Annotated in this window: 113 protein-coding genes, 1 tRNA gene and 1 pseudogene (1 of these 115 only partly in view); 57 read left to right on the top strand and 58 right to left on the bottom strand. The window is 67.0% G+C overall.

Translation table 11 applies throughout. The features are described from left to right. The 9 genes from AC6CID_RS13495 to curA all read left to right on the top strand — a co-directional run. Positions 1-813 carry the 3' portion of an NAD(P)/FAD-dependent oxidoreductase gene (locus tag AC6CID_RS13495; protein ID WP_006553176.1) on the top strand. Its footprint begins 561 nt before the window's first position, so 813 of the gene's 1,374 nt are visible here — the last part of the coding sequence; its start codon lies off the left edge, out of view; it ends in the stop codon at positions 811-813. Between the two features lie 235 nt (positions 814-1,048). After that, positions 1,049-1,477 (top strand): holo-ACP synthase, encoded by a 429-nt coding sequence (acpS, locus tag AC6CID_RS13490; RefSeq protein ID WP_033097557.1) that lies wholly within the window; start codon positions 1,049-1,051, stop codon positions 1,475-1,477. After that, on the top strand, positions 1,474-1,716 hold the full coding sequence (locus tag AC6CID_RS13485; protein ID WP_006553178.1) for an acyl carrier protein: 243 nt from the start codon (positions 1,474-1,476) through the stop codon (positions 1,714-1,716). The genes acpS and AC6CID_RS13485 overlap by 4 nt, the downstream gene beginning before the upstream one ends. Next, positions 1,713-2,900, top strand: a complete 1,188-nt coding sequence (locus AC6CID_RS13480) for an acyl-CoA dehydrogenase family protein (protein WP_006553179.1) — start codon at positions 1,713-1,715, stop codon at positions 2,898-2,900. Before AC6CID_RS13485 ends, AC6CID_RS13480 begins: the two co-directional genes overlap by 4 nt. After that, a complete protein-coding gene (locus tag AC6CID_RS13475; RefSeq protein ID WP_033097465.1) occupies positions 2,897-3,853 on the top strand; it encodes an amino acid--[acyl-carrier-protein] ligase in 957 nt (318 codons plus the stop codon). The genes AC6CID_RS13480 and AC6CID_RS13475 overlap by 4 nt, the downstream gene beginning before the upstream one ends. Continuing rightward, positions 3,850-4,809, top strand: coding sequence for a DUF1839 family protein (locus AC6CID_RS13470; protein ID WP_039584236.1), 960 nt, complete (start codon positions 3,850-3,852; stop codon positions 4,807-4,809). Before AC6CID_RS13475 ends, AC6CID_RS13470 begins: the two co-directional genes overlap by 4 nt. A 15-nt stretch (positions 4,810-4,824) precedes the next feature. Further along, positions 4,825-7,311 carry a glycosyl hydrolase 2 galactose-binding domain-containing protein gene (locus tag AC6CID_RS13465; protein ID WP_482127771.1) on the top strand — a complete coding sequence of 829 codons (2,487 nt, stop codon included), beginning with the start codon at positions 4,825-4,827 and terminating at the stop codon, positions 7,309-7,311. Positions 7,312-7,476: 165 nt separating this feature from the next. Beyond that, entirely contained in the window at positions 7,477-7,641 is a 165-nt protein-coding gene (locus tag AC6CID_RS13460) for a hypothetical protein (protein ID WP_019288222.1), read from the top strand. An 87-nt stretch (positions 7,642-7,728) separates the two neighbouring features. Beyond that, the gene (gene curA, locus AC6CID_RS13455) at positions 7,729-8,763 is read left to right on the top strand and encodes an NADPH-dependent curcumin/dihydrocurcumin reductase (RefSeq protein ID WP_039584267.1); all 1,035 of its coding nucleotides are present in this window, start codon (positions 7,729-7,731) and stop codon (positions 8,761-8,763) included. Positions 8,764-8,797: 34 nt separating this feature from the next. Here curA and AC6CID_RS13450 read toward each other — a convergent pair whose 3' ends face one another. From AC6CID_RS13450 to pcaB, 5 genes are all read right to left on the bottom strand, one after another. Then, positions 8,798-9,232, bottom strand: a complete 435-nt coding sequence (locus tag AC6CID_RS13450) for a DoxX family protein (protein WP_174556246.1) — start codon at positions 9,230-9,232, stop codon at positions 8,798-8,800. A 66-nt stretch (positions 9,233-9,298) separates the two neighbouring features. Continuing rightward, the gene (locus AC6CID_RS13445) at positions 9,299-10,510 is read right to left on the bottom strand and encodes an acetyl-CoA C-acetyltransferase (RefSeq protein ID WP_006553185.1); all 1,212 of its coding nucleotides are present in this window, start codon (positions 10,508-10,510) and stop codon (positions 9,299-9,301) included. A 22-nt stretch (positions 10,511-10,532) separates the two neighbouring features. Next, the gene (locus AC6CID_RS13440) at positions 10,533-11,354 is read right to left on the bottom strand and encodes an IclR family transcriptional regulator (protein ID WP_006553186.1); all 822 of its coding nucleotides are present in this window, start codon (positions 11,352-11,354) and stop codon (positions 10,533-10,535) included. Next, complete coding sequence (gene pcaDC / locus AC6CID_RS13435; RefSeq protein ID WP_033097462.1) at positions 11,351-12,523, bottom strand: bifunctional 3-oxoadipate enol-lactonase/4-carboxymuconolactone decarboxylase PcaDC; 1,173 nt, start codon at positions 12,521-12,523, stop codon at positions 11,351-11,353. The genes AC6CID_RS13440 and pcaDC overlap by 4 nt, the downstream gene beginning before the upstream one ends. Beyond that, positions 12,520-13,869: a 3-carboxy-cis,cis-muconate cycloisomerase gene (gene pcaB, locus AC6CID_RS13430; protein ID WP_498354062.1), complete on the bottom strand. Its 1,350-nt coding sequence runs from the start codon at positions 13,867-13,869 to the stop codon at positions 12,520-12,522. The genes pcaDC and pcaB overlap by 4 nt, the downstream gene beginning before the upstream one ends. A 154-nt stretch (positions 13,870-14,023) precedes the next feature. Between pcaB and AC6CID_RS13425 the strand changes: the two genes are divergently transcribed. Both AC6CID_RS13425 and AC6CID_RS13420 read left to right on the top strand, forming a co-directional pair. After that, positions 14,024-14,770: a CoA transferase subunit A gene (locus AC6CID_RS13425; protein ID WP_006553189.1), complete on the top strand. Its 747-nt coding sequence runs from the start codon at positions 14,024-14,026 to the stop codon at positions 14,768-14,770. Then, the gene (locus AC6CID_RS13420) at positions 14,767-15,414 is read left to right on the top strand and encodes a CoA transferase subunit B (RefSeq protein WP_019288227.1); all 648 of its coding nucleotides are present in this window, start codon (positions 14,767-14,769) and stop codon (positions 15,412-15,414) included. Before AC6CID_RS13425 ends, AC6CID_RS13420 begins: the two co-directional genes overlap by 4 nt. 55 nt (positions 15,415-15,469) lie before the next feature. On the opposite strand, the gene AC6CID_RS13415 is transcribed toward AC6CID_RS13420, so the two are convergent. The 9 genes from AC6CID_RS13415 to AC6CID_RS13375 form a co-directional block, all read right to left on the bottom strand. Then, complete coding sequence (locus AC6CID_RS13415; protein WP_019288228.1) at positions 15,470-16,600, bottom strand: AI-2E family transporter; 1,131 nt, start codon at positions 16,598-16,600, stop codon at positions 15,470-15,472. 130 nt (positions 16,601-16,730) lie between these two features. Further along, a tRNA-Met gene (locus tag AC6CID_RS13410) sits at positions 16,731-16,807 on the bottom strand. Positions 16,808-16,955: 148 nt separating this feature from the next. Next, on the bottom strand, positions 16,956-17,786 hold the full coding sequence (locus AC6CID_RS13405; protein ID WP_039584231.1) for an SDR family NAD(P)-dependent oxidoreductase: 831 nt from the start codon (positions 17,784-17,786) through the stop codon (positions 16,956-16,958). Continuing rightward, the gene (locus AC6CID_RS13400) at positions 17,786-18,268 is read right to left on the bottom strand and encodes a nuclear transport factor 2 family protein (RefSeq protein ID WP_039584229.1); all 483 of its coding nucleotides are present in this window, start codon (positions 18,266-18,268) and stop codon (positions 17,786-17,788) included. The genes AC6CID_RS13405 and AC6CID_RS13400 overlap by 1 nt, the downstream gene beginning before the upstream one ends. A 101-nt stretch (positions 18,269-18,369) precedes the next feature. Beyond that, a complete protein-coding gene (locus AC6CID_RS13395; protein ID WP_039584228.1) occupies positions 18,370-18,990 on the bottom strand; it encodes an LON peptidase substrate-binding domain-containing protein in 621 nt (206 codons plus the stop codon). Then, positions 18,990-19,463 carry a DUF309 domain-containing protein gene (locus AC6CID_RS13390; protein WP_006553195.1) on the bottom strand — a complete coding sequence of 158 codons (474 nt, stop codon included), beginning with the start codon at positions 19,461-19,463 and terminating at the stop codon, positions 18,990-18,992. Before AC6CID_RS13390 ends, AC6CID_RS13395 begins: the two co-directional genes overlap by 1 nt. Positions 19,464-19,500: 37 nt before the next feature. Next, positions 19,501-20,244 (bottom strand): ESX secretion-associated protein EspG, encoded by a 744-nt coding sequence (locus tag AC6CID_RS13385; RefSeq protein ID WP_039584226.1) that lies wholly within the window; start codon positions 20,242-20,244, stop codon positions 19,501-19,503. 5 nt (positions 20,245-20,249) lie between these two features. Further along, a complete protein-coding gene (locus tag AC6CID_RS13380) occupies positions 20,250-21,533 on the bottom strand; it encodes a PPE domain-containing protein (RefSeq protein ID WP_072740450.1) in 1,284 nt (427 codons plus the stop codon). A 103-nt stretch (positions 21,534-21,636) separates the two neighbouring features. Continuing rightward, entirely contained in the window at positions 21,637-22,239 is a 603-nt protein-coding gene (locus AC6CID_RS13375) for a TetR/AcrR family transcriptional regulator (RefSeq protein ID WP_039584224.1), read from the bottom strand. A 292-nt stretch (positions 22,240-22,531) separates the two neighbouring features. Here AC6CID_RS13375 and AC6CID_RS13370 point away from each other — a divergent pair, with 292 nt between their 5' ends. The 3 genes from AC6CID_RS13370 (at position 22,532) to AC6CID_RS13360 (ending at position 24,417) form a co-directional block, all read left to right on the top strand. Then, entirely contained in the window at positions 22,532-23,293 is a 762-nt protein-coding gene (locus AC6CID_RS13370; RefSeq protein ID WP_024102324.1) for an SDR family NAD(P)-dependent oxidoreductase, read from the top strand. A 32-nt stretch (positions 23,294-23,325) separates the two neighbouring features. After that, the gene (gene fabG / locus AC6CID_RS13365) at positions 23,326-24,084 is read left to right on the top strand and encodes a 3-oxoacyl-ACP reductase FabG (RefSeq protein WP_006554714.1); all 759 of its coding nucleotides are present in this window, start codon (positions 23,326-23,328) and stop codon (positions 24,082-24,084) included. 120 nt (positions 24,085-24,204) lie between these two features. After that, the gene (locus AC6CID_RS13360; protein WP_006554713.1) at positions 24,205-24,417 is read left to right on the top strand and encodes a DUF4287 domain-containing protein; all 213 of its coding nucleotides are present in this window, start codon (positions 24,205-24,207) and stop codon (positions 24,415-24,417) included. A 13-nt stretch (positions 24,418-24,430) separates the two neighbouring features. On the opposite strand, the gene AC6CID_RS13355 is transcribed toward AC6CID_RS13360, so the two are convergent. Together AC6CID_RS13355 and AC6CID_RS13350 are read right to left on the bottom strand one after the other, a co-directional pair. Beyond that, the gene (locus AC6CID_RS13355; RefSeq protein WP_039584222.1) at positions 24,431-25,534 is read right to left on the bottom strand and encodes a CaiB/BaiF CoA transferase family protein; all 1,104 of its coding nucleotides are present in this window, start codon (positions 25,532-25,534) and stop codon (positions 24,431-24,433) included. Continuing rightward, entirely contained in the window at positions 25,531-26,718 is a 1,188-nt protein-coding gene (locus AC6CID_RS13350; protein ID WP_019288237.1) for an acyl-CoA dehydrogenase family protein, read from the bottom strand. Before AC6CID_RS13350 ends, AC6CID_RS13355 begins: the two co-directional genes overlap by 4 nt. Positions 26,719-26,863: 145 nt before the next feature. Between AC6CID_RS13350 and AC6CID_RS13345 the strand changes: the two genes are divergently transcribed. Further along, a complete protein-coding gene (locus tag AC6CID_RS13345) occupies positions 26,864-27,871 on the top strand; it encodes a LacI family DNA-binding transcriptional regulator (protein ID WP_024102320.1) in 1,008 nt (335 codons plus the stop codon). Between the two features lie 6 nt (positions 27,872-27,877). On the opposite strand, the gene AC6CID_RS13340 is transcribed toward AC6CID_RS13345, so the two are convergent. Then, complete coding sequence (locus tag AC6CID_RS13340; protein WP_039584217.1) at positions 27,878-29,203, bottom strand: serine/threonine-protein kinase; 1,326 nt, start codon at positions 29,201-29,203, stop codon at positions 27,878-27,880. Between the two features lie 158 nt (positions 29,204-29,361). On the opposite strand from AC6CID_RS13340, the gene AC6CID_RS13335 reads away from it, so the two are divergent. The 3 genes from AC6CID_RS13335 (at position 29,362) to eutC (ending at position 32,522) form a co-directional block, all read left to right on the top strand. Then, positions 29,362-30,228 carry an SGNH/GDSL hydrolase family protein gene (locus AC6CID_RS13335; RefSeq protein WP_039584216.1) on the top strand — a complete coding sequence of 289 codons (867 nt, stop codon included), beginning with the start codon at positions 29,362-29,364 and terminating at the stop codon, positions 30,226-30,228. Positions 30,229-30,348: 120 nt separating this feature from the next. Beyond that, positions 30,349-31,761: an ethanolamine ammonia-lyase subunit EutB gene (locus tag AC6CID_RS13330; protein WP_498354061.1), complete on the top strand. Its 1,413-nt coding sequence runs from the start codon at positions 30,349-30,351 to the stop codon at positions 31,759-31,761. Continuing rightward, a complete protein-coding gene (eutC, locus tag AC6CID_RS13325) occupies positions 31,758-32,522 on the top strand; it encodes an ethanolamine ammonia-lyase subunit EutC (protein ID WP_247848089.1) in 765 nt (254 codons plus the stop codon). Before AC6CID_RS13330 ends, eutC begins: the two co-directional genes overlap by 4 nt. Before the next feature lie 51 nt (positions 32,523-32,573). On the opposite strand, the gene AC6CID_RS13320 is transcribed toward eutC, so the two are convergent. The 13 genes from AC6CID_RS13320 to AC6CID_RS13260 all read right to left on the bottom strand — a co-directional run bounded on the left by AC6CID_RS13320 (position 32,574) and on the right by AC6CID_RS13260 (position 45,194). Then, positions 32,574-33,314, bottom strand: coding sequence for an SDR family NAD(P)-dependent oxidoreductase (locus tag AC6CID_RS13320; protein WP_160874633.1), 741 nt, complete (start codon positions 33,312-33,314; stop codon positions 32,574-32,576). Positions 33,315-33,351: 37 nt separating this feature from the next. After that, complete coding sequence (locus AC6CID_RS13315) at positions 33,352-34,101, bottom strand: SDR family NAD(P)-dependent oxidoreductase (RefSeq protein WP_237451147.1); 750 nt, start codon at positions 34,099-34,101, stop codon at positions 33,352-33,354. Positions 34,102-34,138: 37 nt separating this feature from the next. Next, positions 34,139-34,648, bottom strand: a complete 510-nt coding sequence (locus tag AC6CID_RS13310) for an SRPBCC domain-containing protein (protein WP_160874631.1) — start codon at positions 34,646-34,648, stop codon at positions 34,139-34,141. 13 nt (positions 34,649-34,661) lie between these two features. Next, complete coding sequence (locus tag AC6CID_RS13305; RefSeq protein ID WP_465862686.1) at positions 34,662-35,477, bottom strand: mycofactocin-coupled SDR family oxidoreductase; 816 nt, start codon at positions 35,475-35,477, stop codon at positions 34,662-34,664. A 37-nt stretch (positions 35,478-35,514) separates the two neighbouring features. Further along, a complete protein-coding gene (locus AC6CID_RS13300) occupies positions 35,515-36,324 on the bottom strand; it encodes a MaoC/PaaZ C-terminal domain-containing protein (RefSeq protein WP_277370492.1) in 810 nt (269 codons plus the stop codon). A 52-nt stretch (positions 36,325-36,376) separates the two neighbouring features. Next, positions 36,377-37,480, bottom strand: coding sequence for an alkene reductase (locus AC6CID_RS13295; protein ID WP_465862689.1), 1,104 nt, complete (start codon positions 37,478-37,480; stop codon positions 36,377-36,379). Between the two features lie 202 nt (positions 37,481-37,682). Next, a complete protein-coding gene (locus AC6CID_RS13290) occupies positions 37,683-38,726 on the bottom strand; it encodes a ferredoxin--NADP reductase (RefSeq protein WP_277370490.1) in 1,044 nt (347 codons plus the stop codon). 71 nt (positions 38,727-38,797) lie between these two features. Further along, positions 38,798-40,447, bottom strand: coding sequence for a flavin-containing monooxygenase (locus AC6CID_RS13285; RefSeq protein WP_465862692.1), 1,650 nt, complete (start codon positions 40,445-40,447; stop codon positions 38,798-38,800). Positions 40,448-40,517: 70 nt separating this feature from the next. Next, the gene (locus AC6CID_RS13280; protein WP_498354060.1) at positions 40,518-41,243 is read right to left on the bottom strand and encodes an SDR family NAD(P)-dependent oxidoreductase; all 726 of its coding nucleotides are present in this window, start codon (positions 41,241-41,243) and stop codon (positions 40,518-40,520) included. A 28-nt stretch (positions 41,244-41,271) separates the two neighbouring features. Continuing rightward, a complete protein-coding gene (locus AC6CID_RS13275; RefSeq protein ID WP_160874621.1) occupies positions 41,272-42,213 on the bottom strand; it encodes an alpha/beta hydrolase in 942 nt (313 codons plus the stop codon). Positions 42,214-42,372: 159 nt separating this feature from the next. Next, positions 42,373-43,191 (bottom strand): SDR family NAD(P)-dependent oxidoreductase, encoded by an 819-nt coding sequence (locus AC6CID_RS13270; RefSeq protein WP_498354059.1) that lies wholly within the window; start codon positions 43,189-43,191, stop codon positions 42,373-42,375. Between the two features lie 97 nt (positions 43,192-43,288). Next, complete coding sequence (locus tag AC6CID_RS13265) at positions 43,289-44,665, bottom strand: MFS transporter (RefSeq protein WP_160874617.1); 1,377 nt, start codon at positions 44,663-44,665, stop codon at positions 43,289-43,291. Positions 44,666-44,720: 55 nt separating this feature from the next. Further along, entirely contained in the window at positions 44,721-45,194 is a 474-nt protein-coding gene (locus tag AC6CID_RS13260; RefSeq protein WP_465862698.1) for a nuclear transport factor 2 family protein, read from the bottom strand. Between the two features lie 457 nt (positions 45,195-45,651). Here AC6CID_RS13260 and AC6CID_RS13255 point away from each other — a divergent pair, with 457 nt between their 5' ends. Further along, complete coding sequence (locus tag AC6CID_RS13255; RefSeq protein ID WP_277370486.1) at positions 45,652-46,680, top strand: TetR/AcrR family transcriptional regulator; 1,029 nt, start codon at positions 45,652-45,654, stop codon at positions 46,678-46,680. Positions 46,681-46,753: 73 nt separating this feature from the next. Here AC6CID_RS13255 and AC6CID_RS13250 read toward each other — a convergent pair whose 3' ends face one another. Further along, entirely contained in the window at positions 46,754-47,824 is a 1,071-nt protein-coding gene (locus AC6CID_RS13250; protein WP_160874613.1) for a Zn-dependent alcohol dehydrogenase, read from the bottom strand. Between the two features lie 433 nt (positions 47,825-48,257). Between AC6CID_RS13250 and AC6CID_RS13245 the strand changes: the two genes are divergently transcribed. From AC6CID_RS13245 to AC6CID_RS13185, 13 genes are all read left to right on the top strand, one after another. Further along, positions 48,258-49,295 (top strand): Rieske 2Fe-2S domain-containing protein, encoded by a 1,038-nt coding sequence (locus AC6CID_RS13245; RefSeq protein WP_277370485.1) that lies wholly within the window; start codon positions 48,258-48,260, stop codon positions 49,293-49,295. Next, on the top strand, positions 49,292-50,449 hold the full coding sequence (locus tag AC6CID_RS13240; protein WP_277370484.1) for an acyl-CoA dehydrogenase family protein: 1,158 nt from the start codon (positions 49,292-49,294) through the stop codon (positions 50,447-50,449). Before AC6CID_RS13245 ends, AC6CID_RS13240 begins: the two co-directional genes overlap by 4 nt. A gap of 9 nt (positions 50,450-50,458) precedes the next feature. Next, on the top strand, positions 50,459-51,541 hold the full coding sequence (locus AC6CID_RS13235; protein ID WP_498354058.1) for an acyl-CoA dehydrogenase family protein: 1,083 nt from the start codon (positions 50,459-50,461) through the stop codon (positions 51,539-51,541). Beyond that, entirely contained in the window at positions 51,538-52,341 is an 804-nt protein-coding gene (locus AC6CID_RS13230; protein ID WP_268654786.1) for an enoyl-CoA hydratase, read from the top strand. Before AC6CID_RS13235 ends, AC6CID_RS13230 begins: the two co-directional genes overlap by 4 nt. Then, positions 52,338-53,912 (top strand): class I adenylate-forming enzyme family protein, encoded by a 1,575-nt coding sequence (locus AC6CID_RS13225; protein WP_498354057.1) that lies wholly within the window; start codon positions 52,338-52,340, stop codon positions 53,910-53,912. The genes AC6CID_RS13230 and AC6CID_RS13225 overlap by 4 nt, the downstream gene beginning before the upstream one ends. Before the next feature lie 45 nt (positions 53,913-53,957). Continuing rightward, positions 53,958-55,856, top strand: a complete 1,899-nt coding sequence (locus AC6CID_RS13220; RefSeq protein ID WP_268654784.1) for a flavin-containing monooxygenase — start codon at positions 53,958-53,960, stop codon at positions 55,854-55,856. Between the two features lie 16 nt (positions 55,857-55,872). After that, positions 55,873-56,793 carry a TIGR03619 family F420-dependent LLM class oxidoreductase gene (locus tag AC6CID_RS13215; RefSeq protein ID WP_277370481.1) on the top strand — a complete coding sequence of 307 codons (921 nt, stop codon included), beginning with the start codon at positions 55,873-55,875 and terminating at the stop codon, positions 56,791-56,793. Positions 56,794-57,144: 351 nt separating this feature from the next. Continuing rightward, a complete protein-coding gene (locus AC6CID_RS13210; RefSeq protein ID WP_498354056.1) occupies positions 57,145-58,038 on the top strand; it encodes a cyclase family protein in 894 nt (297 codons plus the stop codon). Positions 58,039-58,069: 31 nt separating this feature from the next. Beyond that, the gene (locus AC6CID_RS13205) at positions 58,070-58,537 is read left to right on the top strand and encodes a VOC family protein (protein WP_465862709.1); all 468 of its coding nucleotides are present in this window, start codon (positions 58,070-58,072) and stop codon (positions 58,535-58,537) included. Positions 58,538-58,654: 117 nt separating this feature from the next. Beyond that, entirely contained in the window at positions 58,655-60,496 is a 1,842-nt protein-coding gene (locus AC6CID_RS13200; protein WP_268654782.1) for a flavin-containing monooxygenase, read from the top strand. Between the two features lie 92 nt (positions 60,497-60,588). Then, on the top strand, positions 60,589-61,383 hold the full coding sequence (locus AC6CID_RS13195; RefSeq protein ID WP_268654781.1) for a hypothetical protein: 795 nt from the start codon (positions 60,589-60,591) through the stop codon (positions 61,381-61,383). Between the two features lie 5 nt (positions 61,384-61,388). Next, positions 61,389-62,321, top strand: a complete 933-nt coding sequence (locus tag AC6CID_RS13190; protein WP_465862712.1) for an NAD-dependent epimerase/dehydratase family protein — start codon at positions 61,389-61,391, stop codon at positions 62,319-62,321. A gap of 50 nt (positions 62,322-62,371) precedes the next feature. Beyond that, on the top strand, positions 62,372-63,244 hold the full coding sequence (locus AC6CID_RS13185) for an alpha/beta hydrolase fold domain-containing protein (RefSeq protein ID WP_268654779.1): 873 nt from the start codon (positions 62,372-62,374) through the stop codon (positions 63,242-63,244). A 109-nt stretch (positions 63,245-63,353) separates the two neighbouring features. On the opposite strand, the gene AC6CID_RS13180 is transcribed toward AC6CID_RS13185, so the two are convergent. The 5 genes from AC6CID_RS13180 to AC6CID_RS13160 form a co-directional block, all read right to left on the bottom strand. Further along, on the bottom strand, positions 63,354-64,016 hold the full coding sequence (locus tag AC6CID_RS13180; protein ID WP_159417299.1) for a TetR/AcrR family transcriptional regulator: 663 nt from the start codon (positions 64,014-64,016) through the stop codon (positions 63,354-63,356). Between the two features lie 78 nt (positions 64,017-64,094). Further along, positions 64,095-65,243 (bottom strand): acyl-CoA dehydrogenase family protein, encoded by a 1,149-nt coding sequence (locus AC6CID_RS13175; protein ID WP_498354055.1) that lies wholly within the window; start codon positions 65,241-65,243, stop codon positions 64,095-64,097. Beyond that, on the bottom strand, positions 65,240-66,910 hold the full coding sequence (locus AC6CID_RS13170; RefSeq protein WP_465862721.1) for a class I adenylate-forming enzyme family protein: 1,671 nt from the start codon (positions 66,908-66,910) through the stop codon (positions 65,240-65,242). Before AC6CID_RS13170 ends, AC6CID_RS13175 begins: the two co-directional genes overlap by 4 nt. 26 nt (positions 66,911-66,936) lie before the next feature. Beyond that, positions 66,937-67,668 carry an SDR family NAD(P)-dependent oxidoreductase gene (locus AC6CID_RS13165; protein ID WP_465862723.1) on the bottom strand — a complete coding sequence of 244 codons (732 nt, stop codon included), beginning with the start codon at positions 67,666-67,668 and terminating at the stop codon, positions 66,937-66,939. A gap of 31 nt (positions 67,669-67,699) precedes the next feature. Next, positions 67,700-68,494, bottom strand: a complete 795-nt coding sequence (locus AC6CID_RS13160; protein ID WP_016694125.1) for an enoyl-CoA hydratase-related protein — start codon at positions 68,492-68,494, stop codon at positions 67,700-67,702. Between the two features lie 298 nt (positions 68,495-68,792). Between AC6CID_RS13160 and AC6CID_RS13155 the strand changes: the two genes are divergently transcribed. Continuing rightward, positions 68,793-69,566, top strand: coding sequence for a PASTA domain-containing protein (locus AC6CID_RS13155; protein ID WP_432677138.1), 774 nt, complete (start codon positions 68,793-68,795; stop codon positions 69,564-69,566). Here AC6CID_RS13155 and AC6CID_RS13150 read toward each other — a convergent pair. Both AC6CID_RS13150 and AC6CID_RS13145 read right to left on the bottom strand, forming a co-directional pair. After that, entirely contained in the window at positions 69,563-70,744 is a 1,182-nt protein-coding gene (locus AC6CID_RS13150; protein ID WP_432677136.1) for an NAD(P)/FAD-dependent oxidoreductase, read from the bottom strand. The genes AC6CID_RS13155 and AC6CID_RS13150 overlap by 4 nt on opposite strands. Positions 70,745-70,845: 101 nt before the next feature. Then, positions 70,846-71,763, bottom strand: coding sequence for an RNA polymerase sigma-70 factor (locus AC6CID_RS13145; RefSeq protein WP_039583757.1), 918 nt, complete (start codon positions 71,761-71,763; stop codon positions 70,846-70,848). A 1,007-nt stretch (positions 71,764-72,770) separates the two neighbouring features. Between AC6CID_RS13145 and AC6CID_RS13140 the strand changes: the two genes are divergently transcribed. Further along, positions 72,771-73,385: a YdcF family protein gene (locus AC6CID_RS13140; protein WP_258260951.1), complete on the top strand. Its 615-nt coding sequence runs from the start codon at positions 72,771-72,773 to the stop codon at positions 73,383-73,385. Between the two features lie 12 nt (positions 73,386-73,397). Here AC6CID_RS13140 and AC6CID_RS13135 read toward each other — a convergent pair whose 3' ends face one another. Both AC6CID_RS13135 and AC6CID_RS13130 read right to left on the bottom strand, forming a co-directional pair. Beyond that, positions 73,398-73,910 (bottom strand): DinB family protein, encoded by a 513-nt coding sequence (locus tag AC6CID_RS13135; protein ID WP_498354054.1) that lies wholly within the window; start codon positions 73,908-73,910, stop codon positions 73,398-73,400. 98 nt (positions 73,911-74,008) lie between these two features. Further along, the gene (locus AC6CID_RS13130) at positions 74,009-74,629 is read right to left on the bottom strand and encodes a class I SAM-dependent methyltransferase (RefSeq protein ID WP_006554698.1); all 621 of its coding nucleotides are present in this window, start codon (positions 74,627-74,629) and stop codon (positions 74,009-74,011) included. Between the two features lie 148 nt (positions 74,630-74,777). Between AC6CID_RS13130 and AC6CID_RS13125 the strand changes: the two genes are divergently transcribed. The 3 genes from AC6CID_RS13125 (at position 74,778) to AC6CID_RS13115 (ending at position 76,787) form a co-directional block, all read left to right on the top strand. Continuing rightward, the gene (locus AC6CID_RS13125; RefSeq protein ID WP_217579432.1) at positions 74,778-75,254 is read left to right on the top strand and encodes a hypothetical protein; all 477 of its coding nucleotides are present in this window, start codon (positions 74,778-74,780) and stop codon (positions 75,252-75,254) included. A 2-nt stretch (positions 75,255-75,256) separates the two neighbouring features. Continuing rightward, positions 75,257-75,454 (top strand): helix-turn-helix transcriptional regulator, encoded by a 198-nt coding sequence (locus AC6CID_RS13120; protein WP_006554696.1) that lies wholly within the window; start codon positions 75,257-75,259, stop codon positions 75,452-75,454. A gap of 220 nt (positions 75,455-75,674) precedes the next feature. After that, complete coding sequence (locus AC6CID_RS13115) at positions 75,675-76,787, top strand: alpha/beta hydrolase (protein WP_217579433.1); 1,113 nt, start codon at positions 75,675-75,677, stop codon at positions 76,785-76,787. A 35-nt stretch (positions 76,788-76,822) separates the two neighbouring features. On the opposite strand, the gene AC6CID_RS13110 is transcribed toward AC6CID_RS13115, so the two are convergent. Further along, entirely contained in the window at positions 76,823-77,383 is a 561-nt protein-coding gene (locus AC6CID_RS13110; protein ID WP_217580274.1) for a TetR/AcrR family transcriptional regulator, read from the bottom strand. A gap of 160 nt (positions 77,384-77,543) precedes the next feature. After that, the gene (locus tag AC6CID_RS13105) at positions 77,544-78,158 is read right to left on the bottom strand and encodes a dihydrofolate reductase family protein (protein ID WP_033097447.1); all 615 of its coding nucleotides are present in this window, start codon (positions 78,156-78,158) and stop codon (positions 77,544-77,546) included. Positions 78,159-78,289: 131 nt separating this feature from the next. Between AC6CID_RS13105 and AC6CID_RS13100 the strand changes: the two genes are divergently transcribed. Continuing rightward, entirely contained in the window at positions 78,290-78,706 is a 417-nt protein-coding gene (locus AC6CID_RS13100; protein WP_006554692.1) for a VOC family protein, read from the top strand. Here the strand turns inward: AC6CID_RS13100 and AC6CID_RS13095 are convergent. From AC6CID_RS13095 to AC6CID_RS13085, 3 genes are all read right to left on the bottom strand, one after another. After that, complete coding sequence (locus AC6CID_RS13095) at positions 78,688-80,151, bottom strand: amino acid permease (RefSeq protein ID WP_490605213.1); 1,464 nt, start codon at positions 80,149-80,151, stop codon at positions 78,688-78,690. The genes AC6CID_RS13100 and AC6CID_RS13095 overlap by 19 nt on opposite strands. Further along, positions 80,144-81,397 carry a Glu/Leu/Phe/Val dehydrogenase dimerization domain-containing protein gene (locus AC6CID_RS13090; RefSeq protein WP_006554690.1) on the bottom strand — a complete coding sequence of 418 codons (1,254 nt, stop codon included), beginning with the start codon at positions 81,395-81,397 and terminating at the stop codon, positions 80,144-80,146. Before AC6CID_RS13090 ends, AC6CID_RS13095 begins: the two co-directional genes overlap by 8 nt. Before the next feature lie 141 nt (positions 81,398-81,538). After that, positions 81,539-82,048, bottom strand: a complete 510-nt coding sequence (locus tag AC6CID_RS13085; RefSeq protein ID WP_039583748.1) for an Lrp/AsnC family transcriptional regulator — start codon at positions 82,046-82,048, stop codon at positions 81,539-81,541. A gap of 186 nt (positions 82,049-82,234) precedes the next feature. Here AC6CID_RS13085 and hppD point away from each other — a divergent pair, with 186 nt between their 5' ends. Beyond that, positions 82,235-83,440 (top strand): 4-hydroxyphenylpyruvate dioxygenase, encoded by a 1,206-nt coding sequence (gene hppD, locus AC6CID_RS13080; RefSeq protein ID WP_482127852.1) that lies wholly within the window; start codon positions 82,235-82,237, stop codon positions 83,438-83,440. Positions 83,441-83,448: 8 nt separating this feature from the next. Here hppD and AC6CID_RS13075 read toward each other — a convergent pair whose 3' ends face one another. Further along, positions 83,449-83,889 (bottom strand): SRPBCC family protein, encoded by a 441-nt coding sequence (locus AC6CID_RS13075; RefSeq protein ID WP_019288265.1) that lies wholly within the window; start codon positions 83,887-83,889, stop codon positions 83,449-83,451. A gap of 150 nt (positions 83,890-84,039) precedes the next feature. On the opposite strand from AC6CID_RS13075, the gene AC6CID_RS13070 reads away from it, so the two are divergent. From AC6CID_RS13070 to AC6CID_RS13050, 5 genes are all read left to right on the top strand, one after another. Beyond that, positions 84,040-85,167: an NDMA-dependent alcohol dehydrogenase gene (locus AC6CID_RS13070; protein ID WP_006554686.1), complete on the top strand. Its 1,128-nt coding sequence runs from the start codon at positions 84,040-84,042 to the stop codon at positions 85,165-85,167. Between the two features lie 47 nt (positions 85,168-85,214). Beyond that, positions 85,215-85,841, top strand: a complete 627-nt coding sequence (locus AC6CID_RS13065; RefSeq protein WP_019288267.1) for a TetR/AcrR family transcriptional regulator — start codon at positions 85,215-85,217, stop codon at positions 85,839-85,841. 92 nt (positions 85,842-85,933) lie between these two features. Further along, positions 85,934-87,145, top strand: a complete 1,212-nt coding sequence (locus AC6CID_RS13060) for an acyl-CoA dehydrogenase family protein (protein WP_024102297.1) — start codon at positions 85,934-85,936, stop codon at positions 87,143-87,145. Further along, positions 87,142-88,170: a phosphotransferase family protein gene (locus AC6CID_RS13055; RefSeq protein WP_482127853.1), complete on the top strand. Its 1,029-nt coding sequence runs from the start codon at positions 87,142-87,144 to the stop codon at positions 88,168-88,170. The genes AC6CID_RS13060 and AC6CID_RS13055 overlap by 4 nt, the downstream gene beginning before the upstream one ends. After that, positions 88,167-88,901 (top strand): SDR family NAD(P)-dependent oxidoreductase, encoded by a 735-nt coding sequence (locus AC6CID_RS13050; RefSeq protein ID WP_064060401.1) that lies wholly within the window; start codon positions 88,167-88,169, stop codon positions 88,899-88,901. Before AC6CID_RS13055 ends, AC6CID_RS13050 begins: the two co-directional genes overlap by 4 nt. Before the next feature lie 4 nt (positions 88,902-88,905). On the opposite strand, the gene AC6CID_RS13045 is transcribed toward AC6CID_RS13050, so the two are convergent. Then, positions 88,906-90,285: a cytochrome P450 gene (locus AC6CID_RS13045; protein ID WP_482127854.1), complete on the bottom strand. Its 1,380-nt coding sequence runs from the start codon at positions 90,283-90,285 to the stop codon at positions 88,906-88,908. Between the two features lie 95 nt (positions 90,286-90,380). Between AC6CID_RS13045 and AC6CID_RS13040 the strand changes: the two genes are divergently transcribed. Then, a complete protein-coding gene (locus AC6CID_RS13040) occupies positions 90,381-91,001 on the top strand; it encodes a TetR/AcrR family transcriptional regulator (protein ID WP_006554893.1) in 621 nt (206 codons plus the stop codon). A 41-nt stretch (positions 91,002-91,042) separates the two neighbouring features. Here AC6CID_RS13040 and AC6CID_RS13035 read toward each other — a convergent pair whose 3' ends face one another. Continuing rightward, the gene (locus AC6CID_RS13035; RefSeq protein ID WP_039583725.1) at positions 91,043-91,765 is read right to left on the bottom strand and encodes a hypothetical protein; all 723 of its coding nucleotides are present in this window, start codon (positions 91,763-91,765) and stop codon (positions 91,043-91,045) included. A gap of 108 nt (positions 91,766-91,873) precedes the next feature. Here AC6CID_RS13035 and AC6CID_RS13030 point away from each other — a divergent pair, with 108 nt between their 5' ends. The 4 genes from AC6CID_RS13030 to AC6CID_RS13015 are packed head-to-tail and all read left to right on the top strand — an operon-like array spanning position 91,874 to position 94,383. Then, entirely contained in the window at positions 91,874-92,404 is a 531-nt protein-coding gene (locus AC6CID_RS13030) for a methylated-DNA--[protein]-cysteine S-methyltransferase (protein WP_006554655.1), read from the top strand. Next, positions 92,391-92,906 carry an RNA polymerase sigma factor gene (locus AC6CID_RS13025; RefSeq protein ID WP_033097440.1) on the top strand — a complete coding sequence of 172 codons (516 nt, stop codon included), beginning with the start codon at positions 92,391-92,393 and terminating at the stop codon, positions 92,904-92,906. Before AC6CID_RS13030 ends, AC6CID_RS13025 begins: the two co-directional genes overlap by 14 nt. Next, positions 92,894-93,490, top strand: a complete 597-nt coding sequence (locus AC6CID_RS13020; protein ID WP_006554657.1) for a methylated-DNA--[protein]-cysteine S-methyltransferase — start codon at positions 92,894-92,896, stop codon at positions 93,488-93,490. The genes AC6CID_RS13025 and AC6CID_RS13020 overlap by 13 nt, the downstream gene beginning before the upstream one ends. Beyond that, the gene (locus AC6CID_RS13015) at positions 93,487-94,383 is read left to right on the top strand and encodes a DNA-3-methyladenine glycosylase family protein (protein WP_039583723.1); all 897 of its coding nucleotides are present in this window, start codon (positions 93,487-93,489) and stop codon (positions 94,381-94,383) included. Before AC6CID_RS13020 ends, AC6CID_RS13015 begins: the two co-directional genes overlap by 4 nt. Here AC6CID_RS13015 and AC6CID_RS13010 read toward each other — a convergent pair. Both AC6CID_RS13010 and AC6CID_RS13005 read right to left on the bottom strand, forming a co-directional pair. Next, the gene (locus AC6CID_RS13010; RefSeq protein ID WP_170318580.1) at positions 94,356-95,921 is read right to left on the bottom strand and encodes a bifunctional 3'-5' exonuclease/DNA polymerase; all 1,566 of its coding nucleotides are present in this window, start codon (positions 95,919-95,921) and stop codon (positions 94,356-94,358) included. The genes AC6CID_RS13015 and AC6CID_RS13010 overlap by 28 nt on opposite strands. Positions 95,922-96,053: 132 nt before the next feature. Beyond that, a complete protein-coding gene (locus tag AC6CID_RS13005) occupies positions 96,054-97,559 on the bottom strand; it encodes a YhgE/Pip domain-containing protein (RefSeq protein ID WP_006554660.1) in 1,506 nt (501 codons plus the stop codon). 216 nt (positions 97,560-97,775) lie between these two features. Between AC6CID_RS13005 and AC6CID_RS13000 the strand changes: the two genes are divergently transcribed. After that, positions 97,776-98,180, top strand: a complete 405-nt coding sequence (locus AC6CID_RS13000) for a hypothetical protein (RefSeq protein WP_039583720.1) — start codon at positions 97,776-97,778, stop codon at positions 98,178-98,180. Positions 98,181-98,193: 13 nt separating this feature from the next. Here AC6CID_RS13000 and AC6CID_RS12995 read toward each other — a convergent pair whose 3' ends face one another. From AC6CID_RS12995 to AC6CID_RS12985, 3 genes are read right to left on the bottom strand one after another with little or no spacing between them, the layout of a single operon-like run. Further along, on the bottom strand, positions 98,194-98,868 hold the full coding sequence (locus AC6CID_RS12995; protein ID WP_006554662.1) for a response regulator transcription factor: 675 nt from the start codon (positions 98,866-98,868) through the stop codon (positions 98,194-98,196). Beyond that, positions 98,856-99,947: a sensor histidine kinase gene (locus AC6CID_RS12990; protein WP_039583718.1), complete on the bottom strand. Its 1,092-nt coding sequence runs from the start codon at positions 99,945-99,947 to the stop codon at positions 98,856-98,858. The genes AC6CID_RS12995 and AC6CID_RS12990 overlap by 13 nt, the downstream gene beginning before the upstream one ends. A gap of 9 nt (positions 99,948-99,956) precedes the next feature. Beyond that, on the bottom strand, positions 99,957-100,607 hold the full coding sequence (locus AC6CID_RS12985; RefSeq protein ID WP_006554664.1) for a DedA family protein: 651 nt from the start codon (positions 100,605-100,607) through the stop codon (positions 99,957-99,959). A gap of 157 nt (positions 100,608-100,764) precedes the next feature. Here AC6CID_RS12985 and AC6CID_RS12980 point away from each other — a divergent pair, with 157 nt between their 5' ends. From AC6CID_RS12980 to fahA, 4 genes are all read left to right on the top strand, one after another. Continuing rightward, positions 100,765-101,292, top strand: coding sequence for a MarR family winged helix-turn-helix transcriptional regulator (locus AC6CID_RS12980; RefSeq protein ID WP_498354053.1), 528 nt, complete (start codon positions 100,765-100,767; stop codon positions 101,290-101,292). A 116-nt stretch (positions 101,293-101,408) separates the two neighbouring features. Beyond that, a complete protein-coding gene (locus AC6CID_RS12975) occupies positions 101,409-102,611 on the top strand; it encodes a homogentisate 1,2-dioxygenase (RefSeq protein ID WP_039583714.1) in 1,203 nt (400 codons plus the stop codon). Beyond that, positions 102,608-103,489, top strand: coding sequence for a hypothetical protein (locus AC6CID_RS12970; RefSeq protein WP_039583712.1), 882 nt, complete (start codon positions 102,608-102,610; stop codon positions 103,487-103,489). Before AC6CID_RS12975 ends, AC6CID_RS12970 begins: the two co-directional genes overlap by 4 nt. Next, entirely contained in the window at positions 103,486-104,670 is a 1,185-nt protein-coding gene (fahA, locus tag AC6CID_RS12965; protein WP_039583711.1) for a fumarylacetoacetase, read from the top strand. Before AC6CID_RS12970 ends, fahA begins: the two co-directional genes overlap by 4 nt. A 100-nt stretch (positions 104,671-104,770) precedes the next feature. Here fahA and AC6CID_RS12960 read toward each other — a convergent pair whose 3' ends face one another. The 3 genes from AC6CID_RS12960 to AC6CID_RS12950 all read right to left on the bottom strand — a co-directional run bounded on the left by AC6CID_RS12960 (position 104,771) and on the right by AC6CID_RS12950 (position 106,524). Further along, positions 104,771-104,989, bottom strand: a complete 219-nt coding sequence (locus tag AC6CID_RS12960; protein ID WP_039583709.1) for a helix-turn-helix domain-containing protein — start codon at positions 104,987-104,989, stop codon at positions 104,771-104,773. Continuing rightward, positions 104,989-105,663 (bottom strand): hypothetical protein, encoded by a 675-nt coding sequence (locus AC6CID_RS12955; RefSeq protein ID WP_039583707.1) that lies wholly within the window; start codon positions 105,661-105,663, stop codon positions 104,989-104,991. Before AC6CID_RS12955 ends, AC6CID_RS12960 begins: the two co-directional genes overlap by 1 nt. Before the next feature lie 123 nt (positions 105,664-105,786). Further along, positions 105,787-106,524, bottom strand: coding sequence for an IclR family transcriptional regulator (locus AC6CID_RS12950; RefSeq protein ID WP_039583705.1), 738 nt, complete (start codon positions 106,522-106,524; stop codon positions 105,787-105,789). A 141-nt stretch (positions 106,525-106,665) separates the two neighbouring features. Between AC6CID_RS12950 and AC6CID_RS12945 the strand changes: the two genes are divergently transcribed. Then, a complete protein-coding gene (locus AC6CID_RS12945; protein ID WP_200886448.1) occupies positions 106,666-108,099 on the top strand; it encodes an acyl-CoA synthetase in 1,434 nt (477 codons plus the stop codon). Positions 108,100-108,105: 6 nt separating this feature from the next. On the opposite strand, the gene AC6CID_RS12940 is transcribed toward AC6CID_RS12945, so the two are convergent. Continuing rightward, positions 108,106-108,834, bottom strand: a complete 729-nt coding sequence (locus AC6CID_RS12940; protein ID WP_006554673.1) for an MOSC domain-containing protein — start codon at positions 108,832-108,834, stop codon at positions 108,106-108,108. Positions 108,835-110,204: 1,370 nt separating this feature from the next. On the opposite strand from AC6CID_RS12940, the gene AC6CID_RS12935 reads away from it, so the two are divergent. Continuing rightward, positions 110,205-110,822, top strand: a complete 618-nt coding sequence (locus AC6CID_RS12935) for a hypothetical protein (RefSeq protein WP_230826474.1) — start codon at positions 110,205-110,207, stop codon at positions 110,820-110,822. Between the two features lie 9 nt (positions 110,823-110,831). Then, positions 110,832-111,467 carry an RES family NAD+ phosphorylase gene (locus AC6CID_RS12930; RefSeq protein ID WP_006554675.1) on the top strand — a complete coding sequence of 212 codons (636 nt, stop codon included), beginning with the start codon at positions 110,832-110,834 and terminating at the stop codon, positions 111,465-111,467. A 217-nt stretch (positions 111,468-111,684) separates the two neighbouring features. On the opposite strand, the pseudogene AC6CID_RS12925 reads toward AC6CID_RS12930, so the two are convergent. Next, positions 111,685-111,900, bottom strand: a pseudogene (locus AC6CID_RS12925) (IS3-like element ISRhosp1 family transposase); the annotation flags it as partial. Positions 111,901-112,482 lie beyond the last annotated feature (582 nt).

Raw genomic sequence — 112,482 nt, 5'->3', positions numbered from 1 at the left:
AAGGAGCTCGCGCAGCGCTACTTCGCCGAGAACATCGGCAACATCCGCGCCGACGACGTCACCGTCACGCTCGTCGAGGGCGCAGACAAGGTTCTGCCCCCGTTCGGTGGCAAGCTCAGCGAGTACTCCAAGGAGTCGCTCGAGAAGAGCGGTGTCGACGTCGTCCTCGGCACGATGGTCACCGACATCGACGAGCACGGTGCCACGCTCACCACGCCCACGACCGAGGAGACCCGCCGCCTCACCGCGGAGACCATCATCTGGTCGGCAGGCATCCAGGCCAACGACTTCGCCGACGTACTCGCCGAGCGCACCGGCTGCGAGACGGTCCGCGGCGGACGCCTGCTCGTCGACCCCGACTTCACCGTCGGCCGCAGCGACAACATCTTCGCCATCGGCGACATGGTCACCCTCGACAACCTGCCGGCGCAGTCGCCGTTCGCCATGCAGGGTGGCCGCCACGTCGCGAAGATGATCACCGGCAAGGTCGCGATGGGCACCCCGTTCCAGTACAAGGACAAGGGAAGCATGGCGATCATCAACCGGTTCCGCGCCATCACGCGGGTCGGGAAGATCGAGCTCACCGGCTTCATCGCGTGGGTGCTGTGGCTCGCCGTCCACCTCGTCTACCTGGTTGGCTTCCGCAACCGCTACATCGCCGTCATGTCGTGGTGCGGTTCCTTCCTCGGACACCGCCGCCCCCACTTCTACTATGCGCAGGACGCCGTCCCGGTGCCCGCTGCGGAGAAGGAGGAGCCGGCAGCGAAGGACGAGCCGGAGAGCGACAAGGAACCCGTGCGGACGTCCGCATAACTTCAGATCCCCGAAAGGCTCCGACCACCCGGTCGGGGCCTTTCGTCGTTGACGCGCCGAACCGGGATCGACGCCGCGTGTTGCGGTGGCGAGCCCCGGTTCACCGCGTGAACCGACGCGCCCGGCGGGTGAAAGTCGGGGTGATTTCCGGGATGTCCTGCAAGCCAGAGACGTTCGGCTGGTGTACATCGGCCGACCTGCGGCTACCGTGTGCAGCGCATCCCGAGGAGTGACCATGAACGATGGCAGCGGCCCCCGCGTCGCGACGACACGTGTCGGCTGCGATGTCGTCACCGTCCGAGACATCGCGTCGAGCATCGACCGGTTCGGCGACCGCTACCTGCAGCGTGTGTTCACCCCGCACGAGCTGGACGTATGCACCGGACCGGGGCGCGCCCAACGCCTCGCGGCGCGCTTCGCCGCGAAAGAAGCCGTCATGAAGGTCCTGCGTCCGCGCGAGCACGCGGTTCCCTGGCAGGCCATCGAAATCCGCCGCGCGGACTGGGGCGGATGCGCTGTCGTACTGGCCGGTAACGCGGCCGCCCTGGCGCGAGATGAACAGGTGACCGACATACAGGTCTCGATCTCCCACGAGTCCGAATACGCCATCGCGACGGTCGTGGCGACCCGCGTCGACGAAGCAGAAACTGGAGAACACCCATGACGGAGCAGGTGATCCGCAAGGTCCTCGGTGAGCACGCGAAGCTGTCGGTCGACAGCACGGCGCTCGACCCCGCCGCCGACCTCTACGAGCTCGGCCTGACATCGCACGCCAGCGTGAACGTGATGCTCGCCCTCGAAGACGCCTTCGACGTGGAATTCCCCGACGAACTGCTGCGCAAGAGCACCTTCGTGAGCGTCGGCGCCATCAGGTCGGCGTTGACGGAACTGGGCGTCGCGTGACGTCGACGTCCGCGCCCCCCACCGTCGCGGAGAAGGCCGGGCTGTCGCTGCTCGCCCGTGCCGAACTCGTCGGACGCGAGAGCGCCGGCCCCGCGGCCGCCGCGGTGGATCGTGAGGGACGGTTCCCGCACGAGGCAGTCGACGCGCTGCGCACCCACAAGCTGCTGAACTGCGCCGTCCCCGTCGATCAGGGTGGGGAGGGAGCATCCCTCGGTGAGCTGTGCGCCGTCGCCCGAATCCTCGGCCGGTACTGCGCCTCCACCGCGATGATCTTCGCGATGCACCAGACGCAGATCCTGTCGCTGGTGCATCACTCCACTCCCGGTGTGGCCACCTTCGTCGCCGAAGCGGTGGCGAACGATTACCTGATCGCTTCGGCGACCACCGAACTCGGCACCGGTGGCGACGTGCGCAGCAGCGTCTGCGCCGTGGCCCGCGACGGCGACACCGTCACGCTGACGAAGAACGCGCCGGTCATCTCGTACGGCGAGTACGCCGACGCGATCCTGGTGACCGCGCGTCGCACCGCCGACAGCCCGCCCAGCGACCAGGTCCTCGTCGTGTGCCGACGCGACGACGTGACCCTCGAACCCACCGGCAGCTGGGACACCCTCGGGCTGCGCGGTACGTGCAGCCCCGGATTCGTCCTCACCGCCACGACGTCCGCCGATCTCGTGGTCGGCACGGCCTACGCCGAGATCTCCTCGCGCACTATGCTTCCCGTCTCACACAGTGTGTGGTCGGCGGTGTGGCTCGGAATCGCCGACGCGGCGCTGGAGAAGGCCCGCTCGTTCGTGCGTTCGGCGGCCCGCCGCAGCCCGGGGGTCACCCCGCCCGGTGCGCTGCGACTCGCCGAAGCGGCCGCCGTGCACCAGCAGTTCTCCGATCTCGTCGCCGCGTCCGCCGCCCGGTTCGACGCCGCCGCGTCGGCGCAGGAGGAATCGATGTCGGGCATGGGTTTCTCGCTCGCCATGAACAACCTCAAGGTCACTGCGTCCACGCTCGTCGTGGATCTGGTGAACCGCGCGATGCTCATCTGCGGGATCGCCGGATACCGCGAGGATTCGCAGTACTCACTCGGCCGCCACCTGCGCGACGCGCACGGTGCCGCCGTGATGGTCAACAACGACCGCATCATGAACAACTCGGCCCAATTGTCGATCGCCTACCGGGGGACGCTGTGACAAGTACAGCCATTGCCAGCACCGCAACCGACGAGCTGTCCGAGCTCGAGCGTGCCCGCCTCGACTTCCAGCAGCAGTTGCTCGAGGCCGAACTGCTCGTGGAGACCGGTGTTCCCGGCCTCTACGGTCGGTCGGGTGTCTTCGAGGACATCGTCGACGGCATCGACCGCGTGGTGGTCGCGGCAGGTCCGGGCCGGGCCGCGACGCGCCTGCGCTTCCCGCCGGTCTTCCCGCGGACGAGTTTCGAGCGCACCGACTACATCGCCTCCTTCCCGCACCTGACCGGAGCGGTGAACACCTTTACGGGCAGCAACGCCGAGCACGCCGAACTGCTCGCCGCGCGGTCGAAGGGCGAGGCGTGGGATCCGTGGCTCGAACCCGCCGACACCGTGCTCGTCTCCGCCGCATGCCATCCCGCCTACTCGCGGTACACCGGTACGCTGCGTGAGGGCGGTGAACTGCTCGACGTTCTCGGTTACTGCTTCCGGCACGAGCCGGCCGTCGACCCCGCTCGCATGCAGGCCTTCCGGATGCACGAGTTCGTGCGTATCGGTACCGAGAACGACGCTGCGCAGCATCGTGATTCCTGGGTGGAGCGAGGACTCGAGGTGCTCGACTCGCTGGGCCTCGACGCGACCGCTGTACCTGCCAACGACCCGTTCTTCGGGCGGGCCGGGCGCATGCTGGCCGTCAACCAGCGCATCGAGAACCTCAAGACCGAGCTGACGGTCCGGCTCTACGGCGACCTCGACGACGGCACCGCCGTGGTCTCGTGCAATTGCCACCGCGAGCACTTCGGCGAGACCTTCGAGATCCGCACTGCCGACGGCGAAGTCGCGCACAGCGCGTGCGTCGGATTCGGAATGGAGCGGATCGCCTTGGCGCTGTTGCGGACCCACGGACTCGACGTCGACCGCTGGCCCGCACCGGTACGCGACAGGCTGTTCCCGTGAGCGATCGGCTCATCGACGTCCGCGTCGACGGGTACTCGCCGCACTTCGTGCACGCTGCCGACCGGATCTGGACCGAGACCAACTGCTACGTCGACCTGTGGGTAGAGGTGCTGCATTCGCTCGGCCACGATCCGGTCCCCGCTGCCGCGTGCGCGTTCTCGGCCCGGTTCGACGGCGCCCAATGGACCTTCCTCAAGTTCCGCCCCGAGGATCTGTTGGCGCTGTACGGGATCGACGTCGCGGAGATGAACGTCTGGCGCCGCCCCGTGGATCACCTCGAGGACAATGCCGCCGCCGGACTGCTGTCGACGATCGAGGTGGACGCCTTCTGGTTGCCCGACACCGAGGGAACCGGTTACCGGGAGAGTCGTTCGAAGACGACGATCGTGCCCAATCTCATCGATCGCGACAGCGGGACGCTCGAGTATTTCCACAACAGCGGCTATCACGTTCTCACCGGTGAGGACTTCCGCGGAGTCTTCGGCCTCGACGAGCCGGTACCCACCTGGCCTCCCTATCTCGAACAGGTGCGCCTCGACGCGGCACAACCGCAGTGCGACGCCTTCGACACCGTGGTGCTCCGGCACCTGCGCATGCGCGCCGGCTCGAATCCGGTGCGCGAGCTCGGCGAGCGGGTGCTCGCCGACATCGACCCGATTCGCACCGGAGGGATGGACGTCTTCCATCCGTGGACGTTCGGGGTGCTCCGTCAGTGCGGTGCCACCGCCGAACTTGCCGCGGACGTCAGCGTCTACATGGACGGTCGCGGATATCCCGGTGCGGCTGCCGCAGCCGACGGATTCCGCGCGGTCGCCGAGGGCGCGAAGAGCGTGCAGTTCCGGATGGCGCGTGCGGCACGCGGCCGCAATGTCGACCCCGGCGACCAGCTGATAGCGATGGCCGCTGCCTGGGAGGACGCCATGGCGACCGTCGTCCGCGCCGCCGGGGTGCGGTGACAGGATTCGACGCACATGGATCTCCTGCACGATGCGCGATGGCGTTGTCTCCGTGTCGCTCCCGGGGCAGTCGAGCACCCCGGTGACTTTCCGGCGGACGGTCCTTGGCTGCCGGTCCGTATACCCGGGACGGCGGCAGGCGCGATCCGGGAATCCGAGGGAGTCGCGGCGGCCAGGGTGTCGTCTCCCGACAGCGACGACTGGTGGTTCGTCACCGACGTCGAGGTGTCCGGCGACGGACCGTGGCGTCTGACCTTCGACGGGCTCGCGACACTCGCGGACGTGTGGGTCGACGGCACACTCGTCGCGACGTCGGAATCGATGTTCGTGCCGCTGACCGTCGTCCTCGGCTACCTGCCGTCGACGATGCGGATCGCGGTCCGGTGCGCCTCGCTCGACGCTGCTCTCCGCAAGCGTCGGCCACGCGGACGGTGGCGTTCGTCGCTCGTGTCGGCCCAAGGATTGCGGTGGTTCCGCACCACCATGCTCGGGCGAGCCCCGGTGTACGCGGGGGCTCCGGCGCCGGTCGGTCCGTGGCGTCCCGTGCGTCTCGTCGATTCCGGTGAGCCCGTTGTGCTGGAACGTGGGATACGGACAGCTCTGCGGGGATCCGACGGGATCGTCGACGCCGATCTCGTGCTGGCAGGCACCGCCGTCCCCGAGGTGACTGTGGAGATCGGAGGGGCGACGGTGCACGTCCGACCCGAATACGGGCCGGACGGGACAGCACGCGTGCACATGCAGGTGACGCTCCCCGAGGTGGAACGGTGGTGGCCGCACACCTACGGCGCCCCCCACCTGTACGCCGCACATCTGATTCTGGATGGGCAACGAATCACGCTGGGGAACATCGGATTCCGGTCGGTCGAGCGCTCACCGGGCGACGGGTTCGGCTTACGGATCAATGACGTCGACGTCTTCTGCCGCGGCCTGGTGTGGACACCGACCGATCCGATCTCGCTGAACGACCCGAGCGCAACCCGGCGCATCCTCGAACGCTGCGTGTCGGCGGGCGTGGACACGATCCGCATCCCCGGCACGATGGTCTACGAGGACGACGAGTTCTACTCGGCGTGTGCGGAACTGGGCATCATGGTGTGGCAGGACGTCATGCTCGCCACCACCGACCCGCCCGACGATCCGCACTTCCGCTCGCTGCTCGAGGACGAGATCCGTGCGCTGGCGCGCCGATGGGGCGGGAACCCGGCACCTGTGGTGATGTGTGGGGGCAGCGAGACCGAGCAGCAACCTGCCATGCTCGGACTGATGGAGGCATCCATCCCGGCGATCGACGACTGGTTGCCCGCAATCGTCGACCGTGAGCTACCGGGCACGGTGTGGGTGTCGTCGTCACCATCCGCGCCCCCGCGCAGCGACGTACTGCCGATCGCAGTGGGTTCGGGTGTGGCGCACTACTTCGGTGTCGGGGGTTACCGCCGTCCCCTCGGCGACGTGCGTGCCGCCGGCGTGCGCTTCGCCGCCGAATGCCTCGCGTTCTCGATTCCGCCTTCCGACATGGCGATCGAGGCCGAGTTCGGCAGTGTGAATGTCGCGGGTCACCATCCACGATGGAAGGCGGCTGTGCCGCGCGACAACGGGGCGTCGTGGGACTTCGAGGACGTGCGAGACCACTATGTGCGCACGATCTTCGGGGTCGACCCCGCCGAGGTGCGGTGGGTGGATCCCACGCGATATCTCGCGCTCGGACGGGCAGCGATCTGCGAAGCGTTCACCGAGGTACTGCAGTACTGGCGACGATCCGGATCAGGATGTCGCGGTGCCCTGATCCTCTCCGCCCGCGACCTGCAGCGGGGTGCCGGGTGGGGCGTGCTCGACGCCGACGGGAACCCGAAGGCGCCGTGGTGGGTCCTGGCACGGGTGTTCGCCCCCGTCACCGTGCTCCTCACCGACGACGGGCTCGACGGCCTGCGCGTGGACGCGATCAACGACACCGCCGAGATCCTCGACGTCACGCTGCAGTTACAGGCCCATACGCCCTCCGGTGCGGTACCGGTGGACGTGTCGGTGCCGCTGCGTCTCGAACCGCACGAGACCCGGGTGTTCTCGTGGGCCGCGGTGACGGGCGGTTTCACCGATGTCAATTTTGCGTATCGATTCGGGCCGCGCACTTTCGACACGGCGACCGCCCGACTGGTCGGCCACACCGGTGCAGTGTTGGCGGAGTCGGTGTATCTCGTGGGTGGTCCGGCACGTCCCGTCGAGCGCGGGATCGGTCTCGCGGCGACCGCTCGACCCGTCCCGGACGGGTGGAGTGTGGAGGTGCGGACCGAGGGTGCGGCACAGTACGTGCATCTCGACATCACCGGCGGTGACCTGCAGGATTCCTGGTTCCACCTGCCGCCCGGAGGTACTCGCACGATCGCCGTGCGGGCCTGCGTTCCGGCCGCGACGTTGAGCGGCTGGGTGGGGGCATCGAACTCGGCCACGAGTGTGCCGATCCGGGTGCTTCCGACCTCCGAGGGCAACGAGGTCGACGGGTAACCTCCCGGGGCTGCAGGCGGGGGCGGTGTGCGGCGCGCCGAAATCGACAGGTGCATATCGGGCATCGACGGGGTATATGTATCTCCCAAGGGGTCGCTCACCCGATTTGCACCTTCTGCACGGTGCCGGTGGCCACCTCTCCCCGCCTTCCGAGAGGAGATCGACATGGCGATCCGCTCCACGTCACAGATGGGTGCTTCGCGCACCGCTTCGTCCACTCGCCGTCCTGTCCGGGTCGAGCAGGACGGACCGTCCTTCACCGAGGTCATCCACTCGCAGCTGTTCTCGAACTACCAGGTGCCTCGCGGCGAGGTGCAGCGCAGCGCCTGATCGGGACCACCTCAGGCGCGGCATCGTGCCTGCCGGGGTGCCCCCGCGCGGCGTTTAGGACACCAGCGCATGCGGCACACTGTCGGCATGAGTGAAGCCACGACGAGTCAGAGCACCCGCATCGTTCTCGCATCGCGCCCGGAGGGGGCGCCCACCGCCGACAACTTCCGTCTCGAGACAGTGGATCTGCCTGAGGTCGGCGACGGCCAGATCCTCCTGCGCGTCGTCTACCTGTCCCTCGACCCGTACATGCGCGGTCGGATGAGCACAGCGAAGTCGTATGCCGCGCACGTCGAACTCGGGGACGTGATGGTCGCCGGAACGGTGGGCCAGGTCGTCGAATCGCGGTACGACGGCCTCGAGCCGGGCGACTACGTGCTGGCCGGAGCCGGCTGGCAGTCGCACGCCGTCCTCGACGGCTCCACCGTTCGTAAGCTCGATCCGCAGGCCGCACCGATCTCCACCGCTGTGGGAGTCCTCGGAATGCCCGGCTTCACAGCCTATTCCGGGCTCCTGAAGATCGGGCAGCCGAAGAAGGGTGAGACCGTCGTCGTCGCTGCCGCCACCGGGCCCGTGGGATCGGCGGTGGGGCAGATCGCGAAGCTGAAGGGCGCCCGCGCGGTCGGTATCGCCGGCGGCCCGGAGAAGTGCCGCGCACTGATCGACGAGTTCGGTTTCGACGCGGCGTTCGACCACCGCGACCCGAACTTCGCCGACAAGCTGGCGGAGGCGGTGCCCGACGGTATCGACGTGTACTTCGAGAACGTCGGCGGCCCCGTCCAGGAAGCGGTGTGGCCGCTGCTCAACACCTATGCGCGAATCCCGGTGTGCGGTCTGGTCGCGCAGTACAACGGTGCTGACCTCAACCGCAAGGACCGTCTTCCGGGACTGTTCAACTCGATCCTCACCAAGAGCCTCACGATCCGCGGCTTCATCCAGAGCGAGTTCGTGAAGGAGATGTACGGCGACTTCCTGCGTGAAGCCTCGGCATGGGTCCGCGACGGAAAGCTCCAGTATCGCGAGGACATCGTCGACGGACTCGAGAACGCCCCGGAGGCGTTCATCGGCATGCTCGAAGGAAAGAACTTCGGGAAGATGCTCGTGCGGGTCGCGCCGGAGTAACGGGCACCAGGTCCGCCCTCCGGCGCCGGCCGCGTCAGCGTCGGGGGGTTCCGGTGGACCACAGGGCCCACAGGACGAGCACGGGCTGGAAGAACAAGCGGATCAGGCGCTTACGGTCGGTGTCGAGACCGAAGGCGCTGCGCTTGCCGAGATACTGGGCGATGTTGCCCGGGAAGACGGCGGCGAAGAACAGTGCGGCCAGGCGGCCGACACGGACGCGGTCGCGGTTCGCCACGGCGAGTCCGGCGCCGAGCATGATCTCGACACCGCCGGACGCCATGACCACGCCGTCCTTGTCCATCGGCACCCAGTCGGGCACCTGGGCCTGGAAGTCCTTGCGGGCCCAGAAGAGATGGCTCAGTCCGGCGAAGACGAGTGAGGCGGCCAGCAGATAACGCGCGAGGGTCCGGGCTCGTGTCGTGGGCGGAGCAGGGGCTTCGGTCGGGGGAGTTATCTGAACTTCGCTCATGATCACGAGCGTACGGACTGTACGGTGCTCGCGACGGGGATCGCGTCGCGAGCACCGTAGGTCACGTCAGGCGATGCGTTCGAATACAGCGGCGAGCCCCTGGCCGCCGCCGATGCACATCGTCTCGAGTCCGTAGCGACCCTCACGACGATCGAGTTCGCGCAGCAGGGTGGCGAGGATGCGTCCGCCGGTCGCGCCCACCGGATGTCCGAGGGAGATGCCGGAGCCGTTGGGATTCAGGCGCGAGTCGTCGGCCTCGATGCCCCACGAGCGGGTGACGGCCAGGGCCTGTGCGGCGAACGCCTCGTTGAGTTCGATGACGTCCATGTCGGCGAGCGTCAGTCCGAGGCGGCCGAGCGCCTTCTCGCTGGCGGGCACCGGGCCGATGCCCATGGTGCGCGGCGGCACACCGGCCACCGCCCAGCTTGCGAGGCGGGCCAGCGGACGCAGACCCAGCGCGGCGGCCTTCTCTGTGGTGGTGACGATCGCGAGGGCGGCACCGTCGTTCTGGCCGCTGGCGTTGCCGGCGGTGACGGTGGACTCGGGGTCGATCTTGCCGCGGATCGGGCGCAGCTTGGCGAGGGTCTCCATCGAGGTGTCGGCGCGGGGGTGCTCGTCGGTGTCGACGACGAGCGGATCGCCCTTGCGCTGCGGCACGCTCACGGACACGATCTCCTGCGCGAACACACCGTTCTTCTGCGCGGCGACGGCCCGCTGGTGCGACTGCACGGCCAGGGCGTCCTGGTCCTCACGGCTGATGGAGAACTCGGCGCGCAGGTTCTCGGCGGTCTCGATCATGCCGCCGGGCACGGGGAAGTCGCGTCCGCCGGCGGTGACGCGGGCACGGGCCAGGCGATCGGACAGAGCGACGGCTTCGCCCTTGACGCCCCAGCGCATGCCGGTGGCGTAGAACTCGGCCTGGCTCATCGATTCGGCGCCGCCGGCGAGGATCAGGTCGCTCGCGCCGGTCTGCACCTGCATGACGGCCTGCACGATCGCCTGCAGACCCGAGCCGCAGCGACGGTCGACCTGCAGGCCCGGAACGTTCACCCCGAGGCCGGCGTTGAGGGCGGCGACGCGGCCGAGGGCGGGGGCCTCACCGTTGGGGGAGGCCTGGCCGAGGAAGACGTCGTCGATGTCGGAACCGGTGATACCGGTGCGGGCGACGAGTTCGCGGATGACGGTGGCCGCGAGATCCTCGGGGGCGATGTCCTTCAGGACGCCGCCGAACCTACCTACCGGGGTGCGCAGGGGTTCGCAGATCACTACGTCGGTCATGATGTACCTCGATCGGGGTTGTTCACTGGTGGGTCTGGGTGCGGGCGAGATCGGTGGAGATCGCTCCGGCGGTGGCGAGCAACGCCGGGACGAGCTCGTCGTGCACGGTCTCCATCCGGTAGCGGGCCGCGTGGGTCGACAGGTTCACCGACGCCACAACGGTTCCCGACGCATCGCGGATGGGCGCGGCGAGCGAGCGCAGGCCCTCCTCGAGTTCCTGGTCGACGATGCAGTATCCGTTGCGTCGTACCGTGGCGATCTCGGCGCGCAATTCCTCGGCGGTGGTGACGGTGTTGCCGGTGATGGGAGCGAATTCGGCGCGCGCGAGGTAGGCGTCGAGTTCGTCGTCGTTCAAACCGGCGAGCAGTACCCGTCCCATGGAGGTCGCGTAGGCGGGGAAACGGGTGCCGAGGGTGATGGTGACGGTCATGATGCGGCTGACGGGAACTCGTGCGACGTAGACGACGTCGGTGCCGTCGAGCACCGACACCGAGGTCGATTCCTTGACTTTCTCGGCGAGCGCCTCGAGATGGGGTCGCGCGACCTCCGGCAGCGTCAGTGCCGACAGGTAGCTGTAGCCGAGTTCGAGCACCCGTGGGGTGAGCCAGAACTGGGATCCGTCGGTGCGGACGTAACCGAGTTCGATGAGAGTCAACAGGAATCGGCGCGCAGTAGCGCGGGTGAGTCCGGTCGCGCGGGCGACGTCGGAGAGCGACTGCCGCTGGGCGTGCGCACCGAAGGCCTTGATGACCGACAGGCCACGTGCCAGCGACTGTACGTAATCGGGCGACGCCCCGGGGTTCTCGCGAACGACCTCGGGGGCGGTGACGTCGGGAGTGCTCACGAGCCCGCACCTCCCTCGGTGTCGGCGAGTGCCTGCTTGCCGAGCGCGAATGCCCGGTTGCTGTTGGGGACACCCGCGTAGACTGCGGTGTGCAGAAAGACCTCGACGAGGTCGTCGGGATCGATCCCGGCGCGCAGGGCTGCACGGATGTGCATGTCGAGTTCGTGCTCGTTGCCGACCGCGGTGAGGATCGCGAGGGTCAACAGCCGGCGGGTGCGGTGGTCCAGACCCGGACGCGCCCAGATGTCTCCCCACGCGGTGCGGGTGATGAAATCCTGGAAGGGCCGGGTGAATTCGGTGGCCGACTCGATGGACCGGTCGACGTGTGCGTCACCGAGGACGGATCGGCGCACCCGCAGACCCTCCTCGAACGCCGCGGTGCGGTGTGCGGCGGACGGCGTGACGCGCGACGAGATGTGCTCGCGGATCAGCTTCGTGACCCGTCCTGCCTGCTCCACGTTGGCGAGGTGTGCGCCGGGGGAGAGGACGTGGAAGGTGGAGTCGGCGATTCCGTCGGCCAGTTGCTGCATCGTCGATGGCGGGGTGGCGGGGTCCTGCTCACCGGCGATCACCAGGGTGGGCGCGACGATCCGGGCGAGGTCGGGACGGCCGTCCCAGGTCGCCAGTGCCTCGCAACACGCGGCGTAGCCCTCGTCGGTGGTGCCCTTCACCATCTCGACGTGGCGGGCGACGAGCTCCGGATCGTGTTCGGCCAGTTCGGGAGTGAACCACCGCGAGACGATCGAATCGGCGATCGAGGCCAGGCCGTCGTTGCGGACCGATGCCGCCCGGTCGTACCAGGGCTGGGCGGGCTGGAAGGCCGGCGAGGTGCACAGCAGCGTCAGCGTGCGCACGCGCTCGGGGTGATGCGCCGCGAGCCACTGCCCGACGGCACCGCCGAGCGACAGGCCGACGTAGTGCACGGCGCCGAGTTCGAGCGAGTCGAGCAGGGCGACGACGTCACCGGCGAGTTCCTCGATCGTGTAGGGACCGGACGGCGCCGGCGATGCGCCGTGCCCGCGATGGTCGGCCGCGACGACGTTCCAGTCGGTCGCCAGGGCGTGGATCTGCGGTCCCCACATCGACAGGTCCGAACCCAGCGAACCGAGGAACAGGACGGTCGGCTTCGTGGGGTCGCCGTACTGTTCGTAGTTGAGCGTGACGGTCATCGGGCATCTCCTGTGGTTCGGTTCGTGCTGTCGTGACGGGCGAGAACGCGATCGACGATGTCTGCGGCATGGCCGAGATAGCGCGTGGGATCGAGAAGTTCGCGCACGTCCTGCGGGTCGAGGTGTGCGGTGATGGCGGGATCCTCGTCGAGCGACCTACCGGCGACCGCCGCATCGGTGACGATCGAGCGGGCGTCGTCGGTGTGTTCGGCGAGTGCGGCCGTGACCTTCTCGGCGAGGATCGCCCCTCCGGTGAGCGCGAGATTGCGGTCGAGCGCGTCGGTGTGGACGTGCAGACCGTTCAGGCTCGTCGAGAGTTGGTGCGCGGCACCGCCGGTGAGGCGCAGGATGTCGGCGAGGGTCTCCCATTCGGCGTGCCAGGCGCCGGCGGCCCGCTGGAACTCGTGGTCGGTCGACGACAGGATCGTCGAGACGAGACCGGGAACGCGCCGGGCAGCGGCGCGCGCGGTGATCGCCGCGACGGGATTGCGCTTGTGCGGCATGGCCGACGAACCGCCGGGCGCATCCTCGCTCACCTCACCGAACTCGGTGCTCGCCATGAGTACGACGTCGGTGGCGGGTTTCGCGACCGCGCCCGCGGCGACACCGAGTGTGCCCGCGAGGGTCGTGACGGGGGTGCGGGCGGTGTGCCACGGCGCGACGGGACGCGCGAGCCCGAGCAGGTCGGCGACCGCGTCGGCGAACGCGAAACCGTCGGGATGGACGGCGGCGAGCGTGCCGGCGGCTCCGCCGTACTGGGCGGGTAGGGCGGACAACATGCGGTCGAGTGCGCCGGCGGCGTCGTCGAGGGACAGGAGCCAGCCGGCGGCGAGCGCGCCGAAGGTGGTCGGCAGTGCCTGCTGGCCGAGCGTGCGCGCGACCATCGGTGTCTCGCGATGGGTGGCAGCGAGGCGGGCTGCGCCGTCGGCTGCGGAGCGCAGGTTCGCCAGGGCGATCCCTCCTGCGCGGCGGGCGAGCAGCATCAGCGCGGTGTCGAGCACGTCCTGGCTGGTCGCGCCGACGTGCACGGCGCGCGCAGGGGCGTCGGCGCGCTCGCGTAGCAGGGAGACCAGGGGGATGACGGCGTTGCCCCCCGCCGCGGACCGTCGACCGAGGTCGGCGGGATCGAGTTCTTCGGCGAGCGAGGCCGCGGCTGTCGCGACGGCGTCGGCGTGGGTGTTCTTGACACGGCCGAGTGAGGCGGCCGCGCGGGTCAGCGCGACCTCCACGTCGAGCAGGGCACCGATCCACGCGCGATCCGACAGGGCGACGCCGAGTTCGTCCGCGCCGAAGACGGGATCGAACAGCGGACCCCGATATCCGGGGTCGGGGGATGGGGGGGACACGGACCTCCGATCCGAAACGTTCGCTATGTGGACGGATGGACGCTATGCGAACAGGCTAGTGCGGCCGTTCTGCGTGCGCAACGATCCTACGCGGATTTGTTCGCATTGCGGACGGGAGTTCACATGACGTACACCTGAGGGTATCGTGGCACACATGGACAAAGTCGTTGCCTCCGCCGCCGAGGCCGTAGCCGACATCCCCGACGGCGTCACGATCGCTGTCGGAGGGTTCGGTCTGGTCGGCATCCCCGAGATCCTCATCAACGCGTTGCTCGATCAAGGCGCCACCGACCTCGAGACCGTCAGCAACAACTGCGGTACCGACGGCTTCGGGCTCGGCCTGCTGCTCGAGAAGGGCCGCATCCGCCGCACCATCTCGTCGTACGTCGGCTCCAACAAGGAGTTCGCGCGCCAGTACCTCGCCGGTGAACTCGAAGTCGAACTCACTCCGCAGGGCACGCTCGCCGAGCGCCTGCGCGCCGGTGGTGCGGGCATCCCCGCCTTCTTCACCCCGGCAGGTGTCGGCACGGCCGTCGAGGAAGGCGGACTCCCGCTGCGCTACGACGGTCACGGCGGCATCGCCCTCGCGTCGCAGCCGAAAGAGACCCGGGAGTTCGACGGCGAAACCTACGTGCTCGAACGCGGCATCGTCGCCGATTACGCGCTCGTGCACGCCTGGAAGGGCGACCGCCACGGCAACCTCGTCTACCGAGCAAGCGCCCGCAACTTCAACCCGCCGGCCGCCGCCTCGGGTCGCATCACGATCGCGCAGGTCGAGCACCTCGTCGAACCCGGCGAACTCGACCCCAACGAAATCCACACGCCCGGCATCCACGTGCAGCGTGTCGTACACGTCGGCCCCGTCGAGGTCGGCATCGAGAACCGGACGGTGCGCTCATGACACAGGCAACGAAGAAGGGGCTGACCCGCGAGGAAATGGCGGCACGCGTCGCCAAGGAACTCGAGGACGGCCAATACGTCAACCTCGGAATCGGCATGCCCACCCTCGTGCCGAACTACCTCGAATCCGGCGTCGAGGTCATCCTGCACTCGGAGAACGGTGTGCTCGGCGTCGGCCCGTACCCGACCGAGGACGAACTCGACCCCGAGCTCATCAACGCCGGCAAGGAGACGATCACCGCGATCCCCGGCGCGTCGTACTTCGACTCGGCGCAGTCGTTCGGCATGATCCGCGGTGGCCAGATCGACGTCGCCGTCCTCGGCGCGATGCAGGTCTCCGCCAAGGGCGACATCGCCAACTGGATGGTGCCCGGTGCGATGGTCAAGGGCATGGGCGGTGCGATGGACCTCGTCCACGGCGCCAAGCGCGTCATCGTGATGATGGATCACGTCACCAAGAAGGGCGACCCGAAGATCCTCGAGGAGTGCGTCCTGCCGCTCACCGGTCGTGGATGCGTGCAGCGCATCATCACCGACCTCGCGGTCATCGACGTCACCGACGAGGGACTGAAGCTCGTCGAGACGGCACCCGGCGTGACCACCGAGGACGTCGTCGCTGCGACGGCGGCGAAGCTGATCGTCTGATCGGACGACGACGGGGCCGGGCGCGAGAAGATCTCACGCCCGGCCCTCTCGTCTCTCAGTCGTAGTCGTCGTTGTCTGCCGTGAGCTCCGGGGCGTCGGGTTCCGGTTCCTCTCCACCCACCTCCGGGATCAGTTCGTAGCGGTGCCCGAACGACTCGGCCAGCGCCTGCAGGATCGCCACCACCGGCACGGACACCAGAGCCCCCACCGGGCCGAACAGGGTGGCGCCGACGATCACCGAACCGAACGCCACCGCCGGGTGGATCGACACCGTGCGGGCCGTGATGCGCGGGTGCAGCACATAGTTCTCGATCTGCTGGTAGACCGTGCCGAAGGCAATCACCCACACGCCGTCGAGCGGTTGCTGCACCGCGGCGATGAGCGCGGGGAGCCCGATCGCGAGATAGGTGCCGAGGGTGGGGATGAACTGCGAGACCACCCCGGTCCAGATCGCGAGGGGCAGCCAGTACGGAACCCCGATGATGAGGAAGAAGATTCCGGTGAAGATCGACGCCGCGGCGGCGAGGATCAACCGGGAGACGACATAGCCGCCGGCCTTCTCCACCGAGGTCTCCCACACGTTCGCGATCAGCTGCTGCTGCCGGGCCGGGAACCAGCTCGCGATCGTCCGGCGCATCTTCGGCCCCTCGGCCGACATGTAGAAGACGAACAGCAGCATCGTCAGGATCTGGAACAGGGCACCGACCAGAGTGCTGAGGACGCCGAGGACACCGGGCGTGAACCGTTGCGCTAGATCGCGAACCGTATCGGGCGTGATCTTGAACAGTTCGTCCCCGGTCTTGAAGTTGGTGTCGAAGGTGCGGTTCGCCCAATCGGTGATGCGTGTGAGCGCATCCGGAAGTGTGGTGAGCAACTGGGCGATCTGGTCGAACAGGAGCGTGCCGAACACCGCGAAGAACCCGATGGTGAGTGCGATCAGGGAGAACAGCACGAGGCCGGTGCCGGCACCGCGACGCATCCCGAACCGTTCGAGGCGGTCGACGATCGGTTCGATGGTGATGCTGAACAACCACGCCAGGAACAGCAGGCCGAGGAAACCCTTCAGATTGTGGAAGAGCCAGCCCGACATCTGATAGAAGGCGACGGCCAGCAGAACACCGACGATCGTGGGCCGGAGCCAGCGGGGAGTTCGTGGTCGATCGGCGACGGTTGCGCGCTTGGCCATCACACCCTCCCGCTCTGCAGAGACTCTGCCGCGAAATCTACTCGGTGAGCGCGGCCGGGGGAGCCGTACCGAGGCCGAGGAGCATTCACAAAAGAACCGGCCCGGACTCGTGTGAGTCCGGGCCGGTCGGTGGTAGCGGGGACAGGATTCGAACCTGCGACCTCTGGGTTATGAGCCCAGCGAGCTACCGAGCTGCTCCACCCCGCGTTGCATGTCCAACCATACACGACTTCCGAGGGTGCTCCGACCACCCCTCGTCCGGGCCGCCGAATCGAGGGGGAGGTTGTGTGCGACTTCCGCGGTTCCGACGCACACAACCTCCCCTGGCTTCGCCTCCCGACAGCCGCGGTCGTCGTCAGAACAACGGCCCGCCCCCGAAGATGTCCCGGTGTGAATCGGGTTGGTTGCCTTCGGCGTCCACGATGCCGTAGTCGAGTGCGGTTTCGGCGGTGATGAGGGTGCGACCGCTGCGCGCGTTCACCTCGGGGTCGGCCGCGAGCGCGACGATCACCCGTCCGATGAACTCCGGTGTCTCGGCGTTGGCCAGCGAGAAGCCCTCGAAGTTGTCGATGCCGCGGGCGAGCATGGCCTCGTTCTTCACCAGCCCCGGCCACAGCGACAGGGTGGTCACCCCGGTGCCGCGGAGTTCGACGGCCATATCGGCGGCCATCTTGTCCAGGCCCGCCTTCGACATGCCGTACAGCACCGAATGCAGGTAGCCGCGGGTGCCGAACGACGAGATGTTGACGATCATCCCGCTGTTGCGCGGCACCATCAGCTGCGCGGCTTCGACGGAGGCGACGTAGTGCGCGCGGAGACCCACGCCGATCAAGCTGTCCCAGTCGCTGATCGGGCGCTTCCAGAACGGTTCCGAGAATCCCGCGAATCCCGGCGGTGACGCCCACACGTTGTTGACGAGCAGGTCGAGCCGGGAATCCTGCTCGTCGGCGATCCGGCGGAAGAGTTCGTGGATCTGCGCGTCGTCGCGGTGGTCGCACTGCACGGCGATGCCGTGCCCCCCGCATTCGGTGACCTCCGCCGCGGTGCGGTCGAGTGGTCCGTCGACACCGACCCGGCCGCGGGCGGTGACATAGACGGTCCAGCCGTCGGAGCCGAGCGCGCACGCGATGCCCTTGCCGACGCTGCGACTCGCGCCGGTGACCAGCGCGACCTTTGTTTCTGTCATCACTGCACCACTTCCACGTCGTCGATGAGAGCCCGCTGGATCGACCACAGCACCTTCACGTGGCAGCGGGAGATCTTCCATTCGCCGTTCTCGACCACGTAGTCGTCGTCGTAGTCGAGCGCGGTGACCCGTTCGGTGCGCGCACGCAGATCCACCTGCCGAAATCGCAGCGTCCAGGCGCCGGTCGCGGTGTCGGACCCGGTCAGGTGGATGCTCGGATGCATGCCGTGATGCATGTCGAGCACGACGTAGCGGTCGTCGACCCGTTCCAGAGCGATCCGGGAGTAGATGTCGACCAGGGCGTCGGCATCGTCGAAGCTGCCCAGCGCCGGTCCGTAGTAGATGTCGGCGCCGTGCGCGACGAAGCACCTGCGCATCGCCTCCGGGTCCTTGGCGTCGCACGCCCGGAAGTAGCGATGCTTGAGCATCCGGATCTCTTCGAGGGCTTCGAGTCGGGCCAACCGTTGTTCGACGGTGTCCATCGGGTGCCTTCCGGTCGGGGACGAACGGTGTCCCGGACCCTAGCCCGCTACCGCGAGACCGGCGGTGAGATGTTCCCACTCACCGGGTGGGCGCACGCGTCTCAGCCCTTCAGCTTCCATTCCGCGAGATCGACTGCGGTAGAGATCGCTTCGAGCAGCACGGCCATACGTTCGGCCGGACCCGGTGCGGCGAGAACCGCGTACCGGTCCGCTTCGCCCATCGGTACGTACCGGGCGAGCGCGAACAGTCGCGCCCCGGGATCCTCCGGTAGTTCGGTGGTGGCGGGAGGCAACGGAGCACGGCCACCCGTGAGGCGGTCGAGCGCCCCGTACAACCGGCCCATCGGTCCGGTGATCGCGGCGAAATCCACCGGCCCCGAATCGGTGTCGGGCCAGGGCTCCACCTCGGCGATGGGGTAGGGATCGTCGGGCAACCATCGGGTGACGCGAATGCGTTCCTCCGCAATGCATTCGAGTTCGCGGCGGCCTGCACCGACCTCGGCGTCGACCATGATCCGCGCGACGGTGCCGACGTCGTGTCGCTGCTCGCCTCCGCCCACTTCGTGTCCCCGGGCGATGAGGACGACTCCGAAGCGGGGGCCGTCCGGCGATGCCGTGCAGTCCTGGACGAGTTGCTGGTATCTCGGCTCGAAGATGCGCAACGGCAGGTCGGACCCGGGAAGCAGTGCGGTGCCGAGCGGGAACATGGGCAGTGTCGGCATCAGGGCATCCTCAGGCGCGGGGTCGGGGGAGCGGGGATCGGTTCGTCGCGAGCGATCTCGGTGAGCAGATGATCGGCCCAACTCGCCAGGCCGTCGATGTCGAGCCGGTACGGCGGTTCGTCCTCGTAGTGCCGCACCCGTGCCTGTCCCTGCTTCAACAGTGACTCCGCGCCGGTGGGGTTGCCCCGGAGCAGGTGGGTCAGCCCCACGGCGAGCTGGGCGAGGCCCTGCCACAGGGGACGTTCCTCGGGTGGCGCCTTCTTCCACATCGCCTCGAAGACCTCGTGGGCATGGAACGGAAAACCGTGGTCGAGGAGACGCTGACCTTCGGCGATGGTCTCCTCGACATCCAGATCGAGGTCTTCGGGAACACGTTCGACGCCTTCTTCGCCCGGCGGCAACGGACGCCCCAGGGCGTCGCGCGGACGCGCGTTCTGCGGCCTGCCGTCGGGTGTGCGGTCCCGGTCCGTCATGTCGCCAGCCTAGACGAACGGCCGCTTCGGGAAGGGATCACTGGCGTCGCAGAACGCCGCTCCGACCCTCGTGCGAGGGCCTGCGCATCCGGGACAGTTGCGCCGACAGTTCCCGGACGAAAGCGTCGACGGTGCCCGGTGCGACGCGGAGGTCGGGACCGGGGACGAAGAGATACCGGCCGTCGCCCACGACGTCGAACCAGCCGATGTCGGCGACGGGCGTGTACCCCGGATTCGAGTACCGCAGGACGCGGATACTGCCGGTGGCCGTGCGCTCGCGACGCAGCAACCGGCGCAACGACTCTGCGTGCGTACCACCCGCAGGGCGCCGGACCGCGCCGAACTCGGAGGGCTCGAGCACGTCGCGGCTCGAGGCGGTGCGTGCGTGTTCGCGGCCCGCTGCCACGACCGGAAGGTGCCCGAGGATCGCACCCGCGAGGTCGGTGGTCGTGGTGATGCGGATGTCGCCTGCGGCAGGCGCCTGACGGGCGAGGACGGCCTGCTCGCCGGTCGCGGCGGCACGGACGAAGACCTCGTAGGCCGGGTCGGTGGAGCGGCCGTAGACCTCCACCGCGACCTCCCCGATCAGCAGGATCCGCATCGCGTCGTCGAGGGCAGGGTCGGGTGTCTCGTGCAGCCACGTGCGGGCGGCCTGGAGGTTCGCGGCGTGCTCGTCCTCCCATATCGCTGAGGTGCGATAACGCAGTGGGAAGGGGAACTCGTCGCCGCCCGCGGCGGTCCACGCCGCCAGGAATCGGTCGGGTGTGAGATGCCGGTCCATAGCGTTCAGGCCCCCAGAACCGGCGGGGCGGTGTCGGGCAGCGACCCGATCAGTTCGTTCCCGTTCTCACCGGTGACGAGATAACCGGCCGCGCGTTTGTCCTGCTCGTCGCCGCGGGACGAGGCCGGCGGGATCATTCCCGGCATCATGCCGAACGGACGGGCGCCGGCACCCCGCGCTGCGGCGGCACCGGGCCCACCGGCGACACCACCGGCGGGCGCAGCTCCGGCGACGAGCGGAGCGGGACCCGCCGCGGGCGATGCGCCCGCAGAGCCGACCCCCCCGGCGCCCGGTAGGCCACCGCCGACACCTCCGCCCGACCCGGAGGGTGGCGAACCGTACGACTGACCGGTCGGGCTCGCGGAGTTGCCGCCCGCGGCCGGGGAGGTGGATGCAGGAGTGGTCGCTGCGGACTCGTTCGAACCCACGCCACCTGCCGAATCGGTACCTTCCGCCCGGCCGTCCGTGCCTTCACCGGACGACGGTGCGTCCGTACGGTTCTCCGCTTCCGTGGCGGGCTGCCCACCCGGACGTTCTCCGTCCCCGCCCGGGATTCCCGTCGGGTCGCCGGCGGTCCGGGCGCCGCCGACACCTGGTGTGCTGTAACCCTGGGGAACGAATGCTTCCGTGGCGCGACTCGTCGTGGCGGCATACGGGGAGGGCAGGACCGGAACCGCCGTGCCGGAATCGCGGTAGTACGGCTTGTAGAGGGCTTCCATCACCCGCACGGCCTGGGCGCGAACGGCTTCCTCCTGGCGGGCGGCAGCAGCACCTGCGACGGGATCGAGCGCGTACAGCACCGACGACGTAATCACCGTGGGTGGAGGCACGGACGCTCGCACCCGTTCGCCGACGTCGGCGGCAATACGGAGTTTCTCGGACGTCGCGCGTGCGGCATCGGACAACTGTTGTGCGGATTCGCCGAATCGCACCGTCGCGCCCATCGCGGCGTCGGCCGCCGGACCCTCCCAGTGTTGGCCGATGAGCTTGCGGATCATCAGCGTTCCCCACGCGACGGTGAGGCTGAAACCCTTTCCGAGTTCGGCCCATTCGGTGGCCAGGGTGGTCATCGCGACGGGATTGATGCTCTGGGCGAGCCGGTGGATGTCGGCATGCTCCATGCCGTGGAAGTTCTCGAATGCTGCGATGTATTCGGGATCGACTCCCGCGTCGATACGCGCGGCCAGCGCGTCGTAATTGGACTGCCGGCGGGCGACAGAGTCGGGGGCTGGGGCGTCGACCCCGAGCGACACCAGTAGTCGGTCGACGACGTTGTCATTCGTGGACATGGACGACAGCTCCCCCTCGATGCTCTCGCGTCTCGAGGAGTCGACGGCGGCGCGATATCCCCCTGCCCACGTAGATCCCCCCGATCCGATGGTGGCGACGATGCTAACGCACGGCACCGACCAGACGCAGGGCAAGATCGGCATACAGGTCGCTGATCGTCGCGGCGTCGTCGTAGCGGCCCGAGGGATACCAACGGCACACGTCGACGCAGAGCGACATCAGGGCGAGAGTGACACCTTCGGCATCCGGGAGGGTGAACTCGCCCGAGACGTGGCCGTCGTCCACGACACCCCGCACGACCTGCGTGGTCTGCCGTCGTAGTCCGACGATCGTGCGGTAGTGCTCGCGGTCGAGCGCGGCCAGCTCGTACTGGATGACCCGGCTCCATCGGTGGTTCTCCGCCTGCCAGGCGGCGAAGCGGCCGATGACGGAGGCGAGCCGAACGGACGGCTCGGCATCGGGGCGGTCAGCGTTCTCGACGACCTGCAGGGCGAGGGCGTGTCCCTCGTAGGCGATGGCGAAGAGTAGCTCCTCCTTGGACGCGTAGTGCGGATACATCGCGGCGGGACTCATGCCGAGTCGCGCCGCGATCCGGCGCGTCGTGGTGCCGCCGTAGCCGTGCTCCGCGAACTCGTCTATCGCGGCCGTGCGGATGCGAGCCGCGGCCTTGGATCCGCCGACGACGTCGTCCCATGCATCACTCACGAGAGCGCTTCCGTTCTGTCCGGTTGGTGTTGACAAGCCCGCTACGGCATCGCACGATAAGCGAGCGCTTAGAAATAAGCCAGTGCTTATCGACTTGGTAACGGTGGGTGCGACGCGGGGTCCTCTCCGCGCTGCAACGCCCGCGGCAACATAGGATCCGCCGAAGAGAAGAATAGGAACTGGCTCTGAAAGGCAGTGCTGTCCAATCAAATTGGATACAGGCTGTTTGGTGGATGAGAAGGCGGTCGGCTATACAGTTCCTGTAGGCCCCGTCACAGCGAGGAGATGACGTATGTCCGTGCTCGACCGCTTCCGTCTCGACGGCCGCGTTGCCATCGTCACCGGTGCCTCTTCGGGCCTCGGTGTCGCATTCACCCGAGGGCTGGCCGAGGCAGGGGCCGACGTCGTGCTCGCCGCACGCCGCCTCGACCGTCTCGAGGAGACCGCCGCGCTGGTCCGGGAGGCCGGACGGCAGGCCGTCACGGTCGAGACCGACATCGCCGATCCCGAACAGGCGCAGCGCATGGTCGATCATGCGGTCGAGCAACTCGGCCGGGTGGACATCCTCATCAACAATGCCGGTATCGGCACCGCCGTGCCCGCCACCAAGGAGACCCCCGAGCAGTTCCGGCAGGTCATCGACATCAACCTGAACGGATCCTATTGGGCGGCACAGGCCGTCGGCCGTGTGATGCAGCCCGGTAGCTCGATCGTCAACATCTCGTCGGTTCTCGGTCTCACCACGGCAGGCCTGCCGCAGGCCGCGTACTCGGCCAGCAAGGCGGGCGTCATCGGCCTCACGCGCGACCTCGCGCAGCAGTGGGGAGCACGCAAGGGAATCCGCGTCAACGCCATCGCACCCGGCTTCTTCCGGACGGAGATGACGGACGAATACCAGCCCGGATACCTCGACTCGATGAAGCAGCGAATCATCCTCGGCCGGACCGGCGATTCCGAGGAGATCGCGGCCACCGCAGTCTGGCTGGCATCCGACGCCGCCGCCTACGTCACCGGTCAGACCATCGCCGTGGACGGCGGACTCACCATCACCTGACGGCACCACCCATCCCCCAACGGAGGAACGCTATGAGCACACAGCCCCGCACTGCCATCGTCACCGGAGCCGCACGCGGCATCGGCGCAGCCGTAGCGAAGCGGCTCGCCGGCGACGGCTACCGGGTCGCCGTCCTCGACCTCGACGAATCCGCCTGCAAGGACACCGTTTCGGCTATCGAGTCCGCCGGTGGCAAGGCACTCGCCGTGGGCGCCGACGTCTCCGACGAGAAGTCCGTCGCCGCTGCCGTCGAGAAGGTCGCCACCGAACTCGGCGAACCCACCGTCCTGATCAACAACGCCGGCATCACGCGCGACAACCTGCTGTTCAAGATGACGGTCGAGGACTGGGACGCCGTCATGAACGTGCACCTGCGTGGCGCCTTCCTCATGACGCGTGCCGTCCAGAGCTACATGGTCGACGCCAAGTTCGGTCGCATCGTCAACCTCTCGAGCACCTCGGCCCTCGGCAACCGCGGCCAGGTCAACTACTCCGCTGCCAAGGCCGGCATGCAGGGCTTCACGAAGACCCTCGCGATCGAGCTGGGCAAGTTCGGTGTCACCGCCAACGCCATCGCGCCGGGCTTCATCGCCACCGAGATGACCGCCGCGACCGCCGAGCGTCTCGGCCTGTCGTTCGACGACTTCAAGTCGAACATCGCGGCCGACATCCCGGTCGGCCGTATCGGCGAGGTCGACGACATCGCCCACACCGCATCGTTCCTCGCGTCCGAGGGCGCGGGCTTCGTGTCCGGTCAGGTCATCTACGTGGCCGGTGGCCCGAAGGCCTGATCCCCTTCCATACATCCGTGCCGCCGCGTTCCATCCGGGACTGCGGCGCCGCGGTCTTTTCTGTTGCGGATCGAACGGAACGGCCCGACCGTGTCGGTCGCCTCGGTTAACCTCTCCGGCATGAGCGAGAAGGTCAAGGGGCCCCAGTCGTACTTTCCGTCGATCGAGCAGAAGTACGGACGCCCGATCGAGGAGTGGAAGAACATGATCCGCGCCTCGGATCTCGCCGAGCACATGGAGCTCGTGAACTGGCTGAAGCAGGAACACGGGATGGGCCACGGGCACGCGAATGCTCTCGTCGCCCACACTCTGAAGGAACAGAAGTCCGAGTGACGAGAGCGTCCGACTACGCCAGCCGCGGGGGTGCGGTGCGGTAGGTCGCAGGGGTGGCGCTGAGCCGGATCGGGTTGGCGATCTGACGAAGCGGAGCGTCCCGGTCGGGATCGTCGATCGACACCACCGGCGACAGACCGAGTCGTTCGGCGAGCGCGACCGCGTCGGCGATGTCGTTGAGCGGTCCGCATGGCACCCGGGCTGCGGTCAGAGCGTCGAACCACGCGTCGGCGGTGTCCGTCGACAGCAATTCGTCGAGGATCTTCGTCAGCTCCTCCCGGTTCGCGACGCGGGCGGTGTTCGTGGTGAACCGCTCGTCGGTGGCGAGTTCGGGTGCGCCGAGAACCGCGACCAGGGAAGCGAATTGACGGTCGTTGCCCACGGCGAGGACGAACGGCCGGTCTGCCGTGTGGAACACCTCGTAGGGCGCGATGCTCGGATGGCGATTGCCCATCGCCTTCGGCACCACTCCTGCCGCGACGTAGCCGGACGATTGGTTCGCCAGCGCCGACAACAGGGACGACAGCAGGTTCACCTCGACACGCTGGCCCTCGCCGGTGCGGTCGCGGTGCCGTAGCGCGGCGAGAATGCCGAGCGCAGCGTGCATTCCGGTGATGATGTCGACCACGGCGACACCGACCTTGGTGGGTGTCGCATGGTCGGGCCCGGTGATGCTCATCAGACCGCCGACGGCTTGGATGAGCAGGTCGTAACCGGGCAGGTCGTTGTGCCCGCCGAAGCCGGTGATCGAGGTGTAGACGATGCCGGGGTCGAGTTCCCGGACCTGCTCGTATCCGAGCCCGAGCCGAGTCATCGTGCCGGGCAGGAAGTTCTCGACGACGACATCGGCGCGGGCGACGAGATCGCGTGCCTGCTCGAGTCCTTCGTCGGTGGTCAGGTCGATGGCCACCGATTTCTTGTTGCGGTTGACGCCGAGGAAATAGGTCGACTCGTCGCCGGCCCAGGGTGGTCCCCAGTGCCGGGTGTCGTCCCCGAAGCCGGGTCGTTCGATCTTGACGACCTCTGCCCCGAGGTCGGCGAGCAGCATGGTGGCGTAGGGGCCGGCGAGCACGCGACCGAAGTCGGCGATCACCAGCCCTTCCAACGCTCCGCTCACCGGAAGGCTGCCTCACCGGTCAGAGCCTTGCCGATGGTCAGCTGATGGACCTCGGAGGTGCCCTCGTAGGTCAGCACCGATTCGAGGTTGTTGGCGTGACGAATGACGGGGTACTCGAGCGTGATTCCGTTGGCGCCGAGGATGGTCCGGCACTCGCGGGCGATGGCGATGGCCTCACGCACGTTGTTGAGCTTGCCGAGGCTGACCTGCTCCGGGGCGATCTCGCCGCGGTCCTTGATGCGACCGAGGTGGTAGGCGAGCAGGTGGCCCTTGCCGACCTCGAGCGCCATGTCGGCGATCTTGGCCTGGGTGAGCTGGTAGCCGGCGAGCGGCTTGTCGAACACTTCGCGGGACTGCGAGTACTCGACGGCGGTCTCGAGGCAGTCGCGGGCGGCACCGATGGCACCGAAGACGATGCCGAAGCGGGCCTCGCCGAGGGAGGTCAGCGGTCCGCGCAGACCCTCGGCCTTCGGCATCATCGCCGAGGAGGGCAGACGCACGCCGTCGAGGATGAGCTCCGATGTGACCGAGGCGCGCAGCGACATCTTGGAGTGGATCTCCGGTGCGGAGAAACCGGGGGTGTCGGTGGGGACGACGAAGCCGCGGATGCCCTTGGCGCCTTCTTCGAGGTCGGTCTGCGCCCAGACGACGGCGACGTCGGCGATCGAGCCGTTGGTGATCCACATCTTGGTGCCGTTGAGGATCCAGTCGTCGCCGTCGCGCTTTGCGTTGGTGCGCATCCCGGCGGGGTTGGAACCGAAGTCGGGCTCGGTCAGGCCGAAGCAACCGATGGCCTCACCGGCGGCCATGCGGGGGAGCCATTCCTGCTTCTGCTCCTCGCTGCCCCAGTGGTGGATGGAGAACATCGCCAGCGAGCCCTGCACGGACACGAGGCTGCGGATGCCGGAGTCGACGGCCTCGAGTTCGAGGCAGGCCAGGCCGTAGGCGGTGGCGCTCATGCCGGCGCAGCCGTAGCCGTCGAGGTGCATGCCGAGCACACCGAGCTGTCCGAGTTCCTTGGCGAGCTCGCGTGCCGGGAGCTTGGCTTCCTCGAACCACTGGGCCACGTGCGGGCGGATGCGCTCGTTGCCGAACTTGCGGACGGTGTCGCGGATGTCGATCTCCTCCTGCTCGAGCAGGGAGTCGAGGGCGAACAGCTGGGTGAGCGACTGAGCGTTGGACATGGCTTTCTCCGGTGGTCGAGGAAACGTTTGTCAGAACGATTGTGAGAACGTTTGCGCGATCGATTGCATGGCCTACGCTAAAGACACGTTCCGGGCACGTCAACCCCGGAACACGAACTCGATGCCGTACGAGCAGGAGAGCCGAATGCCCCGTCCCGACCGCGCCCCGACGCTCAAGGAGATCGCCGAGCGCGCCGGTGTCCACGTCTCGACGGCATCCCGTGTGCTGCGCCAGCCCGAACCGGTCGACGGCTGGTCGGACTCGGCACTACGGGTGCGGGAGGTCGCGGCCGAACTGGGATATCGCCCCAACCTGTGGGCGGCGAGCTTGCGGACCCGCAAGACCACGACCCTCGGTGTCGTCATGCCCCGACTCACCGACGGCGTGGTCGCCACGACCTACCAGGGCATCGAGGAAGCCGCCACGAAAGCGGGCTACTCGGTACTGCTGTCGAGCCCACCCGACGACCTCGAGGCACAACGTCGCGCCATCGCGCTGCTCGTGGGCCGGCAGGTCGACGGTCTGCTGCTGAGCAGCATGCACCTCCCGGGTGGTCCGTTCGTCGAGTCGCTGGTACTCGGATCGCTGCCCATCCTCGCGGTCACCCGGCACGCCGATGCGGGGTTGCCGTTCGTGGTGGGCGACGACTACCGGGGTGGAGCACTGGCCGCCCGGCACCTTCTCGACCGCGGCTACGACGACCTGGCGATCATCGCCGGCCCCGACCACGCCAGCACCGCCCGCGACCGCCGCGACGGCTTCGTCGACACTCTGAAGGAAGCGTCGGCGCCACTGCCGCCCGAGCGGATCATGCGGTCGAGCTTCGACGTCGCCGGGGGTGTGGAGGCCGCGCGTGCGCTGCTGGACCGCCCCGACCGTCCCCGCGCGATCTTCGCGGTCAGCGACACCATCGCCATCGGCATCCTCGGTGTCGCCCGCGACCTCGGTCTGTCCATCCCGGACGATCTCGCCGTGGTCGGCTACAACGACATCCCCGTCGTGGCGCAGCTGCCGGTTCCGCTCACCACCGTGCGATCGCCCGCGCACGATATCGGGGTGACGGCCATCGAGCGGCTCCTCGAACTCGTGCGAAATGGAGAAACGGAATCGACGCGACTTCCCGTCGAACTCGTGGTGCGCGCCTCGAGCTGAGCGATCTCACCCGTTACCGCGGCCACTGTTCCCGTTGCCGGTGTTCCCGTTCCCATTGCCGTTGTTGCCGTTGCGGTTCCCGTTGTTCCCCTGCGAGTTTCCGTTACCGTTGTTGTTGCCGGGTCCGCTGTTTCCGCGGGACTCGGGTTCGGACCTCGTGGGCCCGGCATCCGCAGGCGGTGCGACGGGAGCGGTCTCCGGAGCGGGCACGACGGGCGGAACCACGGCGGTCTCGTCCGCTGTGCGCGCCGGGGCGACCGTGGATTCGGGGGTCGCAGGAAGCTCGGTGGTTGCCGGTACCCGCTCGGGCGTCGATGCGGACATGCCCGGCGTCCGCGTCTCCGGTGTGGCCGCCGGCGGGGAATCGCCCCGCCCGAATCCGAGTGCGAGACCGCCCACGGCGAGCGCCCCGACCAGCGTCAGACCCGCTGCGACGAGAACTCCACGGGAACGGTCCGTGCCTGCAGTGGTCGTCGGTCCGCCGATCTCACTCGCCGGAAGGAAGGCTGTCGCAGCGCGGTTTCCGTCGGAATTCTGCAATGCCGCGAGCATCTCGTGCGCACTGCGGAACCGGCCGGAAGGCTCTCGTGCCATGGCCCGTTCGATCACTGCGACGAACCCCGGATGGGCGTCCGGGCGGAGATCGGCGAGTGGCTGCGGCCGGTCGTGCGTGATGGCCCGTGCCAGCGCGAGGATGTTGTCCTCGGCGAACGGCCTCCGCCCGCACAGGGACTCGTAGCCGACGATCCCGACCGCGTACAGATCGTCCGTCACGGACGCGGGGTGTCCGGTGATGCGGTCCGGGCTCAGATAGGCGACGGTCCCCACGAGTTCACCGGTGCGGGTGAGGTCGTCGCCGACGCTCTTCGCGATACCGAAGTCGGCGACCTTGATCTCGCCGTTCTCCGCGACAAGCACGTTCGCCGGTTTGATGTCCCGGTGGAGTATCCCCGCACCGTGCGCCGCGACGAGTGCCTCGAGAATTCCGGTGAGCACCGTGCGCACCCGATCGTCGGGTAGGGGTCCGCGGGCGATGTCGTCGGCGAGGGTCCGCCCGGGAAGCCGTTCCATAACGATGTAGGGACGTCCGTCGTGTTCACCCGTGTCGTACACGGCGACGATGCGAGGGTGGTTCAGGGCCGCGGCGGCCCGGGCCTCGACTTCGAAACGACGTCGTACGTCCGGTCTGCTGCCCACCTCCCGTCCGAGCAGTTTGACGGCGACGGGCCGGTGGAGGCGGGTGTCCCAACCGTCGTGGATCTCGCCGCTGCCGCCCACGCCGAGCAGACCGCTCAGCTCGTAGCGGCCGTCGAGAACTTTGTGGACGGTCACAGGTCGACGGTAGCCGTTCGAAGGGGGGAGTAAACAAAATGCGCTGGTGGGAGGACGGGCATCCGGGCTTCATCCGTTATCTTCACCCGGTGCTCGTAACGCGTTTGTAATTCGTGCCGATCTCATGCCCGGGAGAACCACGCTGCCGGAGGGTCTGGATGAAGACGATTGTGCGAGCCGGGATCGTCGCCGGCATGGCAGCTGCATCGATGGTGTGGCCGGTGTCCGCGATGAGCGACCCGGGTAGCGAGCAGGGCATCCGATACGTCGCGCTCGGTGACTCGCGTGCCGCCGGACCCTACCTCGACGCAGCGGCGATGCTCAGCGGATGTGCCCGCGCGGATGCGGGATATCCGAACCTCGTCGCGGGTTCGCTTCAGACCGTCAGCTTCGTCAACGTCGCGTGTTCGGGTGCACGCACCGAGCACATCACGTCCGTCCCGCAGCAGACATCGACCGGATCGGTCCCGCCGCAGATCGATTCGCTCCCTCCGGACACGAATCTCGTCACGCTGAGCATCGGCGGCAACGATGTCGGCTGGGCGGGGCTCGTCTCGGCCTGTTACACCGAGCTTCCGGGCGGCGATGCGCACTGCCGCACCGATTCGGGCACCACGTCGCGCATGGATGCCGCCCTGAGTGCACTCGGACCGAAGCTCACCGCGACACTCACCGCCGTCCAGCAACGCGCACCACGCGCACGGGTTTTGCTGGTCGGGCACGGCGGTGTTTTCGGCAACCGGGGTTGCTGGCCCAACATCCCCACCAGCGATGCCGACGCCTCCTTCGTGACGAACTTCTTCGTGCGGATGAACCGAGTACTCGCCCGCTCCGCCGGCGAGGCCGGTGCCGAGTTCGTCGACGTCATGGCCGGATCCGAAGGACACGACGCGTGTGCGCCCTCCGAGCAGCGCTTCTACGAGGGACGGCAGTCGCTGTCGCTGGCGAAGGCACTGCACCCCACCGCTGCGGGGATGCGGCACATGGCGCAGCGGGTGACGAACGTCTGGTACCAGCGAGGCTAGGAACCGACGACCAGCGACGTTTCGTTCGCGACACTCGCCGGACACGACAGCGAAAAAGTGGAATGCTGCACTCCACTGCGTGCTCACATCCGTCGAACCGGTCCTGCGCGGGAGGCCTCGATGACGATCTACCGACAACAGCTCGGCGGAGCCGGTTACGTCTTCGACGGCCTCGTCGATCTGCTCGGCAAAGCATCCCCGCGCCGCTCGGGCGATGAACTCGCCGGATGCGCCGCCACCTCGGACGCCGAACGCGCCGCGGCACAGCTGGCCCTCGCCGACCTCCCGCTGACCACCTTCCTCACCGAGGCAGTCGTCCCGTACGAGACCGATGAGGTCACCAGGCTGATCGTCGACACCCACGACGCGACGGCCTTCGCGCCGGTCTCGCACATGACCGTCGGGGAACTGCGCGACCACCTCCTGGAGGTCGCGGCCCGACCGGACTCCGCCGACGTGCTCGCGGCACTCGCGCCGGGACTCACGCCGGAGACGGTCGCGGCGACCAGCAAGATCATGCGCAATCAAGACCTCATCGCGGTCTCCCGCGCTGCGACGGTGACCAGCGCGTTCCGCACGACCATCGGATTGCCCGGGCGGCTCGCGACGCGCCTGCAACCGAACCATCCCGTCGACGACCCGCGTGGGGTCGCCGCGTCCGTTCTCGACGGCCTGCTGATGGGATGCGGCGACGCGGTCGTCGGCATCAATCCGGCGAGCGACTCGCCGCACGCCGTGTCCGACCTGCTGCACCTGCTCGACGAGATCCGGCAGCGATTCGAGATCCCCACCCAGTCGTGCGTGCTCACCCACGTCACCACCACGATCGATCTGATCGAGAAGGACGCACCCGTCGACCTGGTGTTCCAGTCCGTCGCCGGCACCGAGGGTGCAAACCGCAGCTTCGGTGTGGACCTCGCCGTGCTGCGGGAGGGCAACGAGGCCGGCAGGTCGCTGCGACGGGGGACCGTCGGCAACAACGTCATGTACTTCGAGACCGGGCAGGGTTCGGCGTTGTCGTCGGGAACCCATTTCGGAACCGGTGGCAGGCCGGTGGATCAGCAGACCCTCGAAGCGCGCGCGTATGCCGTTGCGCGCGAGTTCGAACCGCTGCTCGTCAACACCGTCGTCGGGTTCATCGGACCGGAATACCTGTACGACGGCAAACAGATCATCCGCGCGGGTCTCGAAGACCAGTTCTGCGGCAAACTCCTCGGCCTGCCTATGGGTGTGGACGTCTGTTACACCAATCATGCCGAGGCCGATCAGGACGACATGGACACCCTGCTGACCCTGTTGGCCGTTGCCGGAACAGCATTCGTGATCACCGTGCCGGGTGCCGACGACGTGATGCTCGGCTATCAATCGCTGTCGTTCCACGACGCGCTGTACGTGCGGGAGGCCGCCGACCTGCGGCCGGCACCGGAGTTCGAGGACTGGCTACGCAGGCAGGGTATGGCGGACGATATCGGTCGCATCCTACCGGTGGACGTCGGCACGTCCCCTCTGCGCGCACTCGGAGGTGCCTTGTGAGCGACCTGTGGGACGAATTGCGCCGGAACACCCAGGCACGGATCGGCCTGGGACGCACCGGGAACAGCATCCCGACGCGCCGTCATCTGGAATTCGTGGCGGCCCATGCCGAGGCGCGCGACGCCGTGCACGTCCCGCTCGATGTGCATTCCTTGGCTCAGCGGGTTCGTGATCTCGGGCTCGGTGAGCAGTTGATCGTGGAAAGCGCAGCAGGAGATCGCAGTACGTATCTGCGTCGCCCCGACCTCGGCCGGCAGCTCGCCGAGGGGACCACGCTGCCGCGAACAGAGGCCGATCTCGGTATCGCGCTGTGCGACGGGTTGTCGTCCACCGCTCTCGACGCCCACGGACCCGATCTGCTCGCGGCGATCGTCGCTGCCCTGCCCGGGTTGACCGTGGCGTCACCGGTGATCGCGACGCAGGCCCGCGTCGCGCTGGGCGACCATATCGGTGAGCGGCTCGGCGTCACGACGATGCTCGTGATCATCGGCGAACGGCCCGGCCTGTCGGTGGCCGACAGTGTCGGCGTGTATCTGACGCACCACCCGACGCCGGGACGCAGTGACGCCGAACGCAACTGTGTGTCGAATATCCACCCGCCCGGCGGGATGACCTACGAGCACGCGGCGCGCGTCGTCGCGGCCCTCGTGAACGGGGCGCGGCAGTTGGGGGCCTCGGGGGTGGCGTTGAAGGACACCTCGCGGGATCCCGCACTCACCGACCCCGACAGCGGAGCGCGAAACGGTCAGCAGAGCGCGTAATAGCGCGCTCCGATGACCATTTCGCGCTCTGTTGTGACGAGGACCTGCTGATTACTGCGCGGTGTAGCCGCCGTCCACGAGGAATTCCCCACCGGTGATGAACGACGCTTCGTCGCTCGCCAGGAACGCGACGAGACCGGCCACTTCGGCCGAGGTGCCGAGCCTACCCAATGGTGTCAGCGCGGCCATCCGTTCCCGGCCCTGATCGCCGAGGGTGGGGGTGTCGATGAAACCCGGGTGCACCGAGTTCACACGGACACCGGCCGACGCCCAGGCGACGGCCGTGTTCTTCGACAGCGTCCGCACCGCGCCCTTCGCGGCCGCATAGGCCGGAGCGGATCCGAAGCCTCCGACGACGCCGAACATCGAACTGACGTTGACGACCGAACCGTAGCCGGACGCTTTCAGAGCGGAACTCGCCGCACGCTGGCCGAGGAAGACACTGGTCTGCGTCACCGCGATGACCCGGGCGTAGAGCTCGGTGTCGGTGTCCTCGATCAGGTCCGGATGAGCGATTCCGGCGTTGTTCACCAGGATCCCGAGACCCCCGAAGGTGTCGACCGTCTCGGCGATCGTCTCCTGCCACTCCGCTTCGGAGGAGACGTCCAGGTGCCGGTAGACGGCTCGACTACCACCGTCCACGATCGACTGCGCCACAGCGGTGCCGAGGTCGTCCTGGATATCGGCGACGACCACGGCCCCGCCTTCAGCAGCGATGCGTTCGGCGACCGCACGACCGATTCCGCTCGCGGCGCCGGTCACCAGCGCCACCTTGTTCTCGAACCGACTCATCGACCCGCTCCCTTCTCTGAGTTCCGCACGTGGGATGTCAGACTCCGAGAGCGACCCGACCGGCGGTGGCTCCACCGTCGACGATCAGATCGTGCCCGGTGACGTAGTTCGCGTCGTCCGAGGCGAGGTACAGAATTCCCGTGGCCATCTGGGAGGGGTTGGCGGCGTATCCGATGGGCTGGAGCTTGTCGAGGACGTCGACGATGCCCTCCACGTCCGGCACCATGCCGCTCAGCATGGTGCCGGGCGAGATCGTGTTCACGCGAACACCTTTGGGCGCGAGTTCGAGCGCGCATGCCTTGGACATCGCGACCACGGCCGCCTTCGTGCCACAGTAGACGGCCATGCCCTCGGTGGGCAGGTAACCGCCGTTCGAGGCAGTGTTGACGATAACACCGGATCCCTGCTCCGCCATGACGCGACCTGCCGCTCGAGTGCCGTAGAAGATGCCGGCGAAGTTCACTGCCACCACGCGCTCGAAGTCGTCGTTCGTCGTGTCGAGAAGCGGGCCGGCGGCGTGGACACCGGCGTTGTTGCACATCACGTCGAGTCGTCCGTACCGGGCGACGGTCCCGCTGACGAGAGCGTCGACCTCGGCGGGGTTGCCGACGTCGGTGCGGACGAAGTCGGCGCCGATCTCCTGCGCTACGGCCTCACCCGCCTCCTGGCTGATGTCCGCTATGACCACGCGAGCGCCTTCGACGGTCATCAGTTCGGCGGTCGCCCGGCCGAGACCGGAGGAGGCTCCGGTGATGATGACGATCTTGTCCTGCATACGGTGTGCCATGTCGGCCTTTCGGATGGTGGTGCCGGGAAATGGGGGGTCAGGCGGTGGGCGAACCGAGGGTGCGCTCGGCGTGGAGCGCCTCGCTGCGCTTCTTCAGTGCGACGGCGGTGTCGTCGAACGCGCGCTTCACCCACACACCGCTGTCGGCCATGATCTGGTGTGCTTCCTCGCCGAGGAAGGCGTCGGTGGAGTAGTAGCGGCACCGGTTCTCGTCGATCGGTTCGATGACCTGATCGCGTCGAGCGGCTTGTGCAGATGTCTCGGTGGGGCGGAGCTCCCACGACAGTAGGCGTTCGGGCACCACGGCACAGACGTATTCGGTGTACGGGAAAGTTTCGGTGGCTCCCGAGTAGTCGGCCAGTGTCATATTCACGGGCGCACCGATTTCCAGTGTCGATTGCGCCGCGATGCAGAAGGGATTCCAGTTCGGGTAGTTGTCGAGATCGGTGAGGACCTCCCAGACGACATGCGCCGGAGCGTCGATCTTGACTGTGACAGAGCGAACCGTGGTCGCGGAATCGTATTCGGGGATGGACAGTTCGGTCATAGTTCCTCCATGGTCAGCGGATGAGGGTTCCCAGGTCGACCGGAATCTGAGCTCCGGTGATGTGACGAGCTTCGTCGGAGAGCAACCAGGCGACGGTTCCGGCGATGTCCTCTGCGTCGGTCGCCTCGTCCGGCAGGGCGTTCATGAAGATCGGACCGAGGGTGGCGGCATGGTCGGCGATCATCTGCTGCATCTCGACGGGCTGCATGTCGGTGGTCACCCCGGCGGGGTGCACGGTGTTGACGCGGATGCGGTGCTGTCCGAGTTCGTTGGCCAGCGTCTTGCACAGGCCGACGACCCCGTGCTTGCTGGCCGAGTATGCGGCGACGAACGGCAGTCCGCGCAGACCCGCCACCGAGCTCGTCATGACGATGGCGCCACCCCGGCCCCGCTCGAGCAGGATCGGCACGGCCGCCTTGACGGTGTGGAAGACCCCGGTCAGGTTGATGTCGATGGTCTCCTTCCATTGCTCGAGGGCGTGCTCCCAGGTGGTGGCGGCGGTGCAGACACCGGCATTGGCGACGACGATGTCGAGGCCGCCGAGTTCGGCGACGCCCTCCGAGAGTGCCTGCTGGAGCGCGTCGAAGTCGCGGACGTCGACCTCGCGGGCGACGATGCGTCGGCCGAGCGCTTCGACCTCCTTGACGGTGACGGCCAGATCGTCGGGGGTGGCGCCGGGATAGGCGGGGTATTCGAGGGACTTGCAGATGTCGACCGCGATGATGTCGGCGCCCTCGCTCGCGAGCCGGACGGCTTCGGCGCGACCCTGGCCGCGGGCGGCTCCGGTGATGAATGCGATCTTGCCTTCGAAGCGGCGTGTGCTCGTCATGATGTTCCGTTCGGAGAGGGAATGGTCGTGGTCGGGGTCAGGCGAAGGACGCGTGTCCACCGTTCAAGACGGCACCGCCGTCGGTGGTGACGTCGAAGCGCGCGCCGGTGGCGTCGCCCCAGGCGCGGACCTGCGCGGTGTCGCCGGGGAAGACGGGTGCCGCGAACCGGCCGGACAGGGTCTTCAGGTCGGCCGGGTGGGCGCCGAGCATGTCTGCGAGAGGCAGGGTGGTCGCAGCGAGGGTGCACAGGCCGTGCAGGATCGGACGTGGTTGCCCGATGCGTGCTGCGGCGTCGGGATCGATGTGGATGTGGTGCCGGTCGCCGGTGAGGCGGTAGAGCGCGGCCTGATCGAGATCGGTCGTCAAAGTGCCGACGACGGTCGGGTCCCCCTCGGGTGCGGACGGTGCCGACGGACCGCGATCACCGCCGAATCCACCTGCGCCGGGGGCGAACAGCGCCCAGGTGGCCACGAAGTAGTCGCTCTCGACGACCACTTCGAAGACCGCAGCACGGCCCTTGTCCCAGACCTCGCCGACCCGTGCCGACATCGAGATCTCGCCGGACCGGGGCAGGGGAGCGAGCACGTCGAGACTCTGCGAGCCGTGGAGCGCCGTCTTCGTGTCGAACGCCCCGAGTGTGCCCAGCGCATCGGGTGCCCACTGTGCGAGGGTCAGGGCGAAGGTGGGCAGGACGCGGAGTCGGTCCTCGAAGACCAGGTCGAGGTCGGTGGCGTGGGCGCCGACCGCCAGCGCGTACAGGACGGCGTCGCGCTCGTCGTAGCCGACCACTCGGGTGCCCAGGTCGAGGTCACGCCACCGGGTGGGGGTCGACGTCGTTTCGGTCATCGATGGAGATCCCTTCTGGTGTTGACGTCGCGCGTGTGGCGTATCTGCCGCGTCACACGCGCGCCGGGGTGAATCGCGGATAGTCGAGGTAGCCCTCGGCGCCCCCGCCGTAGTAGGTGTTCGGGTCCGGTGCCGTCAGTGGCCACCCGTTCTGCAGGCGTGCGACGAGGTCGGGGTTCGCGATGAACGGTTGTCCGAAGGCGGCGAGGTCGATCAGGTCCCGCTCGAACAGTTCGTCGGCGTACTCCTGCGTCATTCCGCCGGCGAGGATGATCGTTCCCCGGAACCGGGCACGGAAGGCCGTGAGGAAGTCGATGTCGAGAAGCCGACCGCCGGCAGGACGCTGGTCGATGAGGTGGATGTAGGCGAGGTTGCGGCGCGACAGTTCCGAGGCCAGGTACAGATAGGTCTCTGCGGCCTCGGGATAGGCGGGCATGTCGAACAGTTCGCTGAACGGGGAGAGCCGGATCCCGACGCTGGCGGAGCCGAGTACGTCGATCACGGCGTCGACCGTCTCGAGCAGGAACCGGGCACGATCGGTGTAGGAGCCGCCGTACCGGTCGGATCGGGTGTTGGTCGCGGGGTTGAGGAACTGTTCGAACAGGTAGCCGTTGGCTCCGTGCAACTCGACACCGTCGAAGCCTGCCACCTCGGCATTGGTTGCTGCATCGGCGAAGTCATCGACGACGCGGCCGACTTCCTCGGTGCTCAACGGGCGGGGATCACCGACGTCGACGAAGCCGACGTTCCCGTCGTCGTCGAGCGCGAAGATCTTGCTCTCCGGAGCGGGCACGGCGCCTGCGCTGACGGGTCGTCCGCCTTCCGGCTGGAGGGAGATGTGCGACAACCGGCCGACGTGCCAGAGCTGGGCGAAGATCCGCCCGCCCTCGCTGTGGACGGCGTCGGTGACCGTGCGCCATCCGGCGACCTGCGTCGGCGACCAGATCCCCGGGACGTACACGTATCCTTGCGCTTCGGGGGAGATCGGTGTGCCTTCGGTGACGATCAGTCCGGCAGTCGCCCGCTGGCGGTAGTACTCCGCCGTCTCCGCGGTCGGGATCGTGTCGATGCACCGTGCCCGTGTCATGGGCGCCATCACGAGACGATTGTCGAGGACGAGTCCGCCGAGCCGATGGGTGTCGAACAACCGAGTCAACGCTGTCTCTTTTCTGGAGGAGGTCTACGACTCTTGTTCACGGCCGCGGCGCGGAACTCGACCGGACCGTGGTGTCCGGAGATCGATTCGCGACGGAAAATATTGGTATAGAACAGATCTCACTCGAACAGGCCGTGATGGGGATCACTGTAGCCTTTGGCTGCGACAGCGTCAACACATCCGGCCCGTCGAGTGAACGGGGTCAGAACTCGATCTCGATCGGACCCGAGTCGGGACGTGCCTGGCATCCGAGGATGTACCCCTCGGCGATATCCGATGGGTCGAGGATGTCCGACTTCTCCATCACGACCTTCCCCGAAACCACTGTGCACGCGCAGGATCCGCACTCACCCGATCGGCAGGAGAACGGCACGTCGACACCGCGGTCGAGCAGTACATCGACGAGAGTGTTGCCGCTCGGCCACTCGAACCGATGCGACTCGCCGTCCAGGTGCACGACCGTCTCCACCGCAGAGGCGGGATCGTCGTCGACGAGCGGCGCGGGTGCTTCGAAGGGGTCCCCCGAAAGTGACACGAACACTTCCTGATGAAGGCGCTCCGCAGGAACATCTGCCGCTCGCACCCCGTCGGCGACGCCGTCCATGAACGGGGCGGGGCCACAGACGAACACCTCGCGAGAGGTGTGCTCCGCCGCCAGTGCCGCGAACCTCTCACGAGAAGGGATGCCGTGCACGTCGTCGAACCAGTAGTGGATCGTCAGACGGTCGTCGAACTTCGCGGCGTAGTCCTCGAGTTCGCGGTGGAAGATCACCGAGTCGCGGTCGCGATTGGCGTAGAAGAGAACGACCGACCGGTCGGACCGGAGCAGGGCCGTCTTCAGGATCGAGATGATCGGCGTGATGCCACTCCCTGCCGCGAACAGCAGGAAATCGCTCGTGAAATCCGCGGGCGTGAAGCGACCCGAGGGCGGCAGGACGGTGAGGGCATTGCCCGGTTCGACGTTGTCGCACAACCAGTTCGAACCGTAACCGCCGGCGGTTCGTTTGACGGTGACCTTCAACTCGTCGTCGATGCCGGGAGCGCTCGACAGCGAATACGACCGGGCGACATGTCCGGTGCGGTCGCTCGGTATCCGGACGGTCAGGAACTGGCCGGGTCGGTACACGAACAATTCACGGGAGTTCTTCGGCGTGCGCAGGACGATCGACTTCGAATCCGGGGTCTCTTCGATGACGTCGATGACGGTCAGTTCGTATCCGACACCGACGGTCTGCAAGGTGCTCACTCTCGGTCGCCTGCGCTCTCCATTGACTACATTGTTCTCGTGAATTCGACTGCGTGAAAAGAAATCCGGACTCAGGGCAGGGGTACGCGCTGCTTCTTCTCGAACCCCGTGTACCCCTCGTCCGCAGCGCGGGTGCACCAGTCGGAATAGCGTTGGAAACCACCGACGTACATCAGCAGGGCCCGCGGCTTGCCGGGGATGTTCGCACCCGTGTACCAGGAGTCGGTACGGGAGTGCATCGTGCGCGAGGCAGCGGTGTCGACTTCGGCCGCCCACTCGCTCTCCTGCGCGAGGGTGGCGCCGAAGCGGGAGATCTCGTTCTCCTCGAGATGATCGATGGTCCGCAGGATCCAATCGACCTGCCACTCACCCGTGGTGATCATCTGCGCCAGGACGGAGGGGCTACCGGGGCCGTGCACCATGAACAGGTTCGGGAATCCGGCCGTCATCAGGCCGAAGACGGTCCTCGGTCCGTCGGCCCAGTGATCGGCGAGTCGCGCTCCGTCGACGCCGGTCACGTTCATCCTCAGCATCGAACCGGTCATCGCGTCGAAGCCGGTGGCGAAGATGATCACGTCGAGGTCGTACTCGGATTCACTGGTGCGAAGGCCCGACTCGGTGACCTCCTCGATGGGGTGGGCTCGTACGTCGACCAGGCTCACGTTGTCGCGGTTGAAGGTCTCGTAATAGCCGGAGTCGATGCAGATCCGCTTGCCGCCGATCGGATAGGTCTTCGGGCACAGGAATTCTGCGGTCTCCGGGTCGTGGACGATGGACCGGATCTTGTTGCGCACGAACTCGGCGAGGATCTCGTTCGCCTTCGGGTCGCTGGAGGTATCGGTGAACGTCCGGATGAACTCGAGTCCGTTCCGGGCGTTCCACGCCCGCTCCATGACCTCTTCGCGCTCTTCTTCGGTGTAGTCGAAGATCGAACGCTGCTCGGCGACATTGCTCATGAGCACCGCGCCGTGGGTGCTGAGGATCTGCTTGCGCCGTTCGGGGTAGTTGGCCTTCCACTCCTGCTGGTATTCCGCATCCAGTTTCCGGTTGCGCGAGGGAAGGCTGAAGTTCGGGGTCCGCTGGAAGACCGTGAGGTGCTCGGCGACTGCGGCGACCTCGGGGGTGATCTGGATGCCCGTGGAACCGGTACCGATCAGACCGACGCGCTTGCCGGCGAGGTCGACGCCCTCCTTGGGCCACCGCGAGGTGTGGTACGCCTCGCCGCGGAAGCGGTCCAGTCCGGGCCAGTCCGGGACGTTCGAGACGTCGAGGCTGCCGGTCGCCGCGATGACGTGCCGGGCGACGAAGTGGTTGCCGGAAGCGGTACCGACATGCCATTCGTCCGCGGACTCGTCGAAGGTCAGTTCGTCGACGCGGGTCTCGAAGCGGATGTCCTCACGCAGGTCGAAGCGATCGGCGACATGGTTCGCGTATGCCTCGAGGTCCGGTTGCGGCGAGAAGTGCTCCGACCACGACCATTCCTGCTGGAGATCGTCGTCGAAGGAGTACGAGTACTGCATGGACTCGATGTCCACGCGGGCGCCGGGGTAGCGGTTCCAGTACCAGGTGCCGCCCACGCCGTCGCCTGCCTCCAGGCACACGACCCGACGGCCCTGCTGACGGAGACGGTGAAGCGCGTACATTCCGCTGAAGCCCGCGCCGATGACGACGACGTCGAAGCGTTCGGCGGTACGGCCGGCTTCCGGGGTCGAGGTGGACATGTTCCTCCAAGGATCGGATCTGCTTCAGCGGCGCGAGGCGGCCTGCTGAGGAATTCGGGGGTGGAGACTGCTACCCGAGCAGGGAGCCGCCATCCGCGACGATGTCGGTGCCGTTGACGAAGGACGCGTCGTCCGAAGCGAGAAAGACCACGACGTTGGCGGTCTCCTGCGGGTCGGCCTGGCGCTTGAGTCCGGTCGGGACCTCGGTGGAGGCGGTGGTCGGCGACATGTCGGTGCGAAGGTTGCCGGGCAGCACCGCATTCACCCGGATCTTCGACGGTTCGAGCTCGATCGCTGCGGTCCGCGTCAGTCCGCGCAGTGCCCATTTCGACATGCTGTACGAGCCGTGCCCGGCATATGACGTCGTGCCGGCGAGCGACGAGACGTTCACGATCGAACCGCCACCGCGGGCGCGCATAGCGGGGGCGACGGCCTGGATGCCGAGGAACGGTCCGCGCAGGTTGACGGCGAGGACCTTGTCGAGGTCGGCGACGGTCTCGTCCTCTAGGAGCTGCTTGCGGTAGATTGCCGCGTTGTTGACGAGGACGTCGAGGCCGCCGAAGGTCGAGGCCGCCAGGGCGACAGTGGCGGCCCAGTCCTCCGGGGAGGTCACGTCGAGGTGAGTGCGGACGACGGAGTCTCCGAGGTCGTCGGCGACGGTTTTCGCCAGGTCGTCGAGGACGTCGCCGATCACGACCGAGCAGCCTTCGCGCGCGAGTGTCCGGACGATCCGTTCGCCCTGTCCGCGTGCGCCACCGGTGACGATCGCGACCTTTCCTTCGAAGCGGTGCGGCATGATTCTCCGATTCCGGGATGCTTGTGGTTCAGCTGGTCAGTGCTCGCCGGATGGCGGCGGTGTAGTCGGCGTCGATCCGCTGGGAGATCGCAGCCTGTGGGAACACTCCGGACGATCCGTGGAAGGTTCCGGGGTAGAGGTGCAGTTCGGTGGCCACGCCTGCCTGCGTCAACCGCTGGGCGTAGTCGATCCCCTCGTCGCGGAGCGGATCGAAGGAGGTGACCGCGATGTACGCCGGGGGCAACCCGCTGAGGTCGGTGGCCCGCGCGGGGGCGGCGTATGCCGAGGTGGCGGTCCGGTCGGCGTCGGCTCCCAAGTAGTGGCGCCAGCTGTCGATTCCGTTCTGCCGGTTCCACAACGGGGAATCGATGTATTCGGTGGCAGAGGTCGTGAGCAGGCGGTCGTCGAGGACGGGGGAGTCCAGCGCCTGGAAGATCACAGCAGGTCCACCGGTGTCGCGGGCCTTGAGTGCAACTGCCGCGGCGAGTCCGGCGCCGGCGCTGATTCCGGCGAGGACGATCCGGGTCGGGTCGATCCCCAGGTCGTTGTCGCCGGCGACCCAGGTCAGAGCGTCGAACGCGTCGTCGAACGGTGTGGGGAAGGCGTGTTCCGGAGCGAGTCGATAGTTGACGGAGACCACCACCGCGTCCAGGCTCGCGGCGAGGGCCGACGGAACCCGGACGTCGGTTGTGGCGTCGCCGAAGACGAACCCGCCGCCGTGGAAGTAGACGACGCACGGGAGTGGTTGCGCGGTGCGCTCTTCCGGTTCGAACACGACGAGGCCGATGTCGGAGCCGTCGGCTGCGGGTGCGGTTCGGTGGTGCACTGCGACGCCTGCGGGTACGGCCGTCATCGGATCTTCGGTCCTCATGGACCGGATGACTGCGCGCGCCTTCTCGGCGTCGGCGACGTCGAGTTCGGGGAGGAATCCCATCATCGGCCGGTATTCGGGATCGACGGCGTAGGACATCGATTCCTCTCCTTGTGCGCTAGGAACGAGTGCTCCGGTCGACCGCGACCGGAACTGTGTGACGTGACTGCGATCACTGCGGCTGAGAGAACTGTAGCCATTGGCTACTTTCTCGTCAACCATCAATCGTGATGTTTCCCGGAGCAGGCTCGCTTCGACTCAGAAACCCGACATTTCGTAGGGGTATTTGTTGGTGGCTCCGCCGTCCACGACCATCACCTGGCCGGTGATCGTCCGGGCGAGGTCACTCACGAGGAAGGTCAGGGCGCTCGCGACGTCGGCCGGCAGCGTCAACCGCTGGAGCGGAATCTGGGTGCGGGTGTTCTCGAGTGCCTCGGAGTCGAGCACTGCCGAGATCCGCGGTGTGACGACGAATCCGGGGGCCACCGCATTGACGCGAACACCGAACGGCCCCAATTCGATCGATGCGGACCTGACCAGTGAGCCGAGCGCCGCCTTGTAGACGCCGTAGGCGGCGTGCACCGGAGAGCTGCCGATACCGGAGACCGACGAGACGAACGTGACGGACCCTTCGCCGCGGTCGCGCAGCCGGCGACCGAAATGCCGCAGCGTGAGCACCGCGTGACGCAGGACGATGGACTCCTCCCAGCTCCAGTCCTCGTCGCTGATGTCGAGAAGAGAGCCGTAGCGCGCCATGCCGATGACATCGACGACGCCGTCGAGCTCACCCGCCCGGTCGGCCAACGCTGCCATGTCGGAGTTGTCGGTGGCATCGACCTGCTCCGAGGTGGCCCGGGAACCGAGCTCGGCGCACACCGCGTCGGCGCGGTCCCGGTCCACGTCGACGACGATCACCTCGGCACCGAGCTGGGCGAGGGCGTGGGAGACCTGTCGTCCCATTCCCTGCCCGCCACCGAGTACGAGGTAGCGGCGTTGTGAGAGATCGAATCGACTGCGGTAATCGATGATCCGGTCGCTCTCGGCGGGACCGTGCGGCGGCGCGGAATCCTGGGACATGGGTACTCCGATCGGGAGAACGGGAGGCCTCGGGGCCGTGGTGTGATGGGCGTGGCCCCGATGCGTGCGGGTGCATCGGGGCCACGATCGGTACGTGTCAGACCATCTTCGGAGCCGGGGAAGGCTCCTCGACCGGCTCCGCGTCGACGGATTCGGTGTCGCCCGTGATGAGCGAGGCCTCGGGTGCTGCGCTGCTGTTGCTGTTCGGCATGGTGGCAATCACCACGATGCCCAGAAGTGCTGCAGCGCCGACGACGCCGGAGGCGGCGTAGGGATTGCCCGTGATCGCGGTGAACTTCCCTGCGAGATAGGGGCCGAGGCCTCCACCGATCGCCGAGCCGAGACCGAATCCGATGGCAGCGCCCGTGTAGCGGACCGCGGCGGGGAATGCCGACGTGAGCGTCGCGTAGACGGGGACGGCGGATGCGCCGGCCAGGCCGACGAGGAGCATGTGCCCGCCGGCGGTGACGATCAGGTTTCCGCCGGTGGCCTTCATGAAGTACATGATCGGGAACATCGAGACCAGGATGATGCCCAGGCCGATGACCATGGTGTTCCTGCGGCCGGCCCTGTCGATCAGGAAGCCGGCACCGAAACCGATGACCACGGCGAAGGTCGATCCGGCGGTGGCGATCCAGGCGGTGACTCCCGGGGCCATATCCACCTGCTGCTGCAGGAACAACGGCATGTACGCCGGAACTACATACCCGATCGCGAGGACCGAGGTGCTGAGTGCGATCACCCGGAGCAGGGTCGCGGGGTACCGCGTGACGACCGAACGCACGGGGGAGGACTGGACCTTGTGCGCACCGGCGAGTTCCTGGAAATCTGGCGACTCTTCCAGGCGCTTGCGCAGATACAGCACGTACAGCATCAACGGCAGCGACATGAGGAGCGGAATCCGCCAGCCCCAGTTCGCCATCGTCTCTTCGGACGTCAGGGTGGTGGTGAGTGCGACGGCCAGGGGAGCGAGAGCGCCACCGAATGCGAATCCCACCGGGGTCATCGCGCTCAGGATGCCGTAGTTCTTGGCGGAGGCGTGCTCGGCGACGAAGGTGGCCGAACCCATCTGCTCGCCGCCGGCGAAGAAGCCCTGCAACATGCGGGTGAGTACGAGCAGGACCGGGGCCATGATTCCGACGGTGGCGTGAGTCGGCAACAGACCCATGAGAATGGTTGCCCCGCCCATGCCGGAGATCGTGACGATCAAGGCAAAGCGGCGGCCGTATCGGTCACCGATCCGACCGAAGACGATGCCGCCGATGGGGCGTGCGAGGAATCCGGTGCCGAGAACCGCGAGGGAGCTCAGGACTCCGGCCGCGGGGTTGTCGCTGGGAAAGAACAGAGGCGACAGGTAGGCGATGAGGAAGGTGAAGACCATGAAGTCGTAGGCCTCGACGGCAGTTCCGAAGAAGCCTGCGAGCGACGCCCTGCGGGCCACGCTCGGTGACGGCGCGATCTCGGGTGAGTTCATATCGATCCTGTTCGGTTGTGTCCGGTGTGCTCACCGGGGAAAGTTCGGTTCCGATTCACACTCGACGTGTTCCGGCCTCGTCCAGGCCGCTGCCGGGCACGTAGCCGAGCAGCGTCCGGGACTCCGACACGAACGGAGTGGTGACGCGGTCGGAGATCTGCCAGGCGGCAGCCGATCCGGACCGCACGTATTCGACGTCGTAGTAACCCACGAGCCGCTGCGACGGTGATCCCGGAGCGTCGAACGAGCCGAACCATTCCATGTGGATTCGGCTCGTGGCGCGATCGCCGTCGATGGTGATCTGCGGGAGGTGCATCAGATGGATACCGGTGAACGGAGCGTCCTCGCAGAATGCGCGGAGGGATTGCCGGCCCTGGACGAACGTACCCTTCGACAGTTCCGGACCCCCATCGCGTGACCGGTAGATCCCGTCCGGCGGGAACAGTGACGACCAGGTCGCTCCGTCTCGATCGTCGAAGGAACGCGCGTAGAGGCCCTCCAGTTCCAGGATCGCCAGGCGATCCTCCATCGCCCGGATCCTGTACTCGTTGTCCGTGGCGCTTCCGTGCAACGTCGTGGGTGGCACTTCATCCTCCTGAACTGGGGCAACAGCGGCAAGATTCGACATGCGCACGAAACGATCCATGACCAAGGTCGAGCCGGGACGCAGTCGGCGGAACGGTGGTCGGCACGACATTTGGGCGGTCCTCGCAGCGTTCGCCGACGCGACCGCACCCGGCACCCGACGACCGTCTGCGGTCGTGAGGAACCACCACCGACCCAGTGACTGCCGTCACAGTAGCCATTGGCTACGCTTGCGTCAATATGTGTCGGCATGTTGTTCCGCCGAGCGGGATGACAGGGCGTCGGAGATTCGCAAAGATGAGGTGTGACATCGGAACACCGCTCGGTCGCCGTCTGTACCGGCAAGCGGGATTCGTCACGCGAATCCCGCTGTCGCTGATCATGATAGGGTCTGCGCCATAATGGAGCACCTCAGTGAGACCGCCGCTTTCGCCGACGACGTCTGGACCACGCCGCAGGTGGCGAGCTTCCTGGGTATCAGTCGTCAGGCGATCAACAAGCGTGTCCGGAGCCGGAAGATGCTCGGATATGCGGGCGACGGGGTGACGCTCTTTCCCTTGTGGCAGTTCGATACCGAGACCCACACGATCCATCCCGAGGTCCCCGAGTTCCTCGCGGCCTTCGACGAGGACATCGAACCTGCTGCGATCGCCCTGTGGGCGATCACGAAGGTCGACGGATTCGATCGAACGCCCGTGGAACTGCTGCTGGATCCCGGAACCAAGGACGACGCGCTGCGGTTGGCCGGCACCTGCACGACCGACGCGATCGAGGAACATCCTGCCCTGCAGGCCGAGCCCGCCCCCGAAGTCGCGGAGAAGAAGGTCGCCGAGTGGAGACCCACCCGGCCAGGGGCGTCCGGAGCGCAGGAGGCCATCCTTCGCGCCGCCGCGGATCTCTTCGCGCGTAAAGGCCCTGCGAAGGTGACGCTCCGGGAGGTCGCTGCCGAGGCGGACGTGTCGTACGGATTGATCCACCGTTTCTACCGCACCAAGGAGAACCTGCTGGTGGCGGTGATGGAATTGCTGGTCGGCTACGGCGGCGACCGCCTGACCGCGGAGAAGGATGCCTACGACGCGATCGACAACTCCATCGGCGCAGACCTCGACGCCGGTCAGTTCGGCCGGATGCTGATGTGGTCGATCTTTGAGGGCATCGAGCCGGACCGGCTGCTCGGCGAAGCGCGGTCGCGTGGATACCGCCAACACATCGAGGCGCTGTGGAAGAACCCCACCCCGCCGCAGATCCGGGGCGAGTTCGATCCGAGCGTGCTGGCGGCGCTGGTCGGTGTCATCGGCTCGGTGTGGGATCTGTACGAGCCGTACATGATCGAGCTCTCCGACAACCGGTGGCGCAGCCGCGACGACCTGCGCCGAGAGGTCAGCGACCTGCTCAAGTTGCTCGTCTACGCCGCTCGGCCGGACCGCTGACCGAAGAGAAAACGCAAGAACAGGCGGACGGCCCCCGAAGGGATCGTCCGCCTGTTCCGTCGAGAGGGCGTTGTCAGGACGGCATCAGCAGCACACCGCGGTCGAGCCTTCCGTTACGGGCGTCGTCCACGAGGGACTCGAAGCTCTCCAGCTCGTAGGTCTTGGTGACGAGCTCGTCGAGGAGGAGTCGGCCGGACCGGTACATCTCCACGTACTTCGGGATGTCCGCGCCCGGGCGTGAGGAGCCGTAGCGACATCCCAGTACCGAGCGGTCCATGTAGAAGGTGGTGGCCGGTACCGACAACTTGGCCTCGGGCCCGGCGACACCGAGCATGATCAGCTGCCCGCCCCAGTCGAGCATCTCCATCGCCTGGCTGGTGATGGCCTCCCCGCCGACGCAGTCGAAGACATGGGTGGCGCCGCCGTCGGTGAGATCCCGGATCGCGGCGACGGTGTCGCCGGCGGTCGCGTCGACGAAGTGGGTGGCGCCGAACAGGGTGGTCTTCGGCTCCTTGTCGGGGTTCGTGTCGATGGCGACGATCGTCGTGGCCCCGGCGATGCGGGCGGCCTGGATGACGTTGAGACCGATGCCGCCGGCTCCGATGACGACCACCGAGTCGCCGGGAGCGACACGGGCACGGTTGAACACCGCTCCGGCGCCGGTGAGCACCGCGCAGCCGATCAGGCACGCCGTCGACAGCGGGACCTCCTTCGAGATCGGCACTGCCTGTCCGGCCTTGACGACGATGCGCTCGGTGAAGGTCGACAACGCTGCGTAGTTGTGGATCGGGGTGCCGTCGAGTTCGAAGGGGGTCTCTCGATTGCCGAACGAAGCGCGGCACATCGTGGGGCGTCCGGAGGTGCATGCGGCGCACTGACCGCAGGTCGCCAGGGTCGACAGCACGACGTGGTCGCCGACGGCGGGAGTGCTCACACCCGGTCCGACGGCCTCGACGATACCGGCGCCCTCGTGCCCGAGGATGACGGGTGTGGGGAAGGGGATCTTGCCGTTGACGACGCTCAGGTCGCTCTGGCACAGGCCGCTCGCGACGATGCGGACCTGAACTTCACCGGGGCCGGGATCGCGGACGGTGACACCGTCGACCAGCTTGTTGACGGTGCCGTCGAAGACGATGGCTTTCAATTCTCGACCTCGCTGTCAATGTGAACCCACCCGGGCGGTGCGAGGACACGCAGCGGGATGCGGGCGGGAAACGAAGGGGTGGTGGGAAATCCGGGGCCACCGAAGTGGCACCTGTATCGATGTCGGTGATGCTATGGCCGGCGGGTCCGACCGTCAAGCGTGGCGTCGATGCCGCCTTCATCTGGCGAAACAAGGCGAAGTCCTCAGCATGTTGACGTAAACGTAGCCAATGGCTACAGTGATGCCAGTCACGGCATGTGGTTGCAGTGGCCCCGGCTACTGAGCGGAGGATGCTCTGCCGGAGACCGGTGAACGGGCGTGCCCACGCATGCCTGTCGAGTGCGATCCGTGAAAGCCCTCGTCGTGGAAAGTCTTCTGCGCAGGTGCCGAAAGTGCCTCTGTTGCAACAGTTCAGGAGGATGAAGTGTCGCCCATGGCGTTATCGATGAAGCCGACGGGGTGGTTCCAGATCGGTTGGTCCGCCGACCTCGAGATCGGCGATGTGAAGCCGCTGCGTTACTTCGGTCAGGATCTCGTCGCCTATCGCACCCAGAGCGGTCGCCTGGTGGTTCTGAACGCATACTGCGAGCACCTCGGCGCCCACATGGGCCACGGTGGCACGGTGGCCGGCGACGACATCCAATGTCCCTTCCACGGCTGGCAGTGGAGCCCGGAAGGTCGCAACACCTGCATCCCGTACCAGAAGGCCACGAACCGGGTTCGCAGGATCGGTACCTGGTCGACCGTCGAGCGCGACGGGATCATGTACATCTGGCACGACGTCGAGGGACGCGACCCCCTGTACGACGTGCCCAGCATCTTCGACCTCTTTCCGAACTGCGGTTCGGCGAGCGACTACCACGAGCCGGGGGAGGCCGGCCGCTTCGAATCGGCCGAGTTGCCGATCCACCCGCAGTACGCCGCAGAGAACGGCGTCGACTTCGCGCACTTCAAGTACGTCCACCGCGCCGACGAGATCCCGACCGTCGTCCACCGCGAGTTCGGCGAGTACGACTTCAAGACCGAACTGGCGCTGAACTTCAAGCGTCGCGGCGCCGACGGGGCATTCGAACTCGTCGAGGGCCGGACCAGGGCGTCGCTCCTCGGTCTGGGACTGGGCTTCTCGTACGCCGACGGCGTCGGCGCCATCTGCTCGTTGACCGCGGTGACCCCCGTCGACGACGAGCGCTCGATCGTGCGCTTCTCCGCGTGGGCGAGCAAGGAGGACGGCCAGGGCGACGCGCGAGTGGCGAAGCGACAGCGCAATGCCATCGGCCAGCTCGAGGCCGACATCGCGATATGGGAACACCAGCGCTACACCGAACCGCCGGGCCTGGCGACCGCCGAGGCCGCAGGTTTCCGCGACATCCGCCAGTGGGCTCGCCGCTTCTACCCCGAAGGCCACCTCGGCCACGGCGCCGCCGAGCAGACCGCAGGCACCGACGAATTCCAGGTGGACAACGGCTCATGAGACCGACACTGACAGCAGAACACGAGGCCTGGCGCGCCGAGATCCGCGAGTTCCTCGACGCCGAGTTGCCGAAAGAGCATGCTTTCAATCCCGAATTCGACGACGCCCCCGAACAGTGGGCGATCGCCGTCGAATTCAGCAAGAAGATCGCCGCCAAGGGATGGATCGGCCTGACCTGGCCGAAGGAGTACGGCGGCAAGGGGTTGACCCCGATCTTCAATCAGATCTTCCTCGAGGAGCTGTACGCGGCCGACGCGCCGCTGATCAACTCTGTCGGCATCTTCCTTGCCGCCGGCACCATCCTGGTGGGTGGCACCGAGGAACAGAAGAAGCGGCTGCTGCCCGACATCGCCAACATGCGCACCCTCTGGGCCGAGGGCCTGACCGAACCAGGTGCCGGTTCCGACCTCGGCTCCCTGCGGACCAAGGCCGTCAAGGACGGCGACGACTGGGTCATCACCGGCGAGAAGGCATTCACCTCCTGGGGACCGATGTCGGACGTGCTGTACGTGGCCGCCCGCACCGACCCCGAGGCGAGCCTGAGCGCCGGCGTCAGCATCTTCGTCGTCGACCTGAACAGCCCCGGCGTCACCCTGCACCCGATGCGCAACTACGGCGGCGGCGTCCAGTCCAGCACCTTCCTCGACCACGTTCGCGTGCCGGCGTCCTCGCTGATCGGTGAGGAGGGCAAGGGCTGGCAGTACATCATGCGTGCCTTCTACGCGTCGGGAACCGTCGAACCGATCTACGCGATGCAGGAAGCGCGGCTGCGCGACCTGCTCGAGTACTGCAAGGCGATCCCCGGCAAGCTCGACGACCCGCACGTGAAGGCCGACCTGGCCGAACTCGCCGGCATCGTCCAGACCCAGCGTCTGCTCGCCTACGAGATCATCGGCGACAACGCGCACGGTCGCCAGACCCCATGGGGCGGTGGCGTCCAGCAGGTCGCCGCCAAGGAGTACGAACCGTTGTTCGCGCAGATCTACGACCGGGTGCTCGGCCCGACCAGCCAGCTGCGGTCGGGATCGTCGTACGCCCCCCTCAACGGAAAGCCCGAGGCGTGGTACCGGCAGTCCTTCGCCAACCACGCCGGAGGAACGTCCCAACTCAAGCGGATGGTGCTCGCGACGCGGGGCCTCGGCCTGCCCCGATAGGAGCTGAAGATGGAATTGGCATGGGGCGAGGACTTCGCTGCCCTCGCAGATGTGAGCAAGTCGGTGTTCGCGCGGTACTCGCCGCTCGAGGACCGATCCAACACGGTTCCGTTCGCGGACCAGGTCGTGCAGTTCGCCGAACTCGGCTGGCTGCAGCTCGGTGACCCGACCGGCGCCGACGCCGACAGCCCGTCGCTCGCGACGATCGCCGGCATCTTCGTCGAGGCGGGACGGACGCTGGCCGCCACTCCGCTGCTCGAACTGACGATGTCCCGCGACACCGCGCTGGTGATCGGCACCGACGAGGCGACTGGCCTCGCCAAGCGCATCGGCAACGGTAAGGTCGTGGTGGTCCCGGTATTCCCGTCTCCCGAGTGGGGTTCGGCGGTGACCTACGAGAACGGCACGCTCGACGGGGTCGCGCTGGCCGTGGACCACGCGGGCGACGCCGACAGCTTCCTCGTGTACGCACCCGGTGCGGAAAGCGTTGTGGCCGTGGTGGAGGCGAGCTTCGCAACCGCTGTCGAGGCGATGCCGAACATGGGCGGGTACCCGATGTTCGCGGTGACCTTCGACAAGGTGCCGGTGGCCGACGGTGCCGTGCTGGCCCGCGGCGCCGACGCCGACCGTGCCGTCGAGGTCGCAGAGCAGCGCGCAGCGGTGTTGCGCGCGGCACAGCTCTACGGCGCCGGACTGAAGCTGCTCGACATCACCGTGCTGTACGCGCAGCAGCGGCACCAGTTCGGTGGTCCGATCGGACGCTTCCAGGCGGTGCAGTACCTGTGCACCGACCTCGCGATTGCTGCGCACTTCACCTCGGTGCACGCCCGGTCGGCGGCTACCGCCCTCGACGCCGGTCTCGATGTGCAGCCGCACATCGGTCTGATGCGCAAGCAGGCGGCGAGGGCCGCGCAGGAGGTCGTCCACTCGGCGCACGAGGTCCACGCCGGCATCGGATACATGATCGAGTCGAACGTGCACCTGTTCACCGACGCCGCCAAGCGCTGGCAGTTCGATTTCGGTTCTGCCGCACGCAACGACGCGGATATCGTCGATGCTCTCGACCGCATCTACACCGGGACCGGCCGATGAGCTACATCGACTACCGCGTCGACGACGCCGTCGCCGTCATCAGCCTGAACCGTCCGGACCAGCACAACGCGCAGGACGCATCGCTGTTGCAGGACCTCGACGCCCGCTGGCAGGAGGCCGCCCGCGACGACGACGTCAAGGTGATCGTCGTGCGTGCCAACGGCGACAACTTCTCCGCCGGCCACGACCTGAAGACCGTGGCCCCGGGATACTTCAAGGAGGGTAAGACGACCCTCGAGAGCGCCTACGGGTGGGAGACCGAACACTACCTCGGTTTCTCCCGCAAGTGGCGCGACGTGCCGAAGCCGTCGATCGCGGCGGTCCAGGGTGCCTGCGTCGCAGGGGCTCTCAACGTCATCTGGCCCTGCGACCTGATCGTCGCGGCCGACAACACCTATTTCAGCGACCCCGTCGTGAAGTTCGGTGTCGGTGGCGTCGAATACCACGTGCACACTTGGGAACTCGGTGCCCGTCGCGCCAAGGAGATGCTGTTCACCGCCCGGAAGCTCACCGCGGCCGAGGCGTTCGACGCCGGCATGGTGAACCGCGTCGTCCCGCTCGACGAACTCGACACGCAGACCATGGACCTCGCGCGGGAGATCGCGCAGATGGACCCGTGGGGACTGGCCACCGCCAAGCGTGCCGTCAATCAGACCCTCGACATCATGGGTCAGCAGGCAGCCCTGCAGTCGGCCTTCGACATCCACTGGCACGGGCACGCGAATGCCCTGTTGCGCACCGGATATCCGCTCCTGACGCCCGGCCCGCTTTCCTCGAAGACGAAGGAGGAGAACTCGTGAACTCGGACATCGCGCCGAACGACGCAGTCTCCCTGTGGGATCTGCTGGCCCTGCGGGCCGAGACCACCGGCGACGCCGTCGCCCTCATCGACGAGCACGATCGCCGCATGACCTTCGCCGAGGTCGTCTCCGTGGCCGAACGCGTCGCGGCCGGCCTGCTGGCCCGCGGGATCGAACCCGGCTCCACGGTGAGCTGGCAGCTGCCCACCCGCATCGAGACCGTCGTGCTCAGCCTGGCGCTGTCGCGTCTCGGCGTGACCCAGAACCCGATCATCCCGCTCTACCGGGCACGCGAGGTCGGGGCGATGGTCGCCCAGTGCGAGTCGGAATGGCTGATCACCCTGGGAGAGTTCCGCGGCTTCGACCACGGCGCCATGGCCGAGGAGCTGCGTGCGGCGAGCGGTGACCGCCTGAACCTGCTGATCGTCTCCTCCGAGCTGCCCGACGGCGACCCGACCGGCCTTCCCCCCGCGCCGGTCGGCCGGGACGAGGTGCGCTGGATCTACACGACCTCCGGAACGACGTCGGCGCCCAAGGGTGTCTGCCACACGGACGGCACACTCATCGCAGGCGGCGTCTCCCTGGCCGATGCGATCGGTGCTTCGGCCGAGGACGTCGGCACCATCTTCTTCCCGTACGCGCACATCGGCGGCCCCGACCTGCTGATCGCCTCGCTGACCACCGGCATGTCACTGACGCTCATGGAGGTCTACGAGCCGCGTGCCGCCGTGGACCTGATGCGTCGTGCGGGCGTGACCATCACCGGTGGCTCGACCCCGCACTACGCCCTGCTGCTCGAGGAACAGCGGAAGGATCCGGGCACGCGGGTGGTTCCTACCCTGCGCATGCTGGCCGGTGGCGGAGCGCCCATGCCGGAGAAGTTGTTTCGGGACGTACTCGCCGAGGTGGGCATCCCGATCCTGCACGCCTACGGGATGACCGAGTGCCCGATGATCACCTCGGCCCGGATGAGCGACAGCATCGAGCAACTGGCCACCACCTCCGGACGCCCCGTTCTGGGCTGCGAGGTGCAGATCCGTACCGAGGAGGACGACGTGCTGCCCACCGGCGAGGTGGGTCGAGTGTGGCTGCGGGGCCCGATGCTGTTCAAGGAGTACCGCGCCGACGGCGAGATCATCCGTCCCTTCGATGCCGACGGCTGGATGTTCACCGGCGACACCGGAAAGCTCGAGGAGGAGGGTCACCTGGTCCTCGTCGGTCGGGAGAAGGACCTGATCATCCGCAAGGGAGAATCGATCAGCCCCACCGAGATCGAAGAGGTGCTCGCGGCGCATTCCGCGGTCGCGGACGTCGCCGTCATCGGCCTGCCCGACGACCGGTCGGGTGAGCGCATCTGCGCTGTACTGCAACTGCACGACGGTGCAGCCGATCTCGACGTCGACGACATCCGTACGTACTGCCGGGAGGCCGGTATCTCGCCGGCGAAGTTCCCCGAGGACGTCGTGATCGTCTCGGAGATGCCGAAGACCCCGACGATGAAGATCCGCAAGCAGCACCTCCGGCAGTCCGTCATCGACCAGCGGGCACTGTCCGGCGCGGCCGTCGACTGACACGGCCCCCGTGCCCGCCCCCGAATCCGAGAATTGGAAGTTCCCATGCCAGGACGTAGCTTCATAGAGCGCGCCGTCGAGTGCGCCGACACCAATGCGTTGCGGATGGCGCTGTACCAGGCGACCCGCGACGCGGAGATCGCCGCGATCACCCCCGAACGCGTCTTCGGCCCGACGACGGACGCGATCGTGTTCTCCGACGAGGACACCGCGCTCATCCGGGCGAAGGCCGTCGAATACCTGCTCTCGGAGCCGGACGAGTCGGCGCTGCCGGTCCCGTCGCGGGACGAGATCGTCGAGCTGCTCGAGATGGCGGAAGCCCGCACTCTCGGACCCGACGATCTGATCATGCGGCACAAGCTCCCGGCCTTCTCCGATCTGCCCTATCAGGCACAATGGCACGGGGAGAAGGTGATTCCGGAGGGCTACCACGTCGCGATCGTCGGTGCCGGCTTCGCCGGTATCGCCATGGGTGTGCAGCTGGCGAATCTCGGCGTCCCGTTCACGATCTACGAGCGTCGCGTCGAGGTCGGCGGGGTGTGGAGCATCAACACCTATCCCGACGTACGCGTCGACACGGTGAGCTTCACCTACGAGTACGCCTTCGAGAAGAAGTACCCGTGGACCGAGTATTTCGCCCGACAGTCCGACGTGCGCGCGTACATCGACCACGTGGCGCACAAGTACGGTGTGTACGAGCACATCCGGTTCGGCTCCGACATCACCCAAGCCCGCTTCGACGAACCGACGCAGCGCTGGACACTGACCGTGCAGGGCGAGGAGTCCGTCACCGAGGTCGAGGCGAACGTTGTCGTCGCCGCCAGCGGTGTGTTCGCGACGCCGCGTGAACTCTCGGTGGAGGGAGTCTCCGACTTCACCGGTCAGATCGTGCACACCGCCCGGTGGAACGAGGACGTCGAGTACGCCGGCAAGAAGGTCGCCGTGATCGGCAACGGCTCGACGGGTGTGCAGTTGCTGTCGAAGATCGCCGAGAAGGCCGAATCCGTGACGGTGTATCAGCGCACACCGCAGTGGATCTCGCCGCGAACCAATTACGGCGTGCCGATCTCCGACGAACTGCAGTGGCTGATCCAGAAGATGCCGTTCTATTGGAACTGGAACAAGTACGTCGCCGGCCTGGCCACCATCGACCTGCGCAACGTGCTCATGCCGGACGCGGAGTGGATCGCGAACGGGGGGCAGATCAGCAAGCGCAACGACATGCTGCGCGAGATCCTGGTCGGCTACATTTCGGCACAGGTCGACGGCCGACAGGATCTCATCGACAAGCTGGTCCCGGACTACCCGCCGATGACGAGACGTCCGGTGGTCGACAACAACTGGTACGCCTCTCTGACCAGAAACAACGTCGAACTCGTCACGACCCCTATCGCGCGGATGACCGACACGGCGATCGTCACCTCCGACGGGGAGGCCCGCGAGACGGAACTCGTCATCGCCGCGGTCGGTTTCCAGACCGAGAAGTACATCTGGCCGACACAGTACTTCGGCCTCGGAGGTGTGACCCTCGAGGACGTGTGGACCGCGCAGGGTGCGCAGGCGCACCTCGGCATGACGGTGCCCGGCTTCCCGAACATGTTCATGCTGTACGGCCCCAACTCGCAGCCGGTGGCCAGCGGTGCGGGTCTGCCGGTGTGGTTCGAGGTCTGGACCGGCTACATCGCCGAGTGCATCGTGGGGATGCTCGAGAAGGGCCGGGCGTCGATGGTCATCCGCAAGGACGCCTTCGACGAGTACAACGAGCAGTTGCACGAAGAGGCCAAGAAGCTCATCTACCTGATGCCGAACTCGGCGATGGAGAAGAACTACTACGTCAACGAGTTCGGTCGGCTGCAGATGAACGCGCCGTGGAACGGCGAGAAGTACTACGAGCTGTGCGAGAAGCCGGACGAGTCGCACTACGACTTCACCGACGCGCAGTAACGCACTCTCCTCCGAAGTGAAGTTCACTCTGGAGTATCCCGGCGACGTCGCGGGTGCGGAGCCCTGCTTCCGCGAGGGCGCCGTGCTCGCCCGGATCGCCAGGGGCGCAGAGGATCACGGTTTCGAGGCACTGTGTCTCGCCGATCATCCGGCACCGTCTGCGAAGTGGTTCGACGCCGGCGGACACGACAGCTTCGAGCCTGCGGTTGCGCTGGCGTATGCGGCTGCGGCCACCACGTCGCTGAAGTTGATGACCAACCTCTACGTGTTGCCCTTCCGCAATCCGTATCTCGCCGCCAAGGCGTTGACGACCTTGGATCTGCTGTCCGGGGGACGCCTGGTCGTCGGGGTAGGGGCGGGATACCTGCGGTCGGAGTTCGCAGCACTGGGCGTGAACTTCGACGACCGCGCCGCACTGTTCGACGAAGCGATCGACGCCCTGCGCCGTATCTGGATGTCGCCGTCCACGCCGGTGACCGGCGACGGTTTCGGCGGGACGGGACAGATGCGTCTGTACGGTCCTGTGCAGCAACCGCATCCACCGCTGTGGATCGGTGGGAACAGTCGTGCGGCGATCCGGCGGGTGGTGACGGCGGGGGAGGGGTGGTGCCCGGTCGTCGGGTCCGAGGAGATGACCTCCTCCGTTCGGACGGCATCGATGACGGGCGTCGACGGCCTGCGTCGCGCCGTGGGGCGCGTGCGGGACGAACTGCTCCGTGCCGGCCGGGACCCGGCGCAGATCTCGATCCAGGTGGAGGCTCCACCGGTCGATGTCACCGACTCCCACTCCGTGATGCGGTTCGTCGAACGCTCCGACGAATTGGCGAAGGTCGGTGTCACGCACCTGTGTGTGCATGCCGACGCCAGATCGGTCGAAGCCGCGTCGGAATTCGTCGCGGGATTCGGAGAGCAGATCCTCCGGCCGCTGGCGGGTTGACGCCGGTCGTCCCCCCCGGCAGGTCCGACGTGCTCACACCGATCCGACATTGTCAACGGAAAGATTCCACCGCACGAAACCGTCGGGTTCCTAAATGCTCACCTGCCGTCGCGATTTCGCGGGCCCGCCCGCCGAGGTGATCGGTATTTTCCGGACCGGATCGAAGGCAATCGAAAATTCGGCGGAGTTGTTGACGCAAACGTAGCCGATGGCTACAGTGAGTCCGGTCACAAGTCGTACGGATAGATGTCGTCGTTCACGAATCCGATTCGCTCGTCGTCCGGCATATCCCGAAAACGACCGACAACCACCCCTGCACCTCGTTACCGAGGACCTGATGTTGAGGAGTCGATGTTGAGCACGCGTAAGTCGAACTGGGGCCGTTGGGGCGAAGCGGACGAGCTGGGCGCCCTCAACCACCTCACGCCGGAGCGGGTCCTCGCCGCCCTCCGCCTGCCCAAGACGGGCAAGACCTACAGTCTCAGCATTCCGATCCAGCGATCGGGCGTGCCGAACCTCGAATACCGCGGCATCCCGCAGCGCCTCACCCTCACCAACCATCAGGACGAGGCGATGGCCCTCGCCAACGGTGGTGTCCCCGGCGTCGGTGCCAACGAGGACCAGCTCGTCATGCCGTCGCACACCTCGACGCACATGGACGCGCTGTGCCATGTGTACTCCGAGAACAAGATCTACAACGGCTACCCCGCCGACCAGGTCACCCCGTACTCGGGTGCGGCCAAGTGCAGCATCGACAAGGTCGGCGGCATCGCCGGCCGCGGCGTCCTCATCGACGTCGCGGCGTCGAAGGGTGTCGACCTGCTCGAGCCCGGCTACGTCATCACCGTCGACGACCTGCAGAAGGCGTTGGACGACCAGGGTGTCGAACTGCAGACCGGCGACCTGGTGCTCATCCGCACCGGATGGCTCGAGGACTACCTGGTCAACCAGGGCGAGATGATGCCGCAGCCGGGCATCGGCCTCGAAGCTGCCGCCTTCCTCGCCGAGAAGGACGTCGCGCTGGTCGGTTCCGACAACGCCGCGATCGAGCCCATCCCCTTCGACCAGGACGTCTACCTCGGTGGACACATCATCCTGCTCGTCGAGCACGGCATCTACCTGGTCGAGAACATGAACCTCGCGGAACTCGCCGCAGACCGGTGCTACGAGTTCCTGCTGACCATCGGCGCGCTGAAGATCACCGGCGGCACGGCGAGCCCGGTCACCCCCGTCGCCGTCGGCTGACCGAACCCCCTCACACGAACAGGACCCCCGGATGACTGCGAACACCGAAGCTGCCGTACACACCTACCGCACCTCCCACGTCGGACTGTGTGTCTCCGATCTCGCCAAGAGTCTTCGCTTCTACTGCGACGGAATGGGTTTCACCAAGATCATGGAATACGACATCGACGAGCAGATCCCCGAAGTGGATGCACCGTGCAGCCTCACCTCGTCCTTCCTGGAGAAAGACGGCCTGCGCATCGAACTGCTGTCCTACCGGCAGCCCGGCGTGATCGGCACCCCTCCCACCCGGCGTAACCATCTGGGCATGACCCACCTGTCGTTCTTCGCGGACGACATCGACGCCGCAGCCGACGCGCTGTGCGAATTCGGCGGCACCCTGGTGCCGGAGACCCGCGCCGGTCTGAGCGATCCGACCGCACCGCAGTTCGTGTTCGTCGCCGACCCCGACGGCAACCGCGTCGAGCTCATGCACATCCCTGCCGGTACCCCCTGGTGACCGGACCTGCGCCGGATCACGGCTTCCCCTCGATACATCGCTGAATGCGTCACGGCCGACGAACCTCCTCCATCGCCGGACCGCACATCCCGACGTAGTCACGACCAAAGGACTTTCATGACCGCCCCCGACACCACACGCGATCCACACCTCTGGGAACCCAAGCGCAAGGTCGACGACCTCGAATGGTTCCGCAATAAGTACGCCGAAGAGCGCGACAAGCGCCTGCCGCTCACCGGCGCGGACAAGGTCCAGGCCATCGATTTCGAAGGCAAGTTCGCCTCCTTCGATGCCGACCCCTACGTCGACGGACCGCGCACCACGGCCCCCGAGACCGCCGAGCTCGACATGCTCGTCATAGGCGCCGGATTCATGGGTATCAGCACTGCCATCGAGCTGAAGAAGATCGGCGTCACGAACTTCAAAATTCTTGATGTCGCAGGTGATTTCGGCGGCGCCTGGTACTGGAATCGCTATCCGGGCGTGCGCTGCGACGTCGAGTCGTACATCTACCTGCCGTACCTCGAGGAGACGGGCTACGTCCCCACCGAGCGGTACACCCGCGGCAGTGAGATCTTCGAGTACACCAAGTCGCTGTGCCGGCAGTTCGGTCTGTACGAGCACGCCCTGTTCCAGACCCGGGTCACCGAGATGGAATGGGACGAGGACACCGCGCGGTGGACGGTGCGTACGGACGGCGGCGACGAATTCCGCGCGCGCTTCGTCTCCACCCAGAGCGGCTTGTTCAGCCGCCCCCAGTTGCCCCGCATCCCCGGCATCGAGACCTTCGCCGGCCACAGCTTCCACACCAGCCGCTGGGACTACGAATACACCGGCGGCGACATCACCGGAAACCTGACCGGGCTCCGCGACAAGCGCGTTGCCATCATCGGCACCGGCGCCACCGGCATCCAGGCCATCCCGCACCTGGCCGAGCATGCCAGGTCGCTGGTCGTCTTCCAGCGCACGCCCACTCAGATCGCACCCCGCGAGAACGCACCGACCGATGTCGAATGGTTCAAGGCCCTGCCGGCGGGGTGGCAGAAGGAGCGTCGTGTCTCCTTCGACAAGTGCGCGATGGACCGCGCCACGGCCGACTGCGACGTCGACGACGGCTGGATCAAGTTCGCGAAGTACCAGCTGCGCGCCATCTACGAGGCCGGGGGTATGGAACCGACCCTCGAGCAGTACATGGACGCGATGGAGCGCTCGGACTACGAGTGGAACGAGATGCTCCGCGACCGGGTCGACGCCATCGTCAAGGATCCGGCGAAGGCCGAGAAGCTGAAGACCTACTACCGCACCATGTGCAAGCGACCGGGCTTCAGCGACGACTTCCTCCCGGTCTTCAACAAGGACTCGGTCGACATCGTCGACACTGCCGAGACCCCGATCGACCGCATCACCGAGAAGGGGATCGTAGTCGGCGACCGCGAATACGAAGTCGACCTCATCATCTACGCGACAGGCTTCCAGCAGGCCCGAGCCTGGACCGACAAGGCCGGTTACGACGTGCTCGGCCGCAACGGCAACCGGCTGTCGAAGAAGTTCGCCGACGGTGTCAGCACCTACCACGGCTTCCTGAGCAAGGATTTCCCGAACCTGTTCTTCCTGGGCTTCACCCAGTCCACCCAGGTCTCGAACATCTCCAACCTCATCGACAATCAGGCCCGGCACATGGTCTACATGGTCGGGAAGTGCCTGAACGAGGACATCCGGGCCATCGAGCCGACCGTCGAGGCCGAGGCCGGCTGGAACGCGACCATCGCCGAACACGCGGAGATGCGCCGGGACTGGAACGCGACCTGCACCCCCGGCCAGTACAACAACGAAGGCCGTCTCGACGACAAGCGCAGCACCCTTGTCGGCGGCCTGTACGGTCCCGGCTACGAGTACTTCGATCTGCTGCGCAAGTGGCGCGAGGACGACAGGTTCGACGGCATCGAGATCACCCGCTGAATCCTCGGCACACCGGCAGAAATCGCGCAGACCGCGGGCAGCCGACCTTTCCGGCTGCCCGCGTGTCCGGTTCACGAAAGTAGGAGAAAGTAATGACGTTGACTCCGGTGCGACTCGGTTACGCACTGTTCACCATGGTGGATCCGTCGCGCGGCCACGAAGTCGAGTACAACCGCTGGTACGAACGCGACCACCGTTACTCGGGCTGCATGGTCGGTCCGGGTTGGTTCGCCGGTAGCCGTTGGGTCGCCACGAAGGCTCTGAAGGACCTGCGCTTCCCCGAGACCGGACCGGTTGCGACCAGGACCGAGGACGGTTCGTATCTGGCGATCTACTGGGTTCACGAGCCCGATGCGGAGGTCGCCGACGCCTGGGCCCAGAAGCAGGTCGGTGAACTCTACGCTGCCGGACGCGGTTTCGCCGAGCGTGAGCACGTCCACACCGGCCAGTACCTGCCGGACTCGACCATCTCGGCACACGAGGACGGTGTCCCGCTCGAGCTCGCACACGATCATCACTACGGCGGACTCGTCACCGTCATGATCGAGCCGGCCGAGGGCGTCGACCGCGCGTCCGCGCTGGACACCATCAACAGCGGTCCGGTCGACAAGCTCCTCGCCACCGGTGCCGTCGATCTCGTGAGCAACTGGCGTATGAAGCCCTGGCCCGCCGACCACAACGTACCGATGAAGATGGGCAACGACGGCGGATCCACCGAGCGCATCCTGCAGATGTGCTTCCTCGAGGGCAATCCCGCCGAGAGCTGGCAGCACATCGTCGACTACGCCGAGAACATCGAGAACTCGGGTGCCGGTCACGTCACCTTCGCCTCGCCGTTCATCCCGACCGTGGTCGGTACGGACAAGTACACCGACGAATTGTGGTGAGATCCGTGTTGAGCGGTGAGAAGATCCTGGTGACCGGCGTGACCGGTCAGATCGCGTTCCCGATCGCGAAGACACTCGCGGCCGAGAACGAGGTGTGGGGACTGGCGCGGTACAGCCGTCCCGACGACCGGCAGCGGGTGATCGACGTGGGAATCGTCCCGGTCACCTGCGATCTCGGCAACGGTGAGTTCGACGGTGTACCGGACGATTTCACGTACGTCGTGCATCTGGCAGCGAGCCTGGCTCCGGGATGGGACTACGACGCCGCGATCCGCGCCAACGCGGAAGGCACCGGACTTCTCCTGCAGCACTGCCGATCCGCCAAGGGCGCCCTCGTGATGTCGACCCATTCGGTCTACCGCCCGCAGGACGACCCGATGTACGTGTTCACCGAGCAGTCGCCGCTGGGGGAGTGCAACAGCACCCACACCCCGACCTACTCGATGTCGAAGATCAGCCAGGAGGCCACCGCGCGCTTCGCCGCACGCGCCTTCGGCATCCCGGTGACGATCGCTCGGATGAACGCCTCGTACGGCCCCAACGGGGGACTGCCGGCCATGCACGTCGACGCCGTCGCCGACGGCCGGCCGATCACCACCCGCTGGGATCCGTGCATGTACAGCCCGATCTACGAGGACGACATCAACACCCAGGTCGGTGCTCTGCTCGAGGCGGCGTCCACACCTGCGCTCATCGTCAACTGGGGAGGCGACGAACCGGTGAGCGTGCAGGAGTGGGCGGCGTACGCAGGCGAGTTGATGGGGGTGGAGCCCGTCGTCGACGTGGCTCCGATCGAGGGAACGCTGCGCGGATCCATCGCGGACACCACGCTGCGTGCCTCCATCACCGGGCCGTGCACGGTGGATTGGCGTGAGGGCATCCGTCGCACCATCGCCGCTCGCCATCCGGACAAGCTCGTCGAGACCGCCCGCTCGTGAGCATCCTTTCGTAGAACACCACTGTTTGTAGACACCACAGGGGAGATGACATGCCGACAGTGCACGATGCGCTGCCCGCCGAGCGGACCGGTACGCCGGCGAGCCCGCAGCTGCTGGAACGCCGCGCGATGTTCGCCGCGACCGAGATCGACCCCGCGCTCGGGGTCACGGCGGGCGATGCGGAATTCGCGGGTGTGCCGTGCCGGACCGTCCGGGCCGGCGACCGGGCCACCATCCTCTATCTGCACGGGGGCGGATACCGGATGGGCAGCCCGGAGGCGTACAACGCCTACGCGGCGAAGATCGCGGCCGGCGCCGAGGCCACTGTCGTCCTGCCGCGGTACCGGCTCGCGCCGGAGAACCCGTTCCCGGCCGGTCTGCGCGACGCCCTCGCGGTCTACGAGGCACTCACCGCCGAGGCGGAGGGACCGATCGTCCTCGCCGGTGACTCGGCGGGAGCCGGTCTCGCCGCCGCGGTGATCGTCGCGGCGAAGGCGAGTGGTCTGCGCACTCCCGACGGGTTGATGCTGTTGTCGCCGTGGCTCGACCTGCACTGCTCGTCGCCGTTCTACGAAACCGCGCCCGACGTCTTCTTCCCGCTGGCGACGGCGGAGTCGGCGCGCGAGGACTACCTGCAGGGTGCCCCTGCAAGCGACCCGCTGGCCTCGCCGTTGCTGGCCGACCACACGGGATTCCCGCCCACGCTGATCCAGGTCGGCGGCAACGAGGCGCTGGTCGGTGACGCGCTCGGCCTGGCCGAATCGCTCGCGAACGTGAACGTCACCTGCACGCTGGAAGTTGTTGCGGAACAAGGGCACACGTGGCCGTTGATCCAGCCCGAGCACAGCGTCTCCGTCGCGTCGATCGAGTCGTGTGCCCGATTCGTCCGGGCGTGTGCAGACGAGTCCGGATCGGCTCGCTGACTCGGCCCTTACCGACCCCGACAGCGGAGCGCGAATCGGTCATCGGAGCGCGTAAGAGCGCGCTCCGATGACCGATTCGCGCTCCGCTGTCCGCGGTCGAGGGTGGTGATTACCGGAGGAAGTGCGCGTACTCCCCGCGCCGCGCCGCTTTCAGGGTCGTGTTGAGCACCAGCCGGGTCTGGAGCCGGATGTAGTCGTCGAGGGTGTAGATGGCTCCGAAGTGCCAGTGCTTGAGCGCCCACCCGTGGGCGAGGAGCAAGATGTCGAACACCATCAGATCGACGTCGATGGGCTCCATGATTCCGGCGGCGATGCCGTCGTCGAGGGCGGAGCGCAGCGGCGCCGACGTCTCGACCTCCAGTTCCTTGATCCGGGCGCGACCTGCAGCGTCGAGCGTGCGGCTCTCCCGGTAGGTGAGGACGGTGGCATCGAGGTTCTCGTCGACGATCTCGATGTAGCGGCGGATGCCGGCGGCAAGCCGTTCGACCGGGTCGTCGCCGGCGGCCTCCATCGCAGGTTCGATCTGGTCGCGGAAGGTGTCGAGGATCGAGACGATGGTGGCGAGGAGGATTTCCTCCTTGCCGCCGAAGTACTTGTAGATCAGTCCGACGCTGACACCGGCCTCGTCGGCCAGCGCCTGCATCGACATCTGGTGGAAACCGGTGCGCTGCATGACCTGCACGGCGGCGTCGAGGACCTGCTTGCGGCGGGAACTGGTACGAACTGCCCGCACGGCCTCTTCCACGGGAAGTGCATCGTGGTCGGTGGTCATAGGGGCTCCTCGTCGCTTTTCGGTCCGATTCACAGTACCGAGTGCTCAGCGGTGTGAATCGTGCAGCTGGGACGGTCGTCAGATCCCGAGATCCTTCGCGACGATCGTCTTCATGATCTCGGTGGTTCCGCCGTAGATCGTCTGGATGCGGGCGTCGACGAAAGCGCGTGCGACGCCGTATTCGCGCATGTAGCCGTAGCCGCCGTGCAGTTGCAGGCACCGATCGGCGACACGCACCTGCAGTTCGGTGGCCCACCACTTCAGACGGGCGGCGCGGGCCGCGGTGAGCTGCCCGGCCACGTGCTCGGCGATGCAGTCGTCGAGATAGGTGCGGGCGATGTCGAGCTCGGTGGCCAGCTCGGCGAGCACGAACTGGGTGTTCTGGAAGCTCGACACCGGCTTCCCGAACGCCTTCCGCTCGCGGACGTAGTCGAGGGTCTGCGCAAGGACGCCCTCGGCGGCGGCGACCGCACCGATCGACAGCGACAACCGTTCCTGCGGGAGGTTGTACACCAGTTGGTAGAAGCCGCGGCCTTCGTCGCCGAGACGGTTCGCGACCGGCACCCGCATGTCAGTGAACGTCAGCTCGCTGGTGTCCTGGGCGTGCAGACCGATCTTCTCGAGATTGCGTCCGCGGGAGAAGCCGGGGGTGTCGGCCTCGACGACCAGCAGCGTCAATCCCTTGTGCGGGTCGTCGGAGGTGCGGGTCGCGACGACGAACAGGTCGCCGTTCTGACCGTTGGAGATGAACGTCTTGGCTCCGTTGACGACGTAGTGGTCGCCGTCGCGCACCGCGGAGGTGCGGATACCGGTGAGGTCGCTGCCGGTGCCGGGTTCGGTCATGGCGATGCCCAGCACGGTCTCGCCACTGACGACGCCGGGCAGCCACCGTGCCTTCTGTTCGTCGGTGGTCAACTCGGTCAGGTAGGGCAGCACCACGTCGTTCTGCAGGGAGAACGCGATGCCGGCCGCGGCGTTGCCCGCTCGGTTGACCTCCTCGATGAGGATGGCGTTGTAGCGGAAATCGTCGACGCCGGGTCCGCCGTACTTCTCGTCGACGGAGAAGGCGAGCAGTCCGAGCTTGCCGGCTTCGGTGAACAACGACCGGTCGAGGCAGCTCGCGTGCTCCCAGTCCTCGTGCACGGGCGTGATCTTGTCGCGGACGAAGTCGCGAGCGACCTCCCGGAACTGCTGGTGCTCGGTCTCGTATTCGAGGCGTGCGTTCATCGTGTGATCCTCGAGTCGGTGGGTGCGGTGAACAACCCTGCGGCGAATTCGTCGGCTGCCGTTCGGGTTGCCTTGTAGTGCAGTTTCTTTCCGGTGGCCGAAACCGGCAGTGACTCGACAAAGCGATATGCCCGCGGTCGCTTGAAGGTCGACAGCAGCGGGTGCTCGCGACAATGCGCGTCGAGGACGTCCGCCGTGACGTCCGGGCTGCCGGCGACGATGTACGCGACGACGATGCGTCCCCACCGGTCGTCGGGTACGCCGACGACGAGGCAGTCGGACACACCCGGATGCGAGTTGAGCGCTTCCTCGACCTGCACCGGATGGACGTTCTCACCACCGCAGACGAGCATGTCGTCCTTGCGTCCGACGATGGTGACGAACTCTCCGGTGTCCCACGTGGCGAGGTCGCCGATGTGCAGCCACCCGTTGTTGAACTTGGCCTTCTCCTGGTCGGGGGAGTCGAAGTAGGCGTTCGAACCCTTGGGGGAGCGGACGATCACTTCTCCGACCTCTTCGTCGTCCTTGGCGACGACGTCGTCGTGGTGGGCGAGTCGGTCCTCGTAGATGTGGACCACGCGCACGTCGTCGTCGGTGCAGGCCCGACCCGCGGTGCCGGCATGTTCGGGCAGATCGGTGGGGCGCAGAAAGGTGTTCCAGAACCCTTCGGTGCTGCCGTAGCCGTTGAAGATCCGTGGGTTGAGGACCTGCTGGTATCGCAGTGCCGCTTCGCGTTCGAGTGGCGCACCCATCGTGACGATGCCGCGCAGCGACGACAGGTCGCGCGGACGGGCCTCCTGTGCGGCGGCGAGCATCGCGAGGTTGGTGGGTGCTCCGATGAGGAAGGTGAGGCCGTGCTCGGCGACGAGGTCGAGGACGCGGTCGGCGTCGAAGATGCGCAGCGGCACCACTTCTCCGCCGATGTAGAAGACCGGATTGGGCCCTCCGGAGTACAGGCCGCCGCGGTGGAACCACGGCGTCATGTTGAGCGTCTTGTCCTCAGGGCTGAGCGGGAAATGCATGATGACGTCGTGCGCGCTGAAGATCTCGATCATGCTGTTGAGCGGCACACCCTTCGGCATACCGGTGGTGCCCGAGGTGTAGAGGCGAGTGGTCTCGTCCCACACCGTCCGGTGCAGCGGCGGGAGCGCGACCCGATCGGCCACCAGGTGCCGGTACCGCACAACGGTGGCGCCGGGAACGGAGACCGGATCGCCGGCGCCCACCGCGACGATCACCTTCGGTGTGTGCGCCGAGCGTTCCAGCGCCTCCGTCACCATCGGAGTGAGCTCGGTGTCGTAGACGAAGACCGTGGGTACGGACTTGTCGAGGATGAACGATGTTTCGCCGGAGGCGAGCCGGAAGTTGATCGGCGAACCCACCGCGCCGACGGCCTGGGTGGCGAGATACAGCTCGGCGAACTCGACGCTGTTGAACAGCTGATAGGCGACGACATCCCCTGCCTGCACACCCGCATCGGCCAGACCCGTGGCGACTCGGTCGACGCGCTCGCCGAGTTCGGCGTAGGTCAGCCGAGTTCCCGTGTCGGGATCGGTGATGGCAACGCGGTTCCCGTACCGTCCCAGGTTGCGCCGGAAGCCGTTGAGATACGTGAAGTCGTTCTCGAAGTACTCCCGGTAGGCCCGGGCGTTGTACGACGCGCTCATGATTCGATCTCCCCTGAGGATGTCGGTCAGCCGGCCATGGTGAGGCCGCCGCTGACGCTGATCACCTGGCCCGTGATGAACGATGCGGACTCGGATGCGAAGAACAGGACGGGTGCGGCGACCTCTTCGGGTCGCGCGAGCCGCCGGAACGGAATGGTCTTGATGAGAGCAGCTTTGAGTTTCTCTTCCTGGGCCTGGAACAGCGGGGTGTCGGTGGGGCCGGGGCACACGCAGTTGACGTTGATGTTGTGCCGGGCCATCTCGCGGGCGAGCGACTTGGTGAGGGCGATGACGCCGCCCTTCGCACCCGCGTAGATGGATTCGCCGGAGCTGCCGACGCGACCTGCATCGCTGGCGAGGTTGATCACGCGACCGCCGTTTCCGGCGTCGATGATGCCGGGCAGGAAAGCGCTGCAGATGTTCACCGGGCCGAGATAATTGATCGCGACGACCTTCTGGGCGAACTCCGGTGTGGCGTTCAGGAACTGGTCGGTGCGGTCCCAGCCGGCGGCGTTGACGATCACGTTGGGCACGCCCACTTCGGCATGGGTGCGGTCGCGGAGCTCGTCGACCTGGGCGCGGTCCGAGATGTCGACCGGCAGTGCCGTGATCAGCTGGGGGTACTCCTTGGCGGTGGCTTCGGCGGCTGCGAGGTCGAGATCGGCGGCGACGACGCGATCACCCTGCGCGGCGAAACCGAGAGCGATGGCCTTGCCGATTCCGGATCCGGCGCCGGTGACCAGTGCGATGTTGCTCATGGGATGTCCTTACGGGTCTGGGGAACTCGGGTCAGGCCTTGACGTACTTCGCGAAGTCGGCAGGACGCTTCTCCGCGAACGCCTTCGCTCCTTCGAGTCCTTCGTCGGACTTGCCGAACAGGTCGAGTGCCGACATCGCGAGGTTGCTCAGGCCGGCCTGGTGGTCGGTGTCGGCGTTGAAGGACTGCTTGAGGAACTTGATGGCCGTGGGGCTCTTCTCTGCGATCTCGGCGGCGACGGCCTTGGCCTCGTCGAGCAGCTTGTCCTGTGGGACAACCCAGTTGACGAGGCCCCAGCGCTCGGCTGTGGCGGCATCGTACTGGCGGCACAGGTACCAGATCTCTCGTGCACGCTTCTCGCCGACGACACGGGCGAGGAAGGCCGAACCGAAACCGGCGTCGAACGAGCCCACCTTGGGTCCGGCCTGGCCGAATCGGGCGTTCTCCGACGCGATCGTGAGGTCGCACAGCACGTGCAGGACGTGCCCGCCGCCGACGGCGACACCGTTGACGGCGGCGATGACCGGCTTGGGGATGTCGCGGATGAGCTTGTGGAGGTAGCCGATCTCGAACATGCCGCTCTCGGTGGGGCCGTAGTCGCCGGTCTCGGCGCGCTGCTTGACGTCGCCACCGGTGCAGAAGGCCTTCTCGCCGGCGCCGGTGAGGATGATGGCCGAGACGCGGCTGTCGGCCCAGGCCGAGCGGAACGCCTTGATCAGTTCTTCGACGGTCTTGCCTCGGAAGGCGTTGTATCGCTCGGGTCGGTTGATCGTGATGATCCCGGCTGCGCCGTCGATCTCGTAGGTGATGTCTTCGAAGTCGGTCATGGGATCCCCTTCATCGCTTCAGGTAGGAGCCTGATCGAACAGCCATTCCCCGCGAGTGAATGACTATTCATTTCTCATGAAGCTACATTCACGAATGGGGTGTGTCAACCGTCACATGGAGACGCCACCTACTTGGGTGGATCTGACCTCGGATTTCGGGGGTGAACCCACCGAAATCGACATCCGTGCGTCGTAACGACGCCCGGTGGTACTCCGACACCAGTTCAGAAGGGCACAGCGCGTGTGCGGTCGAGAAAGTAGCGGCACACGGGCCCCGGTGTCGGGTTGAAGGAGAAACATGAAGTTCGTCGTCCCCTACCTGCGCGTCGTAGCGGGGATGTTCGCCGCCATCACGCTGTGGCTGGCGATCGTGGAGGTACTCAACGGCAACCTGGCCGACGCGATCCTGTTCGTGGCATTCGCGGCCGGCCTGGGATATCTCGCGATCGGCAAGCCCCTGCGCGACCGCCGCAGGCGCATCAAGGCCGAGCAGGACGCGATCGCCGCACGTGCCGAAGCCGGCCACCGCGCGTTTCTCGCGGGGGATGTGCACGCCGCGATGGCACCGCCACCCGAGCCGCCGAAGCCCCCGAGGATCCGCCGCGGAGTGATCATCGCCGCTGCCGTCGCCGGACTGTTCGTCCTCATGGGAATCATCAGCGACATCTCGGACGGGCTGGACTCACCCACGAAGGACGACGTGAGTACCACGCCTCGCGCTGCCGCACCGACGACCACCACGCCGTACACGACGTCGGCCGCCACCAAGGCGCGGACCGTCGCTCCGGAAACCACTCCCGCGACGAGGATCTCCACCACGCAGGCCGCGGTGGCTGCGTCCACCGCGGTGATGCCGAATGTCGTGTGCATGGATCTCCAAGCGGCACAGGACACCATCCAGGCCGCCGGCGTGTTCTACTCCACGAGCGTCGACGCAACCGGTCAGGGACGCGCGCAAGTATGGGACAGGAACTGGGTCGTCGTCGACCAGACTCCCTCGGTGGGAGCATCGATCGGTGAAGGCGACCCAGTGCTGTCGGTTCTGAAAGAGGACGAATTCAGCGGGTGTTAGGCCATCGGTTGCTCCGTGCGGGAGAGATCCTCGATGGTCTTCGACGGATGTCGGCCGCCCCTGGGGAATCCCACCGATCCCGGCCGTAGGGCCTCGACCCGAAGACCGGCCATCGCGGCCTTCAATCCGAGATCCTTGATGGTCGAGGCGATTCGACCGGCATACGCCTGTTCCTTCGGGGTGTCGTCCCGTTCGTGGAACTGGACGACGCCGACATGTCGGCCCAGGCTCACACCGACGCCGTTGAAGCCGAAATCGAGATTCGCGGGCTCCTCTCCGGCGATACGGCTGAGAACTGTGTCGGCCGCAGCCAGGCCGGTGGGCAGGGCGGACTGGCATGCCATCCGCACCGGCTCTCCCGACGGCGCCGCGCAGTCACCGGCGGCGATCACGCGATCGTCGTCGATGCTGGTCAGCGTTTCGTCGGTGAGGATCCGGCCGAGTGCATCCGTCCTGAAGCCGCTCGTCCGAGCCAGTTCGGGAACGCCGAATCCTGCGGTCCACACGGTGATCGCACTCTCGAGGACGGTGTCGTCGTCGAGCGTGAAGCCGTCGGGTCCGACGCGGGTGACCCGCGCGTTCTCGATGATCTCGACCTGCAGGTCCGCGAGCCGTTCGTAGGTTGCGGCACGAGCCTTCTCGGACAGCATCGGACCGATGATGCCGCTGCACACGAGGCGCACGCGACGTCCCTGTTCGGCCAGCTCGCCGGCTGTTTCGAGCCCGGTGAGACCGGCACCGACGACTGTGATGACGGCCTCGGGTTCGAGGCTGCTCAGCGCGTACTGCAGGCGTTCGGCATGCTCGAATTCGGCTACCGGAAAAGCGAATTCCTCAACGCCGGGAACGGTGGACCGTCTTGTGGCGGTACTTCCGACGGCGTAGACGAGGTAGTCGTAGTCGACCGTTCCGCCGGATGCGAGATGGACGGTGCGCGTGCCGGGTTCGATGCGGGTCACGGTATCGACCAGAAGGTCGACTCCCTTCGCCAGCAGCTTGCGGTAGTCGCCGGACGCATGGTGATTGCCGACCGCGAACTGGTGCAACCGGGTTCGTTGGACGAAGTGCGGCCGGGGATTGATGACGGTGACCGCAGCCTTCCTGCTCATGCGGTTGGCGGCGACCGTTCCGGCGTATCCACCGCCGATGACGACGACACGGGGGCGGGTGTTGAACATGGCTTCTCCGATCCGTTCGTTGGCTCTGTGGGGAGCCCACGTCATCTAGGACCGGACAGCCACGTCGTTTGTGACATGCCGCGCCGAACAATCGGGAGGATTCAGGGTCGTTGCAGGTCGCGGAGCTTATGGGCGAGCACCCGCACATCGGCCACTGGCCCCAGGTGGGCGAGCTTGTCCGGGTTGATCATCACCCGGACCGCGCCGATCTTCCCGTCCGTGACGTCGAACGTCATGACCTGCACGATGGCACCGTCGGCGTCCCGCACGATAAGGCCGGGGAGCCTGTTGACCTCGCGGGATTCGAGCGACATTCCGAGCTGGCCCATGGGTGAGACGAACGAGGCCAGCAACCGCATGACCTTCTCGCCGCCGACCACGACCCTGCGGATGGCGGGTGCCTTCCCACCGCTGTCGGCGACGAGTTGCACATCGGCGGCCAGTAGGTCGCGCAGGGCGTCGACGTCACCGTCTTGGAACGCCGTGAGGAATCGAGCGGTGAGCTGTTTGTGCGCCTGCGGATCGGTGTCGAACCGCGCCGAACCTTGATCGACGTGGCGCCGTGCCCGCACCGCGAGCTGCCGGCACGCCGCTTCGGAGCGGTCGACGATCTCGGCGATCTCGGAGAAGCCGAATCCGAATGCCTCGCGCAGCACGAAGACGGCGCGTTCGAGCGGACTGAGGCGTTCGAGCAGCACGAGCGCTGCCGTCGAGATCGATTCCCGCAGTTCGGCCGAGCGTGCCGGATCGTCGTAGGGCTCCTCGAGTATCGGTTCCGGCAGCCACTCGCCCACATATCGTTCGCGCCGCGCCCGCGCTGATTCGAGCATGTTGATCGATACCCGGGTGACGACGGTGGACAGGAATGCTCGGGCCGAATCCGGTTCGGCGCCGGAAGTTTCGTATCGCACCCAGGTCTCCTGGACCGCGTCCTCGGCTTCGGTCACGCTGCCGAGGATGCGGTAGGCGATGGCGAGCAACAGTGGACGCAGGTTCTCGAACTCTTCGACGCCGGTCACGTCGGCCCCTCCGGTAGACCCGTGCTTCGATCACAGCACTCCACCCGGGTTCGCGCAACGAGGATGAATTCGATCAGGAATGAACCGGGCGCCCTGCGGGCGGCTGCCCTCGACCGATCGGAGACCCTTCGGGTCCCTGAGTCGCCGTCCCCTTCCCCAAGGCTGCCCGGTCGCCATGCCCCGATAGACCGTCTCGGCCAGCACGGATAGCCCCACGTCGCGGAGGACGTGCGGCTCGCACTGGACCCGGTCGTTCGTGTCGACCCGCACGATCGGGTGCTCCACCACCAGCTGTGGAGACGAGGGATACTGGTGCCCAGTCGGTTTCGAGACAGGGAACGACCCCGGCTCGCAGCGTCGGCGCGCTGACGTCGGACTGTGGGAGACGAGCGACGAGCTGCGTCGACGCGCCTCGGCTACCGGAACGGCCCTCGTGCGCGACGATGCAGGTGAAACGCCTCGAGCCCTCCGATCACGGTGGATCGGAGGGCTGGAAAGTCAGGACGTCGGGCGTGAACCCGGGGGAGCGGGTGTGCGGCGACCGGCGCGGACGAATGCGCTCGCGGCTCGTTGCTGGGATACGCCTCTCGAGGGCGTGTGGATAGACTCCATCCTACGGTGCATGACAGTCCCTATCTGTCTTGTGCCCAGACCCCGGTGAGGTGTTGGCGCACCTTCCGGGGTCGACCTGTTTTCAGGTCGGTCGAGGGATGGTCGCACGGGTGTGCGAAGTCGTCAACTCGGACACACGTTCTGTTTCTGTCTGTTCTGCAAGTACGGGAAGCGCAGTGATTCGTCCGAATGGCGCCTCTTGCAACGATTGTCGCGCTTGTTCATGGATAGACCAGTGGTTCGGATGTAAAACCGATTGTCAGCCGTCATCGAATCCGACGCGGCCTATGGTGATACTTCTTCGCGTCGAGCTCCAACTTCCCATACGTGCGCGTCGAGATGGCACAGTGCGGCACGGCCGATGTCCGGGAAGAAGGGGGGCTCGCGTGGGAGCTGTGCGACGCACGGTGGTGGCGACCGCAGTCGCGGCCACAGCCGCGGTAGGTGTATCGACGGGGCCGGCAGCGGCGACTCCTGCAATCGACACCGTCGTGAACGGTGCACTGTCCGTCACCCCGCTGTGCCAGGGAACCATCGACGCGCTGATCATCGCGTGCACCGAGCTCGAGAAGCTGACACCGCACTTCCCGTTGATGCTCGACCTGAACCCGAGGGGTACGCATCTCGTCGTGCTCGGAGCCGGACTCACCGAAGACGGCAAGATCCGGCCGGTGCTCGAAGAACGGCTCGAAGCGGCTCTTCGTGCAGCGCAACGCTATCCGGAGTCGCCGATCGTCGTCACCGGTGGCGTGCCGCGCAACGGCGTCACCGAAGCGCAGGCCATGAAGGACTGGCTGGTCGTGCGAGGCATTACGCCCGAACGCATCACCGAGGAATCGCAGTCGACCTCTACCGTCGAGAACGCACGCTTCACCAATGATGTTCTGCTCGAACGGCGAGCCACGGGCGCTGTGCTCGTGACGAACCGCGACCACCTCGAACGCGCGATGATCAACTTCCGGCAGGCGGTCGACGCGCGCATTCCGGTCGCGGGCATCGTCGCAGTGTGAGCGCCGGAAGTATCAGTTCAGAGCGTTCGCCTTCCGCGTCAGTACCTGACTGATCTCCGAAGCATTCTTCGCCAGTTCGAAGTCGACCCAGCCGGCAACTTCCCACAGGGGTGAGGGTTCGAGCATGAGTCCGACGATCGTCTTCTCGATGTCGGCAGTCTCGAGAAGGGCAGCCCATTCGGTGCGAAGAGCCCGGATGCGGCCGGTCGAGCCGGAACATTCGTAGGCGTCCGGCCCGACCGCAGTTCCCCCACTGCAGACCGCCACGGTGTTCGTCCACCACCACTCGATGTGCCAGAGCAGCCACGCAATCGTGGGCTCGGGGAGGGCCTCGGCCGTCTCGTCCGGCCAGTCGGCGACGAGACGCCCGTCGACCCGCCGGACGCCCACGGAGTTCGACGACGGCTCCCAGTGCACGGCAGCCTCGTCGATCCGCGGCAGGACATGTTGTTCCGTGAAGAGCCAGACCAGGTCGAGTTGCTTCAGCAGCGTGCGCGTGGCGAGTGGCAGGGTGTCCGAGGGCATGCATGCAATCATCGCGGACATAGTGGACATGTGCTCGATGTCGACACCGTGTATCTGTCCCCGGAAGTGTGCAAACGTTGCTGTGCAGTTATCCGCCTTCACGCGGTCGGTGTCGCCACTCCCAGCGACAGCGCACCGAAGAACTTCGGCGTCTTCTCCTCGTAGAAGGTGTCGAGTTCGCGGATCTCGAACCCCGCACCGCGGACGAGGTCGGCGATTTGTCGTGTCAGATGGCAACCACCCGCGACGCGCTTCTGGATCGGTTCGAGCCGGTGCTGCCACCGCCGGACGTTCTCGTCCGGCGCGAGTCCGTGTTCGACGAAATGCAGGGTGCCGCCCGGTGCGAGGACACGACGTATCTCGCGCAGAGCCGCGTCGGCATCGGGGATGGTGCACAGCGTCCACGTCGACAGTGCGCTGTCGAAGGTGTTGTCCTCGAACGGGAGTGACTGACCGTCCAGGCCGGATCGTTCGATGCGCACGGGGGAGTCATCGATGCGCGAACGTGCGAGCTTCCATCCGAGGTCCGCGGGTTCGACGGCGCTGACCGACTCGACGGTGGTGGGGTAGTAGGGAACGTTGAGGCCGGATCCGAATCCGATCTCGACGACGCGGCCGCTCAGGCCGGCGCACACTCGTTTCCGGTTCGCTTCGGTGAACGACGGTGCACAGGCGATGTTCACCAGTCGCGGTACGACGTGATCGTTGTAGAGGCTCATGGCAGTCCCTTCGCCTGGTGGCGTGTCGATCTGCTCGATCCATCATGCCACCTGCCCGGCCGAACGGAACCCCTCGTTTCTGTCGCACCGAACGGACTGTTAAGTTACCTTTACATGTAAAGTGTGCTTTACGGCGAAAGGGGAAACGATGGACAGCGGGGGTGCCGGATCGGTGGTCGGGCGAAGCAAGTGGGGCAAGGTGCGGGTGGGTTCGCGGTGGATCGGCGCGGTACCGCCGGCGATCGCCCTCGGAATCCTGGCCACAGCCGTTCTGGCAGCGGTGGTAGCTGCTCTGGGGCTGGTGCCCGGCTATCCCGTGGCCGCCGGCGTGGCGGTCGCGCTGGCGACCGCACCCTCACTGTCGGCCCTGTCGTGGGTGCTCCTCGTGGATCGGTCGACCCTCGAAGGCGCCACGGACCGGCCCGAGGATTCGGTCGAGTCGTCCTGGTACGAGAAAGCCGCCTCGGGCGCTTTCACCGACATCCTTCTCGCCACGGGCCTGGGGTGCACCGCTCTGGCGTTCGCTCCGATCGAGGTCGAGGGCCTGCACGCGCTGATGGCGGTCATCCTCGTGGCTTTCGCGTCGTTCGGTGTGCGCTACGCCGTGCAGCGTCGGAAGGGCTGAGGATGCGGAATTCGCTGGCGGCCCTGCGCGCGGAGAACGGATGGTCGCAGCAGAGGCTCGCCGACGAACTCGGGGTATCGCGCCAGACGATCATCTCGATCGAGAAGGGGCGATTCGACCCGTCCCTTCCGTTGGCGTTCCGCATCGCGCACCTGTTCGGACGTCGAATCGAGGACATATTCCTGCCCGACGAGGGATAAGCGAAGGGGCCGAGCGGATTCCCCGACAGAACCCGCTCGGTCACTTGCCGATCACTCGAGCGTACTACCGGCGTCAACGGTGAGTGTGAGTCCGGTGATGTCGTCGACGTACACCTCGCCCTCCCTTCTTGACCGGCATCCAAGAAGCCTTTACCGTAATCGTCACGCCTTCTTGAATGGCGTCCAAGAAATGTGGTGGTGAAGCGGGAGGGTGCTAGTCATGAACATCGGTGAGTCTGCCGATCGGCGCGAGGTGGTAGCGGTGCAGCGGCGCGAGGTCTCGTTCGTCTCCGGCCAGGACGAGTGCGCGGCATGGCTGTACACCGCACCCGACCTGAACGATCCGCGCCCGATGGTGATCATGGGGCACGGGCTCGGAGCGGTGCGGGAGATGCGCCTGGATGCCTACGCGGAACGGTTCGCCGCCGCGGGGTGGTCGGTGCTGGTGTTCGACTACCGTCACCTCGGGGCCAGCGGCGGAGCGCCGCGCCAGATCCTCGACATCGGCCGGCAACGCGCCGACTGGCATGCCGCTCTGGCCTTCGCGCGCACACTTCCTGAGGTCGACGTCAACCGGATCGCCTTGTGGGGCAGTTCGTTCGGCGGAGGTCATGTCCTTCGAGTCGCCTCCGAGGACACCCGTATCGCGGCGATCGTGGCGCAGTGCCCCTTCACCGACGGTCCGGCGTCGTTGCGCGCGCGGATACGGACCGGCCCGCTGAGCGTGGTGGCACTGACAGTGGCGGGCATTCTCGACACGGTCGGGTCGTGGTTCGGCGCGAAGCCGATCCTGTTGCCGATGGCGGGGACGTCCTGGATGCCCGCGTTCGTGGCCTCACCCGACGCCCTCGCCGGCGCTTCCGCACTCCTGCCCGCGGGGACCCGGCTCTCGCGGCGCACCAGCGCGGTGTTGAAACGACTTCCGTCGGTGCGGGCTCAGCTGTCGAAGAACATCGAGCCGACGGAGATCGACGGTAGGGAAGAACCCGAGACCGGGGTCGGCCGCGACAGCGTCTGGGGTGTACTGCGCGGTCCGAACGGCGAATTCGAGGCGGCCAATGCTCTCGCTGCCCGGCTGGCGCTGCGTCTTCCGCTCGATCGACCCGGTCGTGCGCTGGCCCGCTTCAGCATTCCGACGTTGCTGTGTGTCTGCGACAACGACGCGGCCGCGCCCGCGAAGACCACGAAGCGTCACGCACAGGGTCTGGCGCACGTACAGGTTCAGAGCTACGTGTGTGACCACTTCGACATCTACGTCGGTGACCACTTCGAACGCGCCGTGCGTGACCAACTCTATTTCCTGGAAAGGCAATTCGACCGCACCGCACGGTAGGTCGCTCCGCGTTCGTGGACGCGCAGATCAGGTGCTCAGCCGGTGGCTGCGGCACGACTGCGAGCGCTGTTGAGCAACGTCTCGATCACCGCGCGCCGCTGAGCCTGATCCGTCGGGTGCATCAGCAAGCCCTCGACCACGAAAACGCCGATCGAGACCAGCGGATCGACTTCGTCAGCGGGCACGCCGAGTTCGATCAGCTCTGCCCGGAACAATCCTTCGGCCAGTGTGTGGAACTGCTCGTGCCATTGCTGAACGGACGCGGACTTCTCGGCGCGTGTGTGCACCGTGCTCACCAACCGACCCAGCTGCTCCAATTCTTCGACCAACCACAAGAGTCGATCGGCCAGGCCCGAGCCCAGTATCTCGCTGTAGGAGGCCATCGAGTCGGCCAGAACCGCATCCAGGACCGCGATCAATATCGAGTCCTTGTCCTGGAAGTACCAGTACAGCGTGTTCGACACGACTCCGGCGTCACGGGCGATCCGCGTCATCGATGCCGCGTCGTATCCTTCCTCGACGAACAACCGCCGGGCGGCTACCACGATCTCTGCGCGTTTCTCTTCCCGATCCTGCGGACGTCTGTTGCGGGGCATCTCCAGTCCTGACCTAGTTCCCGCCCCGATGCTATCTTGACCGGCCCCCAAGAGCGGGCCCCGGCCGACCGTTCCGGAACGAGGTCCGTAGCCGTCTCGAACAGATGATGAGGCAGGCGAGCCAGAGCAGCTCTCGATACAGACCGGCTCGTACTTCGGGTCACTCGACTTCGGCGAGTCCGTACTCGGGTCGTCCGGCAGGCCGATACACGGTGATGACGACACCGGTCGAGGTGGTGCGCGATTCGACGAGATCGAACTTCGTGTCGCGACCCCCGACGGGGAACAGCCGCCGCCCCTGACCGAGGACGACCGGGAACGTGATGAGGCGGTACTCGTCGACGAGACCGTGTTCGAAGAGGGTGTGGACCAGACGGATGCTGCCGTGCACCTGCAGTTCCCGTCCCGGCTGCTTCTTCAGTTCCGCGACCGCGGTGGGCACGTCGCCCTCGAGGACCGTCGTGTTCTGCCACTCGGGGGCGGTGAGCGTCGTGGAGGCGACGTACTTCGGGAGGGTGTTGAGTGCACGGGCGACCGGATCGTCGGGATCGGTCGAGTTCGGCCACGACGCAGCGAAGACGTCGTAGGTGTTCCGGCCCAGCAGGAATGCGTCGACCTTCGAGAACACCTCGTCGATGAACTTGCCGGTGTCCTCGTCGAACAGCGGCACCACCCAACCGCCGCGGTCGAAGCCGTCACTGCGGTCCTCGTCGGGGCCACCCGGTCCCTGGGCCACACCGTCGGCCGATACGAAGGTCGTCACCGTGAGCTTCATCGTCGTCCCCTTTCGAAGGTTGTCGCCGAGTACAGACCCGGGAAGCGCGGAGAACTCATCGCTTGCATCCCTCCGGCGCGGAAGGTATCTCTGGACGCAGCGTCGCGTGTCGATGACGGACTGCGTCAGGCATGGAGGCGCGGGACCACAAGGAGTTCTCCTTGAGTATTGCGTTCAACCACACCATCGTCGCGGCCGACGACAAGCAGCATTCGGCCTACTTCCTCACCACCCTGTTCGGGCTGCCCGATCCGGTGCCCGCCGGGCACTTCCTCGCTGTCGAACTCGCCAACGGCGTCACCCTCGATTTCGCCGAACCGCCACCGGATGTGGAGTATCCGCCGCAGCACTACGCATTCCTGGTGTCGGAGGAGGAGTTCGACGAGATCTACGCCCGGATCCTCGAGCAGAAGATCGAACACTGGGCCGATCCCCGGCAGTCGGCGCACGGCATCAACAGAAACGACGGGGGTCGAGGAACCTACTTCCTCGACCCCGCCGGTCACTTCATGGAGATAATCACGCGTCCCTACGGTTGGCGCTCCTGAACCGTCTCGACCCGAGCCGTCCCGGCCGCAGCGCGTCGCCGTGCCAGCACCGTGCAGGTACCGGCGATCGCTGCGGTCAACGCGCCGGTCGCGAGCAGCTGCGTGCGGGCAGCGGTGTCGAACAGGGCGAGCACCGCGATGCCGGCCAGCAGACCGAGCGTCGCGTACGAAAGGTACGGGAAGCCCCACATCTTCAGCGGCAGTGCATCCTCGGTGCCGTTGCGGCGTGCGCGACGACGGAGCACGAGGTGCGAGACCGCGACGAACGTCCACAGCACCAGGATCGTGGAGCCGACGGCGTTGAGCAGCAGCGGCAGCACCCGGTCGGGGTAGAGATAGTTCAGTCCGACCGTGACGAAGCCGAACGCCACCGAGGCGAGCACCGCATTGCGGGGAACGCCGTTGGACGACAGCCGCCCGAAGACGGGGTGCGCCGATCCGCGGTGCGACAGCGAGAAGATCATCCGGGAAGCGCTGAACAGCATCGCGTTGAGCGACGAGAGCAGCGCGACCACGACGATCACGGTCATCACCGCGGCGGCGCCCGGGACGGCCCCGGCCTGCAGCACGGCGACGAACGGACCGGTCGCGAGATCCTCGGAGGTCCACGGCAGGATCGTCACCATCACGAGCACCGACCCGATGTAGAACACGAGGATGCGCCACACCAGGGTGCGCACCGCGCGGCCCACGTTGCGACGGGGATCGGCGGTCTCCGCGGCGGCGATCGCGATGATCTCGGTGCCACCGAACGCGAAGACCACGATGAGCAGGCCGGCGGCGATACCGGCGATACCGGTGGGGGCGAACCCGCCGTGCGCCGTGAGGTTGGAGAAGCCGGTCGTCTCGAAGGTGGGCATCCACCCGGCGATCATCGCGATGCCGATCACCAGGAAGCCGACGATCGCGACGATCTTGATTGCGGCGAACCAGAATTCGACCTCACCGAAGCGGCGGACGCCGACCAGGTTCACGCCCGTCAGCACGACCATGTAGAACAGCGCGGACGCCCACTGGGGGATGCCGGGCAGCGCCACCGCGGTGATCGCGGCGGCGCCGGTGGCCTCCGCGGCGATCACGATGATGACCTGCACCCAGTACAACCACCCGATGGTCCGCCCCGCGACAGGGCCCAGCGCGTTCTCGGTGTGCTCGGAGAACGCACCGCTGGCGGGGTTGGCCGCGGCCATCTCGCCCATCATGCGCATCACGAACACGACGAGAACGGCCGCCACCAGGAACGAGATCAGGATCGCCGGGCCGGCGACGGCGATACCCGCCCCCGACCCGACGAACAGGCCGGCCCCGATGGCGCCACCGAGACTCATCATGACGAGCTGGCGGGGCCGCATGGCACGATGCAGGCCGGCGGTGCTCTGGGCGCCGGTCGTCGTCCCGGCCGTGCTCTGGGCGCTGGTCGTCGCCGTGGCCAGGGTGTCAGTCATCAATGCGCTCCCCGGCCGGGACCAGCTGGTCCAGTGCGATCTCGAAGGCGGTCGCGGCGAGCCCGGTGAGCTCGGTCGACCGGTCGTGGCAGCGGCGCAGTGCCGTCTCGATGGTGGTGGACACATCGCCGAAGATCGCGGCGTCGGAGACCTCCACGTCGCCCTCCATGAGCTGGGCGAAAGCCCGGGCCATACCGCAGTTGGCGATGAAGTCGGGGATCACGGCGACGGACTTGTCGGCGTGCTCGTAGGTGGGGCCGTAGAAGATCTCGTCGTCGGCGAACGGAACGTTGGCGCCGGAAGCGATCGACTCGAGTCCCGCGGCGACCATGCGGTCGACCTGCTCGCGGGTGACGAGGCGGCTCGCGGCGCAGGGGAGGAAGATCTCGGCTCCGAGATCCCAGATGCGGTCGTTCACCTCGTCGAAGGGGATCATGCGGTCGCTGCGCAGGGCGTTGCCGTCGCGCTCGAGCAGCAGGGTACGGACCTCGTCGAAGGAGAGACCCTCGGGTGCGAGGATGCCGCCGTCGCGGTCGATGATGCCCACGATCGAGGCGCCGGCCTGAGCGAGATAGTAGGCAGCAGCGGCGCCGACGTTGCCCCAGCCCTGCACCACGACGCGTTTGCCGGCGAGGTCGGTGCCCCGATAGACGAGCTGGTGGTGACGGACCGACTCGGCGACGCCGTAACCGGTGATCAGATCGGCGACAGTGTATTTCGTGCTGGTGGCAGGGGTGAACCGCGCGTCCTCGACAACCTTCGCGACGCCGAGTCGCAGCTGGCCCACCCGCTGGATGCGCTGGCGCTCGTCCTTGCCGAAGTGTCCGTTGACGACACCTTCCTGCGGGTGCCACAGGCCGTTGGACTCGGTGAGGGGAACGACCTCGTTCATCTCGTCGACGTTGAGGTCGCCGCCGGTGCCGTAGTAGGCACGCAGCAGGGGAGTGACGGCCGCGAACCAGCGGCGCAGCACGCCTTCCTTGCGGGGGTCGGACGGATCGAAATCGATGCCGGACTTGGCACCGCCGATCGCAGGTCCGGAGACGGTGAACTTGATCTCCATGGTCTTCGCCAGCGACTCGACCTCGCGCCGGTCGAGGCCGCGGCGCATGCGGGTGCCGCCGCCGGCCGCGCCGCCCCGCAGCGAGTTGATGACGACCCAGCCCCGGGCGGTGGTCTCGGTGTCGTGCCACTCGAAGACGATCTCGGGGGCTTTTTCTTCGAATCGCGTCAGCAGGTTCTTCATGGCGAAAGACTGTGACGGCAGTAACAAATGCTGCGCAACTGTGCTTCATCGAACTGTGCAGCGTGCGGAGGGTCCGGATGCCCGAAGCGCTTTTTTCTGTGCAATCCGGCTAGTCGGAGACGGATTGTGGACGTGATCGGTTCAGCGGCGGTAGGCCGGTGCCTTCGCGGATCGTTCCGGCTCGAGGGTGCGCAGCAGCGGCATCGCCCGGTAGTGCACCACTTCCGACAGCACCATCACACTCGTGGACCGCGCGACGATCGAGGAGCGGTTCAGCTCGATGAGGGTCTGCTGGAGACCGAGGTGTGATTCGGCTCCGATGCGGCACAGGACGTCGCCCGCGCCGGTGGTGGCGAACGCCTCGAGGACACCGGGGATGCCTTCGAGGACCTCGGTGACGTCTTCGAGCGCGCCCTGCATGATCTCCATCGTCACGAACGCCTGCACTTCGAAACCTGCTGCGGCGAGGTTGATCCGGGGTTCGTAGCCGGCGATGACCCCGGTGTCCTCGAGGCGTCGCAGGCGGGCCGAGACGGTGGCGCGCGCGACCTTCAATCGACGGGACAACTCGAGCGCGCCGATCTTCGGGTCGGCGTGCAGGGCCTCGAGGAGGGCGAAATCCAATTCGTCCAGCTGCACAGGCTCGCGCATCGCGGTTCCTTCCCATCGAGCGCCGAAAACTAGTCCGATTGTATAGGTGAGTGTGCAGATTCCGGCGAATTCCAGTCAGTCGGGCCAGTTGCCGAAGGCGACGTTGCGTCGCACCGACGGGTGGGTTTCTCCTGGTGACACACGACACAACGACTGTGCCGCAGTGAGCGGCAGGAGGTTGCAGCGATGACTCTGGAATACACCCTGACCGACAGCGAACGACTCGCTCAGCTCGACGCCGAGGAGCTCCGGCGCCTGGTCGGTCTCGTGGAGTACGACAGCGAACGGGATCCCTTCCCCGTCAGCGGCTGGGACGCCGTGGTGTGGGTGGTCGGAAACGCCACGCAGACGGCGCACTACTACCAGTCCGCCTACGGCATGGAACTCATCGCCTATTCCGGACCCACCACCGGCAACCGCGACCATCACGCCTACGTACTGCGCAGCGGCGCCGTGCGATTCGTGATCAAGGGTGCGGTGGATCCGGACAGCCCGCTGATCGAGCACCACCGCCTCCACGGTGACGGCGTCGTCGACATCGCGCTCCAGGTTCCGAACGTCGACAAGTGCATCGAGCACGCCCGCAAGCAGGGGGCGACCGTCCTCGAGGAACCCTACGAGATCAGCGACGAGAACGGCACCGTCCGCATCGGCGCCATCGCGACCTACGGCGACACGCGGCACACACTCGTCGACCGGTCGCGCTACAACGGCCCGTACCTGCCCGGCTACGTGGAGCGCACCTCGACCTACCGCAAGCGTGAGGGTGCGCCCAAGCGCATCTTCCAGGCGCTCGACCACGTCGTCGGCAACGTCGAACTCGGGCGCATGGACGAGTGGGTCGACTTCTACAACCGCGTCATGGGTTTCACGAACATGGCGGAGTTCATCGGCGACGACATCGCGACCGACTACTCGGCGCTCATGAGCAAGGTGGTGTGCAACGGCAACCACCGCGTGAAGTTCCCGCTCAACGAGCCCGCCATCGCGAAGAAGCGTTCGCAGATCGACGAGTACCTCGACTTCTACCGCGGACCGGGTGCACAGCACCTCGCGCTGGCCACCAACGACATCCTCACGGCGGTCGACCAGTTGCGCGAGGAGGGCGTCGAGTTCCTCGCGACTCCCGATGCGTACTACGACGATCCGGAGCTGCGCGCCCGTATCGGTGAGGTCCGGGTGCCGATCGAGGAGCTGAAGAAGCGGGGCATCCTGGTCGACCGCGACGAGGACGGCTACCTGCTGCAGATCTTCACCAAGCCCGTCGGCGACCGCCCGACCGTGTTCTTCGAGCTGATCGAGCGCCACGGCTCGCTCGGCTTCGGCAAGGGCAACTTCAAGGCGCTGTTCGAGGCGATCGAGCGGGAGCAGGCTGCGCGCGGCAATTTCTGAGTCCGGTCCTAGACGAGCTGACCGAGCCGCGTGCGCAACGCGTGCTCGGTCTGCCGGATCGCCGTTCCCACAATCGGTTCGATGAGCATGCCGAGTGTGCGGCCGGCGATCCCGCCGGGCAGTCGGTAGCCGAAGTCGACGTCGAGCCGCGTCGCGTCGCCGAGGTCCGTGAAGGTCCATGACGACGCGGCGCGGAATCCGGCGATCGAGTCGAGGACGATCACGCGATTGCGTTCCCATTCGACGACTTCCACGCGCGAGCCGAGATCCTTGGGGCCGATCCGCATGGTCGAGTCGTAGATGGCACCAAGGCCGGAGACCTGCTCGCTCACGGGTTGGAAGCGGGCCACCCCGAACATCCAGTCGGGGACGTTCCGGTAGTCGTCGACGTAGGTGAACGCGAGGTCGATAGGGATGTCTGCGACGGCGCTGTGGCGGACGTGAATCATGGCTGGAGCCCTTCACGAGAAGTTGTCTGTTACCGAATGTAGCGGGTAACTGCCCGCTATGGAAGGGGTCCGAACTCGTTGCTCTAACGTCCGATAAGTGTTTGAATGCCGTGACGCACATCACACACACTTTCGGTTCAGGAGGCTCGGGTGAAGACGAAGGCAGCAGTCGTCAAGGGAATCAACCAGCCGTGGGAGATCGAGGAGATCGATCTCGGCGATCCCGTCGCAGGTGAGGTGCAGATCCGCCTCGCGGCCTCGGGTCTGTGCCATTCCGACGAGCATCTGCGCTCGGGGGCGACACCGCTTCCGTCCTTCCCGGTCCTCGGTGGTCACGAGGGCGCGGGCGTGGTCACCAAGGTGGGTCCGGGAGTGCGGGGTCTCGAGGAGGGCGACCACGTCGTCCTCGCGTTCATCCCCGCCTGCGGCCGCTGTCGGGCCTGCGCCAAGGGCATGCAGAACATCTGCGACGAGGGTGCCGGCCTGCTCACCGGTCAGGCGATCTCCGACAAGACCTACCGCGCGACGCTGAACGGCGACCCGGTGCTGCAGATGTGCCTGCTCGGCACGTTCGCGCCGTACGTCACGGTCAACGAGGCGTCGGTCATCAAGATCGAGAAGGACATCCCGCTCGAGAAGGCGGCCCTGCTCGGGTGCGGTGTCGCGACCGGCTGGGGTTCGGCCACCGAGATCGGCGGCACCAAGCTCGGCGACACCGTGGTCGTCATCGGTGTCGGCGGTGTCGGCATCAACTCCGTCCAGGGAGCGGCGCACGCCGGGGCGCGGTTCGTCGTCGCGATCGACCCGGTCGAGTTCAAGCGGCAGAAGGCCAAGGAGTTCGGCGCGACGCATGTCTTCGCGTCGATCGAGGAGGCCGCACCGGTGATCGGTGAGATCACGTGGGGTCAGATGGCCAACGTCACCGTCATCACCGTCGGCGAGATCACCGGCGACATCATCGGCCCCGCACTGGGTCTCACCGCCAAGGGTGGCCAGGTCGTGGTCGTCGGCATGGGTCACGCCACCGACTCGCAGGTGACGATGAGCCTGTTCGAGCTGACGCTGCTGCAGAAGCGTCTGCAGGGGGCCATCTTCGGTGGCACCGGCCCGCGCTCGCAGATCCCCAAGTTGCTCGAGCTGTACCGGAACGGGCAGCTCGACCTCGACAACCTCGTCACCAAGACCTACAAGCTCGAGGACATCAACGAGGGCTACGCCGACATGCACGCCGGCAAGAACCTCCGCGGTCTCGTCCTCTACGGCGAGGACGACTACTGATCCTGTGAGCGCCGACGTCGCCGGAGCCGTCCCTTACGGTGTTGAGCATGGACACGCGTGAGGATTCGGTTTCCGGCGACGTCGGCTCTTGGCGGGACTACGGCCCGACCGACCTGCCGAAACCGCTCGCCGCTGCACTCGAGGCGTTCGCCGAACGCGGTTACGACGGCACGTCCATCCGCGAGGTTGCGTCGCGGTCCGGTCTGTCGGTGCCGGGTCTGTACCACCACTACCCCTCGAAGCAGGCGCTGCTCGTCTCGCTCACGACCACCGTGCTGCACGACCTGCTCGCCCGCAGCCGGCAGGCGATCGATGAAGCCGGACCCACCCCCTCCGAGAAGTTCGACGCCGTCGTCGAGTCGCTGCTGCGCTTCCATATGTTCCGCCGCGATCAGGCGTTCGTGGCGTCGACCGAGATGCGCAGCATGGAACCCGAGGCCCGCCGTGCATTCGTCGCCCTGCGCGACGAGCAGCAGTGCATGATCGACGAGATCGTCGAGGCCGGTGTCGCCGACGGCACCTTCTCCACGCCCTATCCGAAGGACGCCAGTCGCGCCGTGACGACGATGTGCGTCGCGGTGGCGAGCTGGTACCGGCCCGACGGTTCGTTGTCTCCCGACGAGATCGTGCACCGCTACCTGCAGGTCGCGCGGAACGCGGTCGGAGCGAAGTAGCCGACACCCCTTCCGGGCTTGACCCGATGGCGGGGATATGCCACCGTGAACTCGACCGAGCGATCGATCGGTCGGTACGGAAGGAGCTCAGCATGGCGGTCGACCTGTCCTACTCGGATCACGTCCGGGACCTCATCGCGCGGACCGAGCAGTTCATCCGCGACGAGGTGCTTCCCGTCGAGGACGCCCACGGTGGCGACATCACCGCGGCCGGTGGCGACGCGATCCGGGCGGATCTGCAGAAGGCCGCCAAGGCTGCCGGTGTCTTCGCTCCGCACGCGCCCGTCGAATACGGCGGCCACGGCCTGGACATGTCCGACCGCGCCCCGGTCTTCGAGGCGGCCGGCTACTCGCTCTTCGGTCCCACCGCGCTCAACATCGCCGCGCCCGACGAGGGCAACGTGCACATGCTCGCGCACATCGCGAGCGACGAGCAGAAGCAGCAGTTCCTCGCGCCCCTCGCCGCCGGCGACGTGCGCTCGGCCTTCGCGATGACCGAGCCCGCCCCCGGTGCCGGTGCCGATCCCAACGCTCTGAACACGCGCGCCGAGAAGGTCTCCGGTGGCTGGAAGATCAACGGCCGTAAGCACTTCATCACCGGTGCCGACGGCGCCGGATTCTTCATCATCATGGCCCGCACGTCCGGCGAGCCCGGACAGCGCGGTGGCGCCACCATGTTCCTCGCCCCCGCCGACACCGCGGGCCTGAAGGTCGGTCGCCACATCAACACCCTCGACCGCTCCATGATCGGTGGTCACTGCGAGGTCGACTTCGAGGACCTGTTCGTCCCCGACTCCGCCGTGCTCGGCGAGGTCGACCAGGGCTTCGCCTACGCGCAGGTGCGCCTCGGCCCCGCCCGCATGACGCACGTGATGCGCTGGCTCGGCGCCGCTCGCCGCGGTCACGACACCGCCGTCCGCTACGTCGCGGAGCGTGAAGGATTCGGCTCCCGCCTCGGCGATCTCGGCATGATCCAGAAGATGATCGCCGACAACGAGATCGACATCGCCGCGACCCGCGCGCTGCTCGTGCAGGCGTGTTGGGAACTCGACCAGGGTTCGCACGCCTCGAACGCCACGTCGATCGCCAAGACCTTCGCCGCCGAGGCGATCTTCCGCATCGTCGACCGTTCCGCTCAGATGTGCGGCGGTCTCGGTGTCTCCGAAGATCTTCCGATCGCACGCCTCACCCGCGAGGTCCGGCCGTTCCGCGTATACGACGGTCCGTCCGAGGTGCACCGCTGGGCCATCGCCAAGCGCGCCGTCGGTGCCGTTCGCAAGGCGGCCCGCGAGGCCGCGAAATGACCGCCGTACACGAGGGACTCGATCTTGCCGTTCTCGAGCGTTTCCTCGCCGATTGCGGTGTGACCGTTCAGGGTGAACTTCGGGCGGAGCTCATCTCGGGTGGCAAGTCCAATCTCACCTACGGGTTGCGCGACGAGAAATCCCACTGGGTGCTGCGTCGCCCCCCGACCACGGGCCTGACCCCGTCTGCGCACGACGTCGCCCGCGAGTTCCGCATCACGTCGGCGCTCAAGGGCACCGGTGTGCCGGTCGCGCCCACCGTCGCCCAGTGCGAGGACGATTCGGTGATGGGCGCACCGTTCACCGTCGTCGAGTTCGTCGACGGACGTGTGGTGCGCAGCAAGGCCGACCTGGATGCGCTCGGCGACGACGAGATCGACCGCTGCGTCGGTGAACTCGTGCGCATCATCGCCGAACTGCACAATGTCGACTTCGAGGCCGTCGGCCTCGGGGGACTGGGCCGGCCGGACGGCTACGTGACCCGGCAGGTGAAGCTGTGGGCGAGCCAGTGGGGCCGGGTGAAGACCCGGGAACTGCCGGATCTCGAACGGCTGCACGCCGCGCTCGCCGAGTCGATTCCGGAATCGCCCGCTCCGTCGATCGTCCACGGTGACTACCGTATCGACAACACCATCCTGGACCCGAACGACCCGGCACGCGTTGTCGCCGTGGTGGACTGGGAACTGTCCACCCTCGGCGACCCGCTCACCGATCTCGCCATGATGTGCGTGTACCGGCATCCGGCACTCGACGACATCCTGGGCTTCCCGGCGGCATGGTCGAGCGAACGACTGCCGGCGGCGGACGATCTGGTGCAGCGCTACGCCACGGCGTCGGGGCGCGACATCGCCAACTGGAACTTCTACATGGGTCTGGCCTACCTCAAGCTCGCCGTCATCGCGGAGGGTATCAACCATCGGTGGCGTGCCGGGGCGACCATCGGCGACGGTTTCGACCGCGCCGGTGAAGCCGTGCCCGACCTGGTGGCAGCAGGACTCGCAGCACTGAAGGGAGCCCACGCGTGACCAGCGCGCTCGTGACCGGAGCCTCGAGGGGTATCGGCCTCGGTATCGCAACCCGTCTCGCCGAACGCGGCTATTCACTGACGATCAGCGCCCGCGGGGCGGAACGCCTCGAGAGCGTCGCCGAGCGTCTGCGGGAGGCGGGTGCCAAGGAGGTACGCGCCGTCGCAGCCGATCTCGCTGATCCGGAAGCCACCGCACGTGTCGTGGAGACGCATCGCGAGGCGTTCGGTTCCATGAAGGCGCTGATCCTCAATGCCGGTGTCGGCACGGCAGGCTCGATCGCCGAGTTCCCGGCCCGACGGTTCGACAAGACGGTCGCCGTGAACCTCAACGCTCCGTTCGCGCTCATCCAGGCGTCGCTGCCGTTGCTGCGCGCCGAGGCGGAGAACGATCCGGCCCGCGGATCGAAGATCGTTGCGCTCTCGTCGATCACAGGTGTCTACGCCGAGGCCGGTCTCGCCGCCTATGGTGCGACGAAGGCCGCGTTGATCTCCCTGGTCGAGACGCTCAACGCCGAGGAGTCCGGCAACGGCATCTCCGCGTCGGCGCTCGCACCCGCATACGTCGACACCGACATGTCCGACTGGATCAAGGACAAGATTCCGGCCGAGTCCATGATCGAGGTGAACGACGTCGTCGAGATCGTCGACGCGCTGCTCAAGCTGTCGTCGCGGGCAGTGGTGCCCAAGCTCGTGCTCAGCCGCGCGGGCGCAGGTCTCTACACGGCCTGACTGTCTATACGGCCTGACGTTCGGGGTCGGTCGACCGCTGTTTCAGGTCGACCGGCTGGCCGTCGGACGGGAACGGCAGCGACGTGAAGTCGAGCGGGGCGACGTAGCCGGGGTCGACGTGCCAGTCGAAGCGCAGCAGCAGTTGGTGGACGATCGCTTTGACCTCGACCCCGGCGAAGTGCATGCCGAGGCATTTGTGCACGCCCCCACCGAACGGCTCCCACGCATAGCGGTGCACCTTGTCCTCGCGTCGATGGTCCGCGAAGCGTTCGGGATCGAAACGTTCGGGCTCCGGCCAGTATTCCGCCATGTGGTGCGTGAAGTGCGGTGCCACGGAGGCATACGTACCGGCCGGCACGAAATATCCCCGGACCTCGGTGTCGCGCACGGCCCGTCGCGCCAGGACGGGCACCGGCGAGACGAGGCGGAGGCATTCCTTCATCACCAGATCGAGACTGCCGAGCGCATCGAGGTCGGCGTGACTCGGTGCGGCGGTGCCCAGCGCGAGCGACTCGGCCCGGCACCGGTCCTGCCACTGCGGGTGTTGCCCGAGATACTGCATCATCGTGGAGATCGTGATGGTCGACGTGTCGTGCGCGGCCATCAGCAGGAAAATCATGTGATCGACGATCTCGTCGTCGCTGAACCGTTGTCCCGCTTCGGATTCGATGTGGCACAACACGGAGAAGAGGTCGTCCGTCTCGCGCGAGCGTCGTGCCGGTAGATAGTGCCGGAAGAAGTCCTCGAGCACTCGGCGTCCGTCGAGTCCGCGCTTCCACCGGGTGCCGGGGACGGGGTACCGGACGATCGAGGTCGCCGCCTGCACACAGTCGATGAATGCCTTCTTCACCGCTTCGATCTCGGCCGGTGTGGAGTCCTCGGCCCCGCCCATGAAGATGTCGGTGGCGAGATCGAGCGTGAGTGTCTTCAGCGCCGTGTATGCACGGAATCCGTCGGTGGGAACCCACCTGTCGAGCTTCTGGGTGATCGACGGATTCATGGCATCGACGGTCTTCTCGAGGCGTGATCGGGTGAACGCCTGCTGCATGATGCGGCGGTGCCGGAGATGTTCCTCCGAGTCGAGGAGCATGAGGCCACCGTGGAAGAACGGCCCGATCAGTGCCGACCAGCCGTCGCCGTTGGCGAAGGCCCGGTCCTTGTTCTGCAGCACCTCCTGGCAGGCGTCGGGTCCGAGAACCGAGATCCAGCGTCGACCGGCCGCAGAGAAACAGGATACCTCGCCGTATCGGTCCCAGTGCTTCTGCATCATCGCGAGTGGATCGCGGATGTATTCGAGGACGTGCCCGATACCGGGTATTCCCGATCGTCCCGGGACCGGGCGCAGATGGGAGTGGGCGGGGGGAGCCGCCAGGATCCGGGTCACGACGAACCTCCAGTTCTGCGGATATCTGACAGGAGACCCTGTCAGATTGGGGTGTAGTCTGCGTCACATCTGTCCGGTCTGTCAAGATCGGTCCCATGACTTCCCCCGCGCCCCGCCGCTATGCCGGTCTGAGCGGCGAACAGCGTGTCGCGCTGCGGCGCGAAGCCCTGCTCGAAGCAGGACTGGAACTGTTCGCGGCCTCGGGGAAGAGCGGCGCCACCATGACCGCCATGTGCGCCCACGCCAAGCTGACGGAGCGGTATTTCTACGAGAATTTCACCAGCAGGGACGATCTGCTGCAGCAGGTCCTCGACAAGATCGCCGACGAGGTGCGCGAGGCCGTACTCGCCGCGCTCCGCACCGGCACGGGCACACTCGAAGACCTCGTGCGGAACGCCATCGCGTCGTTCGTCGCGATCCTCACCGACGACCCGCGCAAGGGCCGGGTCTCACTCATCGAGTCCGCCGGCTTCGAACCCCTGCGCACCCACAGACGAGCGTCGCTACGGAGTTTCGCCCAGATGGTCGCCGACGAAGCGACCCGCATGTACGGCGACCGGGCGTGGCCGCCCGAACGGGGCGAGATCAACGGACTGCTGTTCGTCGGGGGTCTGGCCGAACTGGTCACCGCGTGGTTGAACGACGAGATCGCCATCTCGCCCGACGAGATCGTCGACGTGGCGACGCACCAGTTCCTCTCCACGGCCCATCAGTAGAGCCGTCCGGGGGCGGTCAATCATCACCGACCGCGGTGCGGTCAATCATCACCGTTGGTTTCCTTCTCCTCGCCGCGTCGGCGCAGGAAGTTGAACCCGGGCACGCCCACGATGGCCTGGCGGACGTCCTTGGCGACGAGGAGCAGTTCGTGGATCTCGGGGGAGACGGTGTCGAGTGTCGCCATGATGGGCAGGACCGCGTCGACCCGCTCGGTGATCTCGGGGAGCCGGTCGATGAGCTTGATCGCGGCGCGCAGTTCTTTTGGTGAGAACTCCTCGACGAACTGGGTGGCGAGGGGAGCGGCACGTTCGGCGAGGGGTTTGTAGGTCTCGAGCAGTTCCCCGGCGGCGTCGGAGCTGCGGCCGGCGGACTCGACGACGATCCGCGCGTCGGCCGCGACCACCGTCGCATCGCGCACGACCCCGCCCGTCGAGTCGATGATCTCCGTGGCGCGCGTGACCGCATCGGCGGCTTCCTCCACCACACCGATGGTCGAGGCGATCACCTGCGTGGCCTGCGCGACGGCCACCGACGCTCCCTCGACGATGTCGGTGGCGTCGGTGACCACGCTGTCGATGCGGCGGATCAGCGATTCGACCGAGTCGATGAGCGATTCGGCCTCCCTGAGCAGGCCTTCCACCCGCGTCGGGAGCGACAGTGCGAACTCGGCGGTCTCGCGGGTGCGTCCGAGCACGGTCCGGGTGACGTCGACGATGGAACCGGCGACCGAGACTCCGAGCGCGGGCACAGGCAGCGAGATCATGTCGTCATAGTGCAGTACGTCCGATCGTCGTGATCGCGGACCTCACATTTTCGGCGTCCCGTTCGTCTACCCGGTACAGAGCACACACCGGATGGAAGGATCGAGGCCGTGACCGCATTGCGCACCCACACCGTGATCGACACACCGATCGGCGAGTTGACGTTGGTGAACACCGACGGCGTCCTGAGCGGCGTGTACATGGCCGAGCATCACCCCGCGCCCGACCGCGCCGGTTTCGGCGAGCAGGTCACCGGGGGGTTCGACGAGGCGATCACCCAGTTCGATGAGTACTTCGCGGGTCGCCGTACCCGGTTCACTGTCCCCATCGCTCCCGTCGGCACCCCGTTCCAACGCGAGGTGTGGGAGGCGCTGATGACGATCGAGTACGGCACCACGCGCACCTACTCGGAGATTGCACTCGCCCTCGGCCGACCCACTGCGGTACGGGCGGTCGCTGCGGCCAATGCCCGCAACCCGCTCTGCATCATCGTGCCGTGCCATCGCGTCATCGGTAGCAGCGGCAAGCTCACCGGTTACGCCGGTGGTCTCGAGCGCAAACGCTTCCTGCTCGACCAGGAGGCACGGGTGCTGAGTTCCGCCGAGCCCGATGTCGCCGGCGATACCCATGTCCCTGCCTGATCACCTACCGCGGGCGAGCCTGCCTCCTTTCGAGGAGGTGGTCACCCGCCACGGCGCGACGGTCCTCCGGGTCTGCCGCGCACTGCTCGGACCGGTCGACGCCGACGACGCCTGGTCCGAGACCTTCCTCGCGGCGTTGCGCGCCTATCCCGACCTGCCACCGGGCAGCAACATCGAAGCGTGGCTCGTGACCATCGCGCACCGCAAGGCCGTCGACATCCACCGGGTGCGCGGGCGGACGCCGGTGCCCACCGAGAACCTCCCCGAACCCGCGTCGGCCACGGGAAACCCCGGTGAGGGCGACGACGAACTGTGGAGCGCGGTCGCCGAACTTCCCTTCACGCAGCGTGCGGCGCTGGTCTACCACTACGTCGGAGGCCTGCCCTATGCGGAGATAGGCACGATCCTCGGCAACAGCCCGGCCGCGGCACGTCGCGCGGCGGCCGACGGTCGGGCTGCGTTGCGTCGTCGGATCGAACACGGAACAGGATGTCGCTCATGAACTTTCCACAACCCTCGGTCGGATCGGCCGATCTCGCGTGGTTGCGGGAGAAGCTCGTACTCGACGCCGAGGCGGCCGGGTTGCTCGATGTCGCGTTCCGCGTCGTCGACACCCCCGTCGGTCCGCTCCTGCTGGCCACCACCCCCGTCGGACTCGTGCGGGTCGCCTACGTCGCCGACGGATCCGACGCCGTGCTCGACGAACTCTCCCGCCGGATCAGCCCGCGCGTGCTCGACGCGCCGCGGCGACTCGACCCGGTGGTCCGGCAACTCGACGAGTACTTCGCCGGTACGAGGACACATTTCGACGTTCCGCTCGATCTGCGTCTCGCCGACGGATTCCGTCGTGAAGTGATCACGCGTCTGCCCGAGATCGAATACGGGCGCACGGCGAGCTATGCCGAGATCGCCGCCGCGGCCGGGAGCCCGCGCGCGGTGCGGGCGGTCGGTACGGCGTGCGCGAAGAACCCGCTGCCCGTGGTGGTGCCGTGCCATCGGGTGGTGCGCAGCGACGGCAGCATGGGGCAGTACGTCGGGGGAGTCGAGGCGAAGAGGGCGCTGCTGCAACTCGAGTCGGTGGCATGATCACCACCCTCCGGATCCCGGTGGCCGAACCCGTTGCGGTGGGGCCGATGCTCGCGTCGCTGCGAAGCCACACCGTCCCCGGCTACGAACACCACAACAGCGCTACCGGCACCCATCACCGCGCGATCCGCACGAACGGCGGCGCCGCGCACGTCGCCGTCCGCTTCGCCGACCCTGCGACACCCGACGACGGGAGACACGGGGATGTGCGACATCTCGAGGTTCATGTCGAGACCGCAGGTCGCGCGGATGTCGAGGAGATCGAAGAGAGGGTCCGGAAGTGGCTCGATCTCGGCGTCGACCCGTCCGTCGTGGATGCGGCATTCGAGCCCGATCCCGTGCTCGGGCCTCTTGTGCAGACCCACCCCGGTCTGCGCGTGCTCGGCACCACCGACTGGTTCGCCACCGCCGTGTCGACAGTGCTCGGGCAGCAGGTGAGTGTCGCTGCGGCATGCACATTCGCAGGACGACTCGTCGCAGCCTTCGGCGACGGTGCACCCGGTGGGTTGCGATGCTTCCCTACGCCGCACCGACTCGCGACGGTCGAGCAGAGCGAGCTGCGTGCCGTCATCGGCACGACGCAGTCGCGCGCCCGCACCGTCGCCGAACTGGCCCGGGTCGCAGCCGACGGGGTGGCGCCGGAGCATCTGTCGTTCGCGGCAGACCTTCTCGCGCTTCCCGGGATCGGACCGTGGACCGTCGACTATCTCGCTCTACGACTCGGCGACCGCGACGCGTATCCGTCCGGCGACCTCGTTCTCCGACGAGCCCTGCAGGTGGAGAGTGCGCGCGAAGCCGCCGAGCGCGCCGAACAATGGCGGCCGTGGCGGGCCTACGCCGTCATGCATCTGTGGACACACGCCACCTACTCGCCGCCCGCATCCTCGGCGTAGACGCTGCGCACGGCGGTGTCCATCGGGAAACGAACCTGCGTGTCGCCGAACATCAGGCGCGTCGCCACCTCGACCGACGCCGTGATGTGCGACGACGCGAGTTCCGGGTTGCCGGTGTGCACCACCACCTCGTCGTGCTGGAAGAACACGAGATCGCCGGCCGTCGGGTCGGGATCGGTGGTCAGCCGCCGTCGCAGTTCCGCAAGCACGCACAGCGCCCACTCGGCCGCGGTGGCCTGCACGACGAAGTTCCGCGTGAACCGGCCCCGCGCATGCGCATCACCGTGGGAGTGGAAGCCTTCCGGAGCGGGTGGGCACGCACGGCCCAGCCACGAATGCACCACCTCGCCACGTTCACCCGCACGGGCGGCACGTTCGACGAAGTCGACGGCGGTCGGGAAGCTGCGACGCAGCACCGTCAGCAGGGCACGCGCGTCGCCCGACGTGGCGCCGTACAGAACACCGAGCACCGCGACCTTCGCCTTCGCGCGGTCGCCGCCGAAGGACGCCGCGGCGACCGGGGCGTACAGATCGTCCGAACCGGCAGCCGCGACCATGCGCCGATCGCCCGACATCGCCGCCAGGATGCGCGGTTCGAGCTGGCCCGCGTCGGCGACGACGAACGACCGCCCCGGGTCGGCGATCACGCTCGACCGCAGCGCCTTGGGGATCTGCAGAGCGCCACCGCCGCGACTCGCCCACCGGCCCGATACGACCGCGCCGGGAACATAGACCGGACGGAACCGGTCGTCGCGGACCCAGGTGTCGAGCCAGTGCCAGCCGTTCGTGCTGTACAACTTCGACAGCTCGCGGTGCCGCAGCAACAGAGGCACCGCGGGATGGTCGATCCGCTGCAGCACATGCTTGCGGGTCGACTCGACGGTGATGCCCTCGCGACGGAACGCCTCGAGCACCTCGCTGTGGGAGGCGGGATTCACGGGGCGGCCGAAGACCGCGCTGACCTCCTCGACCACTTCGGCGATACGGCTCGGCAGGTCGTAGCCGGTCGGGCGCGGCCCGAGGGTGTCCTCGAGGAGGCGACGATGCGCTTGCGCCGAGAACGGCAACCCGTCGAAACCCATCTCGGCCGCTGCGAGAGCGCCGGCCGATTCGGCGGCGGTGAGCAACTCGAGGCGGGCGTCGCCGGAGATGCGGCGACGTTGCTCGGCGAACTGCTCGACCACCGCCTCGACGTCGATCGCGGGAGCCGCATCGAAGAGGCCGGGCCGCTCGTCGACCGGCTCCTCCGCAGTGGGCGGGGGTAGGCCCTCGCGTACGGCAAGGATGGCGCCGGTGGTGGCGAGATCGTGGCATCGCTGCACCCGAACATCGGCGCGGAGCAGCTCGGGATAGACCGATGCCGTCGAGGTCCACACCCAACGCGGTCGCGATTCGGCTTCGATCGCAGCGACTGCATCCGCGAATCCGGGGTACTCCCGCACCGAGCTGAGCGGCGCACCGAATGCGTCGACCTCGACGATGCTTGCACCGCGACGGCCCCGGCCGTCCGCAGGATGAGGAACGACGACCGTGCGCACCCATACAGTGTGCTCCATCACGGCGACAGACCCCGACGCGCGGTGACCCCCCGATTCACCCTCGAATTCACCCGTATCGAGAGCGATCCCCGCGAGAACCGCCACTACCGTGGTAGTGGAGGGACTCCGCCGCTACCCCCGACGCGCGGCGGGGTCCCCCATTTCGTTCGTGGGCCCGTCGCTTTCGCCTGCATGCTCGGAGCTGCCGGAGGATTCGCCCGTATCGTCACGATCGTCCTCACCGGCGTCCACGCTGTCGTTCGAACGAACCGTGTCGGTCGCGACCGCAGAATCCCGAACCTGCTGTCGCGACGGCCGCCAGGGCAGACGCACGGGTGCGTCCGCGGCCCGGTGGAAACCGACACGGTCGTAGATCCACGTCACCAGGGCGCCGACGACGAGACCGAACACGACGCCGACGATCGTCATCGTCACGCCGTGGCCGAGCCCGGCGTCGGGTCGTCCGTCGAAGTAGAGGATGGACCGCACCGCGAGATAGATCTGGTGCATCGGCTCGAAGGTCGACAACCATTCGAACATCCGCGGGGTGGCCTCGATCGGAATGGTGCCACCGGACGACGGCAGGCCGAGCACGATGAACACGATCAGGTTCACCAGCAGGCCCGCCGCGCCGAAAATCGACATCACCGCGAGGGACGTGATGCCCACGGCCGAGATCGCGAGCGCCCCGTACTCCCACAGCAGCAGCGCGCGCGGCGCCGGCATGCCGAGTGCGGTGGCGATCCACACATACAACGCCGAGACGATCAACGACATGACCACCGTGATGCCCCACTTGAGTGCCAGCACCTGCAGGCGCGACATCCGGGTGGTCTCCCGCGCGATGTAGAGGGGGCCGTATTCGGTGGGCACGAAACCGAGGGCGCTGTCGACGACCGCGTTGATGATCGTGGCGCCGGTGAAGCCGGCCAGGATCAGCAGCAGGGTGTAGAAGAAGGCGGACAGGCCGGCGCCCGTCCCGTCGGGCAGCGGCTTGTGCTCGACGGTGAGTGCATCGATCGGCTGGGTCAGGACGAGGCTGGAAGCTCCGGACAATTGCAGGTCGGGTGCCGACTCTGCGAGCGTCGCGGTGACGGTCTCGGTCAGCTGCTGCCCGACCGTGTCGTTCACCTGGGTCAGCGCGCGGTCGCCGATCGTCGTGACGATGCCCGTCGCGAACGCGCCCGTCCGGGGATTCGTGTAGAGGGTGATGATCGGCTTCTCGATGTCACCGGGAACGACCGAGGCCTGCGCGAGGATCGAGATGCGTTTGGTGAAGTCGCTCGGGATGACGATCGCGCCGTACAGGCTGCCGTCGTCGAGGCCCTGGTTGGCGGCCGAGATTCCCATCCGTCGGAGGTCGATCTCCTCGGGATCGATGCCGTCGAGGATGCCCTCGGTGATCTGGTCGCCGAAGTTCTGTCGCTCGTCCGATCCGGGCAGCACATCGCCGACGTCCTGATTGACGATGGCCATCGGGAACTGTCTCAGGTTCTCGCTCGGATCGAGGAGTGCGCCGAGATAGAAGTAGGCCAGGGCACTCATCATCGCTGCGACGACAGCGAAGGGCGCGAGCCAGAAGCGCGGGCTGCGAAGGGTGCCGTGGTGCGGATCGGTGGTCGACTGGGTTGAACTCACCTATCAATTGTGCACACAGATGTGTGCTCTTGGAGGGCTCGAGTGCTCGAATGCACGCGAGGTCGGGTTGCGTGATCTGTCACTCGAAGGCGTCCTCCCCGCCCGAATTGCCGGAAAGCGTCGGAGATCGACAATCTCGGTTTGTCGTATCGGACCCCGCGGTCCGTGTTTCGATGTGGTCGACGGACGGATCCGACAGAATGGGCGGAGGGAACGATGGCGAACGGATTTCGGCGGGTACTGCGAGCGGGAGCGGTCGCCGCAGTGGCAGGAGGGATCGTCCTCGGCGGCGCCGGCATCGCGGCGGCGCAGGACGAGTGGCCGGTCCAGCAACCGAACAGTCCGATCTACGTGTACGACGTGGACCCCGCCAACTGGCTCACGCCGGACGAGCTTGCCTACTGGAATCCGCTGGTGAACGAGCCGCGGCTGACCTCGGCCTTCGGCACGAACACCCGCATCGTATGTCAGGGCTTCCACGGCGTGACGACCGATTGCTGGCAGGCCGACCTCGAAGGCCGTCCACATAAGCTTCAGCGTCTGCCCGCGAACCTTCCGAATGTGACGGGGTCGAGCGCACCCGGCGGAGGCGTCGGGCACTTCGTGTATCCGCTCTTCTGATCCGTACGGGGCGTCAGCGGTCGTCCCGTGAGCTCGGGGTGCCTGTGCTCTCGAGATAGAGGAGAACCGCCCGTACCCGCCGACTACGGTCGGCCTCGCGCGGCAGGTCGAGCTTCACGAAGATCGAATTGACGTGCTTCTCGACGGCGCTGACCGACATGGTCAGACGATCGGCGATGCCGGTGTTCGTCAGCCCCTGGGCGAGGGCCTCGAGCACCTCGCGTTCGCGTTCGGTGAGGGTGGCGACAGGGTCGGTGCGGCGGGTGCTCGCGAACAGTTGCCGCACCACCTCGGGATCGAAGGCCGTCCCGCCCGCGGCCACACGTTCCAGGTCGGTGAGGAACGCCCCCACGTCCGACACGCGATCCTTGAGCAGATAGCCCACGCCACCCCAGCCGTTCGTGAGCAGGCCGGTCGCGTTCCGGTGCTCGACGTACTGCGACAGCACGAGCACAGCGACCTGCGGGTGCTCCTCCTTGATGCACCGCGCCGCGTCGATGCCCTCCGTCGAGTAGGTCGGTGGCATACGCACGTCGAGCAACACGAGGTCGGGCACCTCGCGCTCGACGACGTGACGCAGCTCGACGGCGTTGCCCACACCGGCAACCACCTCGTGGCCTTCGTCCGCGAGCAACCGGGACAGGCCCTCGCGAAGAAGGGTCGAATCCTCGGCTATCACGATGCGCACGGGATCCTCGCTTCCACGACGGTCGGCCCTCCGCGGGGGCTGTGTACGGAGAACTGCCCGTCCAGCGCGGCGACACGGCGCGCGAGACCTGTCAGCCCGGAGCCCGTCATCTCGGCCCCGCCACATCCGTCGTCGACGACCGTGACCGTGACGACGTGACCGTCCGCCGCGACGGTCACCGACACGTTGTCGGCGCCGGAGTGCTTCGTCGAGTTCGTGACCCCTTCCGCGGCAACGTAGTACGCGGCTGCCGCGACATCGTGTGGTGGTTCCGGGTCGATCGACAGATCCAGGTCGACGGGGAGGAAGGTGTGCGCGGACAACCCTTCCAGCGCCGCGGCGATTCCGTGCTTGTCGAGCGCGGCCGGGTATATCCGCCACGCCACGTCGCGCAGTTCGGTGAGCAACGCCTGCGCCTGGGCGACGGCGTTGTCGAGGTCGGCGACGAGGTTCCCGCCGCCGCGTTCGGCGGTGCGACGCGCGCGACCGACGTCGAGTGCGAGCGCGACGGCCCGCTGCTGGACGTCGTCGTGCAGGGCGCGTTCGATCCGCCGGCGTTCGTCGTCGATGGCGGTGACGACGTCGGCGCGGGTGCGCTGCAGGTCGCGGAGGCGATGCTGCGTGGCATCGTCGCCGAGCAACCGCAGGGCTGTGCGGACGTCCCACTGGCCCACGATCATCGCCATCCGGACGGAGAGATAGATCATCACGGCGGCGACGAGGAGCGAGACGAGACCGTCGGCGACGGAGATGCGACCGCCTGCCAGCAGGACGAACGCCCAGCCCCCGTAGCCGGTCGCGGAGATCAGGACGAGCAGGACGACGAGGCCGACGAGCGGACCGTAGGCCAGGCGGACGAGGAAATATCCGGTCGGCTCGCGATCCGGAAGATCCCGGACCGCCTCGGCGTCGAACCATCGCACGAGACGAATACGGTCGCGTTCGGCCGCGCGACCCGGTCCGTCGGTGGTACGGCGAGCCGATGCCGCCACACCCGTCACCGCGGTGACGATCCCGAGCAGAAGCCCGACGACGGCGCGGACCGAGGTCCCGAGTGAGCGCCGAAGGTGATCGATCACGGACCGACCCTAACGGGCGCGAATCGATCGGACACGGCGGACGACGAACACCGCCACTGCTGCGACCACCGCGACGATCACGAGTTTCTGCAGCACATCGGCATACGGTTCGACGACTCCCCAGTTCTCACCGAGGAGGTATCCGGCGAGTACGAAGATCGAGTTCCACAGGGCGCTACCGAGGGCGGTCAGGACGACGAACCGACCGACGGGCATGGCCTCCACCCCGGCGGGAACCGAGATCACGCTCCGCACGAGCGGCACCATCCGGCCGAGGAGCACCGACTTCTCGCCGTGCCGGGCGAACCACTCTTCGCCGCGCCGCAGATCGGAGGTGTTCACCAGGGGGAGTCGCTCGACAACGGCATACATCCGCTGACGGCCGAAGGCGCGTCCGGCGAGGTAGAGCAGCAGTGCGCCGACGAGGGAGCCGAGGGTGGTCCACGCGACGGCCGAGACGAGGGAGATCTCCCCGCGGGAGGCCGCGAAGCCGGCGAGGGGAAGGATCACCTCGCTCGGGATCGGCGGGAAGAGGTTCTCCGCGGCGACCGCGACACCGGCACCGGGTGCTCCGAGCATCTCCATCAGCTGTAGCGACAGACCCGCGAGGCCGTGGAGTTCGTCCGTGGGGGACTGCGTGAGGGTGTGTGCGAGGTTCATGTCCGGAACGCTATGAGCGGCGAACGTGCAGGTCGCTGCGGTTTTCCGCCGACTTCGCGGCGTTCGGGGTGTGGTTTTCCGCAGTCCTGCCGAATTCCGGTCTATCCACCGGATAGTAAATGGATGAATTATCCCGGATCTGCGGTACTGTGACCGCATGTCCGGACCCCGCGACCTCGACTACTGGTCCTTCGTCGAACTCGCGCAGGAGCGTCTGAACAGCAAGTTCGGCCAACATCACCGCAGCGCGACCGAAGTTCTGCTCACGCTCAACCGGGCCTCGGACATCGTCACCTACGACCTCGAGGCCGCCGTTCACCGTCCGCGCGGCCGGTCGTGGTCGGCCTATCGGCTCATGTTCGTCATCTGGCTTGCCGGCCCGATCGAGCCGAACGTCGCCGCGCGACTCACCGGGATGAGCCGCGCCGCGGTGTCGAACCTCGCGAAACCGCTGGTCGAAGCGGTAATCTTGGAGAAGACACCGGTCAGCCACGACGCGCGTTCGGTGCAGTTGTCGCTCACCGAGGCGGGGGAGAAGGAGATCCGCGACAGCTTCCGCGCCCAGAACGAGCGCGAGGAGGCCTGGGTGGAGGTGCTCACCCCCACCGAGCAGCAGATTCTCGTGATGCTCCTGAACAAGCTGATCACCAACCGCAGCCAGTTCGACGTGCGCGGACGCAACTGACGCAGCCTCGTGACCTCTCTGTGGTTGCGCTCACGCCCTCCGTTTAGTTAACGTATTTACTACTTCCAGGCGAGCGACCTTCCCTCGCACGCCCGAGATCCGCGAGGAGTCAGATCATGGCGTTCTACCGACAGCTCGGCGTCATCCCGCCGAAGCGTCACACCCAGCACCGTGACGAGAACGGCGACCTGTACTACGAAGAGCTCATGGGCGAGGAGGGCTTCTCGTCCGACTCGGCGCTGCTCTACCACCGGTACATCCCCTCGGCGATCGTCGACGCCACCGAGTGGAAGCTGCCCGATCAGACCACCACGCCGAATCACCCGCTCAAGCCGCGGCACCTGAAGCTGCACGATCTGTTCCCCGAGACGATCTGGGCCGAGACGGATGTCGTGACCGGTCGTCGTCTGGTCCTGGGCAACGCCGACGTGCGCATCTCGTACGTCGTGTCGTCCAAGCCTTCGCCGCTGTACCGCAACGTCGTCGGCGACGAGATGGTCTACGTCGAGTCCGGTGAGGCCACCGTCGAGACGGTCTTCGGCCCGCTCGAGGCGAAGGCCGGCGACTACGTGCTGCTGCCGATGGCCACCACCCACCGCTGGGTGCCCCAGGGCGACGCACCGCTGCGCGCCTACACCATCGAGGCCAACAGTCACATCGTCCCGCCGAAGCGTTACCTGTCGAAGTTCGGGCAGTTCCTCGAGCACGCGCCGTTCTGCGAGCGCGACCTGCACGGCCCGACCGAACTGATGCAGGTCGAGGAGGAGAACGTCGAGGTGCTCGTCAAGCACCGCACCTCGCACGGCGTCGTCGGCACCCGCTACCTGATGCCGCACCACCCCTTCGACGTGGTCGGCTGGGACGGCTGCCTGTACCCCTACACCTTCTCGATCCACGACTACGAGCCGATCACCGGCCGTGTCCACCAGCCGCCGCCGGCGCACCAGGCGTTCGAGGGCAACAACTTCGTCATCTGCAACTTCGTGCCCCGCAAGGTGGACTACCACCCGCTGGCCGTGCCGGTGCCGTACTACCACTCGAATGTCGACTCCGACGAGGTCATGTTTTACTGCGGCGGCGACTACGAGGCCCGCAAGGGATCGGGTATCGGCCAGGGTTCGATCTCGGTGCACCCCGGTGGTCACGCGCACGGCCCGCAGCCGGGCGCCTACGAGCGCAGCATCGGTGTGGAGTTCTTCGACGAACTCGCCGTCATGGTCGATACCTTCCGCCCCCTCGAACTCGGTGAGGGTGCGCTCGCGTGCGAGGACGCCGCCTACGCCGGCAGCTGGAACCGCAATGCAGGAGCGACGAAATGACTTTCGGACCTCTCCTGACGGGACTGTGCGACGACGCGGCGCTGTTCCCTCCGGGCAACGCCCCGCTGCCCGTCGCCGTCCCCGCCCACGCCGGACACCGCTCGTCCGCGCACGCACCCCTCGTCGGAGCGTTCGTCTTCCCGGCCGGTCGCCTCGGTGAACTCGCAGATCACCTCACGCAGCACCCGTATCCCGGCGAGCTGGGCCTGAGCCTGACCGCACCGACCGGCACCGCCGCCGTCCGACCCGCACTCGAGCAGGTCGACGCGATGGACTCGGTGTCCGTGGTGGCGCTCGAGATCGCGGTCCCCGCAGAGCAATCCGTCGACGAACTGTTCGCGGCACTCGCCGAGATCTCCGTGGGCCGCCCGGATGTCGATGTCTTCGTGGAGGTTCCGCGCGACGAGCGCCGCGCCGAGATCCTCGCCCGTATGGTCGGCACGCCCTACGCGGCCAAGTTCCGCACCGGCGGCATCGTCGCGGAGGCGTATCCCGACGAAGCCGAACTCGCCGCAGCTGTCGGCACGGTCGTCACTACGGGTGTGCCGTTCAAGGCGACCGCCGGTCTGCACCACGCGGTGCGCAACACCGACCCGAAGACGGGCTTCGAGCAGCACGGGTTCGTGAACCTGCTGGCCGCAGTGGACGCGGTGCTGTCCGGAGCCGACACCGACGAGGTCGCCTCCGTGCTCGCCGAACGCGACGGGGCAGTGCTCTCCGCCCGCCTCGGCGCCCTCTCCGACGACCGGGCCGCAGAGGTCCGGCGCCGTTTCCTGTCGTACGGCACCTGCAGCATCGCCGAACCGCTCGACGATCTGCTCGGCCTCGGTCTGGCACCCTCGACCGTTTCCCCGATCACCGAAGGAACGAACGCATGACCACCATCGCCATTCCGGAGGGCTCGCTCTTCGGCCTCGACAACCTGCCGTACGGCATCTTCTCCACGGCCGACAGCGAACCCCGCGTCGGTGTCCGCGTCGGAGATTCGGTCCTCGACCTGAGCCGTGTCTTCGAGGACGACATCGTCTTCGCCGAGCCGTCGCTCAACGCGTTCATGGCCCGGGGCCGCGCCCGGTGGGACGAAGTCCGCGCTGCGATCAAGGAACTCGTCGCCGGTGACGTCGCCGACGAGGCCGTCTTCGCCGTCACCGACGTGACGATGCACCTGCCGATCGAGGTGGCCGACTACGTCGACTTCTATGCGTCGGAGAACCACGCGTCGAACCTCGGCCGGTTGTTCCGCCCGCAGAACCCCGACCCGCTGATGCCGAACTGGAAGCACCTGCCCGTCGGCTACCACGGCCGGTCGAGCACCGTCGTGACCTCGGGCGTCGACATCGTGCGGCCGTGTGGGCAGCGCAAGGGCCCCAACGATCCTGGGCCGGTCTTCGGTCCGTCGATCCGCCTCGACATCGAGGCCGAGATGGGCTTCATTGTCGGTGTCGGCTCCCCGATGGGTTCGCGGATCACCCCCGACGAGTTCGCCGACCACTGCTTCGGCGCGGTCATCCTCAACGACTGGTCGGCCCGCGACATCCAGGCGTGGGAGTACGTGCCGCTGGGCCCGAACCTCGGCAAGTCCTTCGCGACGTCGATCTCGCCGTGGGTCGTTCCGCTCGCCGCGCTCGAGGCGGCCCGCATCGACACCCCGGTGCAGGACCCGGAACCGCTGCCGTACCTGAAGGGCACCGAGAAGTGGGGCCTGGACATCGATCTCGAGGTCGAGTGGAACGGGCACGTCGTGTCGCGCCCGCCGTACGCGCAGATGTACTGGTCGCCGGCGCAGATGCTCGCCCACACCTCGGTCAACGGTGCCGCGACTCGCACCGGTGATCTGTTCGGCTCCGGCACCATTTCGGGCCCGGAGAAGGACCAGCGCGGTGCCTTCATCGAACTCACCTGGGGCGGAGCAGAACCCGTGCAGGTCGGCGACGAGACCCGCACTTTCATCGAGGACGGCGACGAGATCGCCATCTCTGCCACCGCGCCCGGCCCGAACGGGACCCGCATCGGCTTCGGTGAGGTCCGCACCCGCATTCTTCCCGCGATCGGGGAATAGAGGAAACAGGTCCGTGCGTCAGCCGGAGCGCCACCGGCCGGGCCGATCGGCGATGCCCGGAACCCACGAGGTTCCGGGTATCGCTGTTTTCCGGGGTCGGTCAGTCGACCGAAAGAATTTCGCCCACAGCGCAATCCAGTACGCGGCACAGGGCGGTGAGGGTCGAGAAGCGGATCGCGCGGGCGCGTCCGTTCTTGAGTACCGACAGGTTCACCACGCTGACGCCGACCTTGTCGGCCAATTCGGTGAGGGTCATGCCCCGATCGGCCAGCAGCTCGTCGAGATGACACCGGACGGCATGCTCGGTTTCCGGAGGCATCAGACGAGTCCTTCGTTGTCGCGCGCCATGCGGCTGCCGATCCGCAGTACCACGCCCACGGCCGAGATCACCATGCAGAAGACGTAGGCGTACCAGAACTCCGGTCCGAGAGGCGCGTTCGAGAGGACCTCGTTCATGTCCACGTCACGGATCAACATGTTGGTGCCCAGCGTGCGGGGAATCATCGGGACGATGATGGTCGCGATCGCCACCATCGACGTGACCCACACGAGCCGGATGACACCCCGGTCGAACAATCGGCCCCGGACGAATCGCACGACGATCCAGCTCAGCAGGGCCAGGGCTGTCAGGTAACCGAACGTCTGTACCGCCTCCCCGGCGCGGAGGAGGCCGACGCTGACGGGTGAGAGGGTGTCGGTCGGAACGTCGATCACCGTGGTCGAGGTGGTCTGGAGGTCGGCGCCGTTCGGGGTGGACAGCACCGGCGCCGCTGCCGCGTCGTCGAACCGGACCCGCGCGGTCACGATGCCGTCGCCGAGGGAGCTCGCGAGGTCGCGGACATAGGTGAAGAGCACGATCAGTGAGGTCAGCGCGAAGACGGTGAGGGACGCCCGCAGATCGGTGCGGTCCTTCTTCGACGTCTCGGTGGGGGAGAGCGTGTCGGGTTCGCCGCCCGGGCCCTGGGGGCGGTCGGTGCCGTGGGTGGAATTCATGGTCGTCTCCGAACTCGCCGGACGGCGGGGCTATCGATTGTCGATACCATCGATAATCGTTATACCTATCGATAAACGATATGTCCAGAGGTGGGGGCGCCCGCCAGTCCTGCTCGGAGCGGATCAGGGTAGGCGACGCTCGATCGCGTCCCGCGCTGCCAGCGCCTTCGCGCCGTAGTCGGCGAAGAGGTCGGGTGTCAGCCGCGAAGCCGGACCGGAGATGCTGAAGCAACCGCGCACGGTGCCACCGCGCCCACGCAGCGCGACGGCGACGGCGGCGATGCCGTCGTGCAGCCCTTGTTCGGTCACGGCATACCCGCGGGCGCGGATCTCGGCGATCTCCTCGCGCAGCGCTGCCGGTTCGGTGACGGTGCGCTCGGTCAGTGATGGGAGTTCGGTCGCGAGGAAGTCTTCGATCCGTTCGTCGGGCAGCGACGCGAGATAGGCCTTGCCGGTCGACGCGGCGTGGAGGGGAAGGCGCGTGCCGAGGGCGAGGAAGGCGCGCAGCTGATGGGCGCTGTCGAGTCGCTCGATCAGGACCAGCTCGTTCCCGTCCGGCACGGCGAGATGGACGGTCTCGCCCGTCTCGGTCTGCAGCCGGTTCAGCTCCGGGAGTGCGACCTCGCGCAGGTCGTCGCCGGACGACATCGCGCTGCCCAGGCTGAATGCGCGGCCGGTGATGACCCACTGCCCGGCGTTCGTCGTCGAGGGGCGCAGCCAGCCGGCTTCGGCGAGGGTCTTGAGGCATCGCTGAACGGTGCTCTTGGGGACGTCGAGTCGCTTGCTCAGGTCCGACAGCCCGACCGGTTGCGTGGTCGCGACCTCCTCGAACACGCGGAGTGCGGTGAGAACGCTGTTCATCGGAACCTTTCGCGCGGTCGTTGACGGCAGGCGGCACGGGCTATAGGTTGAGCCGGACCGCATCGTAGCACGCTGGTCCACAATGTGGACCGTGCACCGCGCGACACCGTCCGGCAGGACGTCGAGAAGGGACCACCACCGATGACCACCACCACGCCCGTGCCGTTGCTGACCTCGCTCACCGAGTCCGGAGCAGGCAGTGACGACCGCAGCGCTGTCCGCGTCGGAGACGTCTCGCTCACCCGATCCGAACTGATCGCGGCTGCCGCCGCGGTGGCCGACGAGGTCGCAGGCTCCTCGCGGGTCGCTGTCGACGCCACCGCGAGCATCGAGACGGTGATCGCCACGACCGGATGCCTCATGGCCGGTGTGGCCGCCGTGCCGGTGCCGCCGGATTCCGGTCCGGCCGAACGCGCGCACATCCTGAAGGACTCGGGTGCGCAGGTGTGGCTCGGCACTGCCCCCGAGGACGTCACCCTGCCCGCGATCCCGGTCGACGCGAACGCGCGCTCGTCGTCCTCGCACGCCGAGGCGGACCCGGGCAGCGCCGCAATGATCATGTACACCTCCGGAACCACCGGTGCCCCCAAGGGAGTCGTGCTCTCGCGGTCCGCCGTGGCGGCCGGCCTCGACGGCCTCGCCGAGGCGTGGAACTGGACGTCCGACGACACTCTCGTCCACGGACTTCCGCTGTTCCACGTCCACGGACTCATCCTCGGCGTCGTCGGTGCGCTCCGGCAGGGCTCGTCGCTCGTGCACACGGTGCGACCGAAGCCCGAAGCCTATGCAGCGGCGGGTGGTTCGCTCTACTTCGGTGTTCCCACCGTGTGGTCGCGGGTCGCCGCCGACGAATCGTCCGCTCGCGCACTGTCGTCCGCACGACTCCTGGTCTCGGGCAGCGCACCCCTGCCCGTGCCGGTCTTCGAGCGCATGCTCGCCCTCACCGGCTCCGCGCCGATCGAGCGGTACGGAATGAGCGAAACGATCATCACGATCAGCACCCGCCACGACGGTGAGCGTCGGCCCGGCTGGGTGGGTCTGCCGATCGACGGGGTCTCCACCCGACTGCGCGACCAGGCCGGCAACCTCGTGCCGCACGACGGCGAAACCCTCGGCCAGTTGGAGGTGTCCGGCGCGACCCTGTTCGACGGCTACCTGAACAACCCCGAGAAGACCGCCGAGTCGATGACCGAGGACGGCTGGTTCAAGACCGGCGACATCGCCGTGATCGACGACCAGGGTTTCCACCGCATCGTCGGCCGCGAATCGGTCGACATGATCAAGTCCGGCGGCTACCGGATCGGCGCCGGCGAGGTGGAGCACGCGCTGCTGAACCATCCCGGCGTGCAGGAGGCCGCGGTGGTGGGTGTGCCGGACGACGATCTCGGACAGCGGATCGTCGCCTACGTCGTCGGGGATCTCCGTGATCCGGGCGAACTCTCGGACTTCGTCGCGCAGACCCTGTCGATCCACAAGCGCCCCCGCGAGATCCGTACCGCCGACGCTCTTCCGCGCAACGCCATGGGCAAGGTGCAGAAGAAGCTTCTCGTCGAGGACTACCTCGCCGGGAAGTGACCCGGTCTACCCGATCCGGACTTCGTCGCCGACGGTGATGTCGCCGGGAGTCGGGACGGTCGCGTAGACACCGATGCACGGCATCGGCTTGCCCTCCGGCACATTGGGCACCTGATGCGCGGTCATCACCTCACGCAGCATGTCGCGCCGCGCGGGAACCTCCTGATGGGGGAGCGTCACCATGACGCACCGCGCGGTGCGCTTGTGCGGTTCGAGGACTGCCGAGCCCACCGACACCCGTCGGCCGATCCATTCGTCCTCCACGAAACCGGTCGTGTCCGGAGTGTCGACGACCAACTGCGGCCGGAACCGCCGCAACGCGACATCGGTGGGGTCGCCGGTGCCGAGCGCTTCGACCGCGGAGCGGGAGACGAGATGCACCGGCGCCTCGTCGTAGGTGCGGTCGCGCGGTTCGAGCCGCACGTCGTGACCGAGCAGCTTCGACAGCAGGTCGTCGACCTCGGGATCGTCGCCGCGCACCACCGTGCCGTCGGCGAGCGTGAGTTCGAGTGCCGCCGGATCGCGGGGGTCGTCGTCGTTCAGAAGTCGTGCGGAGCAGGTCAACAGCAGTCCGTAGCGTCGGAAACGCTTCGCACTCGCGATGTTTCCGGTTTCGGCGTCGACCAGCGCCCACAGGTGGTCGCCGCGCACACCGTCCGCTTCGATCGCTGCGGCGTCGATCCGTTCTCCTCCGAACGATTTCACCGGATAACGCCACACCTGATCGATACGCACGACTCGTGAGCATACGGGGAACTGGGGAGAATGTTACGTGCGATTCCAACTCGCGGACGAAAACACCCGAGTCTCCGCCATGTTCTTCAACGGCGCATTGCAGATGACCTCACCACTGTTGGAACCGATGAGCGAATCCACCGCACCACTGCTCGCGATCTACCCCAATCGCAGAAACATGAGGTGGACACGTGGATGCTGCGCCGTGCCGCGGTCGATGCACGCCGCCGACTCCCGAAGCTGGATGACCCGAATCCCTCGACCTTGCTGGCTCAACGGAAGCTGCCGTCGCGGCTGACCGCGCTACGCGCTGTCCATGTCCCCGCATCCAAACAGCACGCAGAAAAGGGACGGGACCGACAGGCCTATGACGAACTCCTGCGGTCGCAGCTCGCCCTCGGAGTGCTTCGAAACGCACAAGCCGCAGAAGTCGGCATCGCCCACAAGCCCACCGGGCGACTGCTCGATGCATGGTTGGCCGGCCTGCCGTACACCCACAGGTGCACAGCTGCGGGTGATAGCCGATATCCACACCGACATGACCGCCTCCGGCCGACGAATCGGTTGCTGCAGGGAGACGTCGGCGCCGGAAAGGCCCCCGTCCTGGCAGCCACTGCGTTTGCGTTACTGGTAATCGAAGGCGGCTTTCAGGCGGTCCTCATGGCCCCGACCGATATTCTCGCTCGGCGCAACACTTCGAAGAGATCGCCGAAGCATTACGGCCTCTCGGCGTGACCGTCGACCTGCTGGTGTCCCGGACCTGCCTCTCCCCCGATCGACGCCGGTCGAGTTCGAAACCATCATGACCACACCAGTCGCACAGGCTGCGTGACCGAAACTGTCGCCGAATCGTGCAGCAGTCCCCAACGTCCCACACGCATGTTGCGGTCTGGCTGTGGCTCCTTCGACCGGGCTGCGGTGACGAATATTCAACTCCGTTTCTGGAGTGATCGAGTCCTGGCAGGCCGCTCACCCCTCGAAGCTGCTCGCCCTGTGCCCCGGAGTTCTTCGATTCCGGGGCACGGCGACTCGAGGAGCGAACGCTGTGCATCACTATGGGCTGATCGACCGTCTGCTCGAGTCGGCGAGGGGGATCATTGCGGAGGCGATCACCCTGGTCGACAGTCCTATCGAGGTAGGGATCGATCTTCGCTGGCCGACTACGAGAAGGTGTTGGCGACGCCGTCCCCGGTCCAGGGTGTCGTGGTTTCTCGCTGGAGGGGGCCCGTGGTTGCTGGGACGCGTTGTGCAGAGTCCTTGTGGCTGCCGGGATGGTGCTACATCGACAGGATTCGTCAGGGTGTAGCTGCCCGGCCGAGTTCGCTAGCATGTATTTGCGGGCGTAAATGATCGCAAATCAGGAGGTCGTGGTGAGTGAAGCAACGACGGAGAGTCGCTATCTGCGAGGCGACCTCAATTTCGAAGATGCCTTGCGTGAAGTGACCGGAGTCGACATCGGCCGTGATCAACTCGTGCAGATCCTCAAGAGTCTCCATACGGCGAATCCAGCCGGGCCCGCACTGTCCGAGCACGACGCACGCGTGCTCACCGATGCCGGATTCACCGCGAGTCCCGCCGCTGCCACGGCTGCGCGAGTCGATCGCGATATTCGGATGGCCAACCTCGTCGCGACCTCGTTGTCCATTGCAGACGCTGCAGTCCGCCTCGGCGTCACGCCGGCTCGCATCAGGCAACGAATCGCCGACGGCACCCTGTGGGCATTCGACTCCGGTCGTAACCGCTTGTTGCCTCCGGCGCAGTTCACCGACAGCGGGGCCGTGCCTCACCTCGACAAAGTCATGCCCCACATCCCGAAGGACCTGCACCCGCTGACGGTGCAGACATTGCTCACGCAGCCGCAGTCGTCATTGGTCGTCGATGGCCGGCCGGTCTCGATCGTCGCGTGGTTGACCGGCAGCGCAGGCACACCTGAAGAGATCGAGATTGTGGTCGACGTGCTTGCCGCCGTCGAGTGGGAATCGGCGTAGATGGGGGCGATGCTTCCGACACCGCCCTCCATCGCGCAGCTTCGTGCGGCAGGTCTGCTGCCGAAGGAAGTACTCGAGTGGCAGCCGAGCGAGATCATGTGGCGCGTGCACCGTACGACCGGTTCACATGTTCTCCCGTGGAATGCGTTGCGTGAGTTCGGGCCGATCCTGCGGTTCGATCAGCATCCGCTCCCGCGTGGGGATCATCCCGGCTACGGCGTGTGGTACGGCGCGTCCAGCCCCCGAGGTGCATTGGCGGAAGCGTTTCGATCGGCGCGGGTGATCGATCGCCATCGCGGTGACCCTTATCTGACCGGTGTGCGCTTCACCCGCGTGCTGCGGTTGCTCGACGTGTCCGGTGTCGGTGGAGGTGCATGGGCCACTCGGGTGGGAGGCAACGATGCTCTCGATTCCGCGCCGCACCGTCTTTCGCAGCATTGGGCCCGCACGATCCATCGCGCTCACACCGGACTCGACGGGGTCATCTATCGTGGCCGGTTCGCCGGCAGCACATCCGTGGCGGTCGTCGAACGTGCTGCCGATGCGTTTCCGCAGCGTCCTGTGCTGTCGCTTCCCTTGTCGCATCCTGGTCTGGCTGATGCCGTTGATACCGCGGCGCACGAACTCGGCTATGTCGTTATCTGATCCGGTTGCGAGACATGGCCATCACCGACACGCCTGCTGAACGCGGGGAGACTGCCGATGACGAGTGGCGTGCCGGCTGTAGAGGGAGGCGGACTGGTCTCGGTTCCGATGTTGAGCGGTCGGCGATCGACCACCCCACCACTCGACGCGAACAGATGTCGATCACCGTCGCCAGATCTCCTGCGCGAAATAGGCAGCTGCCCGGCGCAGAATCTCATGTTCGAGCTGCCATTCCTTCTCCGAGTTGCGCAGCCGGGCGTTCTCTGCCCGCAGGCGCCAACTCGTCCGCCGCAGTCTCACTGCCGCCGCCCGATGCGGCCGCTGAGCCCCGGTCCGAGGCCACCGCGGCGTAGGTGCGGGTGCCGCCGCCGGCGCGATACAACGCGATGGCGTCCCGGCGGAACTCCTCCGTGTACTGAGACTGACGTCCCATGTGAACATCCCTCCTGGTTCTTCTACGAACCACTGTCAGGGTGTCCACTCCCAGGGGGCAGCCTCAGTCGCACGCGGCCTCAACGTGCCCATCGACGAAGGACTCGCTGTCGAGGCTGCATGGTTCGCAACCGCCATTCCCACCGCGAGCGTGAGGAAAGGGCTCAACGGATTCCTCGGCCGACGGACAGTAGCCCCGATGTAAGTACGCGTTTCGGGTAGGGGACGTCGAACACTCGCACACGGGCGCATTCCGTGCGAAGTGCGGCGGGTCACCTTCCCCGTGGTCGGGAAGGTGGCTCCAACCGGGCGCGGGGCTTCTCCAGTCCTGATCCGTTGAGAGTTCGATGCCCTGCACGAGCCGATCATCACGAACTGAGGTGGTGAAGTGGAAGGTTCGGTATTCAGCGACACTGATGGAGCATCGCTGCCAACTCGCGTGTTGCGGCCGCTTCGGTCTCTGCGCCCCACGCGCTCAGAGCATCGGCTGAGACCATCAGAGATGTGGACGAATCAGCGGGGATGCCGTCGCCGAGCGGTAGTCCGATTTCCTGGCGGAGTTCATGCATAAGGACAGTGGGCT

It is taken from the genome of Rhodococcus sp. GQ147, assembly GCF_059759155.1.
This window is presented reverse-complemented; position numbering and strand designations above follow the sequence as displayed.

Bases quoted from the DNA above. Each gene is read 5' to 3' on its own strand.
- acpS (WP_033097557.1), top strand. From the start codon at position 1,049: ATGAACGATGGCAGCGGCCCCCGCGTCGCGACGACACGTGTCGGCTGC.
- AC6CID_RS13485 (WP_006553178.1), top strand. From the start codon at position 1,474: ATGACGGAGCAGGTGATCCGCAAGGTCCTCGGTGAGCACGCGAAGCTG.
- AC6CID_RS13465 (WP_482127771.1), top strand. From the start codon at position 4,825: ATGGATCTCCTGCACGATGCGCGATGGCGTTGTCTCCGTGTCGCTCCC.
- AC6CID_RS13460 (WP_019288222.1), top strand. From the start codon at position 7,477: ATGGCGATCCGCTCCACGTCACAGATGGGTGCTTCGCGCACCGCTTCG.
- curA (WP_039584267.1), top strand. From the start codon at position 7,729: ATGAGTGAAGCCACGACGAGTCAGAGCACCCGCATCGTTCTCGCATCG.
- AC6CID_RS13450 (WP_174556246.1), bottom strand. From the start codon at position 9,232: ATGAGCGAAGTTCAGATAACTCCCCCGACCGAAGCCCCTGCTCCGCCC.
- AC6CID_RS13445 (WP_006553185.1), bottom strand. From the start codon at position 10,510: ATGACCGACGTAGTGATCTGCGAACCCCTGCGCACCCCGGTAGGTAGG.
- pcaDC (WP_033097462.1), bottom strand. From the start codon at position 12,523: ATGACCGTCACGCTCAACTACGAACAGTACGGCGACCCCACGAAGCCG.
- AC6CID_RS13425 (WP_006553189.1), top strand. From the start codon at position 14,024: ATGGACAAAGTCGTTGCCTCCGCCGCCGAGGCCGTAGCCGACATCCCC.
- AC6CID_RS13420 (WP_019288227.1), top strand. From the start codon at position 14,767: ATGACACAGGCAACGAAGAAGGGGCTGACCCGCGAGGAAATGGCGGCA.
- AC6CID_RS13415 (WP_019288228.1), bottom strand. From the start codon at position 16,600: ATGGCCAAGCGCGCAACCGTCGCCGATCGACCACGAACTCCCCGCTGG.
- AC6CID_RS13405 (WP_039584231.1), bottom strand. From the start codon at position 17,786: ATGACAGAAACAAAGGTCGCGCTGGTCACCGGCGCGAGTCGCAGCGTC.
- AC6CID_RS13400 (WP_039584229.1), bottom strand. From the start codon at position 18,268: ATGGACACCGTCGAACAACGGTTGGCCCGACTCGAAGCCCTCGAAGAG.
- AC6CID_RS13395 (WP_039584228.1), bottom strand. From the start codon at position 18,990: ATGCCGACACTGCCCATGTTCCCGCTCGGCACCGCACTGCTTCCCGGG.
- AC6CID_RS13390 (WP_006553195.1), bottom strand. From the start codon at position 19,463: ATGACGGACCGGGACCGCACACCCGACGGCAGGCCGCAGAACGCGCGT.
- AC6CID_RS13385 (WP_039584226.1), bottom strand. From the start codon at position 20,244: ATGGACCGGCATCTCACACCCGACCGATTCCTGGCGGCGTGGACCGCC.
- AC6CID_RS13380 (WP_072740450.1), bottom strand. From the start codon at position 21,533: ATGTCCACGAATGACAACGTCGTCGACCGACTACTGGTGTCGCTCGGG.
- AC6CID_RS13370 (WP_024102324.1), top strand. From the start codon at position 22,532: ATGTCCGTGCTCGACCGCTTCCGTCTCGACGGCCGCGTTGCCATCGTC.
- fabG (WP_006554714.1), top strand. From the start codon at position 23,326: ATGAGCACACAGCCCCGCACTGCCATCGTCACCGGAGCCGCACGCGGC.
- AC6CID_RS13360 (WP_006554713.1), top strand. From the start codon at position 24,205: ATGAGCGAGAAGGTCAAGGGGCCCCAGTCGTACTTTCCGTCGATCGAG.
- AC6CID_RS13350 (WP_019288237.1), bottom strand. From the start codon at position 26,718: ATGTCCAACGCTCAGTCGCTCACCCAGCTGTTCGCCCTCGACTCCCTG.
- AC6CID_RS13345 (WP_024102320.1), top strand. From the start codon at position 26,864: ATGCCCCGTCCCGACCGCGCCCCGACGCTCAAGGAGATCGCCGAGCGC.
- AC6CID_RS13335 (WP_039584216.1), top strand. From the start codon at position 29,362: ATGAAGACGATTGTGCGAGCCGGGATCGTCGCCGGCATGGCAGCTGCA.
- AC6CID_RS13330 (WP_498354061.1), top strand. From the start codon at position 30,349: ATGACGATCTACCGACAACAGCTCGGCGGAGCCGGTTACGTCTTCGAC.
- AC6CID_RS13320 (WP_160874633.1), bottom strand. From the start codon at position 33,314: ATGAGTCGGTTCGAGAACAAGGTGGCGCTGGTGACCGGCGCCGCGAGC.
- AC6CID_RS13315 (WP_237451147.1), bottom strand. From the start codon at position 34,101: ATGGCACACCGTATGCAGGACAAGATCGTCATCATCACCGGAGCCTCC.
- AC6CID_RS13310 (WP_160874631.1), bottom strand. From the start codon at position 34,648: ATGACCGAACTGTCCATCCCCGAATACGATTCCGCGACCACGGTTCGC.
- AC6CID_RS13305 (WP_465862686.1), bottom strand. From the start codon at position 35,477: ATGACGAGCACACGCCGCTTCGAAGGCAAGATCGCATTCATCACCGGA.
- AC6CID_RS13300 (WP_277370492.1), bottom strand. From the start codon at position 36,324: ATGACCGAAACGACGTCGACCCCCACCCGGTGGCGTGACCTCGACCTG.
- AC6CID_RS13285 (WP_465862692.1), bottom strand. From the start codon at position 40,447: ATGTCCACCTCGACCCCGGAAGCCGGCCGTACCGCCGAACGCTTCGAC.
- AC6CID_RS13280 (WP_498354060.1), bottom strand. From the start codon at position 41,243: ATGCCGCACCGCTTCGAAGGAAAGGTCGCGATCGTCACCGGTGGCGCA.
- AC6CID_RS13275 (WP_160874621.1), bottom strand. From the start codon at position 42,213: ATGTCCTACGCCGTCGATCCCGAATACCGGCCGATGATGGGATTCCTC.
- AC6CID_RS13270 (WP_498354059.1), bottom strand. From the start codon at position 43,191: ATGTCCCAGGATTCCGCGCCGCCGCACGGTCCCGCCGAGAGCGACCGG.
- AC6CID_RS13265 (WP_160874617.1), bottom strand. From the start codon at position 44,665: ATGAACTCACCCGAGATCGCGCCGTCACCGAGCGTGGCCCGCAGGGCG.
- AC6CID_RS13260 (WP_465862698.1), bottom strand. From the start codon at position 45,194: ATGGAGGATCGCCTGGCGATCCTGGAACTGGAGGGCCTCTACGCGCGT.
- AC6CID_RS13255 (WP_277370486.1), top strand. From the start codon at position 45,652: ATGGAGCACCTCAGTGAGACCGCCGCTTTCGCCGACGACGTCTGGACC.
- AC6CID_RS13245 (WP_277370485.1), top strand. From the start codon at position 48,258: ATGGCGTTATCGATGAAGCCGACGGGGTGGTTCCAGATCGGTTGGTCC.
- AC6CID_RS13240 (WP_277370484.1), top strand. From the start codon at position 49,292: ATGAGACCGACACTGACAGCAGAACACGAGGCCTGGCGCGCCGAGATC.
- AC6CID_RS13235 (WP_498354058.1), top strand. From the start codon at position 50,459: ATGGAATTGGCATGGGGCGAGGACTTCGCTGCCCTCGCAGATGTGAGC.
- AC6CID_RS13230 (WP_268654786.1), top strand. From the start codon at position 51,538: ATGAGCTACATCGACTACCGCGTCGACGACGCCGTCGCCGTCATCAGC.
- AC6CID_RS13220 (WP_268654784.1), top strand. From the start codon at position 53,958: ATGCCAGGACGTAGCTTCATAGAGCGCGCCGTCGAGTGCGCCGACACC.
- AC6CID_RS13210 (WP_498354056.1), top strand. From the start codon at position 57,145: ATGTTGAGCACGCGTAAGTCGAACTGGGGCCGTTGGGGCGAAGCGGAC.
- AC6CID_RS13205 (WP_465862709.1), top strand. From the start codon at position 58,070: ATGACTGCGAACACCGAAGCTGCCGTACACACCTACCGCACCTCCCAC.
- AC6CID_RS13200 (WP_268654782.1), top strand. From the start codon at position 58,655: ATGACCGCCCCCGACACCACACGCGATCCACACCTCTGGGAACCCAAG.
- AC6CID_RS13195 (WP_268654781.1), top strand. From the start codon at position 60,589: ATGACGTTGACTCCGGTGCGACTCGGTTACGCACTGTTCACCATGGTG.
- AC6CID_RS13185 (WP_268654779.1), top strand. From the start codon at position 62,372: ATGCCGACAGTGCACGATGCGCTGCCCGCCGAGCGGACCGGTACGCCG.
- AC6CID_RS13180 (WP_159417299.1), bottom strand. From the start codon at position 64,016: ATGACCACCGACCACGATGCACTTCCCGTGGAAGAGGCCGTGCGGGCA.
- AC6CID_RS13175 (WP_498354055.1), bottom strand. From the start codon at position 65,243: ATGAACGCACGCCTCGAATACGAGACCGAGCACCAGCAGTTCCGGGAG.
- AC6CID_RS13170 (WP_465862721.1), bottom strand. From the start codon at position 66,910: ATGAGCGCGTCGTACAACGCCCGGGCCTACCGGGAGTACTTCGAGAAC.
- AC6CID_RS13165 (WP_465862723.1), bottom strand. From the start codon at position 67,668: ATGAGCAACATCGCACTGGTCACCGGCGCCGGATCCGGAATCGGCAAG.
- AC6CID_RS13160 (WP_016694125.1), bottom strand. From the start codon at position 68,494: ATGACCGACTTCGAAGACATCACCTACGAGATCGACGGCGCAGCCGGG.
- AC6CID_RS13155 (WP_432677138.1), top strand. From the start codon at position 68,793: ATGAAGTTCGTCGTCCCCTACCTGCGCGTCGTAGCGGGGATGTTCGCC.
- AC6CID_RS13150 (WP_432677136.1), bottom strand. From the start codon at position 70,744: ATGTTCAACACCCGCCCCCGTGTCGTCGTCATCGGCGGTGGATACGCC.
- AC6CID_RS13135 (WP_498354054.1), bottom strand. From the start codon at position 73,910: ATGCCCTCGGACACCCTGCCACTCGCCACGCGCACGCTGCTGAAGCAA.
- AC6CID_RS13130 (WP_006554698.1), bottom strand. From the start codon at position 74,629: ATGAGCCTCTACAACGATCACGTCGTACCGCGACTGGTGAACATCGCC.
- AC6CID_RS13125 (WP_217579432.1), top strand. From the start codon at position 74,778: ATGGACAGCGGGGGTGCCGGATCGGTGGTCGGGCGAAGCAAGTGGGGC.
- AC6CID_RS13120 (WP_006554696.1), top strand. From the start codon at position 75,257: ATGCGGAATTCGCTGGCGGCCCTGCGCGCGGAGAACGGATGGTCGCAG.
- AC6CID_RS13115 (WP_217579433.1), top strand. From the start codon at position 75,675: ATGAACATCGGTGAGTCTGCCGATCGGCGCGAGGTGGTAGCGGTGCAG.
- AC6CID_RS13110 (WP_217580274.1), bottom strand. From the start codon at position 77,383: ATGCCCCGCAACAGACGTCCGCAGGATCGGGAAGAGAAACGCGCAGAG.
- AC6CID_RS13105 (WP_033097447.1), bottom strand. From the start codon at position 78,158: ATGAAGCTCACGGTGACGACCTTCGTATCGGCCGACGGTGTGGCCCAG.
- AC6CID_RS13100 (WP_006554692.1), top strand. From the start codon at position 78,290: ATGGAGGCGCGGGACCACAAGGAGTTCTCCTTGAGTATTGCGTTCAAC.
- AC6CID_RS13095 (WP_490605213.1), bottom strand. From the start codon at position 80,151: ATGACTGACACCCTGGCCACGGCGACGACCAGCGCCCAGAGCACGGCC.
- AC6CID_RS13090 (WP_006554690.1), bottom strand. From the start codon at position 81,397: ATGAAGAACCTGCTGACGCGATTCGAAGAAAAAGCCCCCGAGATCGTC.
- AC6CID_RS13085 (WP_039583748.1), bottom strand. From the start codon at position 82,048: ATGCGCGAGCCTGTGCAGCTGGACGAATTGGATTTCGCCCTCCTCGAG.
- hppD (WP_482127852.1), top strand. From the start codon at position 82,235: ATGACTCTGGAATACACCCTGACCGACAGCGAACGACTCGCTCAGCTC.
- AC6CID_RS13075 (WP_019288265.1), bottom strand. From the start codon at position 83,889: ATGATTCACGTCCGCCACAGCGCCGTCGCAGACATCCCTATCGACCTC.
- AC6CID_RS13065 (WP_019288267.1), top strand. From the start codon at position 85,215: ATGGACACGCGTGAGGATTCGGTTTCCGGCGACGTCGGCTCTTGGCGG.
- AC6CID_RS13060 (WP_024102297.1), top strand. From the start codon at position 85,934: ATGGCGGTCGACCTGTCCTACTCGGATCACGTCCGGGACCTCATCGCG.
- AC6CID_RS13055 (WP_482127853.1), top strand. From the start codon at position 87,142: ATGACCGCCGTACACGAGGGACTCGATCTTGCCGTTCTCGAGCGTTTC.
- AC6CID_RS13040 (WP_006554893.1), top strand. From the start codon at position 90,381: ATGACTTCCCCCGCGCCCCGCCGCTATGCCGGTCTGAGCGGCGAACAG.
- AC6CID_RS13035 (WP_039583725.1), bottom strand. From the start codon at position 91,765: ATGATCTCGCTGCCTGTGCCCGCGCTCGGAGTCTCGGTCGCCGGTTCC.
- AC6CID_RS13025 (WP_033097440.1), top strand. From the start codon at position 92,391: ATGTCCCTGCCTGATCACCTACCGCGGGCGAGCCTGCCTCCTTTCGAG.
- AC6CID_RS13020 (WP_006554657.1), top strand. From the start codon at position 92,894: ATGTCGCTCATGAACTTTCCACAACCCTCGGTCGGATCGGCCGATCTC.
- AC6CID_RS13015 (WP_039583723.1), top strand. From the start codon at position 93,487: ATGATCACCACCCTCCGGATCCCGGTGGCCGAACCCGTTGCGGTGGGG.
- AC6CID_RS13000 (WP_039583720.1), top strand. From the start codon at position 97,776: ATGGCGAACGGATTTCGGCGGGTACTGCGAGCGGGAGCGGTCGCCGCA.
- AC6CID_RS12985 (WP_006554664.1), bottom strand. From the start codon at position 100,607: ATGAACCTCGCACACACCCTCACGCAGTCCCCCACGGACGAACTCCAC.
- AC6CID_RS12980 (WP_498354053.1), top strand. From the start codon at position 100,765: ATGTCCGGACCCCGCGACCTCGACTACTGGTCCTTCGTCGAACTCGCG.
- AC6CID_RS12975 (WP_039583714.1), top strand. From the start codon at position 101,409: ATGGCGTTCTACCGACAGCTCGGCGTCATCCCGCCGAAGCGTCACACC.
- AC6CID_RS12970 (WP_039583712.1), top strand. From the start codon at position 102,608: ATGACTTTCGGACCTCTCCTGACGGGACTGTGCGACGACGCGGCGCTG.
- fahA (WP_039583711.1), top strand. From the start codon at position 103,486: ATGACCACCATCGCCATTCCGGAGGGCTCGCTCTTCGGCCTCGACAAC.
- AC6CID_RS12960 (WP_039583709.1), bottom strand. From the start codon at position 104,989: ATGCCTCCGGAAACCGAGCATGCCGTCCGGTGTCATCTCGACGAGCTG.
- AC6CID_RS12955 (WP_039583707.1), bottom strand. From the start codon at position 105,663: ATGAATTCCACCCACGGCACCGACCGCCCCCAGGGCCCGGGCGGCGAA.
- AC6CID_RS12950 (WP_039583705.1), bottom strand. From the start codon at position 106,524: ATGAACAGCGTTCTCACCGCACTCCGCGTGTTCGAGGAGGTCGCGACC.
- AC6CID_RS12945 (WP_200886448.1), top strand. From the start codon at position 106,666: ATGACCACCACCACGCCCGTGCCGTTGCTGACCTCGCTCACCGAGTCC.
- AC6CID_RS12930 (WP_006554675.1), top strand. From the start codon at position 110,832: ATGCTTCCGACACCGCCCTCCATCGCGCAGCTTCGTGCGGCAGGTCTG.